The sequence below is a fragment of the Stenotrophomonas sp. CFBP 13724 genome, from assembly GCF_014841975.1.
GTDB lineage: Bacteria > Pseudomonadota > Gammaproteobacteria > Xanthomonadales > Xanthomonadaceae > Stenotrophomonas > Stenotrophomonas lacuserhaii.
Map to the genome: position 1 here is coordinate 57,672 of NZ_JACYUW010000005.1, position 115,343 is coordinate 173,014.

Genomic DNA, 115,343 nt, shown 5'->3' on the forward strand with positions numbered 1-115,343 from the left:
CCGAGCTGGAGAGAGATCCGCAAGGATCCGCCGAAGGGGCACGCGGACTCGTCCGCTGAACTCTCAGGCAAAAGGACAGCGGGAGCGGCACCGGTCACCTTCGTTCGTCGATGCGCCTGCATCGGTGGTGCGTATCGCGTGGCCGGCCCCACCGCGTCCGGAGCCTGCCCATGTTGCTGTCCATCATCTACCTGATCGCCATTTCCGCCGAAGCCATGACCGGCGCCCTGTCCGCCGGCCGCCGCCGCATGGACCTGTTCGGCGTGGTGATGATCGCCTGCGTCACCGCCCTCGGCGGCGGATCGCTGCGCGACATCATCCTTGGCCACTACCCGTTGGCCTGGGTGAAGCACCCCGAGTATCTCGGCTTCACCGTGTGCGCCGCGCTCATCGCTACCTGGGTGGCGCGCTGGATGCACCACTTCCGCCGCACCTTCCTGGTGCTGGACGGGCTGGGCCTGATCGCCTTCACCCTGATCGGCTGCGCGATCGCCCGCGATGGTGGCCATGCCACGCCGATCGTGTTGATCGCGGGCATGCTGACCGGTGCCTTCGGTGGTGTGCTGCGCGACATCCTGTGCAACGAAGTGCCGCTGATTTTCCAGAAGGAGTTGTACGCGATCATTTCGCTGCTGACCGGCGCGTCCTACCTGTCGCTTCTGCACTGGAACGTGGCCGACAACACCGCCATCCTGTGCTGCTTGGCCGGCGGCTTCGCACTGCGCCTGCTGGCGATCCACTATCGCTGGGAAATGCCGAAATTTGTGTACCACGACGAAGTGCACTGAGACGGGTAGTGACGGCCGCTGGCCGTCACTACCATGACCAAGGTCATGCGGAAACCTGCCGCGCAATTGGCTACCATGGCGGCCCGTCGCGCGAGCGGCGGCATCCAGCCACGCTGCTTCTGCGGCCCCGCCAGACAACCCTCCCCACGTTGCCAGGCCTGCAGTGATGATCCTGGCGCAGCACTTCCCTGCGCCATCGCAGGGTGCAGGATGACCCATGCCGCTTGACCCACCTTCGCGCCCCCGCCGTAACCGCACGCTGCTGCTGGCAGCTTCCGTCGTCGTGCTTGCGGTGCTGCTGGCTTGGTGGGCATGGCCGCGCGCCGACGTAGTGGCAGACGATGCGGGCGGCCGCAAGCCGACCCCGGTACGCATCGCCCGCGCCAGCGCAGAACCGCTGCAGCTGCGGCTGAAGGCGATCGGCACGGTGACCCCGCTGCACAGCGTGGTGGTGCGCAGCCGCGTGGATGGCGAACTGCTGAAACTGCATTTCAACGAAGGCCAGCACGTGAATGCCGGCGACCTGCTGGCGCAGATCGATCCGCGGCCGTACGAGGTCCGACTGGCGCAGGCACAGGGCACCCAGCAGCAGAACCTGGCCGAACTGGAAAACGCCGAACGCCAGCTTCGGCGCTTCGGCGAACTGCAGGCACAGAACTATGTTTCCGGGCAGGAGCTGGGCGACCAGCAGAGCAAGGTGCGCCAGCTGCAGGGCCGCCGCATGAGCGACCAGGCCACCGTGGATGAAGCGAAGCTGCAGCTGCAGTACACCCGCATCACCGCGCCGGTGAGTGGACGCGTCGGCCTGCGCCGCGTGGATGTCGGCAACCTGATCCGCAGCAGCGATGCCGACGGCCTGGTGACGCTGGCGCAGACCGCGCCGATCAGCGTGCTGTTCACCGTGCCCGAACCGGAACTGCCTGCCCTGCTGGGCGCCGTGCGCAGCCAGCCCGCCTTGGCCGTGCAGGCCTGGGACCGCGAAGAACGCGCCGAACTGGGCCGTGGTGAACTGTCCAGCGTGGACAACGTGATCGATACCGCCACCGGCACGCTGAAGCTGCGTGCACAGTTCGCCAACGCCGACGACGCACTGTTCCCCAACCAGTTCGTCAACATCCGGCTGCAGCTGGGTGCGCAGGATGCCGTGGTGATCCCCGATGCCGCGGTGCAGTTCGGCAGCAAGGGCAACTACGTGCACGTCATCGACAAGGACGGCAAGGCACAGCGCCGCGACGTGGTGCTGGGCCCCGCCGACGGCACGCGCGTATCCGTGCGCAGTGGCCTGAAGGCCGGCGAAAAGGTGGTGGTGGAAGGCATCGACGGACTGGAAGACGGCAGTGCCGTGCGCATCATCAGCGAGGACGCTGCGCAGGCCGGCGCATGAACCTGTCGCGTGCCTTCATCCTGCGTCCGGTAGCGACCACGCTGCTGATGGTGGCGCTGTTGCTGGCCGGCGTGCTGGCCTACCGGCTGCTGCCGGTGGCCGCACTGCCGCAGGTGGACTATCCGATCATCCAGGTCACCACGCTGTATCCCGGTGCCAGCCCGGAACTGACCACGCGGATGGTCACCGCGCCGCTGGAAAAGCAGCTGGGGCAGATTCCCGGGTTGAAGCAGATGTCCTCCACCAGCTCGGGCGGCGCGTCGGTGGTGACCCTGCAGTTCGACCTGGCCGTGTCACTGGGCGTCGCCGAACAGGACGTGCAGGCGGCGATCAACGCGGCCGGCGGCTTCCTGCCCGATGACCTGCCGGTGCCGCCGGTGTACCGCAAGGTCAATCCGGCCGACACCCCGATCCTGACCCTGGCGGTGACCTCGCAGGGCATGGCGCTGCCGCAGGTGCACGACCTGGTGGACACCCGCGTGGCGCAGCGGCTGGCGCAGCTTCCCGGCGTCGGCCTGGTCAGCCTGGCCGGTGGCCAGCGCCCGGCCGTACGCATCCAGGTCAACCCGGCCGCGCTGGCCGCCAACGGCTTGGGCATGGACCACATCCGCACCGCCATTGCCGCGGCCAACGTCAACCTGCCCAAGGGCAGCTTCGATGGTCCGATCCGCGCGGTGATGCTGGATGCCAACGACCAGATGCGCAGCGTGGACGAATACCGCGCCCTGGTGCTGAGCTGGCGCGACGGCGCGCCGCTGCGGCTGGGCGACGTGGCCCACATTACCGACGGCGCTGAAAACCGGCAGCTGGCGGCGTGGTCGGGCACCACCCCGGCAGTGCTGGTGAACATCCAGCGCCAGCCCGGCGCCAATGTCATCGCGGTGGTGGAACAGGTACGCCTGCTGCTGCCGCAGCTGCAGGCATCGATGCCGGCCGGAGTGAAACTGGAGGTGCTGAGCGACCGCACCGAATCCATCCGAGCCTCGGTGCGTGGCGTGCAGAAGGAACTGGTGCTGGCGATCGGGCTGGTGGTGCTGGTGACCTTCGTGTTCCTGCGCAGCGTATCGGCCACGTTGATCCCCAGCATCGCGGTGCCGCTGTCCCTGGTGGGCACCTTCGCGGTGATGCTGCTGGCCGGCTTCTCGCTCAACAACCTCACGCTGATGGCGCTGACCATTGCCACCGGCTTCGTGGTGGACGATGCCATCGTGATGCTGGAGAACATCGCGCGGCACCTGGAGGAAGGCGAGACCCCGATGAACGCCGCGCTGAAGGGCGCGCAGGAAATCGGATTCACGCTGATCTCGCTGACCGTTTCGCTGATCGCGGTGCTGATCCCACTGTTGTTCATGGCCGACCTGGTCGGCGCGCTGTTCCACGAATTCGCAATCACGCTGGCGGTGGCGATCGGCATCTCGCTGCTGGTCTCGCTGACGCTGACCCCGATGCTGTGCGCGCGCTTCCTGCGGCCCGGCGCGCACAGGCACGAGGGTGCCGGCGGGAAGAAGGGCGACATCTTCGACCGCATCATCGCCCTCTACGACCGCCAGCTGCAGTGGGTGCTGGAGCGCCAGCCGTTGATGCTGGTCGCCACCGTGGCGACCCTGCTGCTCACCGTGGCGCTGTACCTGGCCGTGCCGAAGGGGTTCTTCCCGGTGCAGGATGCCGGCCTGGTGCAGGGCATCAGCGAAGCGCCGCAGGCCATTTCCTTCCAGGCAATGCGCCAGCGCCAGCTGGCCCTGGCCACGGCGATCGAGCAGGACCCGGCGGTGGCCAGCCTGTCCTCTTACATCGGCGTGGACGGCAACAACGCCGCGCTCAACACCGGCCGGCTGCTGATCGAACTCAAGCCACATGGCGAACGTGGCGGCGACGCCGGTGACATCGCCAGCGTGATGGCGCGCCTGCAACAGCGCGTAGCCGACATTCCCGGCATCACCCTGTACCTGCAACCGGTGCAGGAGCTGGGCATCGAAGACCGCATCAGCCGCAGCCAGTACCAGTTCACCCTGACCAGCCCGGAGCTGGACGCGCTGCAGCAGTGGACGCCGACGCTGCTGCAGGAACTGCGTGCTTCGCCGGCCCTGCGCGACGTGGCCAGCAACCTGCAGATGCAGGGCCGGCAGGCGCGCGTGGTGATCGACCGCGATGCCGCCGCGCGGCTGGGCGTGTCGGTGGAAGCGGTCGCCGATGCGCTGTACGACGCCTACGGACAGCGCCAGATCTCCACCATCTTCACCCAGGCCAGCCAGTACCGCGTGGTGCTGGAAGCCGACCCGGCCCAGCAACCCGGGCCGGAGGCGATCGCCGGATTGCGCGTGCGCAATGCGCAGGAGCAGACCGTGCCACTGGGTGCGGTGGCACGCATCGAACAAGGCCCTGCCCCGCTGCTGCGCAACCATGTCGGGCAGTTCCCGGCCGCCACGCTGTCGTTCAACCTGGCTCCCGGCGCCTCGCTGGGCGAAGCGGTGGCTGCGGTGGAAGCGGCGCGCACCACGATCCAGCTGCCCGCCAGCATCGAGCTGCGCCTGCAGGGTGCGGCGGCGGCATTCAACGGCTCGCTGTCCAGCACGCTGTGGCTGATCCTGGCTGCGGTGGTGGTGATGTACATCGTGTTGGGTGTGCTCTATGAGAGCTTCATCCACCCCATCACCATCCTGTCCACCCTGCCCTCGGCCACGGTGGGCGCGCTGGCCGCGCTGTGGCTCAGCGGACGCAGCCTGGACCTGATCGCGGTGATCGGCATCATCCTGCTGATCGGCCTGGTCAAGAAGAACGCGATCATGATGATCGACTTCGCGCTGGACGCGCAGCGGACACGCGGCATGGCCCCGCGCGAAGCCATCCACCAGGCCGCGCTGCTGCGTTTCCGGCCGATCCTGATGACCACCCTGGCCGCCCTGTTCGGCGCGGTGCCGCTGATGCTGGCCACCGGCTCCGGTGCCGAACTGCGCCAGCCGCTGGGCTGGGTGATGGTCGGCGGGCTGCTGGTCAGCCAGGTGCTGACCCTGTTCACCACGCCGGTGATCTACCTGGCGTTCGACCGCCTGCAGCGACGCCGTCCGGCCGCCCGCGTGGACGCCACGACCGCAGGCGACGAGGCCGACGCATGAACCTGGCCGCGCGCATCGCCCAGGCCTGCGTTAAGCGGCCGGTGGCGACCCTGCTGCTGGCCGTGGCACTGGTACTGGCCGGCCTGATGGCGCTGCGCCTGCTGCCGGTGGCGCCGCTGCCGCAGGTGGATTACCCGGCCATCGAAGTCAGTGCCAGCCTGCCCGGTGCCTCGCCGGAATCGATGGCCTCCACGGTGGCCACCCCGTTGGAGCGCGCGCTCGGCAGCATCCCCGGCATCACCAGCCTGGAGTCATCCAGCTCGCAGGGACAGACCGGGATCGAACTGGAGTTCGTGCTCGGCCGCAACATCGACGAAGCCGCGCGCGAAGTGCAGGCTGCCATCAACGCCGCACGCGGACAGCTGCCCAGCGGCATGCCGGGCATGCCCGAATACCGCAAGGTCAATCCCTCGCAGGCCCCGATCCTCGCGCTGGCGTTGACCTCGGACGTGCTCTCGCCCGGCCAGCTGTATGACATCGGTTCCACCGTGCTGGCGCAGAAGCTGTCGCAGGTACCGGGCGTGGGCCGAGTCCACGTGGGCGGCAGTGCGTTACCGGCGGTGCGCGTATCGCTGGATCCCAACGCACTGAACCACGCCGGGCTGGCGCTGGATGATGTGGCCCAGGCCATCGCGCGTGCCAACGCGATGCGTCCGCTGGGTGCGTTCGGCAACGAAGCGCGGCAATGGCAACTGGAAGCACCGCTGCAGCTGCGCGAGGCCGCGCAGTACCGCGACCTCGCGCTGGCCATCAAGGACGGACGCCCGCTGCGGCTGGGCGATGTCGCGCAGGTCGCCGACGGCGTGGAGGACCGCTATTCCAGCGGCTTCCACAACGAACGTCCGGCCGTGCTGCTGATCGTCAGCCGCCAGCCCGGCGCCAACATCATCGCCACCGTGGATGCCATCCAGCAGCGGCTGCCGCAGTTGCATGCGCTGCTGCCGGCCCACGTGGACATGCAGCTGGTGATGGACCGCTCACCGGTGATCCGCGCCACCCTGCGCGAGGCCGAACTGACCCTGCTGCTGGCGATCGTGCTGGTGGTGCTGGTGGTGCTTGGCTTCCTCGGCCACTGGCGCGCGGCGCTGGTGCCCAGCGTGGCGATCCCGGTGGTGCTGTTCGGCACGCTGGCGTTGATCGCGCTGCTCGGCTTCTCGCTCAACACCCTCTCGCTGATGGCGTTGATCGTCGGCGCCGTGCTTGTGGTGGACGATGCGATCGTGGTGCTGGAAAACATCGCCCGCCATCGCGAGCTGGGCGCGGACCGCTGGCAGGCCGCGATCCGCGGCGCCGGCGAAGTCGGCGCGACGCTGATCTCGATGAACCTGGCGTTGGCGGTGGTGTTCGTCTCGATCCTGTTCATGGATGACTTCGTCGAACGCCTGTTCCGCGAATTCTCGCTGACCCTGGTGGCGGCGATGGCGGTATCGGTGGTGGTGGCGCTGAGCCTGGTGCCGATGCTGTGCGCCCGCGTGTTCACCGATGCCGAACACGCGCCATCACGCTGGCAGCGCGCCAGCAATGCGCTGTTCGAACGCGTGCGCGACGGCTACCTGCGCACTCTGGACCGGGGCCTGCTGCGCCTGCGCTGGCCGCTGCTGGCCTTCGTCGCGGTCATCGCGATCAACGCCTGGTTGTTCCAGAAAGTGCCCAAGGGCATGGTGCCGCAGCAGGACACCGCGCAGCTGCGCGGCTTCGCGCGCGGTGACGACGGCCTCTCGTTCCAGGCCATGCAGCCCAAGATCAGTGCCTACCGCCAGTTGCTGCTGGACGATCCGGCGATCGAGGACATCATCGGGTACATCGGCGGCGGCATGGGAGTCAACAACGCCTTCATCATGATCAAGATGAAGCCGCTGGCCGAGCGCAAGGTCTCCAGCCAGCAGGTCATCGACCAGCTGCGCGCGAACCTGCCGCCGCTGCCGGGCGGAAACCTGTACATGTGGGTTGACCAGGACATCCGGCTGGAAGGGTCCGGTGACAGCGGCAACCAGGAGCTGCAGCTGATGGCCGCCGACCTGGCGCCGCTGCGCGAGTGGGCGCCCAAGGTCAGTGCGGCGCTGAAGGCGTTGCCTGAACTGGTGGACGTAGAAGCGCAAGGCGAAGCCGGCATGCGCCAGGTGGTGCTGGACATCGACCGCGAGGCGGCCGCGCGGCATGGCGTGGACCTGCGCACGATCGCCACCGTGCTCAACAATTCCTTCAGCCAGCGCCAGGTCGCCACGCTGTACGACAACCTCAACCAGTACCGGGTGGTGATGGAACTGGATTCCCGCCATACCCAGGACCCGACCACCCTGCAGCAGCTGCAGGTGCTGGATGGCGAAGGCCGGCGCATTCCGCTGTCGAGCATCGCCAGCTGGCGCTACGGCATGGCCTCGGACCGCGTGTCGCACAGCCAGCAGTTCGCCTCGATCTGGATCGAGTTCGCGCTGGCACCGGGCGTGGGGCTGGAACAGGCGGTGACCGCCATCAACGGCGCGATGGCCGGCTTGATGCTGCCGCGCACGGTGCAGGCCAAGCTGTCCGGCGAGGCGGCCGGGCTGGAGCAGATGCGCGCGCGCCAGTTGTGGCTGCTGCTCGGCGCCACGCTGGCGGTGTACCTCGTACTGGGCGTGCTGTACGAAAGCTTCCTGCAGCCGCTGGTGATCCTGTCCACGCTGCCGTCGGCCGGCGTCGGCGCGCTGCTGGCGCTGCTGCTGTTCAACAACGAATTGAACCTGATCTCGCTGCTGGGCCTGTTCCTGCTGGTGGGCGTGGTGATGAAGAACACCATCCTGCTGGTCGATTTCGCGCTGGCCGGGGAGCGGCGCGGGCTGAGTGCGCACGATGCGGTGCTGGAAGCGGCGCGCCTGCGCCTGCGGCCGATCTTGATGACCTCCGTTGCCGCATTGCTGGGCACCCTGCCGTTGATGCTGGGCGGTGGCGAAGGTTGGGAACTGCGGCGCCCGCTGGGCATCGCGATAGTCGGCGGGCTGCTGGTCAGCCAGCTGCTCACCCTGTACACCACGCCGGCGATGTACCTGGCGCTGGCCAGGCTGCGCAGGGTTCCGGCCTGACCCGAACGGACCTACACCGCGTACGTCGCCTCATCCCACTTCGGCGCCTGCACCGCCTCGTCGTCCCAGCGGATGATCTCCATCTGCAGCAACCGGCCGTCTTCATCGGCGAACAGGATGATGCTCAGCGCCTCGCCATCGGCGTCGGGCACCTCGATTTCCACCGGATAGGGATGATCGCCGGGCGGCGTTGGACGCGCATGGCCGGCCAGCACGAAGCCCACCAGCAACGCGCTTTCATCCACCGCCATCGCAACGCCCACATCCACGCGCAGCTGCGCTGCCGGTTCGGCAGGCAACACAGCGGCGACGGCCTCGATCAACAGGCGTTCGTGTGCTTGCAGGGTGCGTAATGGACTGGCGATGTCAGGGGATTGCATGCGCTGCAGGATACGCGTGTTGGTGTGCACCGCACTTGCCTCGGTAGCGCCGAGCCATGCTCGGCGTCACCCGCTGACAACCGTTGAATCCCAGGAAGAAACCCGCCCCCCGGCGATGGACCTGGCGCCGGGTCATTGCCCCAGCGCCAGGCGCATCGCCGGTGCGGCTGCGGTGGCTGCCAACTCCGCCAGCCACCGCTGATGACGGCGCGCCCCCGCAGGCAGCAGCCGTCACCCACACCCCTTGCACCGCTCAGGCGGCTTCGGTTTGTACTTCTTCGGACATCGCCGCGATCGCTTCACGGCGCTCACGCACGGCCTCCGCCAGTCGTTCCAGCACGACTTGGGTGGTGGCCCAGTCGATGCAGCCATCGGTGATGCTCTGGCCATGCACCAGCGGCTGGCCTTCGACAAGTTCCTGGCGTCCGCCGACCAGGTTGCTTTCGATCATCACCCCGACGATGCGCTGCTCACCGCCGGCCATCTGCATGGCGATGTCTTCGATCACCTTCGGCTGGTTGTCCGGGTTCTTCAGGCTGTTGGCGTGGCTGGCATCGACCATCAGGCGGTTCGGCAGCTTGGCCTTGGCCAGCACCTGGCAGGCATCGGCGATGCTGGCCGCGTCGTAGTTCGGCTGCTTGCCGCCACGCAGGATCACATGGCAATCCGGATTACCCGCGGTGGCCACGATCGCGGTGTCGCCCTGCTTGGTCACCGACAGGAAATGATGCGGATTGGTCGCCGCCCCCACCGCGTCCGCGGCGATCTTGATGTTGCCGTCGGTGCCGTTCTTGAAGCCCACCGGGCACGACAGGCCCGAGGCCAGTTCGCGATGCACCTGGCTTTCGGTGGTACGTGCACCAATCGCGCCCCAGGCCACCAGGTCGGCGATGTACTGCGGCGAGATCACGTCCAGGAACTCGACACCGGCCGGCAGGCCCAGCTTGTTGATGTCGCGCAGCAGGCCACGCGCGGTGCGCAGGCCTTTGTTGATGTTGAAGCTGCCGTCCAGGTCCGGATCGTTGATCAGGCCCTTCCAGCCCACCGTGGTGCGCGGCTTTTCAAAGTACACGCGCATGACGATCTCCAGTTCACCTGCCAACGCATCGCGCAGGGGCTTGAGCTTCTGGGCGTACTCGATGGCCGCGGCCGGGTCGTGGATCGAACACGGGCCGACGACTACCGCCAGGCGGTCATCAGTTCCGTGCAGGATGGCGTGCAGCGCCGCGCGCGAGGCACTGACCGTATCGGACGCTTCATCGTCGCAGGGAAGCATCGCCAGCAGCTGCGCCGGCGGGGTCAGGGGTTCGATCTTGCGGATGCGGAGGTCGTCGGTATGGGGGGGCATGGCGGGGGTCTCTCGAACGTGTGGGGGTCCCCAGCGTGGCGGCAACAAAAAAGCCGCCAGGGTCGCTGGCGGCTTTCGGGAATGCGGCTGAAGGGTTTCTTCAGGGTGAACGCAGTCCTTCCTCCGCCGGTGGCTTCGGAAAGTAATACCAAAAGTACGAGTTGGCGCGACGTGCGTTCATTGGGGAGTATTGATATCACAGGGTTTCAGCGCTGCCAACTGTTACATCGGCAACTGCGGAAAAGGTTCAGCCTGACGGGCGGGCTTCGTCCATCGCCAACGCACCGGCCCTATCCAGGCCGGATCCACCCGTCCCCTGCCGAAGCGCGCGTGACCGGCGAGTCGTTCCCTTCGACAGAAGCCGGTAGCGCCGCGGGCTGCCTGCCGCATACCGCACTACCAGCTCCCTGCTCGCCTTTCGAATCCAGCAGGAGCTGACTTCATCCCCCCCCCCGCGCCCGTGGGATATGTCGTGGATGCTGCGTTGTTTCGCGGAAATCGATCATTTCTCCCTTTGCCGCCTTGACTGATTCTCGGCCGGCTACCCACGATGATTCGGCGTTCCAAACAACGCGCAGGCGGAATCATGCGCACGCTGGTCACCGCGCCGGCAGGCGCGTGACGCCGTCAACTTCCTTGACGTTCGCCTCTGCTGCCTCGCCCCCCGGCCTGACAACGGCCGCCCCGCACGCGACGCAGCTCGCCTTCCAGATGAAAGACCAGGCAGATGGAAATGCCTGATAACCGGAGTCCCCCGATGAATTACAGACTGGACAATAGAACCGCAGCGATCACCGGCGCCGCCGCAGGCATCGGCCTTGCGTGTGCGAAGCGACTACTTGAGGCGGGTGCCGACGTCGTCTTGATCGATCGCGATGCATCGCAGCTGGAACGGGTATGCGCGGAGCTGGGCCAGCGGGCCAGGCCGCTCGTTGTGGATCTGCTCGATACCGAGGCGGTGTCGGCACTGGACGCGCGGATCGCCGATCTCGTCGGCCCGCTGGATATATTCCATGCCAACGCCGGAACGTATGTCGGTGGCGCTGCAGCGGAGGGGGATCCGGAGCAGTGGGACAGGATGCTCGATCTCAACGTCAAGGCAGCATTCCGTTGCGTAAGGTCCGTACTGCCTGGAATGATCGAGCGTAAAACAGGTGACATCCTGTTCACCAGTTCGGTTGCCGGCGTGGTGCCGGTAGTGTGGGAGCCGGTCTACACCGCTTCCAAGTTCGCAGTGCAGGGTTTCCTGCACGCTACGCGGCAGCAAGTGTCGCAGTTCGGTATCCGCATGGGCGCGGTGCTGCCCGGTCCGGTGCGGACCGCGTTGGTCGAGGACTGGCCGAAGGCCAAGCTCGAGCAGGCGCTTGCCGATGGTTCGTTGATGGGGGCCGAAGAGGTGGCCGAGGCGGTGCTGTTCATGCTGACGCGCCCGCGCGGGGTGGTGGTCCGCGACCTGGTGATCCTGCCCAACATGACGAATCTCTGAGGTGCCGCTTATCCAGCGGCACGTGATCGGTGTGGATGTCGGTACGGCGAGCGTTCGTGCTGGCGTTTTCGACTTGAGCGGACGTCTGCTGGGCGTCGCCACGCAGGACATCACGGTGTACAGATCCGCCGACGGTCACGTGGAGCAGTCCAGCAGCGAGATCTGGCGGGCCGTCTGCATGACGGTTCGTTCGGCCTCGTCCGTTGCCGGCATCGCAGCGGAAAAGATCGAGGGAATAGGTTTCGATGCAACCTGCTCGCTCGTCGTGCTCGGCGCAGATGAAAACGGCCTGCCTGTTGGCGATCCGCAGCATCCAGACAGGGACATCGTGGTGTGGATGGACCATCGCGCCATGCGCCAGGCCGAGCGCATCAATGCGGGACGGCACGCTGTGCTGCGCTTTGTGGGAGGAACGATCTCGCCGGAAATGCAGATGCCCAAGCTGCTCTGGCTGAAAGAGCATCGACGCGCGGTCTACGATGCCGCTTCGCATTTCATGGACCTGGTTGATTTCCTGACCTTCCGCGCGACAGGCAGTCTGCAGCGGTCGTCCTGCCCGCTGACGTGCAAGTGGAACCATCTCGGCCATGAAGGCCGTTGGGATGAAGACTATCTGCAAGCGATCGGATTGGGCGAGCTTGCCGATGATCTGTCGCGGATAGGGCAGGAAATCGTGGTGGCCGGCACACCGCTCAGCCGAGGGCTTACCGTGGAAGCGGCCGCCCAGCTCGGACTGAGGCCGGGCACGCCGGTGGCGGCAGGGCTTATCGATGCACATGCCGGGGGGATCGGCACGGTTGGTGCGACGGGCGATGTTACCGGCAATCTGGCGTATGTTTTCGGGACCTCCGCCTGCACGATGACTACGACCACCGGGCCGGTCTTCGTGCCAGGTGTCTGGGGGCCCTATTTTTCCGCGATGGTGCCCGGCCTGTGGCTCAATGAGGGTGGGCAGTCAGCGGCGGGCGCCGCGATCGAGCACCTGCTGTCTCTCCATCCTGCGCATGCCGAGGCCACTACGCTGGCCACCGCCGCAGGGCTGAGCTTGCCGGATTGGCTCGTCCAGCAGGCGCTTGCGGACCTCGGTGAACGTCCCAACGAAGACCTCGTCGAGCGTCTGTGCGGGTTGCATATCGTGCCGGAGTTCCTCGGTAACCGGGCGCCACATGCGGACCCGCGCGCACGTGCGGTCGTATGTGGGTTGGGGATGGAGCGCGACGTGTCCAGCCTGGTTACGCTGTATCTTGCCGGCGTTTGCGCCATAGGCTACGGGCTGCGCCAGATCATCGATACGCAGGCCGTTCACGGTGCGGACATCGAGCGCGTGATGATCAGCGGTGGCGCTGGCCGTTCGTCCGTGGCGCGGCAGTTTCTGGCGGACGCGGCGAGGCGCCCCATCGTCACTGTCACCTGCGAGGAACCGGTACTACTCGGGTCGGCGATCCTGGGCGCCGTAGCGGCAGGTGCGTTTGATGACGTCGCCACCGCGATGCGCGCGATGAGCCACGTGTGCGAGATCACGCAGCCGTCGTCGACCTGGAAGGAAGTCCACGAGCAGCGCTTCACGATGTTCGGACGGCTGCAGGCGCTGTCGCGCGTTGGCCGTGACAGCTGATGGCTCCCGTAGGTTCTCTTTCGGCACGTCGCAAGGCCTGCATGCATTGTGAAGAAGGTCCTTATGCTCCGTCTTGATGGACTGAATTGATGCCACATTGCGTTGCCTGCGCCATCGCCACTGGCCTGCTGGAGGCACGTGTCGTTTTGAGAATCAGCACATCGTGTGCTTCCTGGATCACATGCCGATCAACGAAGGCCACATTCTTCCGCGCGTGTAGAAAACGTCCTGCGTAACGCTGGAATGAGTGACGAAAGGTGGTAGCGCCGAGCCATGCTCGGCGAGCGCAGAGCGCGGCGTGTTTCAGGCATCGCGATATTGGAACCGGGAGTCAACAGCGTGACGACCAACGGTCGTCACCCACCGGGGCTCGGGTGGTCACCCACCGGACACCACCCAACAAAAAACCCCGCCGTTTCCGGCGGGGTTTTTGATGCTGCAGGTGCTACGGGAAGCGCTGGACTTAGAAGTCCATGCCGCCCATGCCACCCATGCCACCCATGCCACCACCGGCGCCGCCGGCCGCTTCTTCCTTGCGCGGGGCTTCGGCCACCATGGCTTCGGTGGTGATCATCAGACCCGCGATGGAAGCGGCGTTCTGCAGGGCCGAACGGGTCACCTTGGTCGGATCCAGGATGCCGAACTCGACCATGTCGCCGAACTCGCCGTTGCCAGCGTTGTAGCCGTAGTTGCCGGTACCTTCCTTCACCTTGTTCAGGATGACCGACGGCTCTTCACCGGCGTTGGCCACGATTTCGCGCAGCGGGGCTTCCATGGCGCGCAGGGCGATCTGGATACCGTGGGTCTGGTCTTCGTTGGCACCCTTCAGATCGCCGACGGCGACCAGCGCACGCACCAGGGCCACACCGCCGCCCGGGACCACGCCTTCTTCGACGGCTGCGCGGGTTGCGTGCAGGGCGTCTTCAACGCGGGCCTTCTTTTCCTTCATTTCGATTTCGGTCGATGCGCCGACCTTGATCACTGCAACGCCGCCGGCCAGCTTGGCCACGCGCTCCTGCAGCTTCTCACGGTCGTAATCGGACGAGGTGTCTTCGATCTGGGTCTTGATCTGGGTGACGCGCGCCTGGATGCCTGCAGCGTCGCCGGCACCGTCGATGATGATGGTGTTTTCCTTGGAAACCTGCACCTTCTTGGCGCGACCCAGGTCGGTGATGGTGGCCTTCTCCAGCGACAGGCCCACTTCTTCGGAGATCACGGTGCCGCCGGTCAGCACGGCCATGTCTTCCAGCATCGCCTTGCGACGGTCGCCGAAGCCCGGAGCCTTCACGGCCACGACCTTGACGATGCCGCGGATGGTGTTGACCACCAGGGTGGCCAGCGCTTCGCCTTCGACTTCTTCAGCCACGATCAGCAGCGGCTTGCCCGACTTGGCGACGCCTTCCAGCACCGGCAGCAGGTCACGCACGTTGGAGATCTTCTTGTCGTGCAGCAGGATGAACGGGTCATCCAGGTCAGCGGTCTGGCCCTGCTGGTTGTTGACGAAGTACGGGGACAGGTAGCCGCGGTCGAACTGCATGCCTTCGACGACGTCCAGCTCGTTGTCCAGGCCCGAGCCTTCTTCAACGGTGATCACGCCTTCCTTGCCCACCTTCTTCATCGCTTCGGCGATGATGTTGCCGATCGACTCGTCCGAGTTGGCCGAGATCGTGCCGACCTGGGCAATCGCCTTGTCGTCAGCGGTCGGCTGGGAGATCTTCTTCAGCTCGGCGACGGCGGCAATCACGGCCTTGTCGATACCGCGCTTGAGGTCCATCGGGTTCATGCCGGCAGCAACGGCCTTGGCGCCTTCGCGGATCAGGGCCTGGGCCAGCACGGTGGCGGTGGTGGTGCCGTCGCCTGCGTCATCATTGGTGCGCGAAGCAACTTCCTTCACCATCTGCGCGCCCATGTTCTCGAACTTGTCAGCCAGTTCGATTTCCTTGGCAACGGACACACCGTCCTTGGTGATGGTCGGGGCGCCGAAGCTCTTTTCGAGCACGACGTTGCGGCCCTTCGGGCCCAGGGTTGCCTTCACGGCATTGGCGAGCACGTTGACACCACGCACCATGCGGGCACGGGCATCTTCACCGAAACGAATATCTTTGGCAGCCATTGAATTCACCTGTTATGTAGCGCCGGGACAGGCCCGGCAGCATTGATAATGAAAGGGGTCTACGGGGTAACGGATTGCGCGATCGCAGCTCAGCCGATGATGGCGAGCACGTCGTCTTCGCGCAGGACCTTGTATTCCACGCCGGCTTCCTTGTAGCTGCTGCCGGCGTACTGGCCGTAGATGACCTTGTCGCCGACCTTCAGGGACGGGGCGCGCACGCTGCCGTTGTCCAGCGCCTTGCCCGGGCCCACGGCAACGACTTCACCCTTGGTCGACTTTTCCTTGGCCGAATCCGGGATCAGGATGCCGCCGGCGGAGATTTCGTCGGCTTCGATCGGCTTGACTACGACGCGGTCGTGAAGCGGCTTCAAGTTGCTCATGTGAGACCTCTCAAGTTGTTGATTGTACGGAAGTATTCCGGCGACTTTAGCACTCACCCCAGGTGACTGCCAGAACCGCGCGAGAAAAAAGCCCGGCAGACCGGGACACAGCAGAGATGGAGCCCGGACCTGCCCTTTCAAGGGCCTCGGAAAGAATTTTTTTTGGTGACCACCGTCACGGCATTGGGCTCACCCGTGCCGAATACGACAGAAGTGTCACGCAATCGGCTTAGATTCCCCTCAGGGGATCCGCTCACAAGGAGTAGTCGATGCGAATGCTGTCACCACTTGCCGCTGGCTGCCTGCTGGCGCTGGCGATCTCGCCCGCCCGGGCCGAGGTCTTCATCAACGAACTGCACTACGACGACAGCACCCCGGCCGGGGACGTCGGCGAGGCGATTGAAGTGGTCGCCACCGCTGGCGAGGACCTGTCCGGTTACCGCCTGTACCTGTACAACGGCAGCACCCCGTCGGCGGCCAGCGTGTATGCCAACAACGCGGTCCCGGCCGGCACCGCGGCAGCCTGTGGCAGCGCCAGTATCGCGGTGGTCAGCTACCCGACCAATGGCCTGCAGAACGGGTCCAATGATGGCATTGCGCTGGTCGATGCCAGCGGTGCGGTGGTCCAGTTCCTCAGCTACGAGGGCACCATCACTGCCGCCAGCGGCCCGGCCGCCGGCCTGACCAGCCAGAACATCCCCGTCGCCGAGAGCAACAGCACCGCGCCCGGCACCTCGCTGCAGCTCACCGGCAATGGCAGCCAGTACGCCCATTTCACCTGGGCCGCGTCCGCCGCCCAGACCTTCGGCGCCTGCAACGCCGGCCAGACCTTCAGCGGCAGCCCCGGCACCCCGGGCCCGAATACGCCGCCGTCGGTGTCCACCACCATCCCGGCCCAGGGCAGCAGCAGCTTCCCCGCCGCCGGTGACCTGGAAGTGGTGTTCAGCGAGAATGTCACGCTGGCCAGCGGCGCCTTCGCGCTGAGCTGCGGCCAGTCCGGCAGCGTGCCGCTGAGCCACCCGTCCAGTGGCCGCACGCTGAAGCTTTCCACCAACACCGCGCTGGTGGCCGGGGAAGCCTGCCGCTTCGATATCCGCGCCAGCCGCATCAGCGACAGCCAGGGCGCCCGCCCGGCTGCGGATTCGCGCATCGCCTTCACCGTGGCCAGCAGTACCGGCAACCCGGACCCGGGCAACCCCGGCAATCCCGGCGAGTACTACTCGCGGGTGAATACCTCCAGTCCCAGCCAGTTGCGCTGTTCGCTGCATGAAACCATCAAGGGCCACACCGCGTATCCGTACAGCGGCTCGGGCACCAGCACCTGGACCATCCTGGAAATCGCCGACGAAGATCCCAATAACGCCGGCAACGTGCTCGACGCCTACCGCAACCGCAGCTACGTCAAGGGCAGCGGCCGCGCGGGCACCGGCAGCGGGCTGACCTACAACCGCGAGCACACCTGGCCGAACTCGCTGGGCTTTGCCAGCACCACCGGCGACAAGGGTCTGCCGTATGCGCCCTACACCGACACCCACATGCTGTACCTGACCGATGCGCAGTGGAATGCCGACCGCGGCAACAAGCCCTTCGCCAAGTGCGACAGCAACTGCGGCGAGCGCGCCACCGAGCCCAACAACGGCCAGGGCGGCGGCAGCGGTGCCTATCCGGGCAACTCCAACTGGGTGCGCACCCCTGACGGCAACCAGGGCACGTTCGAGGTGTGGGGCAAGCGCAAGGGCGACATGGCGCGTGCGGTGATGTACATGGCGATCCGTTATGAAGGGGGCAAGGATGCCGCAACTGGCCAGTCCGAGCCGGACCTGGAGCTGACCGACGACCGCAGCAGGATCGTCAAGACCAGCAGTTCGCCAGCCTACATGGGCCTGCTGTCGACCCTGATCGACTGGCACCTGGCCGACCCGCCGACCGACGCGGAGCGGGCCCGCAACGAGGTGATCTACAGCTTCCAGGGCAACCGCAATCCGTTCATCGACCACCCAGAGTGGGCCACCCCTGCCCTGTTCACCTCGGCCAAGCCGAGCAGCTGCCAGCTGGCCAACTGATCGTTTTCCGATTTGTCTCATGCCCCGGTCCGGCCCTCTGCCCGGACCGGGGCCCTATACTCGGCGGCGATGTCGACCGCCGATCCCGTCCTGCTGCTGTTCACCACCTGCCCTGACCTGGCCAGCGCCGAGCGCATCGCCCATGCGCTGGTCGGCGAGCGGCTGGCGGCCTGTGTCACCCGTCAGGAGGGTGCACGCTCCACGTATCGCTGGCAGGGCGAAGTGACCACCGACAGCGAACTGCAGCTGCTGGTCAAGACCACCGCCAGCCGGCTTGATGCCGCGATGGCGCGGCTGGTCGAACTGCATCCGTATGAACTCCCCGAGTGCATCGCGGTCGAAGCACGCGCCGGCTTGCCGGCCTATCTGGATTGGATCCGGGCACAGACCCGGGAGGAACACAGTTGATGAAAGCAGGTTTCATGAAATCAGCATGGATGGCGTCATTACGTCGTGGCGCTGCGGTGTGCGCGCTGCTGGCGCTGTCCCTGCCCGCGTGGGCACTGAGCGAGAAGGACCTGTTTCCGGTGGACGAAGCGTTCGCGCTGAGTGCCACGGCGACCCAGCGCGACCAGATCCAGCTGCAATGGAAGATCGCCCCGGGGTATTACCTGTATCGCCATCGCACCAGCGTCAAGGCCGATCCGGCGTTCAATGCCGGCGCGTTGAAAATGCCGGCCGGCGAGCGCCACCACGATGATTTCTTCGGCGAAGTAGAGACCTATCGCGAGCGCCTGACCGCGACGTTGCCCGGCCAACCCGCTGCGGCCACCGGCACCGTCAGCGTGGAAGTGCGCTTCCAGGGCTGCGCCGATGCGGGGGTGTGCTACCCGCCGCAGAAGCGCGTGATCCAGGTTGCGCTGCCCGGCGGCGGTGCAGGCGCCGGCACCGCTTCCACCGGCATTGCCGCAGCAACCGGTGCTTCGCCGTTGGCCACCCCGCTGGGGGGCAACAGCGGCGGCCTGCGCCTGCCCGGCACCGCCGCGGCCGTGCAGGGCCTGCCGCTGCCTTCGGAGAAGGCCTTCGGCTTCGAAGCCATCGTCGACGATGGCAACACTCTGCTGCTGCGCTTCACCCCGGCCAAGGGGTATTACCTGTACCGCGACCGCACTTCGCTGAAGCTGGAAGGGGCCAACGGCATCCGCGTGGATGCGCTGCGCTGGCCGCAGGCGAAGTCGCATCGCGATGAACATTTCGGCGACGTGGCAGTGTTCTTCGACCAGACCGACGCCACCCTGCCGCTGCACCGCAGCCGCCCCGAGGCACTGGATGCCACCCTGGTGGTGACTTTCCAGGGCTGCCAGACCGATGGCATCTGCTACCCCCCGATGACCCGCCGGGTGCGGCTGGATATTCCCGCGGGCAAGGTCGACGCAACGGCGGCGACCACCGCGGCCAGCAATGAACTGCCGGCCGCGTTGCCGCGTGAGGCCCAGCGCAGCGACGGCACGGGCGGCGAAAAGACCGACAACCGTCGCGTGGTGCCGATCATTCCCGACAGCATTCCCGCTGACGCTGCAGGCCTGGATGCGGCCACCGCGGGTGCCACGGCCCCCAGCCCGGATGCCAGCGCGGACAACGCACAGCGCACGCGCCCACCGGAACCGACCAGCGCCAAGGGCCTGCTGGTGGTGTTGCTGCTGGCGCTGGCCGGCGGCCTGGTGCTGAACCTGATGCCGTGCGTGCTGCCGATCCTGTCGCTGAAGGTGCTGGGCCTGGCGCAGAGCGGTGAGAGCCGCCAGCGTGCACGCGCGCACGCGCTCTGGTACACCGCCGGCGTGCTGGTGGCGTTCGCGGTGATCGGTGGCCTGGTGCTGGCCCTGCGCGCGGCTGGCCAGGCCGCAGGTTGGGGCTTCCAGCTGCAGCATCCGTGGTTCATCGCCGCGCTGGTGTACCTGATGTTCGCCGTCGGCCTGAGCCTGTCCGGCGTGTTCACGCTGGGCGGCAATGTCGGCGGCATCGGCCAGTCGCTGGCCTCGCGCAGCGGTCCGGTCGGTGACTTCTTCACCGGGGTACTGGCCTGCGTGGTGGCCAGCCCCTGCGTGGCGCCGTTCATGGGCCCGGCGTTGGCCTATGCGTTTGCGGCCCCCGCGCTGCAGTCGATGCTGGTGTTCCTGGCACTGGGCCTGGGCCTGGCGCTGCCGTTCCTGCTGGTCGGTTTCGTGCCCACGCTGGCGCGTCGCCTGCCGCGTCCCGGTGCGTGGATGGAAACGCTCAAGCACGTGCTGGCGTTCCCGATGTACGCCACTGCGCTGTGGCTGCTGTGGGTGCTGGGCAAGCAGCGCGGCGTGGATGCGATGGCGCTGGTGCTGGGTGGACTGGTGCTGCTGGCGCTGGGCCTGTGGTGGTTCGAGCGCAGCCGCTGGCGCAGCCAGCGCGTCGGTGCGCTGCTGGCCGGCGTGGTGATCCTGGCGGCACTGGTGCCGGTATGGGGCGTTGCCCGGCTGGCCCCGCCGGCAACGGCAGCGCAGGCCGCGGGCGAAAACGTGGTGGCGTACTCGCCGGAAATGCTGGACCGGCTGCGCGCGGACAACCGCGTGGTGTTCGTCAACATGACCGCAGACTGGTGCGTGACGTGCAAGGCCAACGAACGCGCAGTGCTGTCGCGGCCTGATTTCCAGGAGCTGCTGCGGCGGACGAACGCGGTGTACATGCGTGGCGACTACACCAACGTGGACCCGCAGATCACCGCCTTCCTGGATGAACACAAAGCCGTGGGCGTGCCGCTTTACGTGGTGTACGGCCCCGGCGCACCGCCGATCGTGCTACCCAGCGTGCTGACCCAGGCGCTGGCCGAAGAAGCGCTGCTGCGTACCGCACGATGAAGCTGAGGCCGGCACTGCTGTGGACAGCGGTGCTGGCCGGTGGATTGGGCCTGTGGGCCGGGCAACAGCTGGACACCGCGACCACGCAGCAACCGGCACCCGTGCCGATGCCCGGCACGCTATCCGCCCCTGCCGCAGTGGGCATCGGCGATCCGCTCCCGCCCCTCGTGCTGCCGGATCTTTCCGGCGCGCCGCTGGACCTGCAACGGTTCCGTGGCCGGCCGCTGCTGATCAATGTCTGGGCCAGTTGGTGTGGCCCCTGCGTGGAAGAAATGCCGGAGCTGGCGCGCTTTGCCGCCGCCCAGGGCGATCAGGGCGTACAGGTGCTGGGCCTGGCACTGGATACCGCCGAAGGCGTGCAGGACTTCCTGCGGCGGGTGCCGGTGGACTATCCCATCGTGCTGGAGACCCCTGGCCCGGCCGATGCCAGCGTGCGCCTGGGCAACACGCAGGGGCTGCTGCCCTACACGGTGCTGGTGGACGCGCAGGGCCGCATCGTGCGGCAGAAGCTGGGGCCGTTCGCCAAGGGTGAGATAGAAGGCTGGGCAAGCGGCGGCTGAGCGCGCTTGACCCGGCGGCCGCCGACCGGAACAGGCGTTACCGGTTTCCTCCTCCCCCGATTTTCAAGGCCGTTTTCTTCTAAACGCTGCCTGACGGTCGCGCGAGGACAGCAACCGGATGTACGCGCAGGATCTGCTGCGCGCCGCCAGCGCGGAGCTGCGCCACTGGATCGCCGACGGTGCCTACTGGGGCAACAAGTGTGGCTGCAGCAGCGCGGCCACCCAGTCCATGAACACCCGCGCCCGCGCGGGAAGGTGCCGGCGCTGCGCATACAGCAGGGTCACCGGCATCGGTTCGGACGGCAGCTGCGGCAGGATTTCAACCAGCGTTCCATCGGCCAGTGCCTGGCGCACGCCCAGCCGTGGCACCTGGATGATGCCCAGTCCGGCCAGCGCGGCGGCGGTGTAGCCATCGCCGCTGTTGACGGTTACCGCACCGGCCATCGGCAGGCTCCGGTAGTGGTCGCCATCGCGGTATTCAAACCCTGCAGGCCGTTGCCCCAGCGTGCTCACGTAGTGCACCAGGCGATGCTCATCCAGCGCGTCGAGGGTCAGTGGCGTGCCACGCGCGGCGAGGTAAGCGGGGCTGGCACAGTTGACCATGTCCATGCTGCCCAGCGGTCGCGCCACCAGCGTGTTGTCGTCCAGCGCACCGACCCGCAGCACGCAGTCGAAGCCTTCGCGCACCAGATCGACACGGCGATCGGTGCCGCTGAGTTCGATCTCCAGCCCCGGATGCTGTTCAAGGAAGGCCGGCAGCTGCGGCAGGATCAGGTGGCGGGCAAGCCCACTGGACATGTCCACCCGCAGGCGTCCGCGCAGCTGCGCGGTATCGCGGCGGAACATGCCTTGCAGGTCCTCCATGTCATCCAGCAGGTCACGGGCGCGCTGGAACAGCTGCTCGCCATCGGCCGTCAACTGCACGCGGCGCGTGGTCCGGTGCAGCAGCTGGGTGCCCAGCGCCGCCTCCAGGCGCTGCACCGCCAGCGACACACTGGCCTTGGGCAGGCCCAGGCTTTCTGCCGCACGGGTGAAGGACCCACGCTCGGCGACGTGCAGGAAGATACGCAGCGGCGCCACGTTGTCCATTGATTGTCGCCCCTGATTGAACAGTCATATCAGGATCACGCAGTTTATTGGTCCTCGCAAGCCCAATAGGCTGGTCACCTACCCGTCCGTTGGAGTACGACATGTCCGTTTCCCGCACCCTGCTGATCACCGGTGGCAGCCGTGGCCTCGGCCGCAACGCCGCTCTCGCCCTGGCCGCCGATGGCGCCGACATCGTGTTGACCTACCGCAGCCAGTCGACCGCGGCCGACGAAGTCGTGGCGCAGATTGAAGCACTGGGTCGTCGCGCTGCCGCGTTGCCGCTGGACGTGGCCGACAGCGCCTCGTTCCCCGCCTTCGTCGAACGCCTGCAGGCCCAGCTTGCCGATTGGGGCCGTGAGCGTCTGGAGGGCCTGGTCAACAATGCCGGCGAAGGCCACTACGCGCTGATCGCCGACACCACCCCGGCCGCGTTCGACCACCTGGTCAACGTGCACTTGAAAGGCCCCTACTTCCTGACCCAGGCGCTGCTGCCGCTGCTCGCCGATGGCAGCCGCATCCTCAACGTGTCCAGCGGGCTGGCGCGCTTCTCGCTGCCCGGCAGTTCGGCCTACGCGATGATGAAGGGCGGCATCGAAGTGTTCACCCGCTACCTGGCCAAGGAGCTCGGCGCGCGTGGCATCAGTGCCAACACGCTGGCACCGGGTGCGATCGAAACCGATTTCGGCGGCGGCCGCGTGCGTGACGATGCCGGCATCAATGCGATGGTCGCCTCGTCCACCGCGCTCGGCCGCGCCGGCAAGCCCGATGACATCGGCCCGGCCGTGGTCGCGCTGATGTCGGCGGACACGCGCTGGATCAATGCCCAACGCGTGGAAGCCTCCGGCGGCATGTTCATCTAGGCGATCCGCAACGGCGGGCTCAACCGGCGACCGGCATCCTTTTTCCGGATGGGGAAAGGGACGCCGACCGCGCATCGCCGACGCTGCGCAGCTGGAACACCGCCACCGCCTCGGCCAGCACCTCGGCCTGCGCTTCCAGTGCACGCGCCGAGGCCGTGGCCTCTTCCACCATCGCCGCGTTCTGCTGGGTACTGGCGTCCATCTGCACGATGGTCTGGTTGACCTGGCCGATGCCGTTGCGCTGCTCCAACGAGGCATCACGGATCTGCGCCATGATCGCGGCCACCTGCTGCACGCTGGCCTGCAGTTCTTCCATGGTGGCACCGGCCTGGCTGACCGCACGCGTGCCCTGCCCCACCTGCTGCACCGAGTCCTCGATCAGTCCCTTGATCTGCCTGGCCGCATCGGCGCTGCGCTGCGCCAGCAGCCGCACTTCACTGGCCACCACGGCGAAGCTGCGGCCCTGCTCACCGGCCCGCGCCGCCTCCACGGCGGCATTCAACGCCAGGATGTTGGTCTGGAAGGCGATGCCGTCGATCAGCGCGGTGATCTCGCCGATGCGTCGCGACGATGCGCTGATGTCCTGCATCGAACGCTGCACCTGGCCCACCGCGTCGCCACCGCGCGCGGCCACTTCCGCGCTGGCGCGTACCAGTGTGTCGGCCTGCCCGGCGGCATCGGCGTTGCGCGATACGGTATCGGTCAACTCGTGCATGGACGCGGCGGTCTCTTCCAGGTTGGCCGCCTGCAGCTCGGTACGGGTGGAAAGATCCGCATTGCCGGCGCTGATTTCACCGGCCGCGTCGCCGATCGAGCGCGCCGCGTTCTGGATACCCGCCACGATGCCCGCCAGCTGGTCCACGGTCGCGTTGGCGTCGTCGCGCATGCGCGCGAACACACCGTCCAGGTCCCCGTCCATGCGTACGCGCAGGTCGCCCCGCGCCAACGCCGCCAGCAGCACCTGCAGATCGCCGAGGTTGTGTTCGAAGGTCGCCAGCAGGTGGTTGATGCTGGCCGACAGGCGATGCACGTAGCCCTGCTTTCCCTGCAGCGGAATGCGGCCGGCCAGCTCTCCCTGCGCCGCCGCATCCACCAGCGCGCCGACTTCGGTCTCCAGCAGCACTTCCAGGGCGCGGCTGCGCCACTCCACCACCTCGCCAAGCGACCGGCCGTCGTCGAAGATCGGCGTGGTCACCAGCTGCCAGGTCGTGCCGCCGTGCTGGATGTCGTACTCCTGGCGAACGCTGCCATCGATCCGCGCCAGCGCCGGATGCAGCTGTCGCGCAGGCCGGCCCAGCACGTCGTTCCCGCCCGCGCCCAGGGTCTGCAGCAACGCCGGATTGGCATGGGTCACTTCGCCCTGCGGATTGACCACCATCAGGCCGGTGGAGGCGCTGTCCAGTGCCTGCCGCGCACGGGCGTTCTCCTGCGCCACCGCCCGTTCGCGTTCGATGCGTGCCCGCAGCTGTTGCTGCATGTGGCCCAGCCGCTGCGCCAGCTGGCCGATTTCATCGTGTGGGTTATGCACGCGCAACACAGTATCCAGGCGGTCCTCGGCAATATCCTGGGCGAAGCGCAGGGTGTCCTGGATCGGTCGACGCACGGCGTGCAGCACCATCAACAGCGTGCCGATCAGCACCACAGCCACGGTCAGCAGCGAGGCGGCAAACAGTACCCCCAGGCGTGTGGCCTGCGCCTGCTGGCGGCTGCGCGCCTGCTCCAGGCTGGCTGCCTGCGCCTGCTGGAACGCCTCCAGCGCGGGGGTGATGCTGGCCGCCGTATCCACCAGCGATTGCGCTTCCACGTCCAGCCCCATGCGGGCGGCGGTATAGGACAGCAGGGCCCCCTGGTAGGTATCCATCAGATCGCGCAGCTGTTGCTGGGTATCGGCCGGCAGGCCCGCCAGCGCCAGGTCGAACGGCAGTTTCTCCTCGCTGGCGCGGTCGGCATGCCGGGAGTCGCCGCTCAACAGCAGCAGGCTTTCCTCACGGCGCATCCGCTGCACGTGCAGGGCCAGCAGCGGGCGTTGCGTTGCCTCCACCGCCGCCTGCAGGGCGTCGGCCGCCTGCTCCAGCTGCGCCGACATCGCTTCGTCGCCACGTCCCATTTCGTCCACGCGCGCGTTGAGCGCGGCGATGCCTTCGGCGAACGCGTCGGCCTGGGTGGTCAGTTCGGCCAATGCCTGCCGGCGCGCCGCGTCCATCGGCAGCGCCCGCAGCTGCTGCAAGGTGGCCCGCAGGCGCTGCTGGGCAGCCTGCAGCGCATCGCGATCGGCGGCATCGAAACTGCGTGCATACTGGGTCTGCAGGCGGCGTGCTTCGGCGATATCGGCGGCCAGCGTGGCGGCCAGTCCGGTGCCCTGCTGGTAGACCGCGAAGCTGCGTGCGGCGCGTTCGCTGCCGTGGCTGGTCCACCCGTACATCGCGGCAATGGTGATCAGGCCCAGGCCACAGACCAGCAGGCTGGCCTTGATCTTGGCGGCCACGCTGAGCCGCGCCAGGTGCCGCAGGGAAGGCCGCGCGCGTGCCGCAAGGTTGCGCAGGCGGGGGAAGGCAGAACGCAGGATGTGGGGGGCAGCCGGCATGACGGGATCCGAGGCGGAGTGACGCATCGGTATCGGCCTGCCCTGGCCGGACTTTAGCCCGCTGATGCGGGAATGTGCCGCGCTGCACGCGGCACGCTGCTCGTTGTAACAGCGCCGCAAGTCGCATCGATGACAGCGCACGGTGCCTGCTGTGGCCTGGTTCGCTGCGGCGGGCGCGCGCCGACCTTGCAGGCGTGGATCGCCCGCCGACCGCTTCACCGCGATCCGCCAGGCGGTGGCGGTGCCTTCCGGTCGTAATGCACGCGCGATCGCCACGTTGCACGCGGGAGTAGAAAAGCTGAAGGCCGGAAACGAACTGGCCGAAGCGTTCGCACGCTCCGGCCATTTCGATGTATCGCTCGTAGGTGGGGCCTGATCAGGCCCTGGCGAAGGCCAGCAGGTCGGCGTTGAACTGATCGGCGTGGGTCGAGGTCAGGCCATGCGGCGCGCCCGGGTAGACCTTCAGCGTGCCGTTGGCGAGCAGCTTGATCGACTTCTCAGCAGCAGCCTTGATCGGCACGATCTGGTCGTCGTCGCCGTGGATCACCAGCGTCGGCACGTCGATCTTCTTCAGGTCTTCGCTGTAGTCCACTTCAGAGAACTCACGCACGCAGTCGTACTGGCCCTTCACCCCGCCCAGCATGCCCTGCAGCCAGAACGAATCGCGCATGCCCTGGGTGACCGCGTTGCCATCGCGGTTGGCACCGAAGAACGGCGTGGCCAGGTCCTGGAAGAACTGCGAGCGATCCCCTCCAGTACCCTTGCGGATGCCGTCGAAGACGTCCAGAGGCGTGCCTTCCGGGTTGCCGGCGGTCTGCAGCATCAGCGGCGGCACCGCGCCGACCAGCACCACCTTGGCGACGCGGCTGCTGCCATGGCGACCTACGTAATGCGCCACTTCACCACCACCGGTGGAATGCCCGACCAGGATCGCGTCCTTGACCTCGGCCTGCTCCAGCACGGCGGCCAGGTCGTCGGCGTAGGTGTCCATGTTGTTGCCGTCCCAGGTCTGGCTGGAACGTCCGTGGCTGCGACGGTCGTGGGCGATCACGCGGAAGCCGTTCTGGCCCATGAACAGCATCTGCGGGTCCCAGGCGTCGGAGCTGAGCGGCCAGCCATGCGCGAACACGATCGGCTGGCCGGTGCCCCAGTCCTTGTAGAAGATGCGGGCGCCGTCTTTGACGGTAACGAAGTGGCTCATGCGATTGGCTCCTGTCGAAGTGGATGGAACATTGGGTCAGATGTCACTGTGGGTGTGCGGCACGGCGGCATCCAAGGCATCGCTGCCGCCGACGAAATGGCGCACCACCGGGTGCCGTTCGCCGCGGTGGAGCGTGCGCAGCTGCTCCTGTACGGTCTTGTCATCGGAGGTGATGCGTTCGTGCTGGCGCAGGTGCTCCAGCCACGACGCGGTGACGAAGTACTCCAGGTGCACGCCCGGGCTGGCGACATCTTCGGCCACGCCCCACAGCACCGCGCCATCGCGGCGGCGCACGCGGCCAAGCAGGCGCATGCACGCATGGAAAGCCGCACGGTCGGCCGCATCAATGCGGTATTCCACCGTCACCAGCACCGGTCCGCGGTCATGCGCCACCGCCACCGACAGCTCCGGTGCGGGCCAGTGGCCGGCCGGACGCAGGTCCAGTTCTTCGGTACCGGAGATGCGCACGCGCCATACCAGCAGGCCCGCCACCACCGAACCGACGGCCGCCACCAGCAGCGCCAGGGTGGGCGTGCTGCGCTGGGCGAGTGCGCCCCAGCACAGCCCACCGGCGGCCATGCCCAGTGAAAACACCATGATGTACAGCGCCAGCGCACGCGCCCGCACCCACGCCGGCACCGCGGTCTGCGCGGCGATCTGCAGCGAAGACAGCACGGTGATCCAGGCGAAGCCATTGACCAGCATCGCCAGCGGCAGCAGCACCCAGCTGCGCAGCAGGGCCAGCCCGACCAGGCTCAGCGCCAGCGCCAGCGTGGCCAGCAGCACCAGCAGGTCACGGTCCAGCCGCGCACGTAGTTTCGGCAGCAGCAGGGCACCACTGACCGCGCCGATGCCCACGCAGCCCAGCAACATGCCGTACTGCCCTGCCCCGCCCTGCATCTGCCCGCGCACCACCACCGGCAGCAGCGCGGTCATGGCGCTGGCGAAAAAGAAGAAGCCTGCGGACTTGATCAGCACCGCCTGCAGGTGGCCGGCCCGGCTGGCATAGCGCAGGCCGGATTTCAGCCCGGCGCCGAAGCCCTCCGGCGGCAGGCTGGAGGCCTTCGGATCACGCTGCCAGCGCAGCAGCACCACCAGCATGGCGGCGAAGCTGATCGCATTGAAGCCGAACGCCCACGTGGCCCCCAGCTGGGCGACGATCACCCCGCCGATGGCCGGGCCCAGCGAGCGCGCGATGTTGATGCCGATCGAGTTCAGCGCCACCGCCGAGGCCAGCATCGGCGGCGGTACCAGTTCGGACACGATCGCCGCCTGCGCCGGCATCGCCATCGCCGCGCCGCAGCCCATGCAGAACGTGAGCACCACCAGCAGGGTCGGGCTGAGCATGTCCAGGTGGGTCAGCACCGCCATGGTGCCGGCCACCGCCAGCATCCAGCCCTGGGTGGCCAGCAGGTAGCGGCGACGGTCGACGATGTCGGCCAGGGTGCCGGCCACCAGCGCCAGCAGCACGATCGGCACGGTGGTGGCCGACTGCACCAGCGCGACCATCAGCGGCGAGCCGGTGCGTTCTGCCATCACCCAGGCCGCGGCCACGTCGTTGACCCAGGTGCCGATGTTGCTGCCCATGATGGCCAGCCACAACGCGCGGAACATGCCGATCTGCAGCGGCGCCCAGGCGCCGGGCGCAGCGGGGGAAGAGGTCTTTACCATTGCCACGCTCCTACGATGGAGGCAAAAAGAGTGTTGCGGCCACCGGCCTGGCGCAGTGCCGGACCGGCATCCACCCAGGCCAGCTGCCATTGCCAGAGCCAGTCTTCGCTGGCCTGCCAGCGGGTTTCCGCTTTGTATTGCGTGCCGATGCGACGCGCGCCACCGGCACTGCCGGGCAACGGCGCCAGCGGTGCCGGCGTGGTGTACACCGCATCGCTGCGCTGTTGTTTCCAGGCCAGCTGCACGCCCAGCTGGGTGCTGAAGCGCTCGTTGAACTGCAGGTCCAGGGTCGGCTGCACGTCGACCAGATTGGCCGGCGCCAGCAGGCTGGCCTCGCTGAAATAGGACGACTTCGGGTACAACGCATTGAAGGTCTGCAGGCGCCCATCGCCCGCATCGCGGTCACCGCTGGCGATGTCCAGCTTCACCCCGAGCCGTGGTTGCAGCGGCGCCTGGTGCCAGCGCCAGCCGGTATCGCTGGCCAGCGTCCAGGCACGGACGTCCAGCCGCTGCATGGCGGTATCCAGATGACCCCGCTGCGCCACCGCTTCCACGTTCCAGTCGAGTGCGTCGGCCTGGCCGAACCAGCGCGTGCCCAGCGTCTGCCGCCGTTCGCGCCCGTTGCCGTCGGCGAAGCGTGCGCCGTCGCGCTGGTAATCCAGCAGATAGCCATCCCATTGCCCGCGACGACCCTGCGCGGCGCTGGTCGCGTACGCGCCCCACAGGTGGGCGCCCGGCTCGCTGCGGTCATCGAACGCGCCGGGACGGTTGTCCAACGCGCGCAGCGCCAGCAGATCCAGGCGGCCGGCCGCGCCGCGCCAGCCCAGCCGCAGGCCATCGAACGCCAGTCGGATGTTCGGTCCATCGCGCACCGACAGCAACCGCGAACTGCCATAGCTGGCTTCCTGCCGTCCCAGCTGCAGCCAAGCGTGCCGTCCCTGCCAGCGCCAGTAGGCCTGCTGTACGTCCAGCGAGCCTTGATCGGTGCCACCGGGCCCACCGGCGCGTCCCTGTTCGGCATGCACGCCCAGCTGCACGCGTGCCTGCCAGTCATCGCGGCGATACGTCGCCGATCCCAGCGCGCGCAGCAGGCCATAGCCATCTTCGCCGCCACCAATGCCGAAGCGGGTGGGGTCGAAGTACATTCCCCGCAACCGCAGCGAGGCGTCCCACTGCAGGTCGCCGTTGCCCAGCGCGGTGCAATGGCCCGCCTCGCAGCCGGCCTGCACGCGTGCCTGTGCCAGCGCGGGCAGCGCCAGCACCGCGAGGGTCAGAACGCGAAGCACGAGCAGCCCATGGCACCCCAGAACGCCTGCAGGTCACCGGTCGGTGCCGCATGGTGGGCGGCATGGCCGTGTGCGCCGTGGGTGGAACAGGGCGCGCCATGGTGATGGTGATGCGCCATCGCCAGGCCGGTGGCCGTACCGCCGACGTGGTAGCCGCCGAAGCGGTTGACCGGTGACCAGTCCGGCATCGCCGGCGGCAGTACCGGTGCCAGCCCATCGTAGTCCTCGGCGGCGTGCACGATACGGCCGCCCAGCACGGTCAGCACACTGGTGATGTCGGCGATCTGGTCGTCGTCCACGCGGAAGTAATCGGCCGACAGCACGACGAAATCGGCCAGCTGGCCAACCTTCAGCGTGCCCTTTCGGTCTTCATCGCCAGAGAACCACGCGCTGCCCTGCGTCCACAGGCGCAGCGCCTGTTCGCGTTCCAGCAGGTTCTCATCGCCATACAGTGCCAGCCCGCCCACGGTGCGCCCGGTGACCAGCCACGACAGCGCGACCCACGGGTTGTAGCTGGCCACCCGCGTGGCGTCTGTACCCGCGCCTACCGGAACGCCTTCGGCCAGCATCCGCTTCACCGGCGGCGTGTGGCGTGCCGCCTGCACGCCATAGCGTTCGACGAAGGCCTCGCCCTGGTAGGCCATGCGATGCTGGATCGCCAAGCCGCCACCCATCGCGCGGATGCGTTCGATGTTGCGCGGGGTGATGGTCTCGGCGTGGTCGATGAACCAGTGCAGGCCGTCGAACGGCACCTCGCGGTTGACCTGCTCGTAGACGTCCAGGATGCGCGAGATGCTTTCGTCGTAGGTCGCATGGATGCGGAACGGCCAGCGCTTTTCCACCAGCAACCGGACCACGTCGTGCAGTTCCGGCTCCAGTTCCGGCGGCAACTCCGGTCGTGGTTCGTTGAACAGTTCGAAGTCCGCCGCGGAGAACACCAGCATCTCGCCCGCGCCGTTGTGGCGCAGCAGGTCGTCGCCCTGGCGGGGCTGCAGGATCTCGCTCCAGCGCTGGAAGTCACCGACTTCACCGCCCTTGTTCTGGGTGAACAGGTTGTAGGCGATGCGCACGCTGAGCTGGTCATCGCGGTGCAGCTGTTCGATGACCTGGTAGTCCTCGGGATAGTTCTGGAAGCCACCGCCGGCATCGATCACCGAGGTGATCCCCAGCCGGTTCAACTCGCGCATGAAATGGCGTGTCGAGTTGGCCTGGTACTCGATCGGCAGCTTGGGGCCCTTGGCCAGCGTGGCGTACAGGATCACCGCGTTCGGCTTGGCCAGCAGCAGGCCGGTGGGATTGCCCAGCTTGTCGCGCACGATCTGCCCACCGGGCGGGTCCGGCGTGTTCTTGTCGTAGCCGCAGGCCCGCAGCGCGGCGCGGTTGAGCAACGCGCGGTCATACAGGTGCAGCAGGAACACCGGCGTATCCGGTGCGATGGTGTTGATCTCTTCCAGCGTCGGCAGGCGCTTTTCGGTGAACTGTGCGGCAGTGAAGCCACCGACCACGCGCACCCATTGCGGCGCCGGTGTGCGATCGACCTGCACCTTCAGCATGGCCAGCGCATCGGCCAGCGAGCGCAGCCCATCCCAGCGCAGCTCCAGGTTGTAGTTGAGCCCGCCGCGGATCAGGTGGGTATGACTGTCATTGAGCCCGGGCACCAGCCGGCGGCCCCGCGCATCGATGATCGTAGCCTCGGCCGCCCAGCCGCGCATGATGTCGTCGTCGCTGCCGACGGCGACGATGCGCCCGTCCTGCACGGCCAGCGCCTGTGCATGCGGCAGTGCCGGGTCGAGGGTAGTGATGCGGGCATTGCGGATGACCAGCGTGCTCATGCGTCGCTCCGGAGATGAGGGGGAAGAAGCCGCCGCCAGGCTGCGGCCGGCCAGGCCCAGCGCGAGTGCCGCGCCAGCCCCCAGCAGCACCTCGCGGCGACCGGGCTGGGAAGGATCGGGACTCATGAGGGCACTCCAGGGGAAGCAAGGAAAGAATCAAGCGAGAACGTGCCAGCGCCAGCCAGCGCGACCGACAGCAGCAGCAAGGTCCACATCACCGGGTACTCCATGCCGCCGTGCATCCAGAACCACCCGCGTGGCAGCGCCAGCAACGCGGTGAAGGCGATGAAGGCGGCACCCGCCAGCGCCGCCGCATGGGTCTGCCAGCCAAGCAGCACCGCCAACCCAGCCACCACCTGCAGCACCGCCAGCAGCAGCGGCAGCGGTGCGCTGGCAGGAAGGCCGAACCCGCGCAGTTCGCCGGCAAAGCCGGCAAGGCCCGGGCCGTTGAACCAGCCGAACAACTTGCCCAGCGCATGCGGCAACAGGAATCCTCCCGCCGCCACGCGCAGCATCAGCAGCGCCACGTCCAGGGCATGGCTGCTGCCCATGCTCAGTGACCGCCTTCCTGGGCGCCGAACATGGTCTTGGCGTACTGGATGCCCACCCCATAGCCCCCTGCATGCTCGCGGGCGATGCCGGTGGTGAGGTCGTAGGTTTCACCGCGCGCCCAGTCGCGCTGCAGTTCCAGCAGGTACTGCACGCTGGTGATCGGCACCGCGCCGGCCTGCACCATGCGGGTGACGGCGCGCTCATGCGCTTCATCGCTCACGTCGCCGCAGGCGTCGGTGATGACATAGATCTCGAAGCCCTGCTCGATCGCCGACAGGGTCGGGCCGACGATGCAGACACTGGTCCACAGGCCGGCGATGACCAGGCGCTGCTTGCCGATGCTGTTGATCTCATCGATCACGCCCTGGTCTTCCCAGGCATTCATCGACGTGCGGTCGAACACCGGCTGGCCCGGGAAGATCGCCGGCAGTTCCGGGAACAGCGGACCGGAGAACGCCTTCTCAGCCACGGTGGTCAGCACCACCGGCACCTTGAAGCCCTTTGCGCCCTTGCTGATCAGCGCGACGTTGTTGCGCAGCGCGGAGATGTCGATGGTGTGGGTGGCGAACGCCATCTGCGACTGATGGTCGATCAGCACCAGGGCGTGGTCGGTCGGGGACAGCAGCGCGTTGCCGGGGACGGCGGTGGCCTTGTTCATGCGGTTGGCTCCAGGAAGGGTGGGAGGGAATCAGTACGAGGACGCGGCGTGCAGCGCGTAGCGGCGCGGACTGCAGCCAGTGGCGGCACGGAAGCTGCGGATGAAGTGGCTCTGGTCAAAGAACGCCAGTTCGCTGGCGATGCGGCCGACCGGCTGCGAGCCTTCGCGCAACCAGTGGCGGGCCTGGTCGATGCGACGCTGGCGCAGCCACCCGGTCGGGCTGAGCCCGGTGGCGCTGCGGAACAAGCGGGCGAGGTGGAAGCGGCTGACGCACGCAGCGGCGGCGATCTGCACCACGTCGATCGGCTGGCCGAGGTTCTGCTCCATGAAGGCCTGCGCGCGGCGAACGGCTGCGGCCTGCGCCTCCTTGAGGCCAGGCAGGGCCGAAGGCGTGCCGCGGCACGGGGTGTCGGTGGCCATCGGCAGCGCTCGTTGTGGGGAGTGCATAGCGTGGCGGCAGACGCCCTGGCGCCCTACCCCCGACGGGGTGGGCAGCGCGCTCACTCTTTCGGGGGAGGCGCCCGCCGGGCGGCAAGCAGCACCCGCCGACCGAACAGGCAGGCATCCAGCGAGTAGGCACCGGGACCGAGCAGCAACAAGCAAGCAGGCAGCAGGACCAGCGCCGTGCTGCCCGTCCCGGTCCACAACACCAACGTGGCCAACGCCACGGCCAGTGGAGTCAGCCCGCCGAGGGCCAGCAGCAGCGCCGCCGAGGCAGCGACCCATTGGTGCCACGCGGCCACCGGCCAGGGCCAGCACATCGCAACCGCCAGGCAAAGCCGTATCCACAGCAGGCCGATACCCGGCGCACGATCAGGAAACATCACGAACAGACGCTGCATTCCACCCTCCCGTGGACAGGCCTTCATGGTTACCTGATCCAGCACCGGCCCACCTGCCCCGATCGGGTAGGCCGGCAGTGCCCCCGGCCTGCGAGAATGCAGCATGCCGCCTGCTCTTCCGCCGCTGCTGCGCCACGTGAGTACCTGCCTGCTGCAGGTCGCGTTGTTGTGGGTCGCACTGCCAATGGCGGCGCGCGCGGCGCTGCCGGTGCCACCGCAGGCGCAGGCCGGACTGCCGGGCTTCCAGCACAGCGCCTGGCGTGTCGGCCAGGGCGCGCCGGGAGATGTCTGGGACATCGCGCAGGACCGCCAGGGCACGCTGCTGCTGGCCACGGGCTCGGGCCTGTACCGCTTCGATGGCCACCGCTTCGAGCGCGACTTGGCGCCACCGGGCAGCAGCTTCCCATCCACCAACATGGTGTCGTTGCTGCTGGACCACGACGACAGCCTGTGGATCGGCTATTTCCAGGCTGGCATCAGCCATCTACAGGCAGACCGGCTGCGCAGTTTCCTTACGGGGCGCGATGTGCCCAACGGCCCGGTGCCGCGCATGGCGCGCGATGGCGATGGCCGGCTGTGGGCGGCGCTCAAGGGCGGCCTGCGCTGGTACGACGGCCAACAGTGGCAGCCGCCCACGCCGGCGATGCAGGTACCTGCCTTGCCCGCGCACTGGCTGCAGCGCGACCACCAGGGAACGCTGTGGCTGCTGGCGGGCAACGCACTGTGGCGGCTTCCGCGTGGCGCCAGTCACTTCGAGCCCACCGAGGTGGAGGCATCACCGCAGTCGGTGCTGGCCGAGCGCGCCGATGGCAGCCTGTGGCTGGCCGACCGGCGACGCGGCATCCTGCCGGTGGCGCGCGACGGCACCCCGCTGTCGGCCGCGCAACGCGAATCCCGACGCCTGCCCGACCTGCGCGCCGATCGCATCCTGTTCGCGCGCGATGGCAGCCTGTGGGGCACCCGCATCGGCAGTGGCGGCGTGTTCCGGCTCAGCTTCGACGGCACGCAGCCCACGCTGCTGGAAAACTTCGACGTGGCGCAGGGACTGACGTCGACCTCGGCCTCGCCGCTGCTGGAAGACCGCGAAGGCAACATCTGGATCGGCACCAACCTGGGCTTGAACCGGTTCCGTGCGCGAAGCGTGCATGCGCTGCTGGATGTGGGTCCGTCGGGTCCTTACCGGACGCTGTACCGCACCGCGGGCGGCAAGGTGCAGGGCTACGATGACGACCTGCGGATGTTCGACCTGCAGCGCAGCCTGGTCCGCGCCGGCCCTGCGGCCATGCAGCGCGCCAGCCTGCAGTCGGCTGATCCGCTGTGGCTGTTCCACGATGACAGGCTGTACCGACGCACCGCTGGCAGGACGGTATCGTTCGCCGCGCCGAGCTGGACCGCCGGGCACTCCTTCAATTCGGTGTTCTTCGCCACGCAGGACGAAGCGTGGGCGTGTGCCGGCCCCTACACGCTGCACTTCAAGGACGGTCGATGGCGCAATGATCATCGCCTGCCCGCGCGCAGTTGCAGCCTTGTCAGCGTGGATGAACGCGGACGTGTGCTGGTCGGGCATGACGATGGCACGCTGCACGTGGTCGATGGCCACTCGGTACGGGCCTACGGTCCGGCGCAGGGACTGAATGTCGGTCCGGTCACCGCCGTGTACGCACGCGGTGAGGAACTGCTGGTCGCCGGGGAGTCCGGCCTTGCTGCACTGGAAGGCGCGCGCTTCCACGTGCTGCAGGCTGATATCCCCGGCGTGCTGGAAGGCATCACCGGCATCGCTGGTGAAACATCGGGTACGCGCTGGTTGAACGGCAGCCGCGGCCTGGTGCGTACCGATGCCGATGCGCTGCGGGTGGCGGCGGGCAGCGCACGCGCGCTCTCCCCGCGCCTGTTCGACGATGCCGACGGCATGCCGGGCATCGCCCTGCAGAGCAGCCCCACCGCCACGGCAATGCTGGCCGATGATGGGTTGCTGTGGCTGGCGACCAACCAGGGCCTGGCGTGGCTGGACACCACCCTGCCCCATCGCAATGAACGTGCACCGGACGTGCGCATCGGCGAGGTGTCCTTCGATGGGCAGCATGCGCTGCTGCGCGAGGGGCTACGGCTTCCCGCCGGCACCGACCAGGTGCAGATCGACTACGTGGCGCTGTCACTGGCGCGACCAGAGCGCACCCGCTACCGATACCAGCTGTCCGGCGTGGACAGCAGCTGGCAGGAGGCGGGCAGCCAGACCCGCGCGCACTACACCAACCTCGTGCCTGGAACCTACCGCTTCGAGGTGATGGCCGCCAACGAAGACGGGGTCTGGAGCAGCAACCCGGCGGTACGCACTTTCCAGATCGCCCCCACCTTCATGCAGACGCTGTGGTTCAAGCTGCTGTGCGTGCTGGCCGTACTGGCGCTGCTGGTGATGGCCGTGCGCATCCGCAGCGGCCAGCTTGCCGCGCTGGTGCGGGCCCGCTTGCAGGAGCGCCATGGCGAACGCGAGCGGATCGCGCGCGACCTCCACGACACCCTGTTGCAGGGCAGCCAGGGCCTGATTCTGCGCCTGCATGCGATCAGCCAATCGGCGCAGGCAACGCCGCAGGTGCGCAGCAGCCTGGAGGCGGCCATGCAGCTGGCCGAACAGAACCTCGCCGAAGGCCGCGAACGCGTTGCGGCGCTGCGCGATGGCCCGGCTGCCGGACAGGACCTGGTGACCGCGCTGGCCCATGTGCATGAGGAATATGCCGGCGAGGGCGTCAACCCACTGCGGCTGACGGTGGAAGGAGCGGCACCGCCGTTGCAGGCCCACGCGGCCGAAGAAGTCTTCCTGATCGGTCGCGAAGCGATCCGCAACGCCCTGCACCATGCCCAGGCGGGGGCGATCGAAGTGGAACTGGCCTACGGGCGCAGTTGCCTGCTGCTGCACGTGCGCGATGACGGTCGCGGCATGACCGACACCCACGGCGCCGCCGACGGCCACTGGGGCATGCAGGGCATGCGCGAGCGCGCACGCCGACTGTCCGGGGAACTACGCGTCTGGTCGCGCCCCGGGCTGGGCACCGAAATCGCGCTGTCAGTGCCCGCCAATCGCATCTACCGGCAACGCCCCTCGCCATGGCGACGCTGGTTGCCCAACAGGAAACCTCCCGCATGAACCCCAACGATTCCATCGGCGTGCTGATCGTCGACGACCATCCGCTGCTGCGCGATGGGCTGGGCGCGCTGCTGTCCACCCAGTCGGACATGCATCTGGTGGGCGAAGCCGCCGACGGCGAACAGGCAGTGGAATGCTACCTGCGGCTGCACCCGGACGTGGTGCTGATGGACCTGCAGTTGCCCGGCATCGATGGCGTTGAAGCCATCATGCGCATCCGTGCACAGGATCCCAAAGCCCGCATCATCGTATTGACGACGTACCGCGGCGATGTCCGCGCGGTACGTGCGCTGCAGGCCGGCGCCAGTGCCTACCTGCTCAAGGACATGCTGCGGCATGAACTGATCGACACCATCCGCAGCGTCGCTGGCGGTCGTCGCGCTGCCATTCCGGCTCAACTGGCGGCCAGTATCGCGGCCCACGTGGTGGAAGACCGGTTGTCCCCGCGCGAAACCGAAGTGCTGGTCCACGTCGCGGCCGGCATGTCCAACCGGCGCGTGGGTGAGCAGATGCAGATTTCCGAGCAGACTGTCAAAGCGCACATGAAAAGCATCATGGAGAAGCTGGGCGTCGGTGACCGCACGCATGCAGTCACCATGGCCCTGCGCCGCGGCATCATCAGCCTGGATGATGACACCGGCGAACGCTGAGCCGGCTCAGAAGCGCACGTCCGCCTTGATGCCTACCACCACCGCATCCTCGCGCGATGCCAGCCCACCGGGATGGCGCACGTACTGGACACCGGGCTGGAGGTCCAGTCCGGCGGCGGGCTTCCAGCCGTAGAAGACCTCGGCGACCTGTTCGCGCCTTGCGGGCGGGCCGCCGTGGCGCTGTCGCTGGCTGTTGGCCAGGCGCGGATTGACCCGGGTACTGGCCAGCCCCAGGCCGATGCGGTCCTCCGGCCGTGAGCGTACGGTTCCGGTGTGGACAAGCTGCAGGCTGACCATCTGGTCGATCTCGCCCGTACGGCGGTCGCCCTGTGCGAAGGCCAGCTGGGTCCGCAATCCCGATGATTCGCTGCTTGCGTTGCCGTGGGTCAGCTGCTGCTGCGCGCTGGCCCATCCGCCGTAGGCACCGGTGCGCAGCAACGCCATGCCGCCGGCCGCATGGATCGGTAGCGGCTGCACCGCGTCCGCACGCGGCGCACTGCTGTACCAGCCCCCCACCGCATACCGGCCCGTGCGCCCATCGAATGACGGCTCCCAGCCCAGTTCCAGCGGTGTGAGGGTGCCGACCGTGCCGGCCGGTGCCAGGCGCAGGCCACCCCCACGTTCATCGGCATAGCGGGGGTTGACCTGGTAGGCAGCCGCACGCAGGTAGACCGCGGGCAGCGGCCGGTAGGTGACCACCGCGCCCCATTGGCTGAGCGGCGAATTGAACCAGTAGTCGCCCCCGAACAGCGCCACCTGGCCACCGCACAGCGCCAGGTTCATGGCGACGCAGTCGAGCATGTTGAAGTCCTCCCCCACCGCGAGCCGCCCCGCCTTTGCATCGAAGCGGCCATCGGCGGACTGCCGGCCCAGCCACAGGCTGCCCAGCCGCGGGATGTGGCCACGCCCATGGATTTCCTGGCTTGCCATCAGGCTGCCCAGGCCGGCCCGGGCGGTGACGCTGTCTCCGTCGCGCAGGCTCAGGGAAAGCTGGGCACGGGTGCCGGACCATCCCCACAGCCGCTCCAGGTCGAAGCGTGCGCTTGCGGACAGCTGGCCGGCATGGGCACTGGTGCGGCGCTGGCCACCGGATGTGTTGCGCGCCGCTTCCACGGTGTAGCCGAGATCCAGCGTGATGCCGTTGTCCTGCCATGCCGGGCGGCGTCCGCCCCAGTCACCGGTGACACCCTGTGCGAGCGCACCTTGCGCTGCGGCGGCGAGGCTCAGGCCGGCCAGAACACGCAGCCCGATGAAAGAATTGTCCACGTCGACTCCTTGCTGCAAGGAGCCTCAACGTGGCACGCCGCGCTTCGTTTACCCTGCGCAGCACTACGGGTCTGCGGAGAAGGTCACAGCCTGCGCTGCAGGAAGGGCGAAGAGTGTCAGCGTGTGTCCGCGCGACTGGCAGGACGCGCAGTCAGAAGCGACACACCCCTTCTCCGGCGTACCAGCTTGCCACGTGCTCCGGCAACCAGGGCCGCGGATCAATGCCCAACGCGGCGTAGGCGTCGAGCGCGTCGCGCAGCGCCGCCTCGATCTCGATACGGTCATGGCGGACGTGGCAGAGATCGTCCTCTTCAGGCAACTGCGCGGCAGACCATGCGTATAGCCGATCCGCGCGCTGCAGCAGCATCGCGTGCAGCCAGGCACGCAGCGGATACACATGATGGCCGCGCGCCGCCAACCCGCGCACGGCGGCATCCAATCCCTCGCTGGCGCCACGGACCCATTCGGTCTTGCCGCCCGCCTTCTGCTGCACGGTCAACGGCGCAGGCGAACGGTGCAGCTTCAGCGGACGGCGCAGCTCCAGTTCCAGGTCACGCGCATCACGCTGGGTTTCCGTCTCCACCAGCCACCCATGCTCCAGGTCGAAGAATTCGAACCATCGCCGGTGCAGCGCACCGATGCGCCCGAGTGGATCGCGCGAGAAGCCTATCTTGCAGTAGTCCTCCCATGCGCAGGGAAACACATAAGTGAACCATTGGCCGTCGATGCGCACGTTCATGGCGGCGGCTGGCAGACCGGGCAGAAGAACGTACGGCGCCGGGTGGTCCCCATGTATTGCTTGGACACCGGCCCGCCACAGCGGGGGCACGTCCGGCGGGTATGTACCTGCCAATGCTTCTTGAGTTCGTACGCCTTTTTCCACGCCAGGAAGTCGAAGCTGTACTCGCGTGCCTGGGTGATCACCTGTCCCAGCTTTCGCGGCGGGATGCTGGCGATGGTCGCAGCCGGATGCACGCGCGTGCGGAACAGCACCTCGTTCTTGATGATGTTGCCTACCCCGGCAAAGATGTCCTGGTCCAGCAACGCATCGCATATCAGCGTGTCCGGCCGTGCTTTCAGCTTGCGCCGCGCCAGCCTGGGATCCCACGCGGGATTCATCACGTCCGCGCGCCAGTCGTAGGCATCCTCGAGTGGACCTTCGATGTACTTCAGCGAGCAGGTGTAGAGATTGAGCTCGCCGTTGTCGAAGGTCAGCGAGGCACGCGCGGTCGTCGGCTTCCTTTCATCGATGCGCCAGGTGCCGAACATCAGCAGATGGGCGCGCAGGCTGAAGCCACGGAACTCCAGCAGGAAATGCTTGCCCCAGCTACGCACGGACACCACGCGTCGGCCCTGCATGCGGGCAAGGTCGAGGCTGCTGTTGCCGGCGGTCACGCGCACCGTGTGGTTGCGGAAACGCGCCGCCGCTTCGCGCAGGATGACGATGGAAGGACCTTCAGGCATCGGCGCACTCCAGCAGCGCCTGCAGGCGCAACGCGTTGGCCGTGGCGAAGCCGTGCGCGGTGTTGTCGAAGATCACCCAGCACGGGTGCCCCTCGGTGGATGCCGCACGCACCTCTGCCGCCAGCCGATGCAGTGCCTGCTCGTCATAGTCGCTGTAATAGGTCCGCGGGCTGCCATGCCAGCGCCAGTAGCGCCAACACGTCGCTCCGGCAGGCGCGGCGCCGGCCTCCATGCGCGGCGGATCGGCTGCGACACGCGCGATGCCGTGGCGGTCCATCAACGCCCCCGCCGCTTCACCGAACCAGCCTGCGTGGCGGGGCTCGCACGCCACGGGCACGGCAGTACGCCGGCGCAGCATGGCAAAGAACGTGGAGGCCAAGCGCGCATCGAAGGCAAGTGATGGCGGCAACTGCAGCAGCAGGCCGCCGAGACGGTTGCCCAGGTGGCCGCTTTCATCAAGGAACCGGTCCAGCAACGCGCCCGTGCCGCGTAGCCGCAGCTCATGCGAGATGGCGCGCGGCATTTTCACGGTGAACCGGAAGTGCGCCGGCACTGCGTCGGCCCAGCGCGCATACGTTGCCGGCTGGTGCGGGCGATGGAACGAGGAATTGATCTCGGCCACCGACAGACGCGAAGCGTAACGCTCCAGCGCACTTCCCTGCGCATCGAACGCTTCGCGGTAGCGGCCCGGTATCGACCACCCCGCACATCCCACGCGCACCTCGGTTGCCACTGCCAGTCCTCCATCGCACCCGCCACGCAGCGTCTCCCCGCGGCCGTGAGAAACAAGCGAAGCCTGCATGCGCAGCCTGTGCAGAGGCCGCCTTGACTCCGTGCACACCACTGCCGGTGCAGCCTGTCGGCATGCTCGATTTTCTTCCCCCGCAGTGGTCGGTCCTGCCCCGTGCGTTCTATCGCCGCCATCCCACGCAGGTGGCTCCGGAGCTGTTGAACAAGGTGCTGCTGCGCGCGGATGGCCGCGCCGCGCGCATCGTCGAAGTGGAAGCCTATGCGGGCAGCGAAGACCCGGCGGCGCACTCCTACCGGGGCCTGACCGCGCGCAACGCCACCATGTTCGGTGAGCCAGGCCATCTGTATGTGTACTTCACCTATGGCATGCACTGGGGCAGCAACGCGGTCTGCGGCGAGGTCGGCGAGGGCGTGGGCGTATTGCTGCGCGCTGCCGAGCCCCTGCTGGGCCTGGACGCGATGCGCCAGGCCCGGCCCAAGGCGAAGCGCGACCGCGATCTCGCCAGTGGTCCCGGCAAGCTCTCGCAGGCCTTCGGCATCACCGGCGCGATGGATGGCGCCGATCTGGTCGGCGCCGACCGCGGCATCGTGCTGGCCGATGATGGCACCGCGCCGCCGTGCAATCCGGTGGTGGGCCCGCGTATCGGAATCAGCCGGGCCATGGACTTTCCGTGGCGCTGGCACGTGGCCGACCATGAACATGTTTCCGTCCGTCCACGGCGTCGCTGAGCAGGCAAGCGCTCAGCCCTCCCAGCTCAGCCCGCGCGGTGCATTGCGGAAGCCCGCCGTACGCAGTGCCTCGGTAACCGGGCCACGACCGATTTCCGCATCGTTGATCCGGTCCAGGGTGAACGACTGGCGCCGGCCCCGTCGCAGCGCCGCGGCCAACGCGCAGGCCGAAGCAGCCAGCAGATCGGCGTGGGCGGGATCCTCGCCGTCGAAATACAGCAGCAGGGAACGTCCGCCCTGCGCCAGGTACACCCGCAGCGCACCGCCTGCCAGCACCACCAGCGCGCCCGGGCGCCGTACCGGCCGCTGCCGCGCCGCATGCACGGGCCACGCCAGCACCGTGCCGTAGGCATTGGCAGGATCCACCGCCGACAGGCCGATGGCCGGTGCCAATGCGGCAAGCGTTGTGTCCTCAGCGATATCGCGCAGCCGGTCGACGCTGGAGCGTTCGGCGAACTGCGCACCGCCCAGACCTTCCACGAAACGGCCACGCAGCACCCGGCCGGCATCCTCCATGCCCCGGTAGACCTGCTGCAACGCAGGGAAACCGCCGGCGATGCTTTCTGCCACCGCAGCGCCGCGGGTCACGACGCCGTGGCGATCCAACAACGCGTCGGCCAGTGCGACCGCACGCACGGTGTCACTGGCAGCATCCCGCTGCAGCAGCGACCAGCGGCCGGCCAACGAAGGCGCATCGTAGGTCGCCGGGCCGGACGACGGCATCCCGGCGGCAGGGACTGCATCGCCCATCGGCACGCCCATGAACCCGCGGCGGCGCCGCGACACGTGCGATGCCCGCGCACGAGATGGCGTGCGGACCATTGACAGCGCACGCAGCGGCGCCCAGATATCCGTTGCCACGCGGCCCTGCCAGGCAAGCCCCCACAGTGCAGCATGCAATGATTCCGGCGACAGATCGATGCCTGCTGCAAGGTGCTCCGCCGCCTGCATCCGGGCATGTACGCTCGTCGCCAGTTGCCGTGCAAAGAATCCACCGCCGTCTGCCAGCACCGACAGGATCACTTCCTGCAGGGGTGACAGGGCGCCTTCGCTGATCACCGGCAGCGTCTCCGCAGCCACCTGCTGCAGATGGAGCGACACCAGCCCATCGTCCTCGCCCAGCGTGCCATGCCCACACCACAGCACGCTGCCGGTGGCCAGCAGCTGGTCCAGCAACGCAGGCGCATAATCCCGCACGCGCGCCGGCAGGATCTGGTTTTCCCAGGCAGAGACCGGCAGCGGCATGCCGGCAAGTTGTTCCACCACCCGCAGCACGCCTTCGCTGCCTTCCAGCGTGCCGGTGACCTGCACAGGGGAACCCAGCGCGGCATGCCCGGCCGCCGATCCCAGCAACGCGTGGCGTTCCAGCAACAACCGCACATACGCGGTTGCTGGCACCGGCCGGGTCGCCTCGCGTGCCGCCTGCAGCGAGCGCACGCGCAGCCGGCGGAACACCGCTTCGGCCATCCATTCGTGGCGCGCGACGGGTGTGCCGTGCTCCGGCGTGGTTGCACCGAACTGGCCGCTGAGCAGCTTGCCCTGCTCGGCCAGGCGTGCCAGTGCGTTGTCGGCCACCGCGATACCCAGCCCGAACCGGGCGGCGACATCGGCCGTGGTGAACGGACCACGTGTGCGCGCGAAACGGGCGACCAGATCGCCCAGCGGATCCAGCGACGGCAGCAGGAACACTGCGGGAATCCGTTTGGGAAGCGCGATGCCCAGTGCATCCCGCAACCGGCCGGCATCTTCGACCGCCACCCAGCGCGCTTCACCCGCCAGTGCGATGGCGATGATGCGTTGCTCTTGCTGCAGCGTCGCCAGATGCGCGCCCACTTCACCATCGGCATCGAGCAGCCGCGCGGCAAGCTCGCCGGCAGACAGCGGACCCAGTTCGCGCAGCAGGTCGGCAACGCCCTCCTTGCCCGCGGCACGCCGATCCGGCGCCAACCGCTGCAGCTCGTCCACCACGCGCTCGACGACGCCGGCATCCAGCAGCTCGCCTATATCCACCTGGCCCAGCAGGTCAGCCAGCAGGCCACTGTCCAACGACAGGATCGAGGCGCGACGCTCGGCCAGCGGCACGTCGGTGCCGTACATGAACTCGGCGACGTAGCCGAACAGCAGGTTGGCCGCGAACGGCGATGGCACCGCCGTGGTGACCTCGGCGATCTGCACCTGACCGGCCTCCAGGCGCTGCATCAGCCCGCCCAGCGCCTCGAGGTCGTAGACATCCTGCAGGCACTCGCGCGCGGTTTCGATCAGGATCGGGAAATCCGGATAGGCGCTCGCCACGTCCAGCAACTGGCCTGCGCGCAGGCGCTGCTGCCACAGCGGCGAGCGGCGTCCTGGCGTACGCCGTGGCAACAGCAACGCGCGCGAAGCACATTCGCGGAAGCGGGCAGCGAACAGTGCCGAGCTGCCGACCGCAGCGGTCACCTGGCGTCGCAGCGGCTCGGCCTCGAACAGGAACAGGTCCGCACCCGGCAGCTGCCCGCTGCTGTCCGGAATGCGCGCCATGATGCCGTCCTCGCTGGATACCACGGAAGGATCGACGTGCCAGCGTTCCCGGATCCGCTCGGCAATCGCCAGCGCCCACGGATCATGCACGCGGCGGCCATAGGGCGAATGCAGCATCACCCGCCAGTCGCCCAGTTCATCGCGGCAACGTTCAACCACCAGTTGCCGGTCCGTCGGCAGCACGCCGGTCGCCTGCCGCTGCTCACCGAGCAGGCCGAGGATGTTGGTTATGGCGCGCGTATCCAGACCGCTGGCCTGCAGGCGTGCGGCCAATGGCCCGGGAATGCTTCCATCGTCCGCCGCCGCGCCATCCAGGTCAGCCAGGAACGCGCCGATCGCCGCGCCGAGTTCGGCGGGGCGGCCGGCATTTTCGCCGCGCCAGAACGGCAATCGTGCCGAACGACCCGGTGCCGGGGTGACGATCACCTGGTCATGGGTGATCTGTTCCACCCGCCACGAGGTGGCGCCGAGGGTGATCACATCGTTCACCCGCGACTCGTGCACCATCTCTTCGTCCAGCTCGCCGACCCGACGCGAACCGGCGCGCTCCTCACCTTCGGGCAGCACCACGCTGAACATGCCGCGGTCGGGGATGGTGCCGCCACTGGTCACCGCCAGCTGGCGGGCGCCGGGCCGCGCGGTGAGCTGGCCGGTGTCGCGGTTCCATACCAGGCGCGGCCGGAATCCGGCGAAATCATCCGAGGGATAGCGTCCGGCCAGCATGTCCAGCACCGCATCGAAGGCGCTGCGTGGCAGCTCCCGATAGGGTGCGGCGCGGCGTACGCAGGCGTACCAGTCCTCCACGTCCAGCGCATCCATCGCCACGGCCGCCACGGTCTGCTGGGCCAGCACGTCCAACGGATTGCGTGGTGGGTCCAGCGCTTCGATGCGACCGGCCAGCATGCTGTCGACGATCACCGCCGCGTCGATCAGGTCACGCCGGGTACGCGGGTAGACGAAGCCGGTGGAGATGCCACCCACCTGGTGGCCGGCGCGCCCGACCCGTTGCAACGCACTGGCCACCGAAGGCGGCGCGGCGACCTGGATCACCAGGTCCACCAGCCCCATGTCGATGCCCAGTTCCAGGCTGGAGGTGGCGACCACGCAGCGCAGTGCGCCTGACTTGAGCGCTTCTTCGATCTCGCGCCGCTGTTCCTTGCTGACCGAGCCGTGATGCGAGCGCGCCAGCAGCGGCTCGGCACCGGTGGAGCGCCCCGCGGTGCCGCCATTGAACGAACCGAACGCCGTGGCATCGCGCTGGCCCGACGCCCCCCCGCCCGCATCGGTCTCCAGGCGTTCGGCATACAGTGCGTTGAGCCGCGCGGTCAGCTTTTCCGCCACGCCGCGCGAATTGGCGAACACGATGGTGGAGCGCCAGCGCAGCACTTCATCGAGGATGCTGGCTTCGACGTGCGGCCAGATCGAGCCCACCCGCGTGGACGACTCGCCCGCACCGGACCCCGGCCCCTGCGTGGGCAGGTCGGCCATGTCCTCCACCGGCACTACGATGCGCATCGCCAGCTGGCGCGAAGACGGTGGCTGCACCACGCTGACCGCACGGCCGCCACCGAGGAAGCGCGCCACCTCGTCCACCGGGCGCACCGTGGCCGACAAGCCGATCCGTTGTGCAGGGGCCTGCAGCAGGTTCTCCAGCCGTTCCAGGCTGAGTGCCAGGTGCGTGCCGCGCTTGCTGCCGGCCACCGCATGGATTTCATCGATGATTACCGTGTGCACGTGGCGCAGCGTCTCGCGCACGTTGGAGGTGAGCATCAGGAACAGCGATTCCGGCGTGGTGATCAGGATGTCCGGTGGACGCCGCGCCAGCCGCGCGCGTTCGGAGGCGGTGGTGTCACCGCTGCGTATCGCCACCGACAGGTCCACGTCCGGATCGCCGCGCCGCGCGCGTTCGGCGCGCACGCCCTGCAGCGGCACCTGCAGGTTGCGTTGCACGTCCGCCCCCAGTGCCTTGATCGGCGAGATGTACAGCACGCGGGTGGCCCCACGCTGCGGCAGCATGCCAGCGCGCGACTGCTGGTCGCGCTCGGTGAACAGCTGGTCGATGGCATGCAGGAACGCGGCCAGGGTCTTGCCCGAACCGGTAGGGGCGATGACCAGCGTGTGCTGGCCTTGGCTGATGGCCGCCCAGGCCTGCACCTGCGCTGGCGTTGCGGCGGGGAACGCGCCGCTGAACCACGCGCGCGTGGCGGGGGCGAAGACGGCGGGAAGGGCGTGGAGGGAGCTGGGCATGCCCCATTATGCGAGGCCCGGCGTGCACGCTGCTGCGGGACACCGTGGGGTTACCTTGGACACTGGGACGCCTCCAGTGCAGCCGTTAGTGTGCGCTGCATGCACCCCATGGTGCCCTGCCGAAGTGCCCTGCCATGACGATCGCCTGGAAGCTGTCTTCGCTGCTGCTGTTGGTCACACCGCTGGATGCCCTCGCGGCCGAGCAATGGATCATGGCCACCGATCTGTGGGGGAACAGGAGTTACCAGACCCTGCAGATGGAGGTACGCGACGGACGCGTGCAGGGTACGCTTGATGGGGATCCGGTGGCGGGTTCGCTGGCCGACCACAGGCTCACCTTCACCGCCACCGACAGCGAGGGGCAGGAAAGTCACTACACCGCGCGCATCGACGATGCACGGATGCACGGCGACAGCGACCAGCCCGACACCAACGATCGCACGGCGCGTGCGTCGCATGCATTCACCGCCTGGCGCGTTCCGCAGCGCACCCAGGCCACGCCGCAGCGGCACGTGTTCACGCCGACCGATTATTCCAACACCTTCAGCGCGGATCGGGCGCCGGTGCTGGTGATCCATCCCGGCGATTCGGTGCAGACCAGGACCCTGGACTCCGGCGGCGTGGACGAGCACGGCGTGACCCGGGCGCTGTTCGGCAATCCGCAGGTCGGGCCGTTCTTCGTGGCCGGTGCGGAGCCGGGCGACACGCTGGCGATCACGCTGACTTCGTTGAAGCTCAACCGCGACCACGCCGACAGTCTGGATGGGCTGGTGGGACGGCTGAAGACCGCACGCGTGGCAGCGGAAACCACCGCGCTGGGCAAGCCGGTGCGATGGCACCTGGACCGCGTGCGCGGCATGGCGCGTCCGCAGGGCGCGACGGGTGCGCTGAAAGACTTCGAGGTGCCGGTGAAGCCGATGCTGGGCGGGCTGGCGCTGGCCCCCGGCTTCGGCTACCCACCGATTTCCACCGGCGATACCGATGTGTTCGGCGGCAACATGGACTTCAATGCCGTGGTCGAAGGCAACACCGTGTACCTACCGGTGCAGCAGCCCGGTGCCCTGCTGTACCTGGGCGATGGGCATGCGTTGCAGGGCGATGGCGAGACCACCCAGTGGGCACTGGAGACTTCGTTGGACGTAGTGCTGCAGGTGCAGCTGGTGAAGCAGCAGGCGTTCGCCACGCCGCGGGTGGAATCGCCGACCCAGATCATGACGCTGGGACAGGCGGGCTCCAGCGACGACGCGCTGCGCATCGCCACCGCAGGCATGCTGCAGTGGCTGCGCCAATCGTATGGGCTGACCCTGTCCGAAGCCGCGCGGGTGCTCGGCGTGGGCGTGCAGTACCACGTCGCCAACCTTGCCGGCCGCAGCGTGGGCGTGGCGGCGAAGATCGACAAGGCGCTGCTGCGGAACATCACGCCAGCAGCAGCGCCGGCCAAGGACTGAAGGCGCGCGCGGTACCCGACCGGGCTCAGCCCTGCGCGAGCTGCCTGATCAGCACTTCCGCCGCTTCGGTGGAAGAGGCGGGATTCTGGCCGGTGATCAGCAAGCCATCGCGGACCACGTACGAGCCCCAGTCCGGGCCCTTGGAGTAGTTGCCCCCCTTGGCCTTCAGTTCGTCCTCGACCAGGAACGGCACCACCTGGGTCAGGCCCACGCCTTCCTCTTCGGTATTGGTGAAACCAGTGACCTGCAGGCCTTCCACCAGCGGGCGACCCGTGGCGGCCTTGGCGTGGCGCAGCACGCCGGGGGCGTGGCAGACCAGCGCGACCGGCTTGTCCGCTGCGATGAACGATTCGATCAGGGCAATGGAATCACGATCTTCGGCGAGGTCCCACAGCGGCCCGTGGCCACCGGGATAGAACACGGTGTCGAAGTCGGCCTGCGACACACTGTCCAGGCGCACGGTGCGGGCCAGCTGTGCATTGGCCTCGGCGTCGGCTTCGAAGCGCCGGGTCAGCGCGGTCTGGAAGTCAGGCTCGTTGCTCTTCGGATCCAGCGGCGGCTGCCCGCCTTTCGGCGAGGCCAGCACGATCTCCGCGCCGGCGTCCTTGAAGGTGTAATACGGCGCGGCCAGTTCTTCCAGCCAGAAGCCGGTCTTCTTGCCGGTGTCGCCGAGTTGGTCGTGGGAGGTGAGAACGATGAGGACTTTCATGGCTGTGCTCCAGTGAGGTGCAATACAATAGGAATTAGACCGGTCGTCTAGATAATTACGCGTGAAACGGGACAAGGTGCCGTCCCCTGCGTTCAGGGAGCGGCGGTGTTAGCGGGGAAGACCCAGCAGGTGACGGGTGGTGCGCAGCGCGTTGGCGAACGGCTGCGGAGTACGGACGATCTTGACCATGATGCTTGCGCCCAGCCACAGCTGGTAGAGGCTCTGTGCCAGCGCCTTGGCGTCGCCCTGGACCGGCAACGAGCCTTCCGCCTGGCCGGCTTCGATCGCTTCGGCCATGCCGGCGATGATCGCTGCGGTGCCGCGATCCAGCGCCGATCGCATGCTGTCGGACAGGTCTGCCACTTCAGCGCCCAGCTTCACGGCCAGGCACTTGCCCTGGCAGTCCTCGAAGGATTGGTTGTCCTGCCAAGCGGCGAAGTAGTCTTCCAACTGCACGGCCTTGTTCTTGCCGGGCTGGCCGAAGATGCGCTCCATGTCGGCCACATAGGCCTCGAAGTACCCTTCCAGCAGCGCCTCGCCGAACGCATCCTTCGAGCCGAAGTAGTGGTAGAACGAGCCCTTGGGAACGCCGGCCGCGGCCAGCACTTCATTGAGCCCGACCGCCGAAAAGCCCTTGCCGCCCATGATCCGCTGGCCAGTGGCCAGGATCTTTTCGCGGACGTTGGCGGTGGCGGGGACGGCGTTCATGGGAGTCACCATACACCCGATTAGACCAGTCGTCTAGTGAGAGGTTGCAAGCCACGTCCCGCTCATACCCGGATCGGCGCCGCCCGCGACAGGCTGTCCAACTGCACGTCGATTTCGGCCAGCCCCTGGTCGGGGTCCATTTCCGGATCGGCTTCCAGCCTGGCGGCCAACGCGGCCAGCGCCGGCTGCCCGACCAGCCCGGCGGCCCCATGCAGGCGATGCGCGTAGAAGGTGATGCGCGCGAGGTCGCTGGCATCCACCGCCTCGCGCAGCTTGCGCAGGTCGTCGGCCAGCAGCACGCGCAGGTCCGGCTCCAGCCGGTCGACGGTGTCCCGTTCGATGGCCTCCAGCGCAGCTGTCTCCCCCGCCCCGCCGGCGGATCCCGCTGCGGCAGCGCGGCCGGTCCACAGCGCCAGCATGCCCTGCAGTTCGGCCAGGCGGATTGGCTTCTTCAACACGCCGTTCATGCCAGCCTGCTGGCAGCGCGCAAGGTGGGCGGCGTCGGTGGCGGCGGATATGGCGATGATCGGCAGGTCGGCCACGCCCGGCAGGCCGGTCGCGCGGATCATCCGGCTTGCCTGGTAGCCGTCGATGTCCGGCATGAAGCAGTCCAGCAGCACGATGTCCGGCAGGTCCGCGGTGAGCGTGGCCAACGCCTGCGCGGCACTGTCTGCCAGCATCGCCACCGCGCCCAGCCGGCCGAGCTGTTCCTCCAGCACCATGCGGTTGGGGGCATGGTCATCGACCACCAGCACGCGTACGCCCCGCAGCGCGCCGCCCGGCGTGGCGACGGCAGGTGCGGCCGCGGCATCGGCACGCTCGGCCGGGATCCGCAGCGACACCGTGGTGCCTTCGCCTTCCACGCTGTGCAGCTCGATCTGGCCGCCCATCAGCTGCACCAGGTCGTGGCTGATCGACAGCCCCAGGCCGGTGCCGCCGTACTGGCGCGAGATGCTGCCGTCGGCCTGCGTGTAGGGGTCGAACAGGCGGCCCTGCAGCGCTGCGGGAATCCCGCAGCCGGTGTCGGTCACCGCCGCGTGCAGCCAGGTTCCGGCCGGGGCCTCCTGCACCTGGAGCGTCAACCGGATGCTGCCGCGCTCGGTGAACTTGCGCGCATTACCGAGCAGGTTCATCAGCACCTGGCGCAGCCGGGTCGGGTCGAGCATCAGCCAGCTGTCGTGGGCGGGGACCTCGACGACCAGCGCGATGCCGCGCTTTTCCAGTTCGCCTTCGAACACCGCCGCGACACTGCGCCCCAGCGCGCGCACCTCGACCGGGATCTTCTCCAGCTGCATGCGGCCTTCGTCCAGCTTGGACAGGTCCAGCACATTGTCGAGCAGGCCGGTCAGCGACTCGGCCGCCTCCTCTGCGGCCCGCACCAGCGCGCGCGGCCTGCCGGCGGGAACGTGGTCGGCCAGCACCTCGATGGCCCCCAGCACGGCATTGATCGGGGTGCGTATCTCATGGCTCATGGTCGCCAGGAAACGCGCCTTGACCCGTTCGCTTTCGATCGCCGCCGCGCGTGCGCGCCAGGCCCAGCGTGCGACCACGCCCAGCGCCAGCACCAGCAGGCCGATCGCCAGCAGCCACGGCCAGTTGTAGCGCAGCACGGTGGCCACGCTGGGCGCACCGTAGTCCTCTTCGCGCAGCCATTGCTGGCGGATCCGCGATTCCTCCTGGGTGTTGATCGACGCCATCGCCTTGCCGATGATCGCCTCCAGCTGCGGCCAGTCGCTGCGCACGCCGAACTGGGCCTGCATCACCAGGTCGATGCGCGGCCGGGAGATATGCAGTTCGTCGAGATACCGGCGCGCGACGAACGGCTGGAAGGTCGCGTTGGTGCCCATCGCGGCGTCGGCCTGGCCGTCCAGCACCATCTGCATGGAGGCCTGCGGCGTGTCGGTCGGCACCACCACCAAGTGCGGGTAACGGCCCTGCAGGATCCGCGCGTAATCACCCGCAGCACGTGCAGCGACCCGACGCCCAGCCAGTTCCTGCAGGTCCCACACGGCCGGCGAATCCGGTCGCGTGAACACCACGCTGTAGGCCGATAGATACGGCCGGCCCAGCCGCACTGCCGCACGGGTGGCTGGTGTCAGGCGTTCGTCCATGGCATTGAGCAGCATGTCCGCTTCGCGCGATTGCAGCGCCCGCTGCGCGGCCGGCCAGTCGGCGGCCTGCACGAACTGGAACTGCAGCCCGGTGCGCGCGCTGATCAGCCGCAGGTAATCCCCCGACAGGCCCCGCAGTTGCCCATCGCGGACATATTCCAATGGCGGAAGGGTGGCATCGGAGGTCACCCGGATCACCGGATGGGCGGCGATCCAGGCTTGTTCAGACGGGTCCAGCAGCACCGTCGCCTGCGGCGCGGCGGCAGCCGGCGGCGCCGCGGCCCCGACCAGCAGGCAGAACGCCGCGCAGGCGCAAGCACGAAGGCGCGACCGTCGGTGCGTCGGAAAAGGACTCCCCATGCGTCAAGGATACGCCGCGAAAGGCCCGCTGGCGGCGGGTACGGCACGTCGGCCCATCGACCACCGCGCCAGTGAACCGCCAAAGTCGGCACACATTCGTTGCAGTACGGTTAATCTTCTGTTAATTATTGATGCAGCGCAACAGATCCGCTGACGCGCAGGGAGAACCAACAGGATGAGCCACTAACCGAACGACAACTCAACAATCCGACTGCAAGGTGCATGCATGAACGACCGCATTGGCAAGTGTGTTCACGCTCCGAAAGCCTTTTCTCCATTGGCATCTGCAGTACACGTGGCGCTGGCGACCGCCCTGCTGGTCACCAGCGCGGGGGCGTTGGCACAGGACAGCCCGGCCACGCCCGAAGCGGCCACCAACCTGGACACCGTTTCGGTGCTGGGCAGCCGCACCAAACCACGTACCGTGTCTTCTTCGGCGGTACCGATCGACATCATCAGCGGCGAAGAATTCCGCAACCAGGGCGCCACCGATGCGCTGGACCAGCTGAAGGTGCTGGTGCCCTCCTTCAACGTCAGCACCATTCCCATCGATGACGCCGCCAGCCTGGTACGCCCGGCCAACCTGCGCGGCCTGCCGCCGGACAACACCCTGCTGCTGGTCAACGGCAAACGCTTCCACCGTGCGGCGGTGATCACCTTCCTCGGCCATGGCCTGTCCGATGGTGCGCAGGGTCCAGACCTGTCGGTGTTCCCATCGCTGGCGCTGGAACAGGTGGAGGTGCTGCGCGATGGCGCCGCCGCCCAGTACGGCTCGGACGCCATCGCCGGGGTCATCAATTTCGGTCTGAAGAAGCTGCGCGAAGGCGGCACCGCCGAGGTGTTCACCGGCAAGTACTACGAAGGCGACGGCCTGACCACGCAGTACTCGGCGCAGATCGGCCTGCCGCTGACCGAACGCGGCTTTGCCACGCTGACCGCCGAATGGCGCAACGCCGATGACACCTCGCGCAGCGTGCAGCGGGACGACGCCGCCGCCGCGATCGCGGCCGGCTATCCCGGGGTCGGCCAGCCGGCGCAGGTGTGGGGCTCGCCCAAGGTGGATGACGACTTCAAGCTGGTCTACAACCTGGGCCTGTCCACCGACAACGTGGACTTCTATCTGTTCGGCAACCATGCCAAACGCGACGTGGACGGCGGCTTCTACTACCGCGATCCCACCTCGCGCTCGGGCGTGTACTCCAACGACGGCGGCGACACCCTGCTGGTCGGCAACCTGACCGGCGCCGGTGCCTGCCCGTCCATCGCCCTGCGCGACGGCGCGGGCAACCTGCTGCCGTATGCCGGCGTCAGCACCGCGGTCGCGGCGCTGCCGGCGAACTGCTACACCTTCCTGTCCAGCCTGCCGGGGGGCTTCACCCCGCGCTTCGGCGGATCGCTGGAGGACACCTCGGTCTTTGCCGGTGCCAAGGGCACCTGGGATGAGTGGTACTGGGATGTGAGCGGTTCGTGGGGCCGCAACGAGATCGACTTCACCATCTACAACACCGTCAACGCCTCGATGGGCCCGGTGCAGCCGGCCGGCCTGTCCTTCAAGCCCGGCGGCAACACCCAGACCGAAAAGAACCTCAACGTGGATGTCAGCCGCGATATCGCCACCGGCTTCACCAGCCAGCCCCTGCGCCTGGCGATGGGCGCGGAATGGCGCGAGGAAAGCTTCACCATCAGCCCCGGTGACGGCCCGTCCACCGCCATCGGCCCGCTGACCGAGCAGGGCTTCGCGCTGGGCTCCAACGGCTTCAACGGCTTCAGCGCGCGCACCGCCGGCACGTTCGACCGGCGCAACTGGGCCGCCTATGCGGACCTGGAAGCCCAGCTCACCGAACGCTTCCTGCTGGCAGGTGCACTGCGTTACGAGGACTACGATTCGTTTGGCAGCACCACCACCGGCAAGCTCACCGGTCGCTTCGACTTCAACGAGAACTTCGCCGTCCGTGGCGCTTACAACACCGGCTTCCGCGCCCCCACCCCCGGCCAGGCCAACATCAGCCAGATCAGCACCGTGTTCGGCGGGACCGCGCTGGAAGACATCGCCACCCTGCCGCCGACCGATCCGATTGCCCAGCTCAAGGGCGCCCAGCCGTTGACCCCGGAAGAGTCGAAAAACGTATCGCTGGGTGCGGTCTGGACGCAGGGCGACTGGCTGTTCACCGTGGACGGCTACCAGATCAAGGTAGAGGACCGCATCGCGCTGAGCACCAGCTTCGCGGTGACACCGGCCGAGCGTGCCGCGCTGGTGGCCGGCGGTAATCCGGAAGCCGCGTCGATTTCCCAGGTGACCTATTTCGGCAACGCCTTCGACACCACCACCACCGGCGTGGACGTGGTCACCAGCTACCGCAGCGATCATTTCGGTGGCACCACCACCTATGCGCTGGCGGCCAACTGGAACCGCACCGAAGTGGACCGCTTCGATACCGACTTCATCGATGCCGCCCGCGTCTACAAGCTGGAAGAGTCGCTGCCGCGCACCAAGGGCTACTTCAGCGTGAACCACCAGCGCCAGGTCTTCCATGCCAACCTGCGCTTCAACTATTACAGCAGCTGGTACGAAGACCACCTGGACAGCGGGGTGGTCTCCGCCGATGACGGTGGCCTGCCGATCCACGCCGGCAGCGCGCTGATCGTGGATGCCGAAGTGGGCTGGAAGTTCGCTTCCGGGCTGTACTTCAGCGTGGGCGCGCAGAACCTCTTCGACCGGGTGCCCTCGAAGAACCCCTGGGCCGGCGTGGCCGGCGCGGAATACCCGGTGCATTCGCCATATGGCTTCAACGGCGGCTTCTACTACGCCCGCCTGGGCTGGACGTTCTGACCTGAGTGGACAGAGGGACAGGCGGCGGCGTGCCATGATGGGCCGCCGCCTGCTCCAGCGAACCGCCACGCGCCCGTGATATTTCAAACAGTCGCTTGAAACGCGCATAACTTCGCCGAACTGGACATCAACTCCAGCTTCCGCCAGACTGCCGCCCTTTCCCGTTGTTCGGCTCCCATGGCGAAACTGCTGGTACTGCACGGCCCCAACCTCAACCTGCTCGGCACGCGCGAGCCGGGGGTCTATGGCCACACCACCCTGGCGCAGATCGACCAGGCGCTGCACGCGCAGGGGGCGGCGGCCGGGCACGCGGTGGAAAGCCTGCAGTCCAATGCCGAACACGTGCTGGTGGACCGCATCCAGGCCGCGCGGCTGGACGGCACCGCCTTCATCCTGATCAACCCGGCCGCGTTCACCCATACCTCGGTGGCCCTGCGCGATGCGCTGGCCGCGGTGGACGTGCCGTTCATCGAAATCCACCTGTCCAATCCGCATTCACGCGAACCCTTCCGCCAGCACAGCTATTTCAGCGACAAGGCGGTCGGTGTCATCTGCGGTTTCGGTGCTGACAGTTACCGTTATGCGATGGATGCCGCCCTGCAGCGGTTGTCCAACGCCTGAGCTTCGAACGGGCGCCTGCGCCCTTCCCACCCCAGATAATCAAAACAGAAGAAGAGGCCCTCATGGATCTGCGCAAAATCAAGAAGTTGATCGACCTGCTGGAAGAATCGAACCTGGCCGAGATCGAGATCAAGGAAGGCGAAGAGTCGGTGCGCCTGTCGCGTGCCCCGGTCGGCACCTTCGCGCAGATGGCCGTGCAGCCGCAGATGATCGCCGCGCCGGCCGCCGCTGCTAGCGCCCCGGCCATGCCGATGCAGTCGCCGACCGAAGCCTCCACCGGTGGCACCGCCAAGCCGGGCAACGCGCTGCCGGAAGGCCACGTGCTGCGTTCGCCGATGGTCGGCACCTTCTATGCGTCGGCCTCGCCGGACAAGCCGGCCTTCGTCAGCATCGGCCAGCAGGTCAAGGAAGGCGAGACCCTGGCGATCATCGAAGCGATGAAGATGTTCAACCCGATCGAAGCCGATGCGTCGGGCACCATCGTCGCCATCCTCGGCGAGAACGGCCAGCCGGTTGAGTTCGACCAGCCGCTGTTCGTGATCGGCTGAGGGGCCGGCCATGCTCGATAAAATCGTCATCGCCAACCGAGGGGAAATCGCGCTGCGCATCCTGCGCGCGTGCCACACCCTGGGCATCCGCACGGTGGCCGTGCACTCCACCGTCGACCGCAACCTCAAGCACGTGGCGATGGCCGACGAGTCCGTCTGCATCGGCCCGGCCGCCTCCAGCGACAGCTACCTCAACATCCCGGCGTTGATCGCCGCTGCTGAAGTAACCGACGCCCAGGCGATCCATCCCGGCTACGGTTTCCTGTCGGAAAACGCGAACTTCGCCGAACGCGTGGAAGAATCCGGCTTCATCTTCATCGGCCCCAAGGCCGACACCATCCGCCTGATGGGCGACAAGGTGGAAGCGATCCGCGCGATGAAGGCCGCCGGCGTGCCGTGCGTGCCGGGCTCGGGCGGTCCGCTGGGCGAAGACATCGTCGCCAACACCAAGATCGCGCGTGAGATCGGCTACCCGGTCATCATCAAGGCCTCCGGCGGCGGCGGCGGCCGCGGCATGCGCGTGGTGCATGCCGAAGCGTCGCTGAAGACCTCCATCGAAACCACCAAGAGCGAAGCCAAGGCAGCATTCGGCAACGGTGAGGTGTACATGGAGAAGTACCTGGAGAATCCGCGCCACGTGGAGATCCAGGTGCTGGCCGACGGCCAGGGCAACGCCATCCACCTCGGTGAGCGCGACTGCTCGATGCAGCGCCGCCACCAGAAAGTGGTGGAAGAAGCACCGGCACCGGGCATCAGCGAGGAGGCCCGCGCGCAGATCGGCAAGGTCTGCGTGGAAGCCTGCATCCGCATCGGTTACCGCGGCGCTGGCACCTTCGAGTTCCTGTACGAAGACGGCCGCTTCTACTTCATCGAAATGAACACCCGCATCCAGGTAGAGCATCCGGTCACCGAAATGGTCACCGGCATCGACCTGGTCGTGGAGCAGCTGAAGATCGCCGCCGGCCAGAAGCTGTCGATCAAGCAGAGCGACATCGTGCTGACCGGGCATGCCATCGAATGCCGCATCAACGCGGAAGATTCGGAAACCTTCGTGCCGAGCCCGGGCCAGATCACCGCCTTCCATGCACCGGGTGGTCCCGGCGTGCGCGTGGATACGCACATCTATGCCGGCTACCGCGTGCCGTCGAACTACGATTCGATGATCGGCAAGCTGATCGTGCACGGACCGGACCGCGAGACCGCCATCGCCCGCATGCGGGTGGCGCTGAGCGAGATGGTGGTGGACGGCATCAAGACCAACGTCGCCCTGCAGCAGCGCATCATGCGCGACAAGGGCTTCCAGGCCGGTGGACAGAACATCCACTACCTGGAAAAGCGCCTGGCCGAGCGCAAGACCAAGTCGATCGCGTTGACCTGATCGCACCCCGGCGCCGGCCAGCAGGCCGGCGCCGGCACTCATTCGTACCGCAGCGTCACCACCATCGCGCCATTGGCGATGCCGGGTCTGACCCGCGCTTCGGTCTGCACATAGCGCGCGCGCATCCGCACGGCGTAAGTCCCATTCGGTGTTGTGGTGAGCGTCAACCCACTGTCACGGAACACGCCGTAGCCCACCGGTGTGTTGTCCGGCAGCGCCACCTGGATGCCGAGGCCTTTGGCCGTGTCGGGATGGTCTTTGTTGCTGAGCGCCATGATCGACTGGGCCGCATCCAGCACCGGCGTGCTGGGATCCACGCGTAGACCGATGCGGTTGGCCACGCGGCGGCCGCCTACTTCGCCCGTACCGCTGTCATCCTGGAAATACGCCGGCTGCCTGCCGAAGAACGCCGGGCACCCGCTCAGCGGGACGATGAACATCGTCCATGGCGTGGCCGCACCCGGTGCGTTCAGCTCGCGCTGCGCCCGGCGGCCCATCGACACGGTCACATCGCCCACCCGGCAGGTGCCGGTCACGATGTTCAACTGCCCGACGATCTGCGCTTCCCAGATATTGATGCCGCCCGTGCCCAGGGTGGACTGGCGCGCGCGTGGAAGCGAACTGCCCTGCAACACGCCCGCACTGATCGGACCGATCTTGTACAGGCTGAAATCCAATTGCTTGTTGAAGGTCACACGGAGCGGGGCGGTACCGACGTCGTAGGCACCCGGATCGAACGGGAACCTGTTCCCGGCGTACCACACCGCAATGCCGACGCCGGGAATGGAGGTCTTGTAGATCCCGGGCAACCCCGATGGTTCGCCCGGGACCCCTATGTAGCCATTCTCCCGTTGCACACGACCGGGTCCACCCGTGCACCTGATGAAAGCACCTGAGCCGCTGTTATGCCGTGCGGTATAGATCTCCGTGCCGTCCGGCACATCGGCTCCCACGGTGATCGTGCCCTGGAGGGGCAGGTTGATCTGGAACGGAGTCGGCCATTCAGAGGGATGTTCGCAGCTCTGCGCCAACGCAGAGCCTGCGTTGCACAGCGCCAGCGCGGTCAGCAGGCGGTAGGAAAGAATTTGCTTCATGTCATCACCAGTTGTGGAAGTAGGCCGGGCGTCGACCGGGCTCACTCACCAGAAGTTTCACCAACCCCCGCCATACACGACATCGGATGGGTCTGATTCCGCGCTGTTGTTAGCGCAATGTCACCCCTCTGGCCCTCCGCGCGCCTGGTCCGCCCCTCCTTGCCGGTCTGCCACGCCGAGGTCAGCCCCGCGCCTGCACAGTGTCAGCCGGTGCCGTGTGGCCTCCCATCGGATGCGTCCGAAATGCGAGGGCGCCGCCTCAGTGGGCCAGCGATGCGCTGGCCTCATGCACCGCGCCGACGTCGGTGATGGTGCTGTACTCGATGCCGATCGCGCCTGGCGGCCGTGTGGCAAGCCCGTCCAGCGGGAACACCTGGGCGGCACGCGGCGCGACCATGCCGCTTCCGGTATCAGCCGATACCTTACCGTCGACGGTCAGCGAGATCGCCGCGAAGCTGACGTGCCACGGCGTCGGATTGTCGACCTGCACGGCCAGGCCGCCCACGCGCTGCTGCAGCGACCAGCGCAGCTGGCGGTGGGCACTGTCTGCTTCGCCGGGCAATCCGGCGGGACGATAGAACAGCTTGATGCGGCTGCGGAAGGCCAGGTCCAGTTTGTCCTCCCCGGCGCTGGACGGCGGGATCTCCAGCACGTTCACCCAGTACAGCGATTCGCGGTCGCCAGGCTGCGCCGGGCCGGTGAAACGGATACGCACCGCCTGTCGGGTCCCGGCGTCCATGCGCAGCAGGGGCGGCGTCATCACGAACGGGGCCTTGGCCTCTTCCGGCGGGGTGTCCTGGTCACCGTCATCGATCCACAACTGCACCAGCGCAGGGCGTTGCGCCTCGTTGTTCAGCCCCAGGGTGACCTCATTTTCGTGCGCGGGATAGACCACCCGCGTGCCGGCGATCACCACGCCAGCGTGCGCCGATGTAACGGGCAACAATGCGGCAAGGAACACCAGTGCAGGCAGCATCCGCATGACAGCAGTAACCATGGTCTTCTCCGACAGGGCAGTGTCACCGCGCAAGCGCGGGCAACACCGTCAGGATGGATCCATTAACGCTGCTTCACGCCAACCCTTGGAATAGGACCGGACCCAATCATGTCGGCTGGGGTCCGATCCGCCGCGACGCAGGATCAGCGACGATCGGCCGCTTCGGCCGGAACCTGGCTGCCCGCCAACGGGCGCACGCCATTGGGCGAGGACGGGTCGACGATCACCATGGTTTCAGTAGACCCATCCGGCCACACCACCTGGAAGGTGCTGCCTGCCGGCAGCGAGGTGAATGGCATGGCACTTTGCGCACGGAACACCGCGGCGACCTGGCTGGCGCCGACGCGACGCGCTTCCGGCGTGGACTGCACCTTGGTCAGCTCCACCGCGGACAATCGTCGGTAACGATCTTCCTGGGTATCGATCATCAACAGGCCGACCGCACCTGCCGAATAGGCGACGAACAACGCCACCCAGAACCAGAATTTCGCCCCGTGCAGGATTCGACGGTACTTCATCGCCCTTTCCTCTTTCCAATCAGTTCTTCGACCCATTCGGTCATTTTTTCGGCACCCTGCCGCGATACCGCAGCGTCGTATACAAAATCAGTGAAGTCCTGCCCTTCATCCTGGCTGCAGATGCCGCCGTTGGCGCAGAAGCTGTTCATCAGCACGCTGTCGCTGCCACAGGGCATGCCCAGTTCGCAGGCCGCCACGCGCCAGGCCAGTTCGCTCAGTGCCTCGCCGGCCACCATGCCGGTCATGGCCCGGTCGCCGGATGCACGCAGCCCCATTGCCGGGGCCAGCGCCATGTAGGCTTCCGGATCATGCGAATCGCGCACCCGCTCGACCAGGCCGCGCCGGTAGTCTTCGTCGCTCTGCAGCGGCTGGCCGTCGGCCAGCAAGGAGGCTTCGGCGGCCAGGTTGCCGCCCTGCGCGGCCTGCCGGCGCTGCGCGAACACCAGCGGGTAACCCAGGCCATCACTGGCCACGAAGCCGCCGCAGCGCGCGGCGACACGCTGACGCGCCGAGGCCATCGCGGTCGATGCACGCTCGCCCATCCCGGTCAGCACGCTGTTGTCCAACTGGTAACCGCCGGGATCGTTTGCGTACTGGCTGCAGTAGTCATAGACCCGGCTCAGCATCCAGCGCGCCTCGACGTTGCCACTGTCGGCCTGGCCGCGCAGGCGCTGGGCGAAGGCAAACAGATCGGTGTCGCCTTCCATGTCGGCACGGATGTCCAGCGGCAGGCCGGAAGGCACCGCGTTGAGCGAACGTTCGCTGGCCCCAAGCCGGCGTGCCAGGGCCGCGGGCAGCGCGGTAGGCGTGGCCTGCGTGTCCGCTGGCTGCGACATTCCAGCGTCCATCGCGGCAGGACCGGATTCCTGTGCATGCAGCAGCTGGCCGCCCATGCGCATGCCCGCTGCGCCGAGCAAGGCCACGGCCGGCACCACGAGCAACCAGGTTTTAAGGGCCGGGGCAAACGCCATCAGGAGACAAGCCATTGACAGGCAAGGCAGGAACGTGAGTCTAGCAAGGGGATTGCCCTCTGTCTGGCCCGCCCCATTCATTCTCTGCATGCCTTGAGATGGCTGCCGCCGTCCAGGATCGACTAGCATTCCCTTCTTTGCCGGACCTCGCCTGCCACCATGCCGTTCCTGGAACTGACCCTGCGCTGCACCGAAGCCACCCAGCCCCGCTACGAAAACGCACTGGAGGACGTCGGCGCGTTGGCGGTGACCCTGCTCGATGCCGAGGCCGACACCAGCAACGAACAGGCCATCCTGGAGCCCGGCGTCGGCGAGACACCGATGTGGGACACGCTGGTCCTGAGCGCGTTGTTCCCGCATGACGCCGATGGATTGCTGCTGCTGGCCGCGCTGGAAGCCTTCGACGATGGACTGGACTGGTCGACGGTGAGCTTCCGTGCAGTGGAAGACCAGGACTGGGAGCGCGTCTGGCTGGACCAGTTCGAGCCTTTGTCCTTCGGCGAGCGCACCTGGATCGTGCCGTGGAACCATGAACTGCCAGACGCCGCGCAGGCTGCGGATGCGGCCGTGGTGCGGCTGGACCCGGGCCTGGCATTCGGCTCCGGCACCCACCCGACCACGGCCCTGTGCCTGCGCTGGCTCGATGGCCTGGCCGGTGAGGGCCTGCTGCAGGGGCAGCGCGTGCTCGATTTTGGTTGCGGTTCGGGCATCCTGGCGCTGGCCGCGTTGAAGCTGGGCGCGGCCGAGTCGATCGGCGTGGACAACGATCCGCAGGCGCTGATCGCCACCGCCGACAATGCCGAGCGCAATGGCGAACTGCCGCGCCTGCATGTCTACCTGCCACAGGACGAACCGGTGGCCACCTACCCGGTGGTGGTCGCCAACATCCTGGCCTCCGCGCTGGACGCACTGGCCGACCTGCTGGCTGCCCGCGTGGCCGCCGGGGGCCGCATCGCGCTGTCGGGCATCCTGCACGGCCAGGAAGACGAACTGCTGCAGCGATACGCCGCCTGGTTCGATGACCTGCAGGCGACCCAGGACGGCGACTGGATGCGCATCACCGGCGTGCGACGCGCCTGATCGCGCGCAGACGTGATTGAATAGCCACTGGATCCGAGCCGGTACATTCATGTCCGAACCGAACCCGCCCCGTCGACCATTGGCAACCTTCCTGCGTCCACACGCCGGGTCGCAGGCCGACGTCGATGCGACCCCGCTGGCGGAGCCGTCGCTGCCTTCAGCCGACGCGTCCCCGGTCACCGCAGACGACACTGCCGAAGCGCCCGTCGCGGAGGCTGCCGCGATGGCCGGGGAAGTACCGGTGCAGCCCACCGCGACGATCTCCGGGCAGGTGCCTGCTGCGGCCGCGGAACCCATGCGGTCCCAGGCAGAGCCGGTGTTCCTGCGCGGTGGCGGGCATCGATTGCGCACGCCGCGCTGGCAATGGGCCATGGTGGCCGCGCTGTCGCTGCTGCTGCTGCTGCAGATCGCGCTGGCCGACCGCGCCCGCCTGGCGGCAGATGCCAGCACCCGTCCCTGGGTCGCAGGCCTGTGCAGTGTGCTGCGCTGCGACCTGCCGGCCTGGCGCGAACCGGCGGCCTTCACCATGATCAGCCGCGACGTGCGGCCGATGCCGCAGCAGGCCGGCGCACTGCAGGTACAGGCGAGCATCCGCAATGACGCACGGTGGGCACAGGACTGGCCCGTGCTGCGACTGTCACTGTCCGACGCCGACGGTCGGGTGATCGGCAGTGGTGTGTTCGCGGCATCGGACTATCTGGGTGCCGGGGCACGCACGGCGGGGCTGCTGGAACCCGGCCAGAGCGCGCAGATCGCCTTCCAGGTCAAAGAGCCGTCGGCGTCCACGGTCGCCTTCAATTTCGAATTCCTGTGAGGCCGGCCGGGCGCCTGCCCCGTGCAGGGGCGGCCTGCTCGCGCTAGACTGGCCGCCACCACCTTCTTCGCCAGCGCCAGCCTTCGCCCCGGCGCGGCCACCAGATCGGGATTCCCATTGAACGCTGTACTCTCTCGTCCTGACACCAGTCGTGGCGCTGCGCGTCCTCCGCTCCGCGAACATGTTGCCCAGTCCGTGCGCCGCTACCTGCGCGACCTGGATGGCTGCGATGCCGATGACGTGTACGAGATCGTGCTGCGCGAGATGGAAATTCCCCTGTTCGTTGAAGTGCTGAACCATTGCGAGGGCAACCAGAGCCGCGCTGCGGCGATGCTGGGCATCCACCGCGCCACCCTGCGCAAGAAGCTCAAGGAATACGGCATCACGGCCTGAGGCGGCACTGCATTACGTGTGAGGGCGCCCCAAGGCCTACAATATCGGCCCCGCCTGCTGCCGTTGCCCTGCCCCCATGAGTGCTGACCTGCTGCCCGTCCGTCGGGCCCTGCTTTCCGTTTCCGACAAGACCGGCCTGATCGCGCTGGCCACTGCCCTGTCCGCACGCGGCGTGGAACTGCTGTCCACCGGCGGCACCGCCAAGGCGATCCGCGAGGCGGGCCTGGCGGTCAAGGATGTCGCCGACGTCACCGGCTTCCCGGAAATGATGGATGGCCGGGTCAAGACCCTGCACCCGATGGTGCATGGCGGCCTGTTGGGTCGCGCGGGCACCGACGATGCGGTGATGGCCGAACATGGCATTGGCGCGATCGACCTGCTGGTGCTGAACCTGTATCCGTTCGAATCGGTCACCGCCAAGGCCGACTGCGCGCTCGACGATGCAGTGGAGAACATCGACATCGGCGGCCCGGCCATGCTGCGTTCGGCGGCGAAGAATTTCGCCCGCGTCGCCGTGGCGACCGACCCGTCGCAGTACGACGAACTGCTGGCCGAACTGGCCGCGCATGATGGCCAGCTGTCTGCCGCCAAGCGCTTCGCCTTCTCGGTGGCCGCGTTCAACCGCGTTGCCCAGTACGACGCGGCGATCAGCAATTACCTGTCGGCGGTTGCCTCGCGCGAGACCGCGGTGCCGGTGCGCAGCGAGTTCCCGGCGCAGATGAATTCCTCCTTCGTGAAGGTGATGGACCTGCGCTACGGCGAGAACCCGCACCAGAGCGGCGCCTTCTACCGTGACCTGTATCCGGTGCCGGGCACCCTTGCCACCTTCCAGCAGCTGCAGGGCAAGGAACTGAGCTACAACAACCTGGCCGATGCCGATGCCGCGTGGGAATGCGTGCGTCAGTTCGAGGCGCCGGCCTGCGTGATCGTCAAGCATGCCAATCCGTGTGGCGTGGCCGTGGGCGCCGGCAACGGCGACGCCTATGAGTTGGCCTATGCCACCGACCCGACCAGCGCCTTCGGCGGCATCATCGCCTTCAACAAGCCGCTGGACCTGGCCACCACGCAGGTGATCCTGGACCGTCAGTTCGTGGAAGTGCTGATCGCCCCGGAGTACGAACCGGCCGCGCTGGAATACGCCACGAAGAAGGCCAACGTGCGCGTGCTGCGCATTCCGCACGGTGAAGGCCTGAACAACTACGACAGCAAGCGGATCGGATCGGGCCTGCTGCTGCAGTCCTCCGACAACCGCGGCATGACCCGTGACGAACTGAAGGTGGTCAGCAAGCTGGCGCCGACCGACAAGCAGTTCACCGATCTGCTGTTCGCCTGGAAGGTCGCCAAGTTCGTGAAGTCCAACGCCATCGTGTACGCCAAGGACAACCGCACCATCGGCGTTGGCGCCGGCCAGATGAGCCGCGTCTATTCGGCACGCATCGCCGGCATCAAGGCCGCCGATGCGAACCTGGTGGTGGAAGGATCGGTGATGGCCTCCGATGCGTTCTTCCCGTTCCGCGACGGCATCGATGCCGCCGCTGCGGCCGGCATCAAGGCGGTGATCCAGCCGGGCGGTTCGATGCGCGACGCCGAAGTCATCGCGGCCGCCGACGAAGCCGGCCTGGCGATGGTGTTCACCGGCGTGCGTCACTTCCGTCACTGACGGACAGTGGATTCCTGGGGGTGCCGGCCGGCTCGCCGTCATCCCGCGTCCCCTTTCCTTTCCCCGCGTATCGGAAATCCCTCAGCATGAAGATCCTCGTCATCGGCTCCGGCGGCCGCGAACATGCGCTGGCCTGGAAGCTGGCGCAGTCTCCGCAGGTCACCGAAGTGCTGGTCGCGCCCGGCAATGCCGGCACCGCCACCGAAGCGAAATGCCGCAACGCGGCCGTCAAGGTCACTGATCTGGATGGCCTGCTGGCGCTGGCACGCTCCGAAGGCGTCGCCGTCACCGTGGTCGGCCCGGAAGTGCCGCTGGTGGCCGGCGTGGTCGATGCGTTCCGTGAAGCCGGCCTGCGCATCTTCGGCCCCACCGCGGCTGCTGCGCAGCTGGAAGGCAGCAAGGCCTATGCCAAGGACTTCCTGGCCCGGCACGGCATCCCGACCGCCTATTACGCCGTGCACACCGATGTCGATGCGGCGTTGGCCTACCTCCGCGAAAAGGGCACACCGATCGTGGTCAAGGCCGATGGCCTGGCCGCCGGCAAGGGCGTGATCGTGGCGATGTCGCTGCCCGAAGCAGAGTCGGCGGTGCGCGACATGCTGTCCGGCAATGCCTTCGGCGACGCCGGCGCACGCGTGGTGATCGAAGAATTCCTCGACGGCGAAGAGGCCAGCTTCATCTCGATGGTCGATGGCGTGCATGCGCTGCCGATGGCCACCTCGCAGGACCACAAGCGCGTCGGCGACGGCGATACCGGTCCCAACACCGGCGGCATGGGCGCGTATTCGCCGGCCCCGGTGGTCACCCCGGAAGTGCACGCGCGGGTGATGCGTGAGGTGGTCGAGCCGACCGTGCAGGGCATGATCGCCGATGGCGTGCCGTTCACCGGCTTCCTCTATGCGGGGCTGATGATCGATGCCAGCGGTGCGCCGAAGGTGATCGAATTCAATGTGCGCTTCGGCGACCCGGAAACCCAGCCGGTGATGCTGCGCCTGCAGTCGGACCTGCTGGATCTGGTGCAGGCGGCGATCGACGGCAGGCTGGACCAAGTGCAGGCGCAGTGGGATCCGCGTCCGTCGCTGGGCGTGGTGCTGGCCGCTGCGCCGTATCCGGAAGCGCCGATCACCGGCGATGTGATTTCCGGCCTGGACCGCGTGCCGGACACTGCCAAGGTGTTCCACGCAGGCACCGCGCTGGACGCGCACGGCAGCGTGGTCAGTGCCGGCGGACGGGTGCTGTGCGTGGCCGCACTGGGCGACAGCGTGCGCGACGCGCAGGCCAATGCGTATGCCGGGGTGGCCGAGGTGAGCTGGGCGAACGAGTTCCACCGCAACGACATCGGCTGGCGCGCGATCGCCCGCGAAAGCTGAGGCGGTAACGGCGTGACGACCAACGGTCGTCACCCACCACCTCCGATCACACAAAAAAAACGCCGGGCAGTGCCCGGCGTTTTCGTGTGCAGCAGCTGTGTCCGCTTACGCGGTAAACAGCGCCTTCATCTTCTTCAGCGCGTTCGCTTCGACCTGGCGGATGCGCTCGGCGGAAACGCCATACTCATCGGCCAGCTCCTGCAGCGTGACCTTGCTGTCGGCATCCAGCCAGCGGCGAGCGATGATGTCGCGCGAACGCGCATCCAGTTCGGCCATGCCTTCGCGCAGCAGCTGCAGCTGGTTGTCTTCGCTGTCGGCGCGCTCATAGGCCATCGAAGGATCTTCTTCATTGGCCATCAGGTAGGCAGCCGGCGACGGCGGCGCGTGGTCATCGTCTTCGTCGCTCGGCGCGTCGAAGCCGATATCACGGCCGGACAGTCGGGACTCCATCTCCATCACTTCGCGTTCGGAGACGTTGAGGTCCTTGGCCACCGCAGTGACCTCGGCCGCGTTCATCCAGCCCAGGCGCTTCTTGGAGCGGCGCAGGTTGAAGAAAAGCTTGCGCTGCGCCTTGGTCGTGGCGACCTTCACGATGCGCCAGTTCTTCAGGATGAACTCGTGCATTTCGGCACGGATCCAATGCACCGCGAAGGACACCAGGCGCACGCCCATGTCCGGGTCGAAGCGCTTGACCGCCTTCATCAGGCCGATGTTGCCTTCCTGGATGAGGTCGCCCAGGGCGAGGCCGTACCCGTTGTAGCCGCGGGCCACGTGCACCACGAAACGCAGGTGCGAATGCACCAGTTCGCGGGCCGCATCCAGATCGGTCTGATCACGGAAACGACGCGCCAGGTCCTGCTCATCATCCACCGACAGCACCGGGATCTGGTGCACGGCACCGATGTAGGCGTCCAGCGAACCGAGCGCACTGGGAATCGGGAGATTGTTTGCCACAAGGGCAGTAGAGGTGTTCTGGCTCATGGGTCTCATCTTAGCAGTCCGATACTTCGACTGCTAAAGGTCAAAAAAGTTCCAGTGTTCTGGTGGCAGAACAATGGCGCTGACTACCCGTCTACCCTACCGCGATTTGGTGACAGTGGCGATAGTGGTTCGGAACACTATAAAACCCTTACCCATCAGTGGCATAGACTTGAAATAGGCTGCAAATCGCGTGCAGGCGGGCTGAACGGGCTTAGGAATTCGCCCATTCATCCGGAAAAAAGTTGTCGGGCGTTCAGCGCGTGTAGACCGGTAGCGCCGAGCCATGCCCGGCGGGGTCCCGGGCGGCATCTGCCGAACACGGCTCGGCGCCACCATTCAACTCAGTAATACCCTGCCAAGTTCAGGAAGAACCCCTTCTGGTCATAGCGCAGTTCGGTCATGTCATCGCTGAACTCGGTGAAGTTGTAGCCGCCGCCGATCTTGAAGTTCTCGCCCACCCGGCGGTCCACGCCGACCAGCCAGCCCTTGCGCACGCCGCCGTCGCGCACCTTCAGCCAGCGGTGCTCGGCCAGCCCTTCCCACTTCTCGAACAGGCGATAGCGCAACTGCAGTGCGGCGAAGTCGGCGCGGCTGTCCAGCCACGACCCCTCGCCGCGCCCGGTGCGGTAGTCGCCCCAACGCGAAGCCAGCTTGGCGGCCACTTCCCAGCGCGCGCCGAACTGGCGGATGCCTTCCAGCGACAGCACCTGCGAACGCTGGTCGTACAGGTTGCCGCCCTCCTGCCCCAGCGAGGCCACGTCGTAGAGGTAGGTGAACTTGCCGAAGGCAGCCCAGCGGGTGGTGTCGTGCGGACGCCAGGCGAAGCCCATGTTGGTTTCCACCAGCTTGGCGTCGGCCACCGGATTGATGCGGTCCTGGGTATCGGCGTAGTTCGCACGCAGCGCGACGCGCCAGTCTTCGTTGACCTTGTACAGCAGGCGGTTGGTGGTGACCCACTGCTCGCGCTGTTCGGCACCGGAGTCGTGCCGGTATTCCAGCTTGCTGTTCCACTGCGCCACCGCATCGGTGCGCCCGCCACTGACGCTGTACGCGCGGCGGTCGATCCGGCCCAGCGTCGATTCCAGTTCGCCGTCCATTACCGTGAAGCCGAGGTTCCAGCCCTGTGCCGGATAGAAGTCCATGCCGAAGGTGTGCACCAGCCCGGCGTTGTCCTGGCGGCGATCCTTCAGGTATTGGCTTTCGTTGTAGACATTGACCTCGTTGCTCAGGCGCCAGCGCTGGCCCAGCGTCCAGCCGGACTGCAGGCCGGTGTCGAACAATGGGTCGGTGCCGGTACGGTCGCTGCTGTAGCTGTAGCTGCCGTACAGGCTGTGGTCCGGCGCCATGCGGTATTCCGCATCGACCTTGCCGCCATGGCCGCGACTACCGCCACTGACTTCGGCCCCGACGCTGCTGCGGTCACCGAACAGGTAACGCGCGCCCAAGGTCAGCAGGTCGTTCTTCTCGTAGGCCCCGCCGTCGTCATCCACGGTGACCTGGCCGGTGCTGTACAGCTCCCAGGATGAGCCGAAGCGCTGCCGGTAACCGATCGCCGCCAGCAACGCGTCCACCGTCTGCAGGCTCTGCTCCTCGCGGACGCGGCGCAGTTCACCGGTCCACTGGCCGTCGTTGCCCAGTCGCCAGTCTGCGGTCAGCTGGGTCTGCTCCAGCGCCAGTTCGCCCTGCTCGGTGCGGGTGTGGCGGCCATACAGGCTGAAGTCGTCGGTCAGGTAGCCAAGGAACTCGGCACCGTACTCTTCCACCGCCAGTCCGGTGTCCTGGCGCGCCACCGAGAAGCCGGCATCGACGTCGCGCCACCAGGCGCCCACGCTCCAGTCCTGCGCTGTCCAGCCGAGCTCACGCAGGTTCGCGCGCGCCTCCACTGCCGTCGCACTGCCCGAGCGCTGCACTTCATACGGGTTGCGGCGGATGAAGCTGAGGCCGCCGTTGTCCGAATAGAACACCGGCGCGGCGGTGGCGTCGGTCTCGGTGTGTTCCACCTTTACATACGTGCCGCGCCCGGCCTGCAGGGTGAGGTCGGCGCCCTTCAGCGTGTAGTTCTCGCCGCTGCGGTTTTCTTCCACCCAGGTGCCCCCGATGGCCACGTGGTCGCCGATCCACTGGCGGCCCCGCGCCCCCATGGTCACGTCATCACTGCTGAAGCCCAACGGCACGTATTCGTAGTCCACCAGCAGCAGCTGGTCATACCCATCCAGCGGCATGTCGCGGGTGATGCTGCGGACGTTTTCGCGGGTCAGCATCGCCAGCGGCCGGGTCAGGATCAGGCGGCCCTGCAGGTCATCGATCTCGTAGTCCACGCCTTCCTGCAGGGCGACGCGGGTTTCGGTACGGCCGGTGGTGCGGTCACGCACTTCCAGCACCACCTGTTCCGAACCGGGCAATACATCGGTGTGGCGCAGGTAGTACAGGCTGCCACCGGTGCCGAGGAACTCGCTGTGCCCCGGGGCGGACTGCGCTTCGGAACCGAATACCTTCAGCTGCGACCGTGCCTCGCCCAGCGGCGTGGCTTCCAGCGAACGCCAGTTCAATGCACCGCCGTACAGCGAACGCACGTACTGGCCGTATTCGGTGCCGGTGATGCCGGTGGCGTAGTTGCCCCAGATCGCCTGGCTCTGGTCCCAGTCCACGCGCAGGTACAACCGCCCCTGCGTATCGACATCGCGCCAGGTGGTGGAATCATCGCCGTACACCGGGTAGTACAGATCCGGATCGAGGCGACGGAACACGTCGGTCGGATCGGCCTCCCAGAAATCGCGGAACAGGTGTTTCAACTCGCGATCCTGCGTGTCGGCCTGTGCGGTCAGCAGGTATTTGCCGCGCATCTTGCCCTTCAGGTAGAACGCCAGCCGCCCCTCGCTGAGGAAGCTGTCGTCGTCGCGGTCATCGGCGGCCAGCGGCTGCAGGTTTCCACTGGCGCTGTTCTTTGACACGGTGACATCGGCGATCGCCACCGCGAACAGGTAACGGCCGGTGACATCCACGTCCAGCTGCCGCTCGGCGCTGGGCATGTCCTTGGCTTCGACCTTGACCTCGTAGCGATGCCCGCCGACCGGCTCCAGGAACTCGGCCGCGAACTTCTGCTCCAGGTCCACCGGGAAGCTCTGGCCGTTGATGGTCACCCGGCTGTTCGGTTCCAGCCCGCGGCCGTAAACCCGCACGCGCGAACCGTGGATGGGGATGTTCTGCAGTCGCAGCTGGCTCTGGCCGTAGATGCCGTTGCTGAGCTGCAACGCCTGCGCGTTTTCGCCATCCAGCGACTGGCCCAGGGTTTTCTGCACATTGTCACGAGTCACCTGCAGGCCACGATCGAAGTCGGCCGGGGTGACCAGCTGGATGCGCTGGAGCTGTGTTTCATCGAAGGAATTGCCGGCACCATAAGCGCGCGCCACGTAGATCAGGTCATCACCGGTGCGCAGCTTGATCTGCTCCGGCAGCTGCGCGTCCCACTCGGCTTCGGACACGTAGCCCACCGGCAGTTCGATGCGAGCCAACGGGGTGACCAGATCGGTATCGGTGCCGCGGTACAACGTGACTTCCAGCTTCTCGATGAAGGAGGCGTAGTTGTTGTAGCTGTGGAAGCGCAGCGGACGCACCAGCCGACCGTTCTCGAACGGCACGGTAGCGGCGGACTGCACGCTCAGGCTCGGCGGCACCATCGAGGGATCTTCGGTCGCCCACACCACCCCGCCGTTCGGCAGTTCGGACATGAAGCCACCGGCCAGCGTGGCAGGCGCCACGGGCACCGCGTCGGCGCTGCTTGCAGAGGGAAGCGTCGCACCTGCGGAAGGGCCGTTGTCACGGATGCGCAGCAGCAGGCCCTCGTCGTTGCGGCAACTGTCCGCTTCGCAGCGGATCGGGGCCTGCGCGGTCGGAGGCAGCACCTGCTGGGCCGCGGCCGGCAACGACGGAACGAAGGCCGCCAGCATCAGCAGCGGCAGGATCGGGCGATAGGGTTTGCGGGTCTTGTCCATGGCTCAGCGCCCCTCCCCGCCGGTGACAGGCGGCACAGCAGGTGGATCATCGATACGCAGGCTGTGCAGCACCTGCTCGTCGCCGGCACGCAGCACCTCGATGCGCGTGGCCGCCGCCACGTCCGGGCGCAGCCGGCCGGCCAGGGCCGCGCGCAGGCTGGCCGCACGTTGCAGCGCCAGCGCCTGCCGGGCTTCGTCCGTCGCCAGCATCAGCCGGCCGCCGTTGCGTGCCGTCAGCGCCTGCGCGGCCTTGTCCAGCACCGTCGCGGTGCCCTCGACCAAGCGTGCCGAGCGGCGCTCGAACAGGCCCTCGCCGAGTTCGATGGCAGCCCCGCGCCGGGCGTCCGCCGGGGCGACGATCTCACCCGCCGGCATCACAACGCCGAAGTCGAAGCGGACCGGCAGCCCCGGGGTGATCCGCCGCACCAGCGGATTGGGCGTGGTGAAGCGTGCCCCGGACGGCAGCGTGGACGGATCCACCTTGAGGATGAAGTTGCGGCCCCGCGCCCCGCCGCCCTGGATGCCGACCAGGTGATAGCGGCCGAAGGCATCGGTCTCCATCAGCAGGCCTTCCACGGCCGCCACGCGCACCCCCGGGATGCCGCGCTCGCCCGGTTCCTGCACGCCGTTGCCGTTGCGGTCATCGAACACCGTGCCGACCACCAGGCTCTCGTCCAGCAGCGGATCGGCACTGATGTCCACGTCGGCCGAGGCGATGTTGCCGATGCTGCGGTTCTGCCCGTCGATGGCGGTGATGCGGTTGGTGTGCACCCCGGTACCGGTGCCGGCACCGACCCGCAGGTAGTACACCACCGTGGCACTCTCACCGACGGCGATGTCGATGCCGTCGATGCGCAGTGGCTGCACGCCACTGGTGCGCGCGGTATTGTCGGCATCGATTACCGAGAAGCCTCCGCTGACGAAGCTGAAGCCCGGCGGCAGCGTGTCCAGCAGGGTGGCGCCGTTGGCGTCCACCTCGCCCACGTTTTCGACGGTGACCGTGTAGCGCACCAGGTCACCGATCTGCGCGCTGCGCTTGGCGGCGGTCTTGGTCAGCCGCAGCGTGGCCTGTTGCCCGGCCACCGTCACCGAGACGTTGGCCTCGGCACACACCGGGGTGGGGATCGACACGTCGCAGATCCGGTAGCGGAAACTGTCGGTGCCGAAGAAGCCTCCAGACGGCGTGTAGGTGCAGCTGCCGTTGGCACACTGGACGCTGCCGCGGGTAGCGGCGACCACCACCTGCAGCGAAGCCGGATCCAGCGCCGCGCTGCGGGTGCTGTCGTTGGCCAGCACATCGATCACCAGCGGGCCGCTCGTTTCGGTGGTGATCGCATCGTCGGAAAGCACCAGCACGTTTTCCTCCACCGTGACGCTCACCGTGGCACTGCCGCACATGGCCGGATTGGCGGCTTCGCAGACCTGGTAATCAAAGCTCTGCTGGCCGGCGAAGTTGGCCAGCACCGCGAAGCGGATGCGGGCGCGCGCCATGACCTCGGCGGTGCCGAACGGCGGCGGCGAGGTGATGGTCAGCACCACGCCGTCCGGATCGATCGGATTGCCATCCATGCGGTCGTTGCCCAGTACGTCGATTTCCACCACGCCGTTCTGCGGCATGTCGATCGCATCGTCCTGCGCCACCACCCGGTCGGTGCTGGCCACCACGGTGACGGTGACCGTGCCGGTGTCGCACACGGTCGGCTGGCTTGTCAGGCAGACGGTGTAGGTCGTGCTGTAGCTGCCCGGTGACAGGCCGCCCGCCACGCTCAGCGAACCATCGGCGGCGAAGCTGAGCTCGGCCGTGTTGACCGGGGCGAAGTCGACCTGCGCCGGATCCAGCGGGGCACTGTTGAACGTGTCGTTGCTGAAGACATTCAACAGGGTCGGCGCAGCCTGCCCTGCCGGCAGCGGACCGCCGATGTCATCCACCGCCAGCAGGGCCCCCACCGGCCCCTGCACCAGCACGGTGATGATCGCGGTAGAGCAGTTGCCGGGCACGCCGTTTTCGCACAGCTGGTAGCTCAGCTGCACCTGGCCCGGCTGCACGCCCGGCGCCACCATCACCTGGCCCTGGTTGTTCATCGTGTAGCCCGGCGTGCTGCCCAGCAGGGTCGCGGTGACGCTGCCGACCGGCGGCGGCGCTGCCCCGTTCCAGGTGTCGTTCTCCAGCACCGAACGGGCGATGGTGCCGCCCACCGACGGATCCACCGGCGTTGCGCTGAAGTCATCGTTGACCGCCAGCACCACGTTGGTCGCCACCGTCATGTTCACCGTGGCGGTGCCGCACACCGCCGCATTCGGCGCCGGCAGGCAGACCTGGTAGGTGAAGCTGACGGTGCCGCTGGTACCGGCCGGCGGGGTGTAGCTGAAGCTGCCATCGGCGTTGAACACCAGCCCTGCAGGGGTGCCACCGACCACGCTGAAGGTCGACCCCGGTGGCACGTTGTCGTTGTTGCCGACATTGCCACTGGTGGTCTGACCGGCGGCCGCGGACACGCTGTCGGCCGCCGGTGCGGGGGTGAGCAGCAGCGATACCTGTGCCGAATCGCAGTTGGTCGGCGCCGCTACCTCACACACCTGGTAGGTCAGCGAAACCACGCCGCTCGGCGTGCCGACGGGGACGCTGATGGTGCCGTCGGCGTTGATCACATACCCGGCCGGTGCACCGACCAGGCTCAACACGACGGTGCCGGAGGCCGGCGGCGTCGCACCGTTCAGCGTGTCGTTGGCCAGCACGCTGGGCGTGGTGCTGCCCGGCAGCAGCGGCGCACCGCTGAAGTCATCAGCCAGCGCCGACAGCGCGCCGTTGTTGACGTTGAGCGTGACCGGAGCGGTCGCGCACACCGCACCGTTCGGCGCGGGCAGGCAGACCTGATAGGTGAAGCCGACCTGCCCGGTGGTCCCCACCGGCGGGGTGTAGGTGAAGCTGCCATCGGGGTTGAACACCAGCCCCGGCGGCGTGCTGCCGACCACGCTGAAGGTGGAGCCCGGCGGCAGGTTGTCATTGTTGCCGACATTGCCGCTGACCGGCTGGCCGGCCGGCGTGGACACCACGTCGGCGACCGGCACCGGGGTCAGCACCAGGGTGATCGAGGCACTGGCGCAGTTGACCGGTGCCGCCGCTTCGCAGACCTGGTAGGTCAACGTGACCGGACCGCTGATGCCACCAGACGGCACCACCAGCGTGCCATCGGCGTTGATCGCAAAGCCGGCCGGCGCACCCACCAGGCTCAGCACCACGCTGGCGGCGGCAGGAGGCGACACGCCATTGAGCGCATCATTGGCCAGCACGCTGGGCGTGGTGCCACCGGGCAGCACCGGCGCGCCGCTGAAATCATCATCTGCGGCCAGCAGCGTGCCGGTATTGACGTTGATGGTCACCGTTGCCGTGCTGCAGGTCGATGCGAACGGCGCCGGCAGGCACACCTGGTAGGTGAAGCCCACCGCACCGCTGACGCCGGCCGGCGGGGTGTAGGTGAAGCTGCCGTCGGCGTTCAGCACCAGCCCGGCCGGCGTGCTGCCGACCACGCTGAAGGTGGAACCCGGCGGCACGTTGTCGTTGCTGCCGAGGTCGCCGCTGACCGGCTGGCCGACCGGCGTGGACACCACGTCGGCCACCGCGACCGGCGACAGCACCAGCGCCACGCTGGCGGTGGCACAGTTGGTCGGCGCGGCGGCCTCGCACACCTGGTAGGTCAGCGTGACCGCACCGGATGTGCTGCTGGTCGACGTGCTGATGGTGCCATCGGGATTGATCGCATAGCCCGCCGGTGCACCTACCAGGCTGAGCACCACGCTGGCGGCCGGCGGCGGCGTGACGCCGTTCAATGCATCGTTGGCGAGCACGCTGGGCGTGCTGCCGCCAGGCAGCAATGGCGTCGTGCTGAAGTCATCGTTACCAGCCACCAGCGAGCCGATGCCAACGTTGAAGGTCACGCTGGCCGTACCGCAGACGCTGCCGTTCGGCGCCGGCAGGCACACCTGGTAGGTGAAGCCCACCGGACCACTGGCGCCGGCCGGCGGCGTGTAGCTGAAGCTGCCATCGGCGTTGAACGACAGCCCGGCCGGCGGCGTGCCGACCACGCTGAAGGTCGATCCGGCGGGCACGTTGTCGTTGCCGCCAACGTTGCCACCGACGGTCTGGCCAGCGGCCACGGCAACGCTGTCGGCCACCGGTGCAGGCGTCAGCAGCAGCGACACCGTAGCGGTATCGCAGTTGCCCGGTGCCGCCACTTCGCAGACCTGGTAAGTCAGTGCTACCGCACCGGAGAGCGTGCCGGCCGGGGTGGCAATGGTGCCATCGGGGTTGATCGCATAGCCGGCCGGCGCACCCACCAGCGACAGCGTGACGCTGCCGGCGGCCGGGGGGCTGACACCGTTCAAGGTGTCGTTGGCCAGCACGCTGCTGGAGGTGCTGGCACCGGGCAGCAGCGGCGTGGCGCTGAAGTCGTCGGCCAGCGCAGCAAGCGCCCCGTCGTTGACGTTGATGGTCACCGAAGCAGTGCCGCACACCGCCGTGTTCGGCGCGGGCAGGCACACCTGGTAGCTGAAGGTCACCGGGCCGGTGATGCCCAGCGGCGGGGTGTAAGTGAAGCTGCCATCGGCATTGAAGACCAGGCCGGCAGGCGCAGTGCCAACTACCGAGAACAGCGAGCCCACCGGCACGTTGTCGTTGCCACCGACGTTGCCGGAAACCGGCTGCCCGGCCGGCGTGGACACCACGTCATTGGCCGGTGCCGGGCTGATCAGCAGCGTGACCGGCGCGCTGTCGCAGTTGCCTGGCGCCGCCACTTCGCAGATCTGGTAAGTGAGCGTGACCGGTCCGGAAAGCGTCCCGCTCGGCACGCTGAGCGTGCCATCGGCATTGATCGCATAGCCAGCCGGTGCACCCACCAGCGACAGCGACACCGCTGCAGCCGCCGGTGGCGTGGCGCCATTCAAGGTGTCGTTGGCAAGTACGCTGGGCGTGGAGCCGCCCGGCACGACAGCGGTGCCACTGAAGTCATCGGCGGTCGCCACCAGCGTGCCGTTGTTGACGTTGAGGGTGACCGACGCGGTGCTGCATGCCGTGCTGTCCGGTGCAGGCAGGCAGACCTGGTAACTGAAGACCACCGCACCGGTGGTGCCCACCGGCGGGGTATAGGTGAAGCTGCCATCTGCGTTGAACAGCAGGCCACTGGGCGGGGTGCCGACCACGCTGAACAGCGAACCGGCGGGCACGTTGTCATTGCTGCCGACGTTGCCGCTCACCGGCTGTCCGGCCAGCGTGGACACCACGTCGGCCACCGCAACCGGCGCCAACAGCAGCGACACCGATGCGGTAGTGCAGTTGCCCGGCGCGGCGGCTTCGCAGATCTGGTAGGTCAGCAGCACAGGGCCGGACACCGCCGTGGCCGGGGTGGCGATGCTGCCATCCGGATTGATCACGAAGCCGGACGGCGCACCGACCAGGCTCAGCAGGACGGTCGAGGAAGCCGGCGGGCTGATCCCATTCAACGCGTCATTGGCCAGCACGCTGGGCGTGGCACTGCCCGGCAGCAGCGGCGTCGCGCTGAAGTCGTCATTGCCGGCCACCAGCGAACCGGTGCCCAGTGTGATGGTCACGCTCGCGATGCCGCACACGCTGGCATCCGGTGCCGGCAGGCAGACCTGGTAGCTGAAGCTGACCGGCCCGGTGGTGCCCAGCGGCGGCGTGTAACTGAAGCTGCCATCGGCGTTGAACGACAGGCCGGCAGGCGCGGCGCCCTGCAGGCTGAAAGCAGACCCCGTCGGCACGTTGTCGTTGCTGCCGACGTTGCCGGTGACGGTCTGGCCCGCAGCCACCGACACCGAATCCGCCAGCGGTTGCGGCTGCAGCACCAGCGACACCGCGGCGGTATCGCAGTTGGTCGGCGCGGCCACTTCGCAGACTTGGTAGGTCAGGGTCACCGCACCGGAGGCGGTGCCGGTGACGATCGTGCCATCGGCATTGATGGAATAACCGGCCGGCGCGCCGACCAGCGACAGCGTCACCGTGCCCGGCGCAGGCGGCGTGGCACCGTTCAAGGTGTCGTTGGCCAGCACGCTGGATGGCGTGGTGCTGCCGGGCAGCAATGGGGTGCCGCTGAAATCGTCGGCCACCGCGGCAAGGGCGCCGTTGTTGACGTTGATGACCAGGATCGCGTTGCCGCAGACGCTGCCATTCGGCGCCGGCAGGCACACCTGGTAGCCGATGCTGACCGGCCCGGTAATGCCCAGCGGGGGCGTATAGCTGAAGCTGCCGTCGGCATTGAACACCAGCCCATCGGGCGGGATGCCGACCACCGAGAACAGCGAGCCGGCGGGTACGTTGTCGTTGCCGCCAACGTCGCCCACCACCTGCTGGCCGGCAGGCGTGGAGACCACGTCGTTGGCCGGTGCCGGGCTCACCAGCAGCGTGATCGACGCGCTGTCACAGTTGCTCGGCGCGGCGACTTCGCACACCTGGTAGGTCAGCGTGACCAGGCCGGACAGCGTGCCGGTGGGCACACTGACGGTGCCATCGGGATTGATCGCATAGCCGGCAGGCGCGCCGACCAGGCTGAGTGCCACCGCCGCGGCGGCCGGCGGGGTGGCGCCATTGAGCGTGTCGTTGGCCAGCACGCTGGGCGTATTGCCGCCGGGCACCACCGCGATGCCGCTGAAGTCATCATCCACCGCGCTCAGTGCGCCGTTGTTGACGTTGATGGTGACCGTGGCGATGCCACAGGTGGTGCCGTTCGGCGCAGGCAGGCACACCTGGTAGCTGAAGGTGACCGGGCTGGCCACGCCCGGTGGCGGGGTGTAGCTGAAGCTGCCATCGGCATTGAACAGCAGGCCGGTCGGCGGCGTGCCGACCACGCTGAACAACGAACCGGCCGGCACGTTGTCATTGCTGCCGACGTTGCCGGAGAGCGGCTGGCCGGCCAGGGTGGACACCACGTCGGCCACCGGCACCGGCGTCAACAGCAGCACAATCGTTGCCGTATCGCAGTTGGTCGGCGCCGCCGCTTCGCAGATCTGGTAAGCCAGCGTCGCCGCACCGGATGGCGTGCTGCCCAGCGTGGAGATCGTGCCATCGGCGTTGATCGCATAACCGGCCGGTGCGCCGACCAGGCTCAGCAGCACATCGCTGGCCAGCGGCGGCGTCGTGCCGTTCAGTGCATCGTTGGCCAGCACGCTGGGCGTGCTGCCACCGGGTACCAGCGGCGTGCCGCTGAAATCATCATCGGCCGCCACCAGCGTGCCGGTATTGACGTTGAAGGTGACCGACGCGCTGCCGCACACCGACGCGTTCGGCGCCGGCAGGCAGACCTGGTAGTTGAAGGTCACCGGCCCGGACACGCCCACCGGCGGGCTGTAGCTGAAACTGCCATCGGCGTTGAACAGCAGCCCGGCCGGCGTGCTGCCGACCACGCTGAACAATGCAGCGGCCGGCACGTTGTCATTGCTGCCGACATTGCCGTTGACCGTCTGCCCGACCGCAACGGAGACCGTATCGGCAACCGGCTGCGGCTGCAGCACCAGCGACACCGTGGCGGTATCGCAGTTGGTCGGCGCTGCGGCTTCGCACAGCTGGTAGGTCAGCGTGACCGCACCGGACAGCGCACCGATCGGCGTGCTGATGACGCCGGCGGCGTTGATCAGGTAACCGGCCGGGGCACCGACCAGGCTCAGGCTCACCGTGCCGGCAGCCGGCGGGGTGACGGCGTTGAGCGTGTCGTTGAGCAGCACGCTCGGCGTGCTCGCACCAGCCAGCAGTGGCGTCGCAGTGAAATCGTCGGCGAGCGCCGACAGCGCCCCGTTGTTGACATTGATGGTCACCGAAGCGGTGCCGCACACCGAGGCATCCGGTGCCGGCAGGCAGACCTGGTAAGCGAACGTCACCGGACTGGCAACGCCGACCGGCGGGTTGAAGCTGAAGCTGCCATCGGCGTTGAACACCAGCCCGGCCGGCGACGCGCCAACCAGCGAGAACAGCGCACCGACAGGCACGTTGTCATTCCCGCCAACACTCCCGGCAACCGCTTGGCCGGCCGAGGTCGACAGCACGTCATCCTGCGGCACCGGCGTCAGCAGCAGCGACACATCGGCGCTGTCGCAGTTGCCAGGCGCGGCCACTTCGCACAGCTGGTAGGTCAGGGTCACCGTGCCCGCCAGCGTGCCGCTGGGGATGGCGATGGTTCCGTCGGCGTTGATCGCATAGCCGGCCGGTGCACCGATCAGCGACAGCTGCACGGCCGCAGCGGCCGGCGGCGTGGTGCCGTTCAACACGTCGTTGTCCAGCACGCTGGGCGTGCTGCCACCGGGCAACAGGGCCGTGTCGCGGAAATCATCGGCCACCGCATCCAATGCACCATTGTTGACGTTGATGGTCACCGCTGCGGTGCCACACAACGTGCCGTTCGGCGCCGGCAGGCAGACCTGGTAACTGAACACCACCGGGCTGCTGACGCCGGCTGGCGGGGTGAAGGTGAAGCTGCCATCGGCATTGAACACCAGCCCGGTCGGCGCGCTGCCGGCCACGGCGAACAGTGCGCCAGCGGGCAGGTTGTCGTTGCTGCCGACATTGCCACTGACCGGCTGGCCCGCCAGCGTGGACACCACATCGGCGACCGGCTGCGGGACCAGCACCAGCGCCACGTTGGCGGTGGCGCAGTTGGTCGGCGCTGCCGCTTCGCACAGTTCATAGACCAGCGTGACCACGCCGGACGGGGTGACCAGCGGGGTGGAGATCGTGCCATCGGCATTGATGGCATAGCCGGCCGGCGCACCGACCAGGCGCAGGGTCACATCGACCGCGGCCGGCGGGCTGACGCCATTCAACGCATCATTGGCCAGCACACTGCCCGCGGTGGTGGCGCCACCCGGCAGCGGCGCGCCGCTGAAGTCATCGTCGGCGGCCAGCAATGCACCGTTGTTGATGGTCAGCGTCACCGTGGCGATGCCGCATACGCCGCTATCCGGAGCCGGCAGGCACACCTGGTAATCGAAGTTCACCGGACCCGGCGTGGCCACCGGCGGGGTGTAGCTGAAGCTGCCATCGGCGTTGAACGACAGGCCGGCCGGCGCGGCGCCGATCACGCTGAAGACCGTACCGGCCGGCACATTGTCATTGACGCCGACATTGCCCAGCACGCTCTGCCCGGCCAGCACGGTGAAGGCATCGGCGGCCGGTACGGGAGTCAGCACCAGCGACACCGGTGCGGTATCGCAGTTGGTCGGTGCAGCGGCTTCGCAGACCTGGTAGGTCAGGCTCACCGCACCAGCCACCGCGCCGCTCGGCGTGGTGAGCGTGCCATCGGCATTGATCAGATAGCCGGCCGGCGCACCGACCAGGCTCAGCAGCACGCTGGCAGCGGCCGGCGGCGTGGTGCCGTTCAAGCTGTCGTTGGCCAGCACACTGCTGGCGGTGGTGGCACCGGGCAGCAGCGGTGTGGCGCTGAAATCATCACCCACGGCCGACAGTGCGCCGTTGTTGACGTTGATGGTCACCGAGGCGGTGCCGCACACCGTCGCATCCGGCGCCGGCAGGCAGACCTGGTAATCGAAGGTCACCGGGCTGATGACACCCGCTGGCGGGGTGAAGGTGAAACTGCCATCGGGGTTGAACACCAGCCCGCCCGGTGCGGCGCCAACCAGCGTGTAGGCGGAGCCGGCAGGCACGTTGTCATTGATGCCGACCGAGCCACTGACGGCCTGCCCCGCCGGCGTGGAGGCAATGTCATCGGCCGGCTGCGGGGCCAACAGCAAGGACGCCGTGGCGGTATCGCAGTTGGTCGGCGCGGCGGCTTCGCACAGCTGGTAGGTGATCTGCACGCGGCCGGTCGCGGTGCCGGTGGGAATGCTGATCGCGCCATCGCTGGCAATGGCGTAGCCGCTCGGCGCGCCGACCAAGGACAGCACCACGTCCGCCGGGGCCGGCGGACTGACCGTGTTGAGGCTGTCGTTGGCCAGCACGCTGCCGGTAACGCCACCGGGCAGCAGCGCGGTGCCGCTGAAGTCATCATCGGCAGCCACCAGGGCGCCGTTGTTCGCGTTGAGGGTGACCGTCGCGCTCGAGCAGAGGCCAGCGTTCGGCGCCGGCAGGCACACCTGGTAATCGAAGCTCACCGGGCTGACCACGCCAAGCGGCGGGGTGTAGGTGAAGCTGCCATCGGCGTTGAACACCAGCCCGGCGGGGCTGGTACTGGTCACCGCGAAGGTCGAACTGGGCGCAATGTTGTCGTTGCTGCCGACGTTGCCGGACACCGGCTGGCCGACCTGGGTGGACACCGCATCGGCCACCGCCTGCGGCGACACCAGCAGCGCGATGCTGGCGGTATCGCAGTTGGACGGCAGCGCCGCTTCGCACAGCTGGTAGGTCAGGCTGATCGCACCGGCCTGGGTGCCGGCGGCGATGCTGACCACGCCGTCGCTGCCGATGCTGAAGCCGGCAGGCGCGCCCGGCAGCGACAGCAGCACGCTGGCCGGATCGGGCGGGCTCACGCCGCTCAGTGCGTCGTTGGTCAGCACCGAGGTCGTGCTGCCACCGCTGACCGGGTTGATCGGCGTGGCAGTGAAGTCATCATCGCCTGCCAGCAAGGTGCCGGCATTGATGTTGATGCTGACATTGGCGGTCGTGCAGAGCGCCGCATACGGCGCCGGCAGGCACACCTGGTAGACGAAGCTGACCGGGCTCGGCACGCCGACCGGCGGGGTGTAGCTGAAGGTGCCGTTGCCGTTGAACAACAGCCCGTCCGGCGTGGTGCCGGTCACGCTGAACTGCGAACCCATCGGCGCGTTGTCGTTGTCGCCAACGCTGCCGGTGAGCACCTGCCCGGCCGGCGTGGACAGTGCATCATCCTGCGCCTGCGGGGTCACCACCAGGCTGATCTGCGCACTGGCACAGTTGCCGCTGGCGGCGTTCTCGCACACCTGGTAGGTCAACACGTTGACCCCGGCGGTGGCCGACACCGGCACCTGCAGCACGCCGGCCGCGGTCAGTGCATAGCCGCTGGGTGCGCCCACCAGGCTCAAGCTCACGCTGGCGGCCGCAGGCGGCGACACGCCGTTCAAGGTGTCATTGGCCAGCACGCTGGCCGTGCTGCTGCCGCCCGGCGCCAGCGGCGCGCCGCTGAAGTCGTCGTCCAGCGCGATGAGGTTGCCGGCGTTGACGTTGATCGTCGCCGAGGCGGTGCTGCACAGGCCGGTGTCCGGCGCCGGCAGGCACACCTGGTAGCTGAAGGTCACCGCTCCGGTGAAGCCGTCGGTGGGCGTGAACAGGAAGCTGCCATCCGGGCTGAATGACAGACCCTCTGGCGCGATGCCGTTGACCGTGTAAACCGCACCGTTCGGCGAATTGTCATTGGTGCCCACATTGCCGGCGAGCAGCTGTCCGGCCGGCGTGGAAAACACATCGGCCTGCGCCTGCGGCGCCACCAACAGGGAAATCTGCGCGGTATCGCAGTTGCTCGGCAGCGCGGCCTCGCACAGCTGGTAGGTCAGCGTCACCGCACCGGCCACTGCACCTGCGGCGACCGACACCGTGCCATCGGCGGCCAGCGTGTAGCCGGCCGGCGCATTGAGCAGACTCAGCTGTACTGCGGTCGATGCCGGCGGCGTGCTGCCGTCCAGGCTGTCGTTGCCCAGCACACTGACGGTGCTGCCGCCCAGCGCCGGATCCACCGGCGTCGCGCGGAAATCATCGTCGTTGGCCACCAGCGTGCCGGCGTTGACGTTCAGGGTGACCGTGGCGGTGGTACATACGGTGGTGTTCGGCGCAGGCAGGCACACCTGGTAGGCGAAGGTGACCGCGCCCTGCGTGCCCAGCGGAGGGGTGTAGACGAAGCCGCCGTCGGGGTTGAACAGCAGGCCGGCAGGCGCCGTGCCGCTGACCTCGAAGGCACTGCCCGCCGGCACGTTGTCATTGCTGGCGACGCTGTTGGCCAGCGGTACGCCGACCTGGGTGCTGAAGTTGTCGTTGCTGGCAGCCGGGCTCAGCAGCAACAGCACCGCCGCCGAACTGCAGTTGCTGGGCAGTGCGACTTCGCACATCTGGTAACTGAATTCCACCTGCCCTGCGGCAGCGCTACCTGGTACCGAGATCGTCCCGTTGGGATTGACCACGAAGCCGGCCGGGGCGCCGACCAGGGTCAGCAGGACTTCGGACGGATCCGGCGGAATGGCGCCGTTATGGGTGTCATTGGCCAGCACGCTGTTGGTGGTGCCGCCTGCGCTGGCATCGAGGATCAGCGAGCGGAAATCATCATCGTTGGCCTGCAGCGTGCCGGCATTGACGTTGATCGTCACCGACGCGCTGGCGCACACGGCGGCTTCCGGCGCGGGCAGGCAGACCTGGTAATCAAAGGTGGCCGGACCGGTGAACAGGGCAGCCGGCGTATAGGTGAAGCCTCCATCTGCGGCGAACACCAGGCCGGCGGGGCCCACGCCCAGTACGCTGAACGTCGAGCCCGCCGGGGCATTGTCATTGATCGCAACGTTGCCACTGACCGCGCGGCCGGCGTTGGTCGACAGCACGTCGTCCACCGCGTCCGGGGTGATCACCACGGTGATGGTGGCGGTGTCGCAGTTGCTGGTACCCGCTTCGCACAACTGGTAGGTCAGGGCGACGATGCCGGCCTGCGCACCGGCCGGCACGCTGAGCTCGCCGGTCGGCTGCAGGGTGAAGCCCACCGGCGCCGCGCCGGTCAGCGCCAGGGTCACCTGCGCCGGGACCACGGGCACGCCGTTGACCGTGTCATTGCCGGTGACCGGGGCGGTCAGGCCACCGGCCACGCCGAACGGGGCGGCGCTGAAATCATCGTCATTGGCCGCCACCACGGCAGCGGCCAGGGTGAAGGTCGCCGTGGCGGTATCGCATACCGCCGCATTCGGCGCAGGCAGGCACAGCTGGTACTGGAAGCTGTCCTGTCCATTGTAGGCGGCCAGCGCGGTGTAGCTGAAGCTGCCATCAGCCTCCACCGTGGCGGTGCCGTTGGCCGGGCCGACCAGCAGGCTGTAGCTGCTGCCCGCCGGCGCGTTGTCGCCGGTGGTCAGCACGCCCGGCAGCGGGACGCCGGCGGTGGCGTTGAAGGTGTCGCCCACCGCATCCGGTGCGACCACCAGCTGCACGCTGGCCAGGTCGCAGTTGGCGGGCACCGCCGCCTCGCACAGCTGGTAGGTGAGCGTCTGCGCGCCGGCAGCGGCACCCGCGGCCACGGTGATCTGTCCGTTCGTGTCGATGCTGTAGTCCGCCGGTGCGCCCTGCAGCGACACCACCACCTGTGCCGGCGTGAGCAGCACGCCGTTGAGCAGGTCATTGGCCAGCACGCTGGGCGTGGTGCCACCACTGGGCGGCAACACCGTGCTCACGATGTCGTCCAGCGCATCGATCGTATTGGCCGCGACCTGCACGCTCACCGTAGCGGTGTCGCAGACCGTGGCATCCGGTGCAGGCAGGCAGACCTGGTAGGTGAAGGTATCGGCTCCGGTGTTGCCACCGGTCGGTGTGTAGGTGAACGCGCCGGAGGCATCCATCACCACCGTGCCGCGCGTCGGCTGGGTCGGCACGCTGAACAGCGAGCCGCTGGGGGTGTTGTCGTTGCCGGCCACGCTGCCGCCCACCGGTTGCCCGGCACCGGGCGTGGTGACGCTGTCATTGGCCGCGTCCGGGCTGACCACCAGCGCCACGTTGGCGGTGGCGCAGTTGGCGGGAACCGCCGTTTCGCAGATCTGGTAGTTGAAATCCACGGCGCCCGCCGCGGCCGTGGGCGCAACCGTGATCACGCCGCTGGGGGCAATGCTGTAACCGGTAGGCGCACCCACCAGGCTCAGCTGCACGGTGGCCGGCACGGTGATCGGCGCGCCGCCCAGGGTGTCGTTGCCGATCACCGACGGCGTGCTGCCCCCGATGCCGGGCGCGAACGGCGTGGCGACGACATCGTCGACGGCGACCAGCGGATTGGCGTTGACCAGGATGGAGGCGGTGGCCGTGGCGCAGGCGGTCGCATCCGGTGCAGGCAGGCACACCTGGTACTGGAACGACACCGGTGCGGTGATGCCACCCGCCGGGGCCAGCACGAAGCTGCCATCGGCATTGAACGTCAGCCCTGCCGGCGGCGCGCCCACCAGCGCGAACACCGAGGTACCTGTCGCGTTGTCGTTGGTCGCCACCGTCTGCGCGTAGCTGGGCGTGCTGGCGGCCACGCTGTAGCTGTCATTCACCGCCGACGGTGCCACCGCGAACGTGGCCGTGGCAGTGGAACAGTTGCTCGGCGAAATGCGTTCGCAGATCTGGTAAGTGAGCGCATTGCGGCCCGCAGGCGCGCCACTGGGCACGCTGATCACGCCGTTGGCATCAATGCTGAAACCGGTGGGCGCGTCCTGCAGGGTGACGATCAGGTCGGCCGCCACCACGGCCCCGCCGGCCAGCGTGTCATTGGCCAGCACGCTCGGGGTTGCACCGCCGGTAGCCGGCAGCGCGGCGGCGAAACTGTCGGCCACCGCCAGCAGCGCGGCGGGCTGCACCGTGATCGCCGGGGTGCTGGCGCTGTTGTCGCCCGGGGTTGGATCGGTGGTGCCGGGCGGCAGGATCAGCGCGGCGGTGTTGGCCGGGATGGTGGCCGGTGTAGCGGACGGCGCAGTGGCGGTGACCCGCACCGACACGCTGTCACCCACGCCCACGTTTACCAGGGCATTGATGCTGTTGCCGGTGCCATTGGCCACCGCGCAGGAAGACAACGGCGACGCCGCGGTACAGGTCCAGCTGACGTTGGTGAGCAGTGCGGGCACGGCATCGGTGATGGTGACGCCCAGCGCGCTGGACGGCCCTTGGTTGCCCACCTGGATCTGGTACTGCACCTGCCCCCCGGCAATCACAGTGGTCGGCCCCAGGATGCTCTTGGACACGCTCAGCTGCGCCTGCAGGGCCAGCACGTTGCTGTCGGTGGCGCTGTTGTTGCCCAGCGCGATGTCACCGATGTCCGCCGGGGGGGCGACGTTGGCGGTGTTGCTCAACGGGCTGGGATAGGTCTGCGCCAGCAGCGTGGCCGGCATCAGCAGCGCCAGCAGGCAGGCACCCCATCGTGCGTGGGCGTGGCGTGCCGTGTGTCGCGTGCCGTGCTGGTCAACCATGGCCATGCCCTCTTCCTCGCCTGCTGCGGCCGGCACTGCGCTGGATGCGCGTCGCGCCGGTCACTCCTCGTTGCGGGTAGCGCGCGATCCGCTGCACGCCCGTTCCATTACTGCTGAGCGCCGCTAGTACGCGGCGGGATTGCTGCTGAACACCACCGGCACGCTGATCGTGGCGCTACCGCCGTTGAGCAGGTCCACGCCGACGCTGATCCCGGTGCCGCCCACCGCTCCGCCGCTGGCCGCCGCGCAGGCACTGCCCGCACTGGCACTGCAGGTCCACGCAGCGCTCAGCGTCGCGCCGTTGGGCAACGTGTCGTTGACCACCGCGGCAGTAACCGCATCCGGCCCCGCGTTGCTGACCACCAGCGTGTACGTGCTGGCCCCGCCGGGCGTGTAGCTGCCGCTGCCGTCGGTCTTGGTGATGGAAAGATCGGCCTGGCGGGTGCGGTTGACGATGCGGCAGACCAGCGCCACCGGCGTGGCGGTGACTGCCGGCGCCTGCAGGTTGAAGCTGTTCCCGGTACCGGAGCTGATCACCGTCCCGTCCTGGTTCGTGCATTGCCAGGTGCTGGCGTAGCGCTCCAGCACCGTGCCGGCGGCTGCGGTTTCAGCCATCGCATAGGTGCCGCCGGCCACCGTCACCACCGCCGCGGTGGCGCCGTTGTTGCCGACGTTCGCCGCCGACCCGACCACGCTGCCGTTGTAGTTGATGGCCAGGTTGAAGCGGCCGGTGTCGCTGCTCGGCTGCAGTTCCTTGACCAGCTGCAGGGTGGCCGCGCAGGCCTGGGTCACGCCTTCCACGGTGAACACCGCCTGGCCGATGCGGATACCGAGCAGCCCGAGCAGGTTGTCGACCACCCCGCCCAGCAGCGTGGTCAATACCGGCGTCACCAGCGTGTTGACCGCCGTGCGGATCGGCTGCAGCAGCGTGTTCACCAGCGTGTTGACCAGGTCGGCCACGGGCAGCGGCAACGGCAGCGCGCCCAGCAGGGTGACCGTGGGGTTGCCGCTGGTGACCTGGATGTTGAGCGAGTTGACCAGTGTGGACACCATCGTCGCCGCACTGACGGTGCCGGCCGACAAGGTGCGTGTCTGTGGATACGGGCCGGTGAAGCTGGCCGCCTGCAGGCCCGGCGTTGCCGTGGCGAATCCGCGGATGCTGACCGCCAACGGGACCGAGACATCGGCGACGGGAATGTTCAGCAACGTGGTGACCCGCACGGTGACGTTGAGCGAGGTCAGCGTGGCGGGCGTCAGCGCGCTTTCGGTCAGCACGGTGGAGCGGTTGAAGAACGTCGCGTCGCTGATCTGGCCGACGTACAGGTTCACCAGTCCGGGGCGCGCCTGCAGGGTGACCGCATTGCCGACCAGGTTGACTGCAGAGATCGTGCCTTCGGCGCGGGCGATGTCCGCGTACACCTGCAGGTGCAGCACGCTGGCGCTGATGTTGGCGTTGGATACTCTCACCAGGCCGAGCACGTTGAGGTTGTTCAGCAGGCCGGTGAGCGCTGCGACGTTGAGTCCCTGCGCCAGGTCCAGGTCCAGCTTCACCCGGATCGCCGAACTGTGGAACGCACTGCCCAGCGGGCCGCAGGTGTACACGGGGGGTTCCACCACCTGCAGCCACAGGCGCACGTTGGCCACGCCGGTCAGGCCGAGTGCTGCGGTGTTGACCGTGATCGGCGTCGGCGTGGTCAGCACGTTGCTGAAGTTGTACAGCTGCACGCTGCCGGTCAGCAGGTCCAGCACGTTGAGCCGCACGGTGGTGAGTGAGCCGGTGGGCAGGGCGATCTGCAGCAGGTCACCGAGGCGGATGCTGCCGGTGGCGCCGGCCACGCCCAGCGGCAGGGCGTTGAGGATGTTGGCGGCCAGCGCCTGGTTGTCGGCCTGCAGCACCGCCACCATCGCTGCGCGCAGCGTGCCCAGGCTGATGGCGGTATTCAACACCTGGCCGGGATCGCTGACCTCCACCCCGCCGTTGAGCTGGGTGATCAGTGCGTTGAGGTTGAGATTGGCGCCGGCCAGGCTGTTCCAGTCGGCGGCGGTGAGATTCAGCGTGGTGCCCGGCAGCAGCGCGCCGAACAGCAGATTGAGGATCGGGCTCTGGGTGGAATCGACCGAAGCCAGCCGAGGGCCGGCGCTGACGCAGGCGCCTGCGGTACAGGCCGATGTGCCTTGCGCATGGGCCCTGCCGATGCAGGACAGCGCGATCAACATGACGGCGATCACAAAAATATGCCGCCCTAATGACGATATTTTCACGCCATTCACATCAACCATTCCCGTGCTCCGTGCAGTTTCCAGCGGCAGCACCACGCCCCGGCGGCGGAATGAATCCGTCACCTGAACAAACTCGATACTGGCCAGTTATTCCCGGGATTACGTTTAAGCCCGGTTCGAGCTGATTAATACGGGGCGCAGGAAAACCGTCAAACACGACCGCGTGAAAGTGGAGGGTAGTATTGCTGGCCTGTAGTCCAGGGGAAGGCCGGCACGGTTGCTACGGATGCGCAGGACAGCGTTTCTGTACAGCCGGAAAAAGAATCGCTTCCCGGTAAGCGCTGCTTACCAAGACATGGAGAGGGGTGCTGAATGAAGGACATGTGCGACAGAATCCGACGCTCGCGATTGACCGCCGGACTATCTCAATCGCAGTTGGCACAGGAGACCGGTGTAAACCGCAGCGCCGTTGCGCAATGGGAGCGCCAGGGTGGGACGTCTCCAAGTGTGACCCATCTGGCGAAAATAGCGGTTGTGACGCAGGTTTATTTTGAATGGTTGGCGACGGGCAGAGGACCGGGACGTCCGGAAGACGGAATCGACCTGCCGCTGCCGGAACCAAAACCCGATGTCGGTCGTCATCCACATGAAACCGAGATTCTCTGCCTGCTGCGTCGAATGACGCCGCGTAAACGCCAGGTGGCGAGGGCGATCATCGAAATGCTGGAGGATTGAGTCCGGGTGGCTGACCGGTAGCGCCGAGCCATGCTCGGCGAGCGCAGCGGGAAAGGCAAAGGCGGCACGACCAACGGTCGTCACCCACCCTCTCCGTTCGTCACCCACCGTTACCCTGCCGGTGGCAGCGACCAGTCGATCGGCGTCTGTCCCCGGCGCTGCAGGTACTCGTTGGCCGCGGAGAAATGACCGCAGCCGAGGAAGCCGCGGTGGGCGGACAGCGGTGAGGGATGCGGCGCCTTCAATACCCGATGGCGCTGGGTGTCGATGACCTTGCCCTTCTGCTGCGCGTAGCTGCCCCACAGCAGGAACACCAAGCCTTCGCGTTCGCGGTTGAGCGCTTCCACCACGTGGTCGGTGAAGCCTTCCCAGCCGCGCTTCTGGTGCGCTCCGGCACTGCCCTCTTCCACCGTCAGCACCGCGTTCAGCAGCAGCACGCCCTGCCGCGCCCAAGGCAGCAGGCAGCCATGGTCCGGCCGCGGGATACCAAGGTCGCGCTCGATTTCCTTGTAGATGTTCAACAGTGACGGCGGCACCGGCACGCCGGGCTGCACCGAGAAACTCAGCCCATGCGCCTGGCCGCGACCGTGGTACGGATCCTGCCCCAGGATCACCACCTTGGTGGCATCGAAAGGGGTGGCATCGAAGGCGGCGAAGATCTGCGGGCCGGGCGGGAACACGTTCGCGCCGCTGGCCTTGCGCTGGCGCAGGAAGCTGGACAGCTCGCGCATCTGCGGTTGCAGCAGCCAATCGCCGACATGTGCTTTCCAGCTTGGTTCGAGCTGGATGGAAGGAGGTACTGCTTCGTTCATCACACCACGGATCTTGGATTCAATCGGGACAGGCGCAGCTGGAACAGCACCTTGGTGACCAGCAGGCGCTCTTCGATCGGCTTCAGCACCAGGTCGTTGGCACCGGCCTGCAACAGCGCGGTCTGGTTGAGCGGATTGCCGTCACCGGTCATCACAAGCACCGGCAGCCGACGTTTGCCGTAGCCGAAGTCCACCCGCACCCGTTCCACCAGGTCACGTCCGCTGAGCTCACCTTTGAGCGTCACGTCGGTGAGCACCAGGTCGATGCGGTGCTGGTTGCGGCCCAGCGACTCGGCGGTCAGCAGGGTCACGGCCTCTTCGGCAGTCATCACGTGCAGCACGTTGAGCTGTTGGCGCTCGAGCATCCGCTTGGTGGCCTCGGCCACTACCCGGCTGTCTTCCACGTACAGCAGCGTGGCGCCGGGAATGATCGCCGGCTGCACGTAGCCGCGGATGAAAGCGGCCAGCGCTTCATGGCCCAGCGACTTGTCGAAGTAATCGGTGACGTAGTCGGTGAAGCGGCGTTGTTCCAGATGCGACTGGGCATCGCCTGAGACCACGATCACCGGCACGTAGGCCTGCCCCGCCGATTCGCGCACGGTCCTGGCCAGCGCCAGGCCGTCGCCGTCGGGCAACGACAGCGAGGTGGTCACCAGGTTGACCGGCCCGTCCGCCAAGGCCTGGCGTGCCTCTGCGATGCTCGCGCAACCGACCACCTGTACGCCGGGGAGGTCGCGCTGCAGCACGTCGGCGATCAGCTTGCGGACCAGCCGCGAGCCGTCGACCACCATGACCCGGGTGGCATCATCGTGCAGATGCTTGAGTGCTTGCGGCTGCATGCGGAAGGGCTCAGGTCTCGGTGGGGCGCGTCTGGCGCAGGAAATGTCCGGTGACCAGCCATGCACCCAGCCAGCCCACCAGCACGATGGCCAGCAGCACGACCGACGAATGCAGCAGGTCCAGCCCCTTCAGCGCGAAGGGACTGGCGTAGCTTTGCGACAACTGGGCAAGCGGCCCGGCCAGTGCGGCGCCGGCGCCGGCGATCAGACCCAGCGCCACCAGCCCCGCGCCCAGGCCGTACCACGCGCCAAGGTACAGGAACGGGCGCCGGATGAAGCCATCGCTGGCACCCAGCAGCTGCAGCACGCCGATCTCTTCGCGGCGCGCCTGGATGTCCAGGCGCACCGTGTTGCCGACCACCAGCACCGCGCCGAGGCCGAGCAGCAACGACAGCACCTGCACCAGCCGTGCACCGAAGGCCAGCCAACCGTCCAGGCGGGTGCGCCACAGTGCATCGTGCTGCACCAGGTCGGCCTGCGGCAGCGTGCCCAGCGCACGTGCCAGGCGCGCATCGTCGGCCTTCTCCGCCGGCGTCACCACCAGCAGGCTGGGCAGCGGATTGGACTGCAGCGCGTCGATCGCCTCGCCGAGGCCGGCGTTTTCGCGAAGTTCTTCCAGGCCCTGTTCCGGCGTGCGCAGGGTCACCGCGGCGACGTCATCGCGCGCGCGCAGCTCGGTGGCCAGGGCATCCGCACTGGCACCGTCCAGTTCGGCCTTGAGGAACAGATTGATGTCGCGCGACTGCTGCACGCTGCCGGTGAAGTGCTTGAGGTTGTCCAGCGCGATCGACAGGCCCAGCGGCAGTGCCAGCGCCAGCGCCATGACCATCACCGTCAGCAGCGTGGCCCACGGTTTGCGGAAAGCGCGGCCCAGGCTGAACACCACGCTGTGCAGGTGGTGCTGCCACCAGATGCCCAGCTTCGAAGGCGCCGCCGCCGGGGCGTTGGCATTGCGCTCGGGCGCGGGAGTGGATTCGGTGCTCATTCGGCCAGGTCCTGCGGCGAGATGTCGTCCACCAGGCGACCATGGTCGAGGATCAGCACGCGCTTGCGCATGCGCCGCAGCAGGGCCAGGTCATGGCTGACCACCAGCACGCTGGTGCCACGCGCGGGCAGCTCGGCGAACAGCGCCATGATTTCCGCAGCCAGGGTCGGGTCGAGGTTGCCGGTCGGTTCGTCGGCCACCAGCAGGCGCGGCTCACCGATGATGGCGCGGGCGATGCCCACGCGCTGCTGTTCGCCGGCAGACAGCTGCGAAGGCAGGGCCTTTTCGCGGTGCCCCAGGCCCATGCGCTCCAGCACCGAACGTACGCGCTTGCCGATGTCGGCACGGCGGGTGCCGCGCAGGATCAGCGGCAGCGCCACGTTCTCGGAAATGCTGCGATCCATCAACAGGCGATGGTCTTGGTAGACCGCGCCCACCTCGCGCCGATGCCGTGGCACGTCGCCACCGCGCACCTTCAGCAGGTTGCGCTCGTTGAACACCACCGCGCCGCGGCTGGGCCGCTCGTCAAGGTGGATCAGTTTCAACAGGGTGCTCTTGCCCGCGCCGGAATGGCCGGTGACGAACACCATCTCGCCCGGTGCCACGTCGAAGCTGACATCGGTCAGCGCCTCGTGACCACCGGCGTACTGTTTGCTTACGTTGTCGAACCGCAGGACGCTCATCCCCTGATTATGCAGGAGCGGCGCGGCGGATCGGTAGCGCCGGGCCCTGCCCGGCGAAAACCTTCCGGCATCGCGGCCGGGTCAGGCCCCGCAGCGAGGCAGAACGGAGAGACCGCCGCCCCCGGAGTCCGGGGGCAGCGCCGCAGGCGCGGGGGTGTGGGAGCTGGTGACGCGGGGCCCGCGGTTCGCAAAGCGAACCGGGGGAGCGACAGCGCGAATGCGATGCCGCTTACCCGCTTACCCGCCCGCCAGGATCCGGCGGATCTTGCGGCCGATGCGGGTCAGGAAGGAGTCGCCCGGGTCCGCACTGCGGACCGGCTTGGCCACCACCTGCACCGGTGCACCCTGCGCCGTGGTTGCGCCCTGGGGATTCGTTCCTTCGGCACCTTCCAGCGGACGGCCGTTGCGACGGCGACGGCGCTTGCGCGGCTTGCGCTCGCCGTCCTGCATTGCAGGATCCTGCGCGAGGGCAGCGTCGGCACGCGGCGGGCGCGGTGCCTGCACGGCATCGACGGGGGCGGTGGCAGCGGCCTCGCCATTACCGGCGACAACGGCAGCTTCGGCTGCAGCGACCACTTCGCCTTCCACGCGCGGCTTGCGCGGCGGACGCGGGCGGCGCTCGCCGCTACGCTCGCCACTGCGTTCGCCGCGGCCAGCCGACGGCTTGCCACCACGACCGCCACCACGACGCTCTTCTTCGGCGGCACGCGCTTCGCGCGCTTCCCGGAAGATCTGGCTGACGCTTTCGTTCTCGTCGCCTTCCTCGCCCGGCGCAGGCGGCGCACGTTCCGGACGCGGCAGCGAGGTCAGCAGTTCGGCGGTCACCGCTTCGACCGGGATCTTCTGGTCGATATAGGCCTCGATGTCCGGCAGGCCCATCGCGTAGCGTTCGCAGGCGAAGCTGATCGCATCGCCTTCCTCGCCCAGGCGGGCGGTGCGGCCGATGCGGTGCACGTAGTCTTCGGCGTCGAACGGCAGGTCGTAGTTGTAGACGTACTTGATGCCGTCGATGTGCAGGCCGCGGGCGGCCACGTCGGTGACCACCAGGATTTCCAGCTGGCCTTTCTGGAAGCGGTTCAGCAGGCTTTCGCGCTTCTTCTGCGGAACATCACCGGACAGCACGCCGACGCGGTAGCCGGAACGTTCCAGCGCGCGCGCGACGCGCTCGACGAACACCTTGGTGTTGACGAAAACCATCGTACGCGCGCCTTCGCTGCGCGACAGCAGGCCCAGCAGCAGCGGGATCTTCTCTTCGTCGGCCGGGAAGTACATGCGCTGGCGCACGCGGGCGGCGGTGATGGATTCGCTCTCCACCACCATCTTCTGCGGCTCGTTCATGTGGTCATACGCCAGCTCCAGCACGCGGTGGCTGAGCGTGGCGCTGAACAGCAGGGTCTGCCGGGTGGTGCGCTCGGGCATGCGGCGCAGCAGGAAGCGGATGTCCTTGATGAAGCCCAGGTCGAACATGCGGTCGGCTTCGTCGAGCACGCAGATTTCGCAGGCATGCAGCGAAACCACCTTGTGCTGCTTGACGTAGTCGATCAGGCGGCCGGGGGTGGCGATGATCACGTCCACGCCCTGCTGCAGCAGTTCGCGCTGCTTGTCGTAGTCCACGCCGCCGTACACCAGCGCGAAGCGCAGCCCCAGGTCCGAACCCAGCTTCACCGCATCCTTGTGGATCTGGATGGCCAGTTCGCGGGTGGGTGCCAGGATCAGCGCGCGCGGATCTTCCGGCTTGCGGTCGGCCAGTGCCGGGCGGGTCAGCAGGCGGTTCACCACCGCGACCAGGAAGGCCAGCGTCTTGCCGGTACCGGTCTGTGCCTGGCCTGCGACGTCGCCACCGGCGAGTGCGACCGGCAGCGTCAACGCCTGGATCGGGGTGCAGCGGGTGAATCCGGCTCCTTCAAGACCGGCGTGCAATGCCGGATGCAGATCGAAGGAGGAAAAGGTCAAATCGGTCAGCGGTTTGTCGCTCATGTGTCCGTCTTGGTCTGGCCGCCACCTGCAATCGGGCGGCTCGGCGTCATCTGGGGGCTCCGTCGCAAACTGCGGCCCCTGCGGCGGGTCGGCGGGCCTTGGAACCCTCGGGTCCCTTGCCGCTCAATGAAGCAGTTTAGCGTAATCAGGCCAGCAACCGGGCCCGTGCGTCTCACGGGCCGCGGAGACTCCCGGCCGATCGCGCATTCATCCAGGCCACCGCACGCTGAATCGTTGCCATGGCGTCCCTTGTGCGGTGGCAGCAGGACCCTATCCCATAGGCGTGGACAGTGAAATCCGACACATTCCGTCGGTCATGTTGATCGCGATACGCTGGGTTCCAGCCGCCCCCTGTCTCCCTGTGCCGATAGGGGTAAACTGCCGGCCGTGAGCGTCCAGGCATCCTGCCTAGCGCACCGTGGAGCCTGCTCCACCAGGCAACGACGAGGGTTGCGCCACTCTGGTCCAGCCCAGTTCACCCACCTCCGGCCCCAGCCGGGTGCCCCACAAGACGAGAAACCAAGATGAGCGACAACGTTGTACATGTCAGCACCGCTGACTTCGAAAGCACCGTACTGAACTCCAAAGAGCCGGTTCTGGTTGATTTCTGGGCCGAATGGTGTGGCCCGTGCAAGATGATCGCACCGGCGCTGGACGAACTGGCCGTGGCGTACGGTGGCCGCGCCAAGATCGTCAAGGTCAACGTCGACCACGAGCGCGACCTGGCGGTGAAGTACCACGTCCGTTCCATTCCCTACCTGGTCGTCTTCAAGGACGGCGAGAAGGTCGGTGAGCAGGTGGGCGCGGTGGGCAAGGCCCAGCTGGCTGGCCTGCTCGACAAGGCGCTGGCCTGAGGCCTGTGTTTCCTGGCAGCCGGTGACGCCGGCTGCCTGCAGCCCCTGCGCTGCCTGAATGTCGCGGCATCGCGGTGCTTGCAAGGCGCCGCGCGCCGGTGATAGTGTCGGCACATCCGGTCCGCGTTCGCGTGCCGCACCCGCTGGATGCAGTTCACTCCAGACCCCATCCCTTCGTTCGCCGCCCCAGCCGGGCGCTCGCACCTTCAAGCGAGGAATAACGCTCTTGTCCGATACCATTTCTGAAACCGGCAGCGCTGATGCGCCCGCCGAAAAGCGTGTGCGCAAGCCGCGCGTGACCAAGGCCGCCGCACCCGCGTCCGCCGAAACCAGTGCCCCGGCACAGGCCGGCCTGCCGCTGGCCAATGCGCCCGAAGCACCCCGCCCCACTCCGCCCCCCGCACCCGCTGCGGCGGCGCCGAGCGCGCCCGCTGCCGATGCACCCGCCGCCAACGGCGGTGACGGCAACGAAGGCCGCGAATCCGGCCAGGGTCGCCCGCAGCAGAACAACAACCAGTCCGGTGGCCAGCAGAACACCGCAGGCGGCCAGAACCAGGGCCCCTACCAGGGCAACCAGCAGAACAACCCGCAGGGTCAGGGCAATCGCCGTGACCGCTTCCGCAACCGACGCGACCGTGACCGCCCGGCACGTGGTGGTGGACGCGACGATGGCATGCCGCAGGACAACAACGAGCAGCAGCCGTTCGTGCGCACCACCCAGCCGAACGTGCCGGAAGGCTTCCCGGTGTATTCGCTGAGCGACCTCAAGCGCATGCCGGCGCAGAAGCTGCTGGAAATCGCCGAGCAGCTGCAGATCTCCGAAGGTGTCGCCCGTGCCCGCAAGCAGGACGTGATCTTCGCGCTGCTGAAGGTGCTGACCCGCCACGGTGATGGCGTTGCTGCCGACGGCGTGCTGGAAATCCTGCCCGACGGCTTCGGCTTCCTGCGCGCGGCCGAAGCCAGCTACCTGGCCGGTCCGGACGACACCTACATCTCGCCCAGCCAGATCCGCCGCTTCAACCTGCGCACCGGCGACCACCTGTCCGGCCGCATCCGCTTCCCCAAGGACGGCGAGCGCTACTTCGCGCTGTCCATCGTGGACACCATCAATGGTGAGCCGCTGGAAGCATCCAAGAACAAGGTGCTGTTCGAGAACCTGACCGCCCTGTTCCCGCGCAAGCGGTTCACCCTGGAACGCGGCAACGGCTCGTCCGAAGACATCACCGGCCGCATCCTCGATCTGATGGCACCGCAGGGCAAGGGCCAGCGTTCGCTGATCGTCTCCCAGCCGAAGGCCGGCAAGACGATGATGATGCAGCAGGTGGCCACGGCCATCACCACCAACCATCCGGACGTGCACCTGATCGTGCTGCTGATCGATGAGCGCCCGGAAGAAGTGACCGAAATGCAGCGCACCGTGCGCGGCGAGGTCATCAGTTCGACGTTCGACGAGCCGGCCGCGCGCCACGTGCAGGTTGCCGAAATGGTGATCGAGCGGGCCAAGCGCCTGGTCGAGCACAAGAAGGACGTGGTCATCCTGCTGGACTCGATCACCCGCCTGGCACGTGCCTACAACAACGTGGTGCCGAGCTCGGGCAAGGTGCTGACCGGTGGTGTGGATGCAAACGCGCTGCACCGTCCGAAGCGCTTCTTCGGTGCGGCACGCAACGTGGAAGAAGGCGGCAGCCTGACCATCATCGCCACGGCGCTGGTCGACACCGGCAGCAAGATGGACGAGGTGATCTACGAAGAGTTCAAGGGCACCGGCAACAGCGAAGTGCACCTGAGCCGTCGCATCTCTGAAAAACGCGTGTTCCCGGCGATCGACATCAACCGTTCGGGTACCCGTCGCGAAGACCTGCTGATCGAACCGGAACTGCTGCAGAAGATCTGGATCCTGCGCAAGCTGCTGCATCCGATGGATGAAATGGCCGCGATGGAGTTCCTGCTGGACAAGATGAAGAACACCAAGTCCAACGACGAGTTCTTCGGTTCGATGAAGCGCTGAGTTCCTGGCGCCGGACGATCCACGACGAGGCCCCGCATTGCGGGGCTTTGTTGTTTCCGGGGCGGGGCCGGGCAGGAGCCGGCTGCGTGCCTGCGACGGGTGGGCGGGCAGACAGTATCCGTACGCCGCCAGAAGCCGGCTCCTTGGTAGCGCCGACCCATGGTCGGCGAGCGCAGCGGGCCTGGCAGGGACATGGCTGCCGGCAACCGTGCTGCGCTGCGCCGTGGCAATATCCGCCCGACGCTGCACCATCGCTCGGCGCGCACTGGCCGCCGCTGGCACATCGAGGACCACCTGCATCATGCGTAGTCGAATCGAAGACGTCGCTGCGGCGGCGGGAGTCTCCATCAAGACCGTGTCGCGGGTGCTCAACAACGAGCCCAACGTGCGTGAGCAGACCCAGTCGCGGGTGCGCGAGGCGGTCGCACGGCTCGGCTACAAGCCCAATCCTTCCGCGCGCAGCCTGGCTGGCCAGCGCTCGTATTCGCTGGCGCTGGCCTACAACAATCCTTCGCGCAACTACCTCATGGAGATCCAGAACGGCATGCTGGATGCCTGCCACGGCAACCACTACAACCTGCTGCTCGGCCCGGTGGGGATCGGCCGCCATGCCCTGCCCGACCTCAGCGCGCTGTTCGACAACTCACGCCCCGACGGCGTCGTGCTGATCCCGCCGCTGAGCGATGATCCGGTGGTGCTGTCCTACCTGCAGGAACATGACATTCCCTTTGCCAGCATCGCCCCGCGTGACCCCACCGGCGCCATCGGGGTGCGCATGGACGAGACCACGGCCGTGGTGGAGTTGATGCGCCACCTGATCGCGCTGGGCCATCGGCGCATCGGCCACATCAAGGGACCACGGGCACACGGCGCCTGCCAGTGGCGCCACGCCGGGTATCGCGCAGCGCTGCGCGAAGCCGGCATCGCCTACGATGCCGCGCTGGTGGCCGGCGGCGAGTTCTCTTTCGAATCCGGCATCCCGGCGGCACACCGCCTGCTGGACCTGGCCGATCCACCCACGGCGATCTTCGCGGCAAACGATGACATGGCGGCGGCCGTGTACCGGGCCGCCGGTGGCCGCGGCCTGCAGGTCCCCCGCGATCTGTCCGTATGCGGTTTCGATGACACCCCGATCGCCAGCCATATCTTCCCTGCGCTGACCACGGTGCGGCAGCCCACTGCAGAAATGGGCCGGTTGGCGACGCTGCAGCTGCTGGAGCGCATCCGCTCGCCCGGCGCCGGCAGGATGATCACCCTGGACCATGCTGTGCTGGTCCGCGAATCCACGGCCGCACCTCGCAAACGCAGGCGCTGAGCGCCCGGTGACGGCGCGTTTTGTCGAGCGCTGTCAGTGTTAGCGCTACCTGCCCTGCGCAGAACCGTTCCGCATCGCAACACGATCATGCGCGAGGCGCCGCGCATGTCCGCCGGCTACGCGCGGGCCGATGACACTGCAATGACAAGGCTTCCGGGACCTCCGGCACCCTCTCCCCGGGATCCGCCCGACCACCGGCGGAGGCGGTTTGTTGACAACGCTGTCAACGCATCCCCAAATCGCTCCCGTCATGTAGTTGCCGCGCTCCAGCCGAAGTCAAACCCGCTGTTTCCGCACTCCCTGGGGAGGGATCCGCAATGAGGATGTACAAGGCCGTACCCCGCAAGACACTGCTCACTTCCGCGTTGCTGGCGGCCATCGCCGGCCCCGCCTGGGCGCAGGACGCTGCCACCACCGCACCCGCCGACCCGGCTACCCTGGACACCGTGCAGGTGACCGGCATCCGCGGCAGCCTCACCTCGTCGATGAACCTCAAGCGCGACAGCCAGGGCGTGGTGGACGGCATCGTGGCCGAGGATATCGGCAAGTTCCCCGATACCAACCTGGCCGAATCGCTGCAGCGCATCAGCGGTGTGTCCATCGACCGCACCTCCAGCGGCGAAGGTTCCAAGGTCACCGTGCGCGGCATCGGCCCGGACTACAACCTGGTGCTGCTCAACGGCCGGCAGATGCCGGCCTCCAACCTGGGCAACGGCGGCGGTGGACTGTCCGGCTCGCGCTCGTTCGATTTCGCCAACATCGCCTCCGAATCGATCTCCGCAGTGGAGGTCTACAAGACCACCCGCGCCGACAACCCGACCGGCGGCATCGGTGCGACGATCAACATCAAGACCCTGCGCCCCCTGGAAGCGGCACCGGTGGTCAGCCTCGGCATGAAGGCGGTGCACGATACCTCCAACGACAACGTACCGCGCACGCTGCAGGGATCCAATGTCACCGGTGAGCTGTCCGGTGTTTTCAGCCAGACCTACGCTGACGGACGCTTCGGCGTGGCGCTCAGCGCCAGCCACCAGGAACGCGATTCCGGCTTCAACCAGGCCACCGTGGCCGAAGGCTGGGCGACGCTGCGCGGTGACGACACCAGCGACTGGCGCGCACTGCCGCAGCCGGGCACGGGCTATTCGGACCGCATCACCAACCGGCCAGGTGCCGATGATATCTACGGCCGTCCGCAGAACACCGCGTACAACGTCAACGCCGTGCAGCGCCAGCGCACCAACGGCCAGGCCACGCTGCAGTGGAAGCCGCTGGACAACGTCACCACCACGCTGGATTACACCTATGTCGAAAACAAGGTGCAGCAGCAGCGCAGCGAACTGTCGGTGTGGTTCAACTACGGCCCCGGTGACAGTACATGGACCAATGGCCCGGTTGCCGCCCCCATCGTGTACAGCGAGGACGTGGTGAACGGCGACGTGGCGATGGGCGGCATGAAGCTGGCTACCCGGAACAGCATGGATTCGCTCGGCTTCAATGTTGACTGGGAAGTCAACGATGCACTGGACATGTCCTTCGACTACCACCGCGCCAGTGCCGAATCGCAGCCCGACGGCCCCTATGGCTCGGCTGGCGTGCTCGGCGTGGCGGCGTACGTGCGCGGCACCACCACGGTGGATTACAGCGGCGACCTGCCGATCATCAACATCGCGTTGCCGCCGGGTGGGGTGCAGGCCGCCGATGCACTGGTCACCGGTTCGGTATTCCAGAACAGCTACAACAAGTCGGAAGTGGAACAGCTGCAGGCCAAGGGCGTGTTCCGCTTCGCCGACTATTCCGCGCTCGATTTCGGCGTGGGCCACACCCAGGTGGACAACCGCTCGGCGGCGGCCATCCAGCAACGCGACAGCTGGGGCGGCGTCGGTACGCCGGCGGACTACGACGACAGCATCTGGTACGCCGATGACATGGGCAAGTACTTCAAGGCGTTCTCCGGCCACGACGATCCGCGCCTGACGGGCCAGTTCCTGGTGTTCGATTTCGACCGCCTGCGTGACCGGGCGGCGCAGGTAGCCAATGGCGCCGAGCCGGCCTGCCCGACGTGCTATCTCGCCCCGACCGAGTACTCCGAGGACATCCGCACCACGGAAAAATCCAAGAGCGCCTACCTGCAGTACCGCACCACCTTCGACTGGAACATGCCGCTGCATGTGGCCGCCGGTGTGCGCTATGAGCAGACCGAAGTGGAGTCGTTGGCGCTGGTGCGCGTGCCGACTTCGATCAGCTGGAACTCCCTCAACGAGTTCAACATCACCTACGCCGACGACGGCGCGTTCATCGGCGGCCAGGGCAAGTACGATTACGTGCTGCCCAATGTCGACCTCAAGCTGGACATCAACGAGTCGCTGGCACTGCGCGGCAGTTACAGCCGCAGCCTGGGCCGTCCGGGGTGGACGCAGATCGAAAGCGGGCAACGCCTGGACAACATCGTGCGCACCCAGGGCGGCACCGGTTCGCGTGGTAATCCGGCATTGGAGCCGTTGCTGTCGGACAACTTCGACCTGTCCCTGGAGTGGTACTACGGTGAGGCCAGCTACGCCTCGGTCGGCTTCTTCCGCAAGAACATCAAGAACTTCATCAGCAACACCATCGCCCGCGAAGATGCCGGCAACCTGCACACGCCGGTCGGCGGTGCGTACTGGAACGAAGCGCTGGCGTCGGGCTGCGTCACCACCGACACGGTGTGCATCCGCAATTACATCTTCACCAACCATGCCGGCGACCCGGGCGTGGTTTCCACCGGCGTCAACTCGGCCGGCCAGCAGACCGGCAGCATCGTCGGCCAGCCGGGGGATCCCATCGCCGGGTTCGACATCACCCTGCCGGCCAACCAGCGCTCGGATCATCTGGAAGGCTGGGAGGTGGCGGTGCAGCACCTGTTCGGCGAGTCCGGTTTCGGTGTCGCGGCGAACTACACCAAGGTGAAGTCCGGGCTGACCTTCGACAACCTGAGCCTGGGCGACCAGTACCCGATGGTCGGCCTGAGCGATTCGGCCAACGCGGTTCTGTTCTATGACAAGAACGCATGGCAGGTCCGGGCGGCCTATAACTGGCGCGACAAGTTCCTCAACGGTATCGGTGGCCAGGGCCCGAATCCGAACTACACCGAAGCCTATGGGCAGCTTGATCTGAACATCAGCTACGCGGTGAGCGAACAGCTGACGCTGAGCGTGGAAGCGATCAACCTGACCGACGAGACGATGCGCACCTACGCACGCCACAGCAACATGCTGCGGTATGCCACCCAGACCGGTCCGCGCTACATGTTCGGTGTGCGCTACAAGTTCTGAGTGGCGATGACCCTGCCCCCACCCCGCCCCATCGACGAGGTCCAGCTCGCGGACCCTGCGGCACTGCCTGCCGCGCTGCGTAGCTGGACCACGCCGAAGGTGGTGCGGGGGTTGGCCGCCGGGTGGCCGCTGGTGCAGGCCGCCCGGCACGCCGACACCGCCGCGGTGGACTACCTGAAGCGGTTCGACCACGGTGGCATGCCGGTGACCGCCACCACGGCGGCACCCGGCACGCAGGGCCGGGTGTTCTACAACGACGACCTCACCGGCTTCAATTTCCGTCGCGAACAGGTACCGCTGCGCGTGGTGCTGGACACCCTGCTCAAGTACCGCAGCGAAGCGGACGCACCGACCATCTATGTTGCATCCACCACGCTGGACACCTACCTGCCCGGCCTGCGCGAGGAGAATCCGCTGGCGTTGGGCCAGGCCGATCCACTGGCCAGCATCTGGATCGGCAACCGCTCACGGATCGCCGCGCACCATGATGCACCGGACAATCTCGCCTGCGTGGCGGCAGGACGGCGACGGGTCACGCTGTTTCCTCCCGGCCAGGTCGGCAACCTGTACGTCGGTCCGCTGGACTTCACCCCCGCCGGACAGGCCATCAGCCTGGTCGACTTCGCCGCGCCGGACCTGCAGCGGTTCCCACGCTTCGCGCTGGCCATGCAGGCGGCACAGAGCGCCGTGCTGGAACCGGGCGACGCGGTATTCATTCCGGCCCTGTGGTGGCACCACATGGAAGGGCTCGAGGCGTTCAACATCCTGGTCAATTACTGGTGGCGCCCGGTAGAGGCATGGCGCGATGCGCCGATGAACGCCTTGATGCTGGCCCTGCTGGCGATCCGTGACCTGCCTGTGGAACAACGCGCGGCCTGGCAGGCGATGTTCCAGCATTACGTGTTCGACGTAGATGACCAGGTTGCCGCACACGTGCCGGAGCACGCACGTGGCGTGCTGGGCGAGCTGGACGAGGCATCCGCCGCACGGCTGCGCGAGGTGCTGCGCACGCGGTTGCTGCGGGGGTCGAACGGGTGAACCCCCTCGCGGGTGGTTGTTGTTCGAAGCCGCAGCTGGGGGTGGGCCGGGCGGGGAGACTATGCGGGGCACGGGTCCACGCCATCGCATTCGCGCTGTCGCTCCCACGCTTTGCTGCGCAAAACGAGGGCCCCGTTTCACCACCACCCACACCCCGCCGCTTCGCGGCCGCCCCTGACTCAGGGGCTCCCTCCACCCGACACGCTACGGCGCTCTGGTAGCGCCGACCCATGGTCGGCGGAATGTTCCCGCCAGCGGCCCGCTGCGCTCGCCGACCATGGGTCGGCGCTACCAAGGCCGCCATGAACCTGACGAAGGTGGGGCGGGGTGGGTTGGCGGGGGCGTAGAGCGCCATGGATGGCGCGAAACGAGGTCCGCAGGAGCGGCTCCTGCCGTCCCCCGCCAACCCGCCCCGCCCCGCCATCCCAGGGCCCTGCAGCCCTTGATGTTGACGTTGACGTTGCTCACGCTCCGCACGTGACCCGTCTCTTTCAGCGATAATGCCCGCGCAGTCCCCACCGAACCGTGCGCAGGCTGCTGCGTGCGGGCGCCGTCCCGCGCTGGCGTACCCTCCGGACAAGAGCGGACGGGCCAGCATCAGAACTGGCTGACCTGCCCGCATGCGCTCGCTTTCCAAACGCCTCAACCTGGGTTCACTGATCCTTGCCCTGGCCCTGCTCAGCACCGTGGTGGCGCTGGCCAACACCCTGCTGGCCAGCTACCGAGTCCAACGTGACCAACTGGTCAGCAGCACCCTGGAAGCGAACCGGGTGTACGCCAACAAGCTGGCCGAAACCACCCAGAACTTCGTGCTGTCCTCGCAGCAGCAGTTGGCCTATACCGCGATGCTGCTGGGCCGGGAGGGCCTGCAGGACCGCCGTGCGCAGGACGAAGCCACGCGCCTGCAACTGCAGACCAACAGCTTCAACTCGATACTGATCGTCGACCACACCGGCCTGGTCCTGGCCACCTCGCCCCAGACGTTGTACCTGAAGGGCGATACCCTGCGCAGCGAAGGCAATCGCATCGCGCTGGAGCGCCGCCAGCCCATGGTCAGCGATCCCTACGAATCGGCCACGGGCAAGCTGCTGGTGGCCATGTCGCACCCCGTGTTCGACGTGCAGGGCCACTACCGCGGCTACGTCAGCGCGACCATCTACCTGCGCCAACGCAGCATCCTGCAGAGCCTGCTGGGCACCCACTACTACCGCGACGGGTCGTATCTGTACGTGGTGGATCGCAATGGCCGGCTGCTGTACCACGTCGATCCCGAACGTGTCGGCGGGTATGCGCCGGGCAACCCGGTGATCGATGCGGTGTCGCGTGGCCAACGCGGTTCGGCGCAGGTCAACAACAGCCGTGGCGTTTCCATGCTTGCCGGGTACGCGCCGGTACCCGCCACCGGGTGGGGCGTGGTAGCCCAGCGCCCGACGGCGGCCACCCTGCAGCCATTGTCGCAGGTGATGTCATCGATCATCTGGCGCGCGATCCCGCTCGGGGTACTTTCGCTGCTGGTGACCTGGTGGTTCGCGCGGCGCATCTCGCTGCCGCTGTGGCAGCTGGCGCGCAACGTACAGGAAGGCGACACCGGCCGCGCGATCTCCGACGTGGGCGGCATTCGCGCCTGGTATTTCGAAGTAGCCCAGCTGAAGCAGGCCGTGCTGTACAGCTTCACGGCGCTGCAGGACCGCATCGGCACCCTCAACCGGGCCAGCCGCACCGATCCGCTGACCGGGCTGCTCAACCGTCGTGGGCTGCAGCAGGCGCTGGAAACCTGGAAGGCGCAGGGGCAGTCCTTCGCGATCCTGGCGTTGGACATCGACCGTTTCAAGGTCATCAACGACCAGCATGGCCATGCGGTTGGCGATCAGGTCATCAGCCACATCGCCGAGCAGATGCGCCGCTACTCACGCGATGGGGACGTGCTGTGCCGCAATGGCGGCGAGGAGTTCCTGATGCTGCTGCCCACCACCGATGCCGACGATGCCCTGCTGATCGCCGAGCGGCTGCGGCAGCAGATCGCGGCCCAGGTGCTGGACCCGGTCGGTCACGTCAGCGTATCGGTCGGCGTGGCGCATTATCCGACTTTCGATGCCGATGCCGAACAGGCCCTGCGCATGGCCGACAAAGCGCTGTACATGGCCAAGGAACAGGGCCGCAACCGCAGCGTCACCTATCCCTACCGCTGACCCCGGTAGCGCCGAGCCATGCTCGGCGAGCGCAGCGCGCGGCTGCACGAGGCCGCGCGTTGCCGGAACGGAGAGCCGCCGAGCATGGCTCGGCGCTACCGCCGCCGTCAGCCCTGCAGCGGCGTCAGCAGCTTCGGACCGGTGTCGACCCCGACCATGTAGACCCCACCATCGGGCAGCATATCGGGGGCATCATCGGCGGCCACATCCTTTACGCTCCACGGCGCGCTCTGCTTCGGGCCCGGAATGTAAACCTGCCATTTGCCGTAGCGGTCCCCGTTGCCACCGTAGAAGAAACGCACCGGCACGCGTACCGTCCAGAACGGATCGTCGACACTGGCGCCGGTAGACGGCGCGATGAAGGCCCACTTCCGCGCAGCGGTGACCGCACTGCGCGCCATCACGTCACGCATCCGCTGCATCGCGCGCGTCGACCCGGCCACGTAGGCGTTGACCTGTTCGGCGATCACATCGTCGACCGTGCCGTCGCGCGCCACCCGCAGCAACAGCTGGACCTCGCCCGCACCGCCCATCTCCATCAGTTCGCGCGGGAAGGATGGCGGCGGCATGCGATCAATGGCCACCGCGTCGGTCGCTTTGGGATCGAAATTACGGAAATTGGCGCTGCTCAGCACGACGTCGATTCCATCACCGGACGCTCGCCGGGCCACCAGCCGCAGGTTCACCGGCGTCTTCGCCGCAACCGCCCTGCCCTCGCGCAGCACCGGCTCGAACCGCCACCTGGCGACATTCTGCTTCAGGAAATCCTGGATGTAGGGCTCGATCCTGTCTTCATTCTTGAGCGTGAAGCCTTCGACCGAGCCGTCCGGCGCGATGTCGATGCTGCCGCTCAGGACCATGCTGCCTTCGGTCTGCGCACGGGCCGCGCGCGCGTTCTGCGCATTGGCATCCACGGGACCCAGCGCACCACCGGCGCCCAGTGCCAGAACCACTCCAAGGAAAAGCGAGGTACGCATGCTGACTGCTCCGTGTCGATGTGTGCCCCGAGGGTAGCAAAGGCCGGTATCACGTCCAACTCAGGCCAGACGGTTCCCACTCGCATAAGGTGGCGTATCGGGATGCTCGCCCGCAGCGAAACGGTCCTGCAGCGCACGCCACCACGCCGGCTGGAACAGATGCCCGAAGTGCTCACGCACCGCCGCCAGTTCCGCAGCGGGAAGCCCCATGAACGGCCCGAAGCGCTCGGGGAACACATCACGCGGCCCGACGTGGAACCACGGCTCGTCGGCCATTGCCTCTTCCGCATTGCGCGGCGCAGGCCAGTCGCGGAACACGCACTCGGTGACCAGGCACAGCTCATCGTAGTCATAGAAAACTGCACGTCCATGCCGCGAGACACCGAAATTCTTCGGCAGCATGTCGCCGGGAAAAATGTTGTTGCGGGCCATGTCGGTGATCGCCTGGGCGTAGTCCAGCACCGCCGCGCGGACACCCTCCGGCCCCTGCTCGCGCAGGTACAGGTTCAACGGACGGAAACGCCGCTGCACGTAGCACAGCGCGATCTCCACCTCCTCGCCGTCCAGTCGCACGCCCTGCGCACAGTGTTGCAGCAGTTCCTGCAGCAGCGCCGGGGCGAAACGCGTGGCCGGGAAGCGCAGGTGCCGATAGGGCTGTGCATCCAGCAGGCGACCCACGCGATCCAGGTTGAACACCAGCGCGTACTTGTCTTCCACCTGCTGGCGCGACATCGCCTTCGGCCAGGCGAAACGATCGCGTATCAGCTTGAACACCAGCGGGTAGCTGGGCAGGGTGAACACCGCCATGACCATGCCCGGGGTGCCCTCGGCGTGCACCAGCTGCTCCTGCGGGTGTTCCAGGAAGTGTCCGAAGAAGGCGCGGTAGCGCTCGGTCTTGCCCTGCTTGGCCCGCCCGAGCACGGTATAGATCTCATCGACCGGCTTGCCCGGCAGCAGGCTGCGCAGGAACACCACCGCATCACCGACCGTAGCCAGGTTGGCCTGGAAATAACTGCGCGACACGCCAAAAAGGTGCGCCACGTCGCGACGCCGGGTCAGCACTGCATCGGCGCGCAGGCCCTGGCCATCGTTCACCAGCACGATCACGCAGGGCGAAAATCGGTGCTCACCAAACACGCGCCCCACCAGATAGGCACGCCGCTCGCGGTAGAACACGGTGTCCAGCAGCTCGATGCCGCGGACCGCATGCGCTCCCCAGTGCGCCAGGTCATCCTGCAAGCGGACCGCGATGGCGGCCGCGCACCGCAGTTGATGCGCATAGGGGATGTCGAAGCGGTAGTCACCCAGCACGCGCATCAGCGCATCGGCCGGGCGCGTGGCCGACACCGCGTACGCGTGCCGCGCCACCGGATGGGTGATCGCATCGGAAGGTTCGACGTCGAAGGCGAGGAACTCCACCTGCGCATCCACGCCACGGGTGCCGAACAGGCGCCGCGCCAAGGTGTTGTAGAACGTCTTGTACAACTCGGCGTCGATCAACCCGCGCAACAGCAGGCTGTAACGCGCGTGTACCTGCAACCAGCAGGCGCGATCGCCGATGGCATCACCGGCCAGCCGGCGCAGGTCGTGCATGCACGCGGCGATGCATTGGTCGTACAGGCCGATGCGCTCGACCGCATCGCGCTGCGCAGCCTCCCACTGTCGCTGCTCGAACCGCCCCTGCGCGCGGGCGGTGATCGCCGCGAAGCGTGCATGGTAGTCCTCGAAACCATCACCGATGGCATGCGCCATCCGTTCGGCCAGCACGGGATCGATGTCAATGGGGGACATGGCAGGCTCACGGCCGGGATCGTGTCCACCTTACGATGCCGGCGCGCCCGTTGCCCAGCCTTGGCCGGTCGCTGGCAGCGCCCGCAGGCCACCGGCCACCGGCCGCAAACGCGAAAGGCCCACGCAATGCGTGGGCCCCCGGTCTACACCGCGCGGCAATGATCAGCCTGCGATCAGTTCCAGCGCGGTGTTCAGCGTGGCGCTGGGACGCATTGCGGCGGCCACCTTGGCCAGGTCGGGACGGTAGTAACCGCCGATGTCCACGGCCTTGCCCTGCACCGCCACCAGCTCTTCGACGATCTTCGCTTCGTTGTCGGTGAGCGCCTTGGCCAGCGGGGCGAAGCGGGCCTTCAGTGCGGCATCCTCGTCCTGCGCGGCCAGCGCCTGCGCCCAGTACAGGGTCAGGTAGAAGTGGCTGCCACGGTTGTCGATGCCACCCAGCTTGCGCGAGGGCGACTTGTCGTTGTCCAGGAACTCGCCATTGGCCACGTCCAGCGCCTTGGCCAGCACGCGCGCAGCGGCGTTGTCGTAGCGGTTACCCAGGTGTTCCAGCGACGCGGCCAGGGCGAGGAACTCACCGAGCGAATCCCAGCGCAGGTAGTCCTCTTCGACGAACTGCTGCACGTGCTTGGGGGCCGAACCACCGGCACCGGTCTCGAACAGGCCACCACCGGCCATCAGCGGCACGATGGAGAGCATCTTGGCGCTGGTGCCCAGCTCCATGATCGGGAACAGGTCGGTCAGGTAATCGCGCAGCACGTTGCCGGTCACCGAGATGGTGTCCTCGCCCTTGCGGATGCGATCCAGCGAGAACGCGGTGGCTTCCACCGGCGGCAGGATGCGGATGTCCAGGCCGTTGGTGTCGTGGTCCTTCAGGTAGGTCTCGACCTTGCTGATGACCTGCGCGTCGTGGGCGCGCCCGGCGTCCAGCCAGAACACGGCCGGGGTGCCGCTCAGGCGCGAACGCTCCACGGCCAGCTTCACCCAGTCCTGGATCGGGGCGTCCTTGGTCTGGCACATGCGCCAGATGTCACCGGCTTCCACGGCGTGCTCGAACACCACCTTGCCGGCTTCGTCGGTGACCTTGACCACGCCATTGGCGGCGATCTGGAAGGTCTTGTCGTGCGAGCCGTATTCTTCGGCCTTCTGTGCCATCAGGCCGACGTTCGGCACCGAACCCATCTTGGCCGGATCGAAGGCACCGTGCGTGCGGCAGTCGTCGATCACTGCCTGGTACACGCCGGCATAGCAGCGGTCCGGAATCACCGCCTTGGTGTCCTGCAGCTTGCCTTCGGCGTTCCACATCTTGCCGGAGTCGCGGATCATCGCCGGCATCGAGGCGTCGACGATCACATCGCTGGGCACGTGCAGGTTGGTGATGCCCTTGTCCGAGTTCACCATGGCCACGCCCGGGCGGTGCGCGTACTCGGCCTTCAGGTCGGCTTCGATGGCCGCACGGGTGGCTTCGGGCAGCGAGGGCAGGCGCGCGGCGAGGTCGCCGATGCCATTGTTGGCATCGAAACCGGCCTGCTTCAGCACGTCGGCATGCTTGGCCAGCACGTCCTTGTAGAACTCGTTGACGGCCACGCCGAACATGATCGGGTCGGAGACCTTCATCATGGTCGCCTTCAGGTGCAGCGAGAACAGTACGTTCTTCGCCTTGGCATCTTCGATCTGCTCGGCGATGAACGCCGCCAGTGCCTTGCGGCTCATCACCGCGGCATCGACGATCTCACCGGCCTTGACCGCAGTCTTTTCCTTCAGCACCACGTCGGTGCCATCGGCAGCGTGCAGGGTGATCTTCAGGCTGCCGGCGCCGGCAATCGTCGCCGACTTCTCGCTGCCATAGAAATCGCCTGACGCCATGTGCGCCACGTGCGAGGTGGAGTCCTTCGCCCAGGCGCCCATGCGGTGCGGGTGCTTGCGTGCGTAGTTCTTCACCGACAGCGGCGCGCGACGGTCCGAGTTGCCTTCGCGCAGTACCGGATTCACCGCGCTGCCCTTGACCTTGTCGTAGCGCGCCTTGATGTCGCGCTGCTCGTCGTCGGCCGGGTTTTCCGGATAATCCGGCAGCGCGTAGCCCTGCTGCTGCAGTTCGGTGATGGCCGCCTTCAGCTGCGGCACCGACGCCGAAATATTCGGCAGCTTGATGATGTTGGCTTCCGGCGTGGTCGCCAGTTGGCCCAGCTCGGCCAGGTCATCGTTGACCTTCTGCTCGTCCTTCAGGCGCTCCGGGAACAGCGACAGGATGCGGCCGGACAGCGAGATGTCGCGGGTTTCGACCGCGATGCCAGCAGTAGCGGTGAATGCACTGACGACCGGCAGCAGCGACTGGGTGGCCAGGAACGGCGCTTCATCGGTCAGCGTGTAGAGGATCTTGGGCGTATTCGACATGGAGGACTAGGACTCTTTGAGCGATCGGGGGAACATCCAGCGCCAGCGCTGGACGGGTGCGGCCGTATCAGCCGGGCGCGCACAGCGCACGGCCCCATTCCCTGCCGCGCACCGTCCCGGCTGTGCCGCAGGAAAACCCCTGCATTGTCACGCTTTAGCCGGCGAGGAGCAAAGGCGGCCCATACGATTGCGTACTGCCATGGAGGTCACCGCAGGCGGCCGCATTTGGCTGCAACGAAAAAAAAGACGCAGCCTCGCGGCTGCGTCCATCGTGAGTCCACTACCGGGAGAGAGTCGGTAGCGCGTGGACTTACTTGACCTCGAACTCCTGCGGCGTTCCGGCCGCCTTGCCATCTACCATGACTTCCGCACGGTATTTGCCCGCAGGCCAGCCATTGGCATTCTTGAACGTGATGTTGGTGGTCTCGGCACCGGAGGTGTTGAGCGTCGCGCTCTGCTCACCGGCAACCTGGCCATCCTGGAACGTCAGCTTGGCGCCCACGTTTGCATTGTTTGCCGCGCCGTCGGTGCGAACCGAGACGATGATCTCGTCCTTGGGCGCGAACATCGCCGTGGTGGCGACTGATTTGTCTGCCGCTGCACTTTTGCCGACGGTGACCGAGGCAACGTTGACCGAGGCGGCTTCTGCCATCGGCGGCGGTGCGCCCGTCATCGGGGCGGGGGCAGCAGCCGGCGCGGTATCGGCAGCCGGGGTGGCAGTGGTATCGACGGCGGGTTCGTCCTTCTTGCAGCCGACAAGCGCCACGCTGCCGAGCAGTGCAACGAGCAGTCCATTGCGAAGCGTATTGGTATGGATCATAGGGTTTCCTCCAAGGGGGTAAAGCAGCAAAACGTGTGCGGGACGTGCTGCGGGGATTACTTCGACGGAAGCTTCAGGACCTGGCCTGGCTGGATCCTGTCTGGATCGTCAAGCTGGTCACGATTGGCTTCGAAAATCCTGTTCCAGGCGTTTGCATCACCCAGGTGCTGCTTGGCGATCTTCGACAGCGTGTCGCCCTTCTCCACCGTGTAGGTCGCATCAACCACCTCTGCCGTGCTGTCCACCGAAGCGGAGACGCCGGAAAAGTCGGCCTTGGGAACCTGCTCGGCGGTGCTGTCGACGCTGCCGGTGACACCGGAGAAATCGGCTTTCTTCTCGGTACTCATCCACACACTCCCATCTGCGTGACTACGTGGCAGGCACGTTCTCACACAGGTTGTTAAATGGGGATGGTTTTCGTGTGAAGCCGAAGCCGGAGTTACTGCCGCAGTTCGCGGTCCATGCTTGCAGGTGCAACGATTCCCGGGCTGGCGCGCCACGGATTGATGTCCAGCCCGCCGCGGCGGGTGTACCGCGCTTCTACTTCCAGCACGTCCGGCGCACAGCGCTGGCTGACCTCATTGAAGATGCGTTCGACGCACTGTTCGTGGAACTCCGCGTGTTCGCGGTAACTGACCAGGTAGCGCAGCAGGCCGACGCGATCGATGCGTGCGCCGCGGTAGCGCACGCTGACCGTGGCCCAGTCGGGCTGCCCGGTGACGGGGCAATTGGATTTCAGCAGCGCCGACACCAGGGTCTCTTCGACGATCTTCATCGGGTCAGCCGAAAGATAGTCCGCCTGCGGCGGGCCATAGCAGTCGATGTCCACGTCCAGCCCGTCGATCGATTCGCCATGCGGGGTATCACGCAGGGCGGGCAGCCCGAACGTCACCTGCACCGCAACGCCTGCACAGGCGGAGAGATCGCTGACGATGGTCGTGCGCAGGGCTTCGGCATCGGCGAACCGAGCGCTGTTGAGCGAATTGAGATACAGCTTGAAGGACTTCGATTCCACCAGGTTCGGCGAGGTGCAGGGAACCTGCACGGTCGCCACGGCGACGCAGGGCTTGCCCCGATTGTCCAGCCAGCCCAGTTCAAAAGCATGCCAGCGGTCATGGCCGACGAACGGCAGGGCGCTGTCGTCCAGCCCGATCTCGGCCCGCGCGGCGGCGCGGGGAATGGGGAAAAGCAGGCCGGGGTCGTACTGCGACGGGTAACTGACCTCGCGACCGAGGCTGGAATCCTGGGGGGTGTTCATGGCGCTCATTGTAAATGAGCGGGTCGAACGGGTGAGACTCCCCTCGCGGGTGGCTTTCAAGCTGGAGCTGGGCTTGGGCCGGGCGGTGGGCCTGTGCGGGGGACGGCAGAAACTGCATCCATGCGGGCCTCGTTTCGCGCCATCCATGGCGCTCAACGCCCCCCCCCAGCCCCCCCGCCCGCCCCCTCGACAGGTTCCGGTGGCCGTCACCCGCGTAAAAAAGAAGAAGAAAAGCGGTAGCGCCGACCCGTGGTCGGCGAGCGCAGCGGGCCGTTGGCGGAAACATTCCGCCGAGCATGGCTCGGCGCTACCGAAGGACCCGTTTACCCGTCGGGTGGAGGGAGCCCCTGAGTCAGGGGCGGCCGCGAAGCGGCGGGGTGTGGCTGCTGGTGAGACGGGGCCCACGGTTTGCGCAGCAAAGCGCGGGAGCGACAGCGCGAATGCGATGGCGTGGACCCCGGGCGCAGCCCGGCAAACATTCAACCTTCCACCGGCGCGCCGTGCAGATAATCCAGGCTCACCTGCAGCAGCGCCCGCAGGCCGACATCCAGCGCCTTCTCATCCAGCAGGAACTTCGGCGAATGATTCGCCGGCGCCTTGGCCGGGTCGATGCCCTCGCTGGTGGAGCCGACGAAGAAGAACATCCCCGGCACTTCTTCGGCGAACAGCGAAAAATCCTCCGCACCCATCTGCAGCGGCGGCTCGTAAACATTGTCCTTGCCCACCACCGCCTGCAGGCTGGGCAGCATGCGAGCGGTCAGCTCCGGGTTGTTGACCGTAGCGGGGTTGCCTTCGTCTTCGTAGATTTCGGTCACAGCCGTCGCACCATGCGCCGCCGTGGTGTGCTCGGCCACGTTGCGCAGGTCGGCGAAGATCTGCTGGCGCATGCCCTCGTCAAAGGTGCGGATGGTGCCGACCATCTCCACCTCGTCGGGGATGATGTTGTAGCGGATGCCGCCGTTGATGGCACCAAAGGTCACCACCGCCGGCTGCTGGGACAGGTTGGTGCGACGGCTGACGATGGTCTGCGCGGTTCCGATCAGGTCGGCCGTGGCCACGATGGGGTCCACCCCGTTCCATGGCGCCGAACCATGCGTCTGGCGGCCGATCACCTTGATGCCGAAGCGATCCGAGGCCGCCATCAGCGGTCCACCACGCACGGCGATCTTGCCGGCCTGCACGCTGGAGAACACATGCAGGCCGAACACCGCCTCCGGCTTGAAATCGGCGAACACGCCTTCCTTCAGCATCAACGCCGCACCGCCCTCTTCCGGCGGCGGCGCGCCTTCCTCTGCGGGCTGGAAGATCAGCATGACCTGGCCCGGCAGCTCCTTGCGCATCGCCACCAGCGCTTCGGCCACGCCCAGCAGCGTGGCGGTATGCGCGTCGTGGCCGCAGGCGTGCATCACCCCGACCTGCTGGCCGCGGTACGTGCTGGTCGCCTTGGAAGCGAACGGCAGGCCGGTCTGCTCGGTCACCGGCAGCGCGTCCATGTCCGCCCGCAGCGCGATCTTCGGGCCGGGCTTGCCGCCTTCGATGATCGCCACCACGCCGTGGTGGGCGATACCGGTCTTCGGCTTCAGGCCCATCGCGCGCAGCCGCTTGGCGACTTCGGCCGAGGTGCGCTCCTCGCGGTTGGACAACTCAGGATGCTGGTGGAAATCGCGACGCCATTCCACCACCCGGGCCTGCAGGCGCTCGGCGGCTGCGGCCACTTCGGGACGCTCGGCGGTCTGGCCGTGGGCAAGCATCGGCAGGGCCAGCAACAGGGCGGATGACAGCAGCGCGCGACGGGGCATCGGGATCTCCACGGTAGGGTTGCGCTTGAATGTAGGCCAAGCTGTCGCTTTCGGGAACCTTCTGCCCCTGGCAGGGTCGGAGCATCCGGCCCTTTTGGCATGCAGGCAGCGGCACCGCCCGCAGGTATGCTTGGCACCTTGCCAGCCGTGCGCCTTGCCCGGCCCAGCCCCAGGAGTGATTGGAATGTCGCGTTTGTGGAAGATCGTGCTGCTGGTGGTGGCAGTGTTGGTGGTCGTCTTCATCGGCCTGCGCATGGCCGGTGGGGGCAAGGAAAAACCGTCCGGCGACGCCGCCGCGAGCGCTGAGCGCGGCGGACCGCAGGCCGACGCCGGCCCGGTACCGGTGACCGTGGTTGAAGCGCAGCGCCAGGACGTGCCGGTGTACGCCAGCGCGCTGGGCACGGTGAGCGCGATGAACACCGTCACCGTCAGTCCGCAGATCGGCGGCCAGCTGATGAGCCTGAACTTCCGCGAAGGCCAGGAAGTGAAGAAGGGCGACGTGCTGGCGGTGATCGACCCGCGCAGCGCGCAGGCGAGTTACGACGAGTCCGCGGCCGCCAAGCGCCAGAACCAGGCCCTGCTGGCCACCGCACGCTCCAATTACCAGCGTTCCAGCGCACCGGAGTATGCCCAGTACGTCGCCAAGACCGACCTGGACACCCAGCGCAACCAGGTGGCCCAGTACGAGAGCGCGGTGGCCGCCAACGAGGCCAGCATGCGCGCCGCCCAGGTGCAGCTGCAGTACACCCGCGTCACCGCGCCGATCACCGGCGTTGCCGGCATCCGTGCAGTGGACGCCGGCAACGTGGTCAGCGCCGGCACTGCCCTGGTCACCCTGACCCAGGTGCACCCCATCCACGTGGTGTTCAACCTGCCCGAGCGCCAGCTGGGCGACGTGCGCGCCGCACAGCAGGCCGGCGCGGTGCAGATCGCCGCGCTGGACCGCACCGATGCGCACGTGATCAGCGGCGACGGCACCCTGGACGTGGTGGACAACCTGATCAGCAGCGACAGCGGGACCTTCCGCGCGCGTGCCCTGTTCGCCAACCAGGACAACATCCTGTGGCCCGGCCAGTTCGTCAACGTGCGGCTGCAGCTGCGCACCATCGGCGGCGGCATCGTCATCCCGACCCAGGCCGTGATGCGCGGCCCGGACGGCGAGTACGTCTATGTCGTGCAGGCCGACAACACGG

75 protein-coding genes and 1 riboswitch (2 of these 76 cut by a window edge) are annotated in these 115,343 nt (G+C 67.5%); of the genes, 33 read left to right on the forward strand and 42 right to left on the reverse strand.

Features of this window, described 5'->3' with window-relative positions; translation table 11 throughout:
• Positions 1-89, forward strand: a riboswitch (glycine riboswitch) (it extends 5 nt beyond the left edge of the window).
• An 81-nt stretch (positions 90-170) separates the two neighbouring features.
• From IFT63_RS16535 to IFT63_RS16550, 4 genes are all read left to right on the forward strand, one after another.
• On the forward strand, positions 171-788 hold the full coding sequence (locus IFT63_RS16535) for a trimeric intracellular cation channel family protein (RefSeq protein WP_042614497.1): 618 nt from the start codon (positions 171-173) through the stop codon (positions 786-788).
• 217 nt (positions 789-1,005) lie between these two features.
• Positions 1,006-2,172, forward strand: coding sequence for an MdtA/MuxA family multidrug efflux RND transporter periplasmic adaptor subunit (locus IFT63_RS16540; protein WP_042614498.1), 1,167 nt, complete (start codon positions 1,006-1,008; stop codon positions 2,170-2,172).
• Positions 2,169-5,285 carry a multidrug efflux RND transporter permease subunit gene (locus IFT63_RS16545; RefSeq protein ID WP_192085157.1) on the forward strand — a complete coding sequence of 1,039 codons (3,117 nt, stop codon included), beginning with the start codon at positions 2,169-2,171 and terminating at the stop codon, positions 5,283-5,285. The genes IFT63_RS16540 and IFT63_RS16545 overlap by 4 nt, the downstream gene beginning before the upstream one ends.
• Positions 5,282-8,344: an efflux RND transporter permease subunit gene (locus IFT63_RS16550; RefSeq protein ID WP_192085158.1), complete on the forward strand. Its 3,063-nt coding sequence runs from the start codon at positions 5,282-5,284 to the stop codon at positions 8,342-8,344. Before IFT63_RS16545 ends, IFT63_RS16550 begins: the two co-directional genes overlap by 4 nt.
• 11 nt (positions 8,345-8,355) lie before the next feature.
• Here IFT63_RS16550 and IFT63_RS16555 read toward each other — a convergent pair whose 3' ends face one another.
• Positions 8,356-8,724: a hypothetical protein gene (locus IFT63_RS16555; protein ID WP_192085159.1), complete on the reverse strand. Its 369-nt coding sequence runs from the start codon at positions 8,722-8,724 to the stop codon at positions 8,356-8,358.
• A 253-nt stretch (positions 8,725-8,977) separates the two neighbouring features.
• Positions 8,978-10,072, reverse strand: a complete 1,095-nt coding sequence (locus IFT63_RS16560) for a 3-deoxy-7-phosphoheptulonate synthase (protein WP_192085160.1) — start codon at positions 10,070-10,072, stop codon at positions 8,978-8,980.
• 727 nt (positions 10,073-10,799) lie between these two features.
• Between IFT63_RS16560 and IFT63_RS16565 the strand changes: the two genes are divergently transcribed.
• Both IFT63_RS16565 and IFT63_RS16570 read left to right on the forward strand, forming a co-directional pair.
• On the forward strand, positions 10,800-11,558 hold the full coding sequence (locus IFT63_RS16565; protein WP_206756931.1) for an SDR family oxidoreductase: 759 nt from the start codon (positions 10,800-10,802) through the stop codon (positions 11,556-11,558).
• A 1-nt stretch (position 11,559) separates the two neighbouring features.
• Entirely contained in the window at positions 11,560-13,173 is a 1,614-nt protein-coding gene (locus IFT63_RS16570) for an FGGY-family carbohydrate kinase (protein ID WP_206756932.1), read from the forward strand.
• A 463-nt stretch (positions 13,174-13,636) separates the two neighbouring features.
• Here IFT63_RS16570 and groL read toward each other — a convergent pair whose 3' ends face one another.
• Both groL and IFT63_RS16580 read right to left on the reverse strand, forming a co-directional pair.
• Positions 13,637-15,286: a chaperonin GroEL gene (groL, locus tag IFT63_RS16575; RefSeq protein ID WP_042614503.1), complete on the reverse strand. Its 1,650-nt coding sequence runs from the start codon at positions 15,284-15,286 to the stop codon at positions 13,637-13,639.
• A gap of 89 nt (positions 15,287-15,375) precedes the next feature.
• Positions 15,376-15,666, reverse strand: coding sequence for a co-chaperone GroES (locus tag IFT63_RS16580; protein WP_042614504.1), 291 nt, complete (start codon positions 15,664-15,666; stop codon positions 15,376-15,378).
• A gap of 269 nt (positions 15,667-15,935) precedes the next feature.
• Here IFT63_RS16580 and IFT63_RS16585 point away from each other — a divergent pair, with 269 nt between their 5' ends.
• The 4 genes from IFT63_RS16585 to IFT63_RS16600 all read left to right on the forward strand — a co-directional run bounded on the left by IFT63_RS16585 (position 15,936) and on the right by IFT63_RS16600 (position 21,114).
• A complete protein-coding gene (locus IFT63_RS16585; RefSeq protein WP_192085161.1) occupies positions 15,936-17,729 on the forward strand; it encodes an endonuclease in 1,794 nt (597 codons plus the stop codon).
• Between the two features lie 69 nt (positions 17,730-17,798).
• Complete coding sequence (gene cutA, locus IFT63_RS16590) at positions 17,799-18,137, forward strand: divalent-cation tolerance protein CutA (protein ID WP_042614506.1); 339 nt, start codon at positions 17,799-17,801, stop codon at positions 18,135-18,137.
• 29 nt (positions 18,138-18,166) lie between these two features.
• Complete coding sequence (locus IFT63_RS16595; RefSeq protein WP_192085216.1) at positions 18,167-20,554, forward strand: protein-disulfide reductase DsbD domain-containing protein; 2,388 nt, start codon at positions 18,167-18,169, stop codon at positions 20,552-20,554.
• Positions 20,551-21,114: a TlpA disulfide reductase family protein gene (locus tag IFT63_RS16600; RefSeq protein WP_042614508.1), complete on the forward strand. Its 564-nt coding sequence runs from the start codon at positions 20,551-20,553 to the stop codon at positions 21,112-21,114. The genes IFT63_RS16595 and IFT63_RS16600 overlap by 4 nt, the downstream gene beginning before the upstream one ends.
• A gap of 183 nt (positions 21,115-21,297) precedes the next feature.
• Here the strand turns inward: IFT63_RS16600 and IFT63_RS16605 are convergent, their stop codons facing one another.
• Positions 21,298-22,203, reverse strand: coding sequence for a LysR family transcriptional regulator (locus tag IFT63_RS16605; protein WP_042614509.1), 906 nt, complete (start codon positions 22,201-22,203; stop codon positions 21,298-21,300).
• A gap of 101 nt (positions 22,204-22,304) precedes the next feature.
• Between IFT63_RS16605 and IFT63_RS16610 the strand changes: the two genes are divergently transcribed.
• Positions 22,305-23,063, forward strand: coding sequence for an SDR family oxidoreductase (locus IFT63_RS16610; RefSeq protein ID WP_042614510.1), 759 nt, complete (start codon positions 22,305-22,307; stop codon positions 23,061-23,063).
• 19 nt (positions 23,064-23,082) lie between these two features.
• On the opposite strand, the gene IFT63_RS16615 is transcribed toward IFT63_RS16610, so the two are convergent.
• Positions 23,083-25,647, reverse strand: coding sequence for a methyl-accepting chemotaxis protein (locus IFT63_RS16615; protein WP_192085162.1), 2,565 nt, complete (start codon positions 25,645-25,647; stop codon positions 23,083-23,085).
• 151 nt (positions 25,648-25,798) lie between these two features.
• On the opposite strand from IFT63_RS16615, the gene IFT63_RS16620 reads away from it, so the two are divergent.
• Positions 25,799-26,023 (forward strand): hypothetical protein, encoded by a 225-nt coding sequence (locus IFT63_RS16620; protein WP_192085163.1) that lies wholly within the window; start codon positions 25,799-25,801, stop codon positions 26,021-26,023.
• On the opposite strand, the gene IFT63_RS16625 is transcribed toward IFT63_RS16620, so the two are convergent.
• From IFT63_RS16625 to IFT63_RS16660, 8 genes are all read right to left on the reverse strand, one after another.
• Entirely contained in the window at positions 26,024-26,848 is an 825-nt protein-coding gene (locus IFT63_RS16625) for an alpha/beta hydrolase (protein WP_101101395.1), read from the reverse strand.
• A gap of 36 nt (positions 26,849-26,884) precedes the next feature.
• Positions 26,885-28,519 carry an MFS transporter gene (locus IFT63_RS16630; RefSeq protein ID WP_192085164.1) on the reverse strand — a complete coding sequence of 545 codons (1,635 nt, stop codon included), beginning with the start codon at positions 28,517-28,519 and terminating at the stop codon, positions 26,885-26,887.
• On the reverse strand, positions 28,513-29,811 hold the full coding sequence (locus IFT63_RS16635) for an alginate export family protein (RefSeq protein ID WP_192085218.1): 1,299 nt from the start codon (positions 29,809-29,811) through the stop codon (positions 28,513-28,515). The genes IFT63_RS16630 and IFT63_RS16635 overlap by 7 nt, the downstream gene beginning before the upstream one ends.
• Positions 29,790-31,637: an amidohydrolase gene (locus tag IFT63_RS16640; RefSeq protein ID WP_192085217.1), complete on the reverse strand. Its 1,848-nt coding sequence runs from the start codon at positions 31,635-31,637 to the stop codon at positions 29,790-29,792. The genes IFT63_RS16635 and IFT63_RS16640 overlap by 22 nt, the downstream gene beginning before the upstream one ends.
• Positions 31,638-31,759: 122 nt before the next feature.
• Positions 31,760-32,188, reverse strand: coding sequence for a DoxX family protein (locus tag IFT63_RS16645; protein WP_192085165.1), 429 nt, complete (start codon positions 32,186-32,188; stop codon positions 31,760-31,762).
• A 2-nt stretch (positions 32,189-32,190) separates the two neighbouring features.
• Entirely contained in the window at positions 32,191-32,847 is a 657-nt protein-coding gene (locus IFT63_RS16650; protein WP_192085166.1) for a hydrolase, read from the reverse strand.
• A gap of 30 nt (positions 32,848-32,877) precedes the next feature.
• Complete coding sequence (locus IFT63_RS16655; protein ID WP_192085167.1) at positions 32,878-33,267, reverse strand: helix-turn-helix transcriptional regulator; 390 nt, start codon at positions 33,265-33,267, stop codon at positions 32,878-32,880.
• A gap of 80 nt (positions 33,268-33,347) precedes the next feature.
• Positions 33,348-33,689 carry a hypothetical protein gene (locus tag IFT63_RS16660; RefSeq protein WP_192085168.1) on the reverse strand — a complete coding sequence of 114 codons (342 nt, stop codon included), beginning with the start codon at positions 33,687-33,689 and terminating at the stop codon, positions 33,348-33,350.
• 103 nt (positions 33,690-33,792) lie between these two features.
• Between IFT63_RS16660 and IFT63_RS16665 the strand changes: the two genes are divergently transcribed.
• Positions 33,793-36,831, forward strand: a complete 3,039-nt coding sequence (locus IFT63_RS16665) for a sensor histidine kinase (RefSeq protein ID WP_192085169.1) — start codon at positions 33,793-33,795, stop codon at positions 36,829-36,831.
• Positions 36,828-37,481 (forward strand): response regulator transcription factor, encoded by a 654-nt coding sequence (locus tag IFT63_RS16670; protein WP_042614522.1) that lies wholly within the window; start codon positions 36,828-36,830, stop codon positions 37,479-37,481. Before IFT63_RS16665 ends, IFT63_RS16670 begins: the two co-directional genes overlap by 4 nt.
• Positions 37,482-37,487: 6 nt before the next feature.
• Here IFT63_RS16670 and IFT63_RS16675 read toward each other — a convergent pair whose 3' ends face one another.
• The 4 genes from IFT63_RS16675 to IFT63_RS16690 form a co-directional block, all read right to left on the reverse strand.
• Positions 37,488-38,747, reverse strand: a complete 1,260-nt coding sequence (locus IFT63_RS16675) for a carbohydrate porin (protein ID WP_192085170.1) — start codon at positions 38,745-38,747, stop codon at positions 37,488-37,490.
• Between the two features lie 151 nt (positions 38,748-38,898).
• Positions 38,899-39,486, reverse strand: a complete 588-nt coding sequence (locus IFT63_RS16680) for a GIY-YIG nuclease family protein (RefSeq protein ID WP_042614524.1) — start codon at positions 39,484-39,486, stop codon at positions 38,899-38,901.
• The gene (locus IFT63_RS16685; protein WP_192085171.1) at positions 39,483-40,211 is read right to left on the reverse strand and encodes a DNA-formamidopyrimidine glycosylase family protein; all 729 of its coding nucleotides are present in this window, start codon (positions 40,209-40,211) and stop codon (positions 39,483-39,485) included. Before IFT63_RS16685 ends, IFT63_RS16680 begins: the two co-directional genes overlap by 4 nt.
• Positions 40,204-40,944 carry a DUF72 domain-containing protein gene (locus IFT63_RS16690; protein WP_342450509.1) on the reverse strand — a complete coding sequence of 247 codons (741 nt, stop codon included), beginning with the start codon at positions 40,942-40,944 and terminating at the stop codon, positions 40,204-40,206. The genes IFT63_RS16685 and IFT63_RS16690 overlap by 8 nt, the downstream gene beginning before the upstream one ends.
• Before the next feature lie 131 nt (positions 40,945-41,075).
• Between IFT63_RS16690 and IFT63_RS16695 the strand changes: the two genes are divergently transcribed.
• On the forward strand, positions 41,076-41,690 hold the full coding sequence (locus IFT63_RS16695; protein ID WP_042614750.1) for a DNA-3-methyladenine glycosylase: 615 nt from the start codon (positions 41,076-41,078) through the stop codon (positions 41,688-41,690).
• Positions 41,691-41,702: 12 nt separating this feature from the next.
• Here IFT63_RS16695 and IFT63_RS16700 read toward each other — a convergent pair whose 3' ends face one another.
• Positions 41,703-46,454, reverse strand: a complete 4,752-nt coding sequence (locus IFT63_RS16700) for an ATP-dependent helicase (protein WP_192085173.1) — start codon at positions 46,452-46,454, stop codon at positions 41,703-41,705.
• 134 nt (positions 46,455-46,588) lie between these two features.
• Here IFT63_RS16700 and IFT63_RS16705 point away from each other — a divergent pair, with 134 nt between their 5' ends.
• Positions 46,589-47,902 (forward strand): acetamidase/formamidase family protein, encoded by a 1,314-nt coding sequence (locus IFT63_RS16705; RefSeq protein ID WP_042614748.1) that lies wholly within the window; start codon positions 46,589-46,591, stop codon positions 47,900-47,902.
• A gap of 25 nt (positions 47,903-47,927) precedes the next feature.
• Here the strand turns inward: IFT63_RS16705 and IFT63_RS16710 are convergent, their stop codons facing one another.
• From IFT63_RS16710 to IFT63_RS16720, 3 genes are all read right to left on the reverse strand, one after another.
• Positions 47,928-48,611 (reverse strand): type 1 glutamine amidotransferase domain-containing protein, encoded by a 684-nt coding sequence (locus tag IFT63_RS16710; RefSeq protein ID WP_042614747.1) that lies wholly within the window; start codon positions 48,609-48,611, stop codon positions 47,928-47,930.
• Between the two features lie 108 nt (positions 48,612-48,719).
• On the reverse strand, positions 48,720-49,319 hold the full coding sequence (locus IFT63_RS16715) for a TetR/AcrR family transcriptional regulator (RefSeq protein ID WP_042614751.1): 600 nt from the start codon (positions 49,317-49,319) through the stop codon (positions 48,720-48,722).
• A 62-nt stretch (positions 49,320-49,381) separates the two neighbouring features.
• Positions 49,382-51,673 carry a transporter substrate-binding domain-containing protein gene (locus tag IFT63_RS16720; protein ID WP_192085174.1) on the reverse strand — a complete coding sequence of 764 codons (2,292 nt, stop codon included), beginning with the start codon at positions 51,671-51,673 and terminating at the stop codon, positions 49,382-49,384.
• A 412-nt stretch (positions 51,674-52,085) separates the two neighbouring features.
• Between IFT63_RS16720 and IFT63_RS16725 the strand changes: the two genes are divergently transcribed.
• From IFT63_RS16725 to accC, 4 genes are all read left to right on the forward strand, one after another.
• Positions 52,086-54,620, forward strand: coding sequence for a TonB-dependent receptor (locus tag IFT63_RS16725; protein WP_342450510.1), 2,535 nt, complete (start codon positions 52,086-52,088; stop codon positions 54,618-54,620).
• Between the two features lie 177 nt (positions 54,621-54,797).
• Positions 54,798-55,241 (forward strand): type II 3-dehydroquinate dehydratase, encoded by a 444-nt coding sequence (aroQ, locus tag IFT63_RS16730; RefSeq protein ID WP_042614744.1) that lies wholly within the window; start codon positions 54,798-54,800, stop codon positions 55,239-55,241.
• Between the two features lie 62 nt (positions 55,242-55,303).
• The gene (accB, locus tag IFT63_RS16735; protein WP_192085176.1) at positions 55,304-55,789 is read left to right on the forward strand and encodes an acetyl-CoA carboxylase biotin carboxyl carrier protein; all 486 of its coding nucleotides are present in this window, start codon (positions 55,304-55,306) and stop codon (positions 55,787-55,789) included.
• A gap of 10 nt (positions 55,790-55,799) precedes the next feature.
• On the forward strand, positions 55,800-57,167 hold the full coding sequence (gene accC, locus IFT63_RS16740; RefSeq protein ID WP_192085177.1) for an acetyl-CoA carboxylase biotin carboxylase subunit: 1,368 nt from the start codon (positions 55,800-55,802) through the stop codon (positions 57,165-57,167).
• A 38-nt stretch (positions 57,168-57,205) separates the two neighbouring features.
• Here the strand turns inward: accC and IFT63_RS16745 are convergent, their stop codons facing one another.
• From IFT63_RS16745 to IFT63_RS16760, 4 genes are all read right to left on the reverse strand, one after another.
• Complete coding sequence (locus IFT63_RS16745) at positions 57,206-58,306, reverse strand: hypothetical protein (protein ID WP_192085178.1); 1,101 nt, start codon at positions 58,304-58,306, stop codon at positions 57,206-57,208.
• Between the two features lie 214 nt (positions 58,307-58,520).
• Positions 58,521-59,258: a fimbria/pilus periplasmic chaperone gene (locus IFT63_RS16750; RefSeq protein WP_197974446.1), complete on the reverse strand. Its 738-nt coding sequence runs from the start codon at positions 59,256-59,258 to the stop codon at positions 58,521-58,523.
• A 143-nt stretch (positions 59,259-59,401) separates the two neighbouring features.
• Positions 59,402-59,776: a hypothetical protein gene (locus IFT63_RS16755; RefSeq protein WP_042612675.1), complete on the reverse strand. Its 375-nt coding sequence runs from the start codon at positions 59,774-59,776 to the stop codon at positions 59,402-59,404.
• Positions 59,773-60,747 (reverse strand): hypothetical protein, encoded by a 975-nt coding sequence (locus IFT63_RS16760; protein ID WP_042612676.1) that lies wholly within the window; start codon positions 60,745-60,747, stop codon positions 59,773-59,775. Before IFT63_RS16760 ends, IFT63_RS16755 begins: the two co-directional genes overlap by 4 nt.
• Before the next feature lie 159 nt (positions 60,748-60,906).
• On the opposite strand from IFT63_RS16760, the gene prmA reads away from it, so the two are divergent.
• From prmA to purD, 5 genes are all read left to right on the forward strand, one after another.
• A complete protein-coding gene (prmA, locus tag IFT63_RS16765; protein ID WP_192085179.1) occupies positions 60,907-61,827 on the forward strand; it encodes a 50S ribosomal protein L11 methyltransferase in 921 nt (306 codons plus the stop codon).
• 49 nt (positions 61,828-61,876) lie between these two features.
• Positions 61,877-62,641: a DUF3426 domain-containing protein gene (locus IFT63_RS16770; protein ID WP_192085180.1), complete on the forward strand. Its 765-nt coding sequence runs from the start codon at positions 61,877-61,879 to the stop codon at positions 62,639-62,641.
• Between the two features lie 117 nt (positions 62,642-62,758).
• The gene (gene fis, locus IFT63_RS16775) at positions 62,759-63,034 is read left to right on the forward strand and encodes a DNA-binding transcriptional regulator Fis (RefSeq protein WP_042612679.1); all 276 of its coding nucleotides are present in this window, start codon (positions 62,759-62,761) and stop codon (positions 63,032-63,034) included.
• A 76-nt stretch (positions 63,035-63,110) separates the two neighbouring features.
• Positions 63,111-64,694, forward strand: coding sequence for a bifunctional phosphoribosylaminoimidazolecarboxamide formyltransferase/IMP cyclohydrolase (purH, locus tag IFT63_RS16780; RefSeq protein WP_192085181.1), 1,584 nt, complete (start codon positions 63,111-63,113; stop codon positions 64,692-64,694).
• Positions 64,695-64,780: 86 nt separating this feature from the next.
• On the forward strand, positions 64,781-66,064 hold the full coding sequence (gene purD / locus IFT63_RS16785; RefSeq protein ID WP_042612681.1) for a phosphoribosylamine--glycine ligase: 1,284 nt from the start codon (positions 64,781-64,783) through the stop codon (positions 66,062-66,064).
• Between the two features lie 105 nt (positions 66,065-66,169).
• On the opposite strand, the gene rpoH is transcribed toward purD, so the two are convergent.
• The 4 genes from rpoH to IFT63_RS16805 all read right to left on the reverse strand — a co-directional run bounded on the left by rpoH (position 66,170) and on the right by IFT63_RS16805 (position 88,365).
• On the reverse strand, positions 66,170-67,045 hold the full coding sequence (rpoH, locus tag IFT63_RS16790; RefSeq protein WP_042612682.1) for an RNA polymerase sigma factor RpoH: 876 nt from the start codon (positions 67,043-67,045) through the stop codon (positions 66,170-66,172).
• A 341-nt stretch (positions 67,046-67,386) separates the two neighbouring features.
• Positions 67,387-71,037, reverse strand: a complete 3,651-nt coding sequence (locus IFT63_RS16795) for a hypothetical protein (protein ID WP_249404516.1) — start codon at positions 71,035-71,037, stop codon at positions 67,387-67,389.
• Between the two features lie 3 nt (positions 71,038-71,040).
• Positions 71,041-86,154, reverse strand: coding sequence for an Ig-like domain-containing protein (locus IFT63_RS16800; protein ID WP_192085182.1), 15,114 nt, complete (start codon positions 86,152-86,154; stop codon positions 71,041-71,043).
• Between the two features lie 117 nt (positions 86,155-86,271).
• Positions 86,272-88,365, reverse strand: coding sequence for a DUF11 domain-containing protein (locus tag IFT63_RS16805; RefSeq protein ID WP_192085183.1), 2,094 nt, complete (start codon positions 88,363-88,365; stop codon positions 86,272-86,274).
• Between the two features lie 375 nt (positions 88,366-88,740).
• Here IFT63_RS16805 and IFT63_RS16810 point away from each other — a divergent pair, with 375 nt between their 5' ends.
• On the forward strand, positions 88,741-89,103 hold the full coding sequence (locus IFT63_RS16810; protein ID WP_080335052.1) for a helix-turn-helix transcriptional regulator: 363 nt from the start codon (positions 88,741-88,743) through the stop codon (positions 89,101-89,103).
• A 110-nt stretch (positions 89,104-89,213) separates the two neighbouring features.
• Here the strand turns inward: IFT63_RS16810 and ung are convergent, their stop codons facing one another.
• The 5 genes from ung to rhlB form a co-directional block, all read right to left on the reverse strand.
• The gene (ung, locus tag IFT63_RS16815; protein ID WP_192085184.1) at positions 89,214-89,918 is read right to left on the reverse strand and encodes a uracil-DNA glycosylase; all 705 of its coding nucleotides are present in this window, start codon (positions 89,916-89,918) and stop codon (positions 89,214-89,216) included.
• Positions 89,915-90,754, reverse strand: a complete 840-nt coding sequence (locus IFT63_RS16820) for a response regulator (RefSeq protein WP_042612686.1) — start codon at positions 90,752-90,754, stop codon at positions 89,915-89,917. Before IFT63_RS16820 ends, ung begins: the two co-directional genes overlap by 4 nt.
• A 10-nt stretch (positions 90,755-90,764) precedes the next feature.
• Positions 90,765-91,739 carry a permease-like cell division protein FtsX gene (gene ftsX, locus IFT63_RS16825; protein ID WP_042612687.1) on the reverse strand — a complete coding sequence of 325 codons (975 nt, stop codon included), beginning with the start codon at positions 91,737-91,739 and terminating at the stop codon, positions 90,765-90,767.
• Positions 91,736-92,422: a cell division ATP-binding protein FtsE gene (gene ftsE / locus IFT63_RS16830; RefSeq protein ID WP_042612688.1), complete on the reverse strand. Its 687-nt coding sequence runs from the start codon at positions 92,420-92,422 to the stop codon at positions 91,736-91,738. The genes ftsX and ftsE overlap by 4 nt, the downstream gene beginning before the upstream one ends.
• Positions 92,423-92,659: 237 nt before the next feature.
• Entirely contained in the window at positions 92,660-94,399 is a 1,740-nt protein-coding gene (gene rhlB, locus IFT63_RS16835) for an ATP-dependent RNA helicase RhlB (protein WP_192085185.1), read from the reverse strand.
• Between the two features lie 524 nt (positions 94,400-94,923).
• Between rhlB and trxA the strand changes: the two genes are divergently transcribed.
• The 6 genes from trxA to IFT63_RS16865 all read left to right on the forward strand — a co-directional run bounded on the left by trxA (position 94,924) and on the right by IFT63_RS16865 (position 105,111).
• A complete protein-coding gene (gene trxA, locus IFT63_RS16840; protein ID WP_042612690.1) occupies positions 94,924-95,253 on the forward strand; it encodes a thioredoxin in 330 nt (109 codons plus the stop codon).
• 226 nt (positions 95,254-95,479) lie between these two features.
• Entirely contained in the window at positions 95,480-97,261 is a 1,782-nt protein-coding gene (gene rho, locus IFT63_RS16845) for a transcription termination factor Rho (protein WP_042612691.1), read from the forward strand.
• A 301-nt stretch (positions 97,262-97,562) separates the two neighbouring features.
• Positions 97,563-98,576, forward strand: coding sequence for a LacI family DNA-binding transcriptional regulator (locus IFT63_RS16850; protein WP_042612692.1), 1,014 nt, complete (start codon positions 97,563-97,565; stop codon positions 98,574-98,576).
• A 317-nt stretch (positions 98,577-98,893) separates the two neighbouring features.
• Positions 98,894-101,884 carry a TonB-dependent receptor gene (locus IFT63_RS16855; RefSeq protein WP_042612693.1) on the forward strand — a complete coding sequence of 997 codons (2,991 nt, stop codon included), beginning with the start codon at positions 98,894-98,896 and terminating at the stop codon, positions 101,882-101,884.
• 12 nt (positions 101,885-101,896) lie between these two features.
• Positions 101,897-102,922, forward strand: coding sequence for a cupin-like domain-containing protein (locus IFT63_RS16860; RefSeq protein ID WP_042612696.1), 1,026 nt, complete (start codon positions 101,897-101,899; stop codon positions 102,920-102,922).
• 620 nt (positions 102,923-103,542) lie between these two features.
• Positions 103,543-105,111: a sensor domain-containing diguanylate cyclase gene (locus IFT63_RS16865; protein WP_042615113.1), complete on the forward strand. Its 1,569-nt coding sequence runs from the start codon at positions 103,543-103,545 to the stop codon at positions 105,109-105,111.
• Positions 105,112-105,218: 107 nt separating this feature from the next.
• On the opposite strand, the gene IFT63_RS16870 is transcribed toward IFT63_RS16865, so the two are convergent.
• The 7 genes from IFT63_RS16870 to IFT63_RS16900 form a co-directional block, all read right to left on the reverse strand.
• Complete coding sequence (locus IFT63_RS16870) at positions 105,219-106,088, reverse strand: energy transducer TonB (RefSeq protein ID WP_192085186.1); 870 nt, start codon at positions 106,086-106,088, stop codon at positions 105,219-105,221.
• Positions 106,089-106,148: 60 nt separating this feature from the next.
• On the reverse strand, positions 106,149-107,879 hold the full coding sequence (aceK, locus tag IFT63_RS16875) for a bifunctional isocitrate dehydrogenase kinase/phosphatase (RefSeq protein WP_192085187.1): 1,731 nt from the start codon (positions 107,877-107,879) through the stop codon (positions 106,149-106,151).
• 162 nt (positions 107,880-108,041) lie between these two features.
• The gene (locus IFT63_RS16880) at positions 108,042-110,273 is read right to left on the reverse strand and encodes an NADP-dependent isocitrate dehydrogenase (protein WP_192085188.1); all 2,232 of its coding nucleotides are present in this window, start codon (positions 110,271-110,273) and stop codon (positions 108,042-108,044) included.
• Between the two features lie 310 nt (positions 110,274-110,583).
• Positions 110,584-111,093, reverse strand: coding sequence for a hypothetical protein (locus IFT63_RS16885; RefSeq protein ID WP_042615110.1), 510 nt, complete (start codon positions 111,091-111,093; stop codon positions 110,584-110,586).
• A 56-nt stretch (positions 111,094-111,149) separates the two neighbouring features.
• The gene (locus tag IFT63_RS16890; protein WP_042615109.1) at positions 111,150-111,440 is read right to left on the reverse strand and encodes a LysM peptidoglycan-binding domain-containing protein; all 291 of its coding nucleotides are present in this window, start codon (positions 111,438-111,440) and stop codon (positions 111,150-111,152) included.
• A 92-nt stretch (positions 111,441-111,532) separates the two neighbouring features.
• Positions 111,533-112,351, reverse strand: coding sequence for an NADPH-dependent 7-cyano-7-deazaguanine reductase QueF (queF, locus tag IFT63_RS16895; protein ID WP_042615108.1), 819 nt, complete (start codon positions 112,349-112,351; stop codon positions 111,533-111,535).
• A 479-nt stretch (positions 112,352-112,830) separates the two neighbouring features.
• The gene (locus IFT63_RS16900; RefSeq protein WP_192085189.1) at positions 112,831-114,150 is read right to left on the reverse strand and encodes a M20 family metallopeptidase; all 1,320 of its coding nucleotides are present in this window, start codon (positions 114,148-114,150) and stop codon (positions 112,831-112,833) included.
• A gap of 184 nt (positions 114,151-114,334) precedes the next feature.
• Between IFT63_RS16900 and IFT63_RS16905 the strand changes: the two genes are divergently transcribed.
• A protein-coding gene (locus IFT63_RS16905) for an efflux RND transporter periplasmic adaptor subunit (protein ID WP_042614917.1) crosses the window boundary here: on the forward strand, positions 114,335-115,343 show its 5' portion. 233 nt of this gene lie beyond the right edge of the window; only the first 1,009 of its 1,242 coding nucleotides appear in the window; it begins with the start codon at positions 114,335-114,337; its stop codon lies off the right edge, out of view.

What these genes read in the sequence shown, in the direction of transcription:
- IFT63_RS16585 (WP_192085161.1), top strand. Translation starts at nt 15,936, where the DNA reads ATGCGAATGCTGTCACCACTTGCCGCTGGCTGCCTGCTGGCGCTGGCG.
- IFT63_RS16805 (WP_192085183.1), bottom strand. Translation starts at nt 88,365, where the DNA reads ATGTTGATCGCGCTGTCCTGCATCGGCAGGGCCCATGCGCAAGGCACA.
- trxA (WP_042612690.1), top strand. Translation starts at nt 94,924, where the DNA reads ATGAGCGACAACGTTGTACATGTCAGCACCGCTGACTTCGAAAGCACC.
- aroQ (WP_042614744.1), top strand. Translation starts at nt 54,798, where the DNA reads ATGGCGAAACTGCTGGTACTGCACGGCCCCAACCTCAACCTGCTCGGC.
- IFT63_RS16540 (WP_042614498.1), top strand. Translation starts at nt 1,006, where the DNA reads ATGCCGCTTGACCCACCTTCGCGCCCCCGCCGTAACCGCACGCTGCTG.
- IFT63_RS16755 (WP_042612675.1), bottom strand. Translation starts at nt 59,776, where the DNA reads ATGAAGTACCGTCGAATCCTGCACGGGGCGAAATTCTGGTTCTGGGTG.
- IFT63_RS16855 (WP_042612693.1), top strand. Translation starts at nt 98,894, where the DNA reads ATGAGGATGTACAAGGCCGTACCCCGCAAGACACTGCTCACTTCCGCG.
- IFT63_RS16865 (WP_042615113.1), top strand. Translation starts at nt 103,543, where the DNA reads ATGCGCTCGCTTTCCAAACGCCTCAACCTGGGTTCACTGATCCTTGCC.
- IFT63_RS16885 (WP_042615110.1), bottom strand. Translation starts at nt 111,093, where the DNA reads ATGATCCATACCAATACGCTTCGCAATGGACTGCTCGTTGCACTGCTC.
- IFT63_RS16630 (WP_192085164.1), bottom strand. Translation starts at nt 28,519, where the DNA reads ATGGTAAAGACCTCTTCCCCCGCTGCGCCCGGCGCCTGGGCGCCGCTG.
- IFT63_RS16545 (WP_192085157.1), top strand. Translation starts at nt 2,169, where the DNA reads ATGAACCTGTCGCGTGCCTTCATCCTGCGTCCGGTAGCGACCACGCTG.
- prmA (WP_192085179.1), top strand. Translation starts at nt 60,907, where the DNA reads ATGCCGTTCCTGGAACTGACCCTGCGCTGCACCGAAGCCACCCAGCCC.
- IFT63_RS16535 (WP_042614497.1), top strand. Translation starts at nt 171, where the DNA reads ATGTTGCTGTCCATCATCTACCTGATCGCCATTTCCGCCGAAGCCATG.
- IFT63_RS16660 (WP_192085168.1), bottom strand. Translation starts at nt 33,689, where the DNA reads ATGCAGCGTCTGTTCGTGATGTTTCCTGATCGTGCGCCGGGTATCGGC.
- IFT63_RS16555 (WP_192085159.1), bottom strand. Translation starts at nt 8,724, where the DNA reads ATGCAATCCCCTGACATCGCCAGTCCATTACGCACCCTGCAAGCACAC.
- rhlB (WP_192085185.1), bottom strand. Translation starts at nt 94,399, where the DNA reads ATGAGCGACAAACCGCTGACCGATTTGACCTTTTCCTCCTTCGATCTG.
- IFT63_RS16605 (WP_042614509.1), bottom strand. Translation starts at nt 22,203, where the DNA reads ATGGACAACGTGGCGCCGCTGCGTATCTTCCTGCACGTCGCCGAGCGT.
- IFT63_RS16900 (WP_192085189.1), bottom strand. Translation starts at nt 114,150, where the DNA reads ATGCCCCGTCGCGCGCTGCTGTCATCCGCCCTGTTGCTGGCCCTGCCG.
- IFT63_RS16695 (WP_042614750.1), top strand. Translation starts at nt 41,076, where the DNA reads ATGCTCGATTTTCTTCCCCCGCAGTGGTCGGTCCTGCCCCGTGCGTTC.
- aceK (WP_192085187.1), bottom strand. Translation starts at nt 107,879, where the DNA reads ATGTCCCCCATTGACATCGATCCCGTGCTGGCCGAACGGATGGCGCAT.
- IFT63_RS16795 (WP_249404516.1), bottom strand. Translation starts at nt 71,037, where the DNA reads ATGGACAAGACCCGCAAACCCTATCGCCCGATCCTGCCGCTGCTGATG.
- IFT63_RS16715 (WP_042614751.1), bottom strand. Translation starts at nt 49,319, where the DNA reads ATGAACGCCGTCCCCGCCACCGCCAACGTCCGCGAAAAGATCCTGGCC.
- IFT63_RS16550 (WP_192085158.1), top strand. Translation starts at nt 5,282, where the DNA reads ATGAACCTGGCCGCGCGCATCGCCCAGGCCTGCGTTAAGCGGCCGGTG.
- accC (WP_192085177.1), top strand. Translation starts at nt 55,800, where the DNA reads ATGCTCGATAAAATCGTCATCGCCAACCGAGGGGAAATCGCGCTGCGC.
- IFT63_RS16650 (WP_192085166.1), bottom strand. Translation starts at nt 32,847, where the DNA reads ATGAACAAGGCCACCGCCGTCCCCGGCAACGCGCTGCTGTCCCCGACC.
- purD (WP_042612681.1), top strand. Translation starts at nt 64,781, where the DNA reads ATGAAGATCCTCGTCATCGGCTCCGGCGGCCGCGAACATGCGCTGGCC.
- IFT63_RS16705 (WP_042614748.1), top strand. Translation starts at nt 46,589, where the DNA reads ATGACGATCGCCTGGAAGCTGTCTTCGCTGCTGCTGTTGGTCACACCG.
- queF (WP_042615108.1), bottom strand. Translation starts at nt 112,351, where the DNA reads ATGAACACCCCCCAGGATTCCAGCCTCGGTCGCGAGGTCAGTTACCCG.
- IFT63_RS16680 (WP_042614524.1), bottom strand. Translation starts at nt 39,486, where the DNA reads ATGAACGTGCGCATCGACGGCCAATGGTTCACTTATGTGTTTCCCTGC.
- IFT63_RS16850 (WP_042612692.1), top strand. Translation starts at nt 97,563, where the DNA reads ATGCGTAGTCGAATCGAAGACGTCGCTGCGGCGGCGGGAGTCTCCATC.
- IFT63_RS16665 (WP_192085169.1), top strand. Translation starts at nt 33,793, where the DNA reads ATGCCGCCTGCTCTTCCGCCGCTGCTGCGCCACGTGAGTACCTGCCTG.
- IFT63_RS16685 (WP_192085171.1), bottom strand. Translation starts at nt 40,211, where the DNA reads ATGCCTGAAGGTCCTTCCATCGTCATCCTGCGCGAAGCGGCGGCGCGT.
- IFT63_RS16770 (WP_192085180.1), top strand. Translation starts at nt 61,877, where the DNA reads ATGTCCGAACCGAACCCGCCCCGTCGACCATTGGCAACCTTCCTGCGT.
- IFT63_RS16810 (WP_080335052.1), top strand. Translation starts at nt 88,741, where the DNA reads ATGAAGGACATGTGCGACAGAATCCGACGCTCGCGATTGACCGCCGGA.
- IFT63_RS16580 (WP_042614504.1), bottom strand. Translation starts at nt 15,666, where the DNA reads ATGAGCAACTTGAAGCCGCTTCACGACCGCGTCGTAGTCAAGCCGATC.
- IFT63_RS16595 (WP_192085216.1), top strand. Translation starts at nt 18,167, where the DNA reads ATGGCGTCATTACGTCGTGGCGCTGCGGTGTGCGCGCTGCTGGCGCTG.
- IFT63_RS16710 (WP_042614747.1), bottom strand. Translation starts at nt 48,611, where the DNA reads ATGAAAGTCCTCATCGTTCTCACCTCCCACGACCAACTCGGCGACACC.
- IFT63_RS16565 (WP_206756931.1), top strand. Translation starts at nt 10,800, where the DNA reads ATGGAAATGCCTGATAACCGGAGTCCCCCGATGAATTACAGACTGGAC.
- IFT63_RS16820 (WP_042612686.1), bottom strand. Translation starts at nt 90,754, where the DNA reads ATGCAGCCGCAAGCACTCAAGCATCTGCACGATGATGCCACCCGGGTC.
- IFT63_RS16880 (WP_192085188.1), bottom strand. Translation starts at nt 110,273, where the DNA reads ATGTCGAATACGCCCAAGATCCTCTACACGCTGACCGATGAAGCGCCG.
- IFT63_RS16600 (WP_042614508.1), top strand. Translation starts at nt 20,551, where the DNA reads ATGAAGCTGAGGCCGGCACTGCTGTGGACAGCGGTGCTGGCCGGTGGA.
- IFT63_RS16625 (WP_101101395.1), bottom strand. Translation starts at nt 26,848, where the DNA reads ATGAGCCACTTCGTTACCGTCAAAGACGGCGCCCGCATCTTCTACAAG.
- purH (WP_192085181.1), top strand. Translation starts at nt 63,111, where the DNA reads ATGAGTGCTGACCTGCTGCCCGTCCGTCGGGCCCTGCTTTCCGTTTCC.
- IFT63_RS16700 (WP_192085173.1), bottom strand. Translation starts at nt 46,454, where the DNA reads ATGCCCAGCTCCCTCCACGCCCTTCCCGCCGTCTTCGCCCCCGCCACG.
- IFT63_RS16640 (WP_192085217.1), bottom strand. Translation starts at nt 31,637, where the DNA reads ATGAGCACGCTGGTCATCCGCAATGCCCGCATCACTACCCTCGACCCG.
- groL (WP_042614503.1), bottom strand. Translation starts at nt 15,286, where the DNA reads ATGGCTGCCAAAGATATTCGTTTCGGTGAAGATGCCCGTGCCCGCATG.
- IFT63_RS16645 (WP_192085165.1), bottom strand. Translation starts at nt 32,188, where the DNA reads ATGGGCAGCAGCCATGCCCTGGACGTGGCGCTGCTGATGCTGCGCGTG.
- IFT63_RS16800 (WP_192085182.1), bottom strand. Translation starts at nt 86,154, where the DNA reads ATGGCCATGGTTGACCAGCACGGCACGCGACACACGGCACGCCACGCC.
- IFT63_RS16560 (WP_192085160.1), bottom strand. Translation starts at nt 10,072, where the DNA reads ATGCCCCCCCATACCGACGACCTCCGCATCCGCAAGATCGAACCCCTG.
- ftsE (WP_042612688.1), bottom strand. Translation starts at nt 92,422, where the DNA reads ATGAGCGTCCTGCGGTTCGACAACGTAAGCAAACAGTACGCCGGTGGT.
- IFT63_RS16870 (WP_192085186.1), bottom strand. Translation starts at nt 106,088, where the DNA reads ATGCGTACCTCGCTTTTCCTTGGAGTGGTTCTGGCACTGGGCGCCGGT.
- cutA (WP_042614506.1), top strand. Translation starts at nt 17,799, where the DNA reads ATGTCGACCGCCGATCCCGTCCTGCTGCTGTTCACCACCTGCCCTGAC.
- IFT63_RS16655 (WP_192085167.1), bottom strand. Translation starts at nt 33,267, where the DNA reads ATGGCCACCGACACCCCGTGCCGCGGCACGCCTTCGGCCCTGCCTGGC.
- accB (WP_192085176.1), top strand. Translation starts at nt 55,304, where the DNA reads ATGGATCTGCGCAAAATCAAGAAGTTGATCGACCTGCTGGAAGAATCG.
- IFT63_RS16615 (WP_192085162.1), bottom strand. Translation starts at nt 25,647, where the DNA reads ATGCCGGCTGCCCCCCACATCCTGCGTTCTGCCTTCCCCCGCCTGCGC.
- ftsX (WP_042612687.1), bottom strand. Translation starts at nt 91,739, where the DNA reads ATGAGCACCGAATCCACTCCCGCGCCCGAGCGCAATGCCAACGCCCCG.
- rpoH (WP_042612682.1), bottom strand. Translation starts at nt 67,045, where the DNA reads ATGAGCCAGAACACCTCTACTGCCCTTGTGGCAAACAATCTCCCGATT.
- IFT63_RS16750 (WP_197974446.1), bottom strand. Translation starts at nt 59,258, where the DNA reads ATGGTTACTGCTGTCATGCGGATGCTGCCTGCACTGGTGTTCCTTGCC.
- IFT63_RS16610 (WP_042614510.1), top strand. Translation starts at nt 22,305, where the DNA reads ATGTCCGTTTCCCGCACCCTGCTGATCACCGGTGGCAGCCGTGGCCTC.
- IFT63_RS16890 (WP_042615109.1), bottom strand. Translation starts at nt 111,440, where the DNA reads ATGAGTACCGAGAAGAAAGCCGATTTCTCCGGTGTCACCGGCAGCGTC.
- IFT63_RS16670 (WP_042614522.1), top strand. Translation starts at nt 36,828, where the DNA reads ATGAACCCCAACGATTCCATCGGCGTGCTGATCGTCGACGACCATCCG.
- IFT63_RS16760 (WP_042612676.1), bottom strand. Translation starts at nt 60,747, where the DNA reads ATGGCGTTTGCCCCGGCCCTTAAAACCTGGTTGCTCGTGGTGCCGGCC.